85 protein-coding genes, 2 rRNA genes, 1 other RNA gene and 2 pseudogenes (2 of these 90 cut by a window edge) are annotated in these 110,370 nt (G+C 59.7%); 53 read left to right on the top strand and 37 right to left on the bottom strand.

Annotated features, from left to right (window positions below; all coding sequences use genetic code 11):
- The 8 genes from HKK57_RS06270 to HKK57_RS06235 all read left to right on the top strand — a co-directional run.
- Positions 1 to 2,268: ribosomal RNA gene (locus tag HKK57_RS06270) — 23S ribosomal RNA — on the top strand (it extends 626 nt beyond the left edge of the window).
- 164 nt (positions 2,269 to 2,432) lie between these two features.
- Positions 2,433 to 2,548, top strand: a 5S ribosomal RNA gene (rrf, locus tag HKK57_RS06265).
- A 155-nt stretch (positions 2,549 to 2,703) separates the two neighbouring features.
- Complete coding sequence (gene recC / locus HKK57_RS06260) at positions 2,704 to 6,153, top strand: exodeoxyribonuclease V subunit gamma (protein WP_169389934.1); 3,450 nt, start codon at positions 2,704 to 2,706, stop codon at positions 6,151 to 6,153.
- Positions 6,150 to 9,830, top strand: coding sequence for an exodeoxyribonuclease V subunit beta (gene recB / locus HKK57_RS06255; RefSeq protein WP_169389933.1), 3,681 nt, complete (start codon positions 6,150 to 6,152; stop codon positions 9,828 to 9,830). The genes recC and recB overlap by 4 nt, the downstream gene beginning before the upstream one ends.
- Entirely contained in the window at positions 9,827 to 11,875 is a 2,049-nt protein-coding gene (recD, locus tag HKK57_RS06250) for an exodeoxyribonuclease V subunit alpha (RefSeq protein WP_029299930.1), read from the top strand. Before recB ends, recD begins: the two co-directional genes overlap by 4 nt.
- 139 nt (positions 11,876 to 12,014) lie before the next feature.
- Positions 12,015 to 12,587, top strand: coding sequence for a YfiR family protein (locus HKK57_RS06245; RefSeq protein ID WP_029299928.1), 573 nt, complete (start codon positions 12,015 to 12,017; stop codon positions 12,585 to 12,587).
- On the top strand, positions 12,584 to 13,852 hold the full coding sequence (locus HKK57_RS06240) for a diguanylate cyclase domain-containing protein (protein WP_029299926.1): 1,269 nt from the start codon (positions 12,584 to 12,586) through the stop codon (positions 13,850 to 13,852). Before HKK57_RS06245 ends, HKK57_RS06240 begins: the two co-directional genes overlap by 4 nt.
- 4 nt (positions 13,853 to 13,856) lie before the next feature.
- The gene (locus tag HKK57_RS06235; RefSeq protein WP_029299925.1) at positions 13,857 to 14,348 is read left to right on the top strand and encodes an OmpA family protein; all 492 of its coding nucleotides are present in this window, start codon (positions 13,857 to 13,859) and stop codon (positions 14,346 to 14,348) included.
- Positions 14,349 to 14,543: 195 nt separating this feature from the next.
- On the opposite strand, the gene HKK57_RS06230 is transcribed toward HKK57_RS06235, so the two are convergent.
- The gene (locus tag HKK57_RS06230; protein WP_169389932.1) at positions 14,544 to 15,491 is read right to left on the bottom strand and encodes a LysR family transcriptional regulator; all 948 of its coding nucleotides are present in this window, start codon (positions 15,489 to 15,491) and stop codon (positions 14,544 to 14,546) included.
- A 131-nt stretch (positions 15,492 to 15,622) separates the two neighbouring features.
- Between HKK57_RS06230 and HKK57_RS06225 the strand changes: the two genes are divergently transcribed.
- Both HKK57_RS06225 and mmsB read left to right on the top strand, forming a co-directional pair.
- Positions 15,623 to 17,149: a CoA-acylating methylmalonate-semialdehyde dehydrogenase gene (locus HKK57_RS06225; RefSeq protein ID WP_029299921.1), complete on the top strand. Its 1,527-nt coding sequence runs from the start codon at positions 15,623 to 15,625 to the stop codon at positions 17,147 to 17,149.
- A gap of 14 nt (positions 17,150 to 17,163) precedes the next feature.
- A complete protein-coding gene (gene mmsB / locus HKK57_RS06220; protein ID WP_029299919.1) occupies positions 17,164 to 18,051 on the top strand; it encodes a 3-hydroxyisobutyrate dehydrogenase in 888 nt (295 codons plus the stop codon).
- A gap of 170 nt (positions 18,052 to 18,221) precedes the next feature.
- Here the strand turns inward: mmsB and HKK57_RS06215 are convergent, their stop codons facing one another.
- Entirely contained in the window at positions 18,222 to 18,566 is a 345-nt protein-coding gene (locus tag HKK57_RS06215) for a cupin domain-containing protein (protein WP_029299917.1), read from the bottom strand.
- Positions 18,567 to 18,932: 366 nt separating this feature from the next.
- Between HKK57_RS06215 and kynB the strand changes: the two genes are divergently transcribed.
- Together kynB and kynA are read left to right on the top strand one after the other, a co-directional pair.
- Complete coding sequence (gene kynB, locus HKK57_RS06210; protein WP_029299915.1) at positions 18,933 to 19,583, top strand: arylformamidase; 651 nt, start codon at positions 18,933 to 18,935, stop codon at positions 19,581 to 19,583.
- Complete coding sequence (kynA, locus tag HKK57_RS06205; RefSeq protein ID WP_029299913.1) at positions 19,580 to 20,437, top strand: tryptophan 2,3-dioxygenase; 858 nt, start codon at positions 19,580 to 19,582, stop codon at positions 20,435 to 20,437. The genes kynB and kynA overlap by 4 nt, the downstream gene beginning before the upstream one ends.
- 171 nt (positions 20,438 to 20,608) lie before the next feature.
- On the opposite strand, the gene HKK57_RS06200 is transcribed toward kynA, so the two are convergent.
- From HKK57_RS06200 to antA, 4 genes are all read right to left on the bottom strand, one after another.
- Complete coding sequence (locus HKK57_RS06200) at positions 20,609 to 22,012, bottom strand: amino acid permease (RefSeq protein WP_029299911.1); 1,404 nt, start codon at positions 22,010 to 22,012, stop codon at positions 20,609 to 20,611.
- A gap of 71 nt (positions 22,013 to 22,083) precedes the next feature.
- The gene (gene antC, locus HKK57_RS06195; RefSeq protein ID WP_029299909.1) at positions 22,084 to 23,091 is read right to left on the bottom strand and encodes an anthranilate 1,2-dioxygenase electron transfer component AntC; all 1,008 of its coding nucleotides are present in this window, start codon (positions 23,089 to 23,091) and stop codon (positions 22,084 to 22,086) included.
- Between the two features lie 150 nt (positions 23,092 to 23,241).
- Complete coding sequence (gene antB / locus HKK57_RS06190; RefSeq protein WP_029299908.1) at positions 23,242 to 23,733, bottom strand: anthranilate 1,2-dioxygenase small subunit; 492 nt, start codon at positions 23,731 to 23,733, stop codon at positions 23,242 to 23,244.
- The gene (gene antA, locus HKK57_RS06185; RefSeq protein WP_029299907.1) at positions 23,733 to 25,124 is read right to left on the bottom strand and encodes an anthranilate 1,2-dioxygenase large subunit; all 1,392 of its coding nucleotides are present in this window, start codon (positions 25,122 to 25,124) and stop codon (positions 23,733 to 23,735) included. The genes antB and antA overlap by 1 nt, the downstream gene beginning before the upstream one ends.
- A 309-nt stretch (positions 25,125 to 25,433) precedes the next feature.
- On the opposite strand from antA, the gene HKK57_RS06180 reads away from it, so the two are divergent.
- Positions 25,434 to 26,435, top strand: coding sequence for an AraC family transcriptional regulator (locus HKK57_RS06180; protein WP_029299905.1), 1,002 nt, complete (start codon positions 25,434 to 25,436; stop codon positions 26,433 to 26,435).
- A gap of 133 nt (positions 26,436 to 26,568) precedes the next feature.
- Here HKK57_RS06180 and HKK57_RS06175 read toward each other — a convergent pair whose 3' ends face one another.
- Positions 26,569 to 27,444, bottom strand: coding sequence for a LysR family transcriptional regulator (locus HKK57_RS06175; RefSeq protein WP_029299903.1), 876 nt, complete (start codon positions 27,442 to 27,444; stop codon positions 26,569 to 26,571).
- A 114-nt stretch (positions 27,445 to 27,558) separates the two neighbouring features.
- On the opposite strand from HKK57_RS06175, the gene HKK57_RS06170 reads away from it, so the two are divergent.
- The 3 genes from HKK57_RS06170 to catA are packed head-to-tail and all read left to right on the top strand — an operon-like array spanning position 27,559 to position 29,962.
- Complete coding sequence (locus HKK57_RS06170; protein ID WP_169389931.1) at positions 27,559 to 28,686, top strand: muconate cycloisomerase family protein; 1,128 nt, start codon at positions 27,559 to 27,561, stop codon at positions 28,684 to 28,686.
- A 13-nt stretch (positions 28,687 to 28,699) separates the two neighbouring features.
- Positions 28,700 to 28,990, top strand: coding sequence for a muconolactone Delta-isomerase (catC, locus tag HKK57_RS06165; RefSeq protein WP_029299901.1), 291 nt, complete (start codon positions 28,700 to 28,702; stop codon positions 28,988 to 28,990).
- Between the two features lie 42 nt (positions 28,991 to 29,032).
- Positions 29,033 to 29,962: a catechol 1,2-dioxygenase gene (gene catA / locus HKK57_RS06160; RefSeq protein WP_169389930.1), complete on the top strand. Its 930-nt coding sequence runs from the start codon at positions 29,033 to 29,035 to the stop codon at positions 29,960 to 29,962.
- Positions 29,963 to 30,116: 154 nt separating this feature from the next.
- Here the strand turns inward: catA and HKK57_RS06155 are convergent, their stop codons facing one another.
- A complete protein-coding gene (locus HKK57_RS06155; protein ID WP_029299899.1) occupies positions 30,117 to 30,590 on the bottom strand; it encodes an Lrp/AsnC family transcriptional regulator in 474 nt (157 codons plus the stop codon).
- Between the two features lie 143 nt (positions 30,591 to 30,733).
- Between HKK57_RS06155 and kynU the strand changes: the two genes are divergently transcribed.
- Together kynU and HKK57_RS06145 are read left to right on the top strand one after the other, a co-directional pair.
- Positions 30,734 to 31,984, top strand: coding sequence for a kynureninase (gene kynU / locus HKK57_RS06150; protein WP_029299898.1), 1,251 nt, complete (start codon positions 30,734 to 30,736; stop codon positions 31,982 to 31,984).
- 160 nt (positions 31,985 to 32,144) lie between these two features.
- Positions 32,145 to 33,575 (top strand): amino acid permease, encoded by a 1,431-nt coding sequence (locus HKK57_RS06145; protein ID WP_070994415.1) that lies wholly within the window; start codon positions 32,145 to 32,147, stop codon positions 33,573 to 33,575.
- Here the strand turns inward: HKK57_RS06145 and HKK57_RS06140 are convergent.
- On the bottom strand, positions 33,572 to 34,501 hold the full coding sequence (locus HKK57_RS06140; protein ID WP_169389929.1) for a LysR substrate-binding domain-containing protein: 930 nt from the start codon (positions 34,499 to 34,501) through the stop codon (positions 33,572 to 33,574). The genes HKK57_RS06145 and HKK57_RS06140 overlap by 4 nt on opposite strands.
- Before the next feature lie 190 nt (positions 34,502 to 34,691).
- Here HKK57_RS06140 and HKK57_RS06135 point away from each other — a divergent pair, with 190 nt between their 5' ends.
- The 4 genes from HKK57_RS06135 (at position 34,692) to HKK57_RS06120 (ending at position 38,655) form a co-directional block, all read left to right on the top strand.
- A complete protein-coding gene (locus HKK57_RS06135) occupies positions 34,692 to 35,456 on the top strand; it encodes a sulfite exporter TauE/SafE family protein (RefSeq protein WP_169389928.1) in 765 nt (254 codons plus the stop codon).
- A gap of 122 nt (positions 35,457 to 35,578) precedes the next feature.
- Positions 35,579 to 36,169, top strand: coding sequence for an NAD(P)H-dependent oxidoreductase (locus HKK57_RS06130; protein ID WP_029299894.1), 591 nt, complete (start codon positions 35,579 to 35,581; stop codon positions 36,167 to 36,169).
- A 41-nt stretch (positions 36,170 to 36,210) separates the two neighbouring features.
- Entirely contained in the window at positions 36,211 to 37,107 is an 897-nt protein-coding gene (locus HKK57_RS06125) for a LysR family transcriptional regulator (protein ID WP_029299893.1), read from the top strand.
- A gap of 102 nt (positions 37,108 to 37,209) precedes the next feature.
- Positions 37,210 to 38,655, top strand: a complete 1,446-nt coding sequence (locus HKK57_RS06120; protein ID WP_029299892.1) for a SulP family inorganic anion transporter — start codon at positions 37,210 to 37,212, stop codon at positions 38,653 to 38,655.
- A gap of 156 nt (positions 38,656 to 38,811) precedes the next feature.
- Here HKK57_RS06120 and HKK57_RS06115 read toward each other — a convergent pair whose 3' ends face one another.
- Positions 38,812 to 39,195, bottom strand: a complete 384-nt coding sequence (locus tag HKK57_RS06115) for a lysozyme inhibitor LprI family protein (RefSeq protein WP_029299891.1) — start codon at positions 39,193 to 39,195, stop codon at positions 38,812 to 38,814.
- Positions 39,196 to 39,390: 195 nt separating this feature from the next.
- On the opposite strand from HKK57_RS06115, the gene HKK57_RS06110 reads away from it, so the two are divergent.
- From HKK57_RS06110 to HKK57_RS06095, 4 genes are all read left to right on the top strand, one after another.
- Entirely contained in the window at positions 39,391 to 40,794 is a 1,404-nt protein-coding gene (locus HKK57_RS06110) for a GntT/GntP/DsdX family permease (RefSeq protein WP_070994410.1), read from the top strand.
- A gap of 26 nt (positions 40,795 to 40,820) precedes the next feature.
- On the top strand, positions 40,821 to 41,681 hold the full coding sequence (locus HKK57_RS06105) for a MurR/RpiR family transcriptional regulator (RefSeq protein WP_169389927.1): 861 nt from the start codon (positions 40,821 to 40,823) through the stop codon (positions 41,679 to 41,681).
- 1 nt (position 41,682) lies between these two features.
- Positions 41,683 to 43,137: an N-acyl-D-amino-acid deacylase family protein gene (locus tag HKK57_RS06100; protein WP_029299887.1), complete on the top strand. Its 1,455-nt coding sequence runs from the start codon at positions 41,683 to 41,685 to the stop codon at positions 43,135 to 43,137.
- An 82-nt stretch (positions 43,138 to 43,219) separates the two neighbouring features.
- Positions 43,220 to 43,588 (top strand): glyoxalase superfamily protein, encoded by a 369-nt coding sequence (locus HKK57_RS06095; RefSeq protein ID WP_029299885.1) that lies wholly within the window; start codon positions 43,220 to 43,222, stop codon positions 43,586 to 43,588.
- 635 nt (positions 43,589 to 44,223) lie between these two features.
- On the opposite strand, the pseudogene HKK57_RS27270 reads toward HKK57_RS06095, so the two are convergent.
- The 5 genes and pseudogenes from HKK57_RS27270 to HKK57_RS06075 all read right to left on the bottom strand — a co-directional run.
- Positions 44,224 to 44,820: pseudogene (locus HKK57_RS27270) on the bottom strand (methyl-accepting chemotaxis protein); the annotation flags it as partial.
- 306 nt (positions 44,821 to 45,126) lie between these two features.
- Positions 45,127 to 46,143, bottom strand: a pseudogene (locus tag HKK57_RS27265) (methyl-accepting chemotaxis protein); the annotation flags it as partial.
- 176 nt (positions 46,144 to 46,319) lie between these two features.
- The gene (locus HKK57_RS06085) at positions 46,320 to 48,140 is read right to left on the bottom strand and encodes a CocE/NonD family hydrolase (RefSeq protein ID WP_169391179.1); all 1,821 of its coding nucleotides are present in this window, start codon (positions 48,138 to 48,140) and stop codon (positions 46,320 to 46,322) included.
- Positions 48,141 to 48,159: 19 nt separating this feature from the next.
- On the bottom strand, positions 48,160 to 49,599 hold the full coding sequence (locus HKK57_RS06080) for a YfcC family protein (RefSeq protein WP_169389926.1): 1,440 nt from the start codon (positions 49,597 to 49,599) through the stop codon (positions 48,160 to 48,162).
- Between the two features lie 356 nt (positions 49,600 to 49,955).
- A complete protein-coding gene (locus HKK57_RS06075) occupies positions 49,956 to 50,849 on the bottom strand; it encodes a LysR family transcriptional regulator (protein WP_169389925.1) in 894 nt (297 codons plus the stop codon).
- A 172-nt stretch (positions 50,850 to 51,021) separates the two neighbouring features.
- Between HKK57_RS06075 and HKK57_RS06070 the strand changes: the two genes are divergently transcribed.
- On the top strand, positions 51,022 to 52,245 hold the full coding sequence (locus HKK57_RS06070; protein WP_169389924.1) for an OprD family porin: 1,224 nt from the start codon (positions 51,022 to 51,024) through the stop codon (positions 52,243 to 52,245).
- Positions 52,246 to 52,248: 3 nt separating this feature from the next.
- Here the strand turns inward: HKK57_RS06070 and HKK57_RS06065 are convergent, their stop codons facing one another.
- Positions 52,249 to 53,664, bottom strand: a complete 1,416-nt coding sequence (locus HKK57_RS06065) for an ArnT family glycosyltransferase (RefSeq protein ID WP_169389923.1) — start codon at positions 53,662 to 53,664, stop codon at positions 52,249 to 52,251.
- A gap of 561 nt (positions 53,665 to 54,225) precedes the next feature.
- Between HKK57_RS06065 and HKK57_RS06060 the strand changes: the two genes are divergently transcribed.
- From HKK57_RS06060 to HKK57_RS06050, 3 genes are all read left to right on the top strand, one after another.
- Positions 54,226 to 54,684: a GNAT family N-acetyltransferase gene (locus HKK57_RS06060; RefSeq protein ID WP_070994408.1), complete on the top strand. Its 459-nt coding sequence runs from the start codon at positions 54,226 to 54,228 to the stop codon at positions 54,682 to 54,684.
- A gap of 91 nt (positions 54,685 to 54,775) precedes the next feature.
- A complete protein-coding gene (pdxR, locus tag HKK57_RS06055) occupies positions 54,776 to 56,278 on the top strand; it encodes a MocR-like pyridoxine biosynthesis transcription factor PdxR (protein ID WP_169389922.1) in 1,503 nt (500 codons plus the stop codon).
- Between the two features lie 53 nt (positions 56,279 to 56,331).
- Positions 56,332 to 57,522 carry a benzoate/H(+) symporter BenE family transporter gene (locus HKK57_RS06050; RefSeq protein WP_070994406.1) on the top strand — a complete coding sequence of 397 codons (1,191 nt, stop codon included), beginning with the start codon at positions 56,332 to 56,334 and terminating at the stop codon, positions 57,520 to 57,522.
- A gap of 172 nt (positions 57,523 to 57,694) precedes the next feature.
- On the opposite strand, the gene HKK57_RS06045 is transcribed toward HKK57_RS06050, so the two are convergent.
- A complete protein-coding gene (locus HKK57_RS06045; protein WP_159906414.1) occupies positions 57,695 to 58,201 on the bottom strand; it encodes a hypothetical protein in 507 nt (168 codons plus the stop codon).
- A gap of 166 nt (positions 58,202 to 58,367) precedes the next feature.
- Between HKK57_RS06045 and HKK57_RS06040 the strand changes: the two genes are divergently transcribed.
- From HKK57_RS06040 to HKK57_RS06030, 3 genes are all read left to right on the top strand, one after another.
- Positions 58,368 to 58,877, top strand: a complete 510-nt coding sequence (locus tag HKK57_RS06040; RefSeq protein WP_169389921.1) for a sigma-70 family RNA polymerase sigma factor — start codon at positions 58,368 to 58,370, stop codon at positions 58,875 to 58,877.
- Positions 58,874 to 59,842 (top strand): DUF4880 domain-containing protein, encoded by a 969-nt coding sequence (locus tag HKK57_RS06035; RefSeq protein WP_169389920.1) that lies wholly within the window; start codon positions 58,874 to 58,876, stop codon positions 59,840 to 59,842. The genes HKK57_RS06040 and HKK57_RS06035 overlap by 4 nt, the downstream gene beginning before the upstream one ends.
- 107 nt (positions 59,843 to 59,949) lie before the next feature.
- A complete protein-coding gene (locus tag HKK57_RS06030; RefSeq protein ID WP_070994402.1) occupies positions 59,950 to 62,355 on the top strand; it encodes a TonB-dependent siderophore receptor in 2,406 nt (801 codons plus the stop codon).
- A gap of 123 nt (positions 62,356 to 62,478) precedes the next feature.
- On the opposite strand, the gene dsdC is transcribed toward HKK57_RS06030, so the two are convergent.
- Genes dsdC through HKK57_RS06015 form a run of 3 tightly spaced genes read right to left on the bottom strand, consistent with a single transcriptional unit; the run spans position 62,479 to position 66,173 of the window.
- Positions 62,479 to 63,414, bottom strand: coding sequence for a DNA-binding transcriptional regulator DsdC (gene dsdC, locus HKK57_RS06025; RefSeq protein ID WP_169389919.1), 936 nt, complete (start codon positions 63,412 to 63,414; stop codon positions 62,479 to 62,481).
- Between the two features lie 33 nt (positions 63,415 to 63,447).
- Positions 63,448 to 64,803 (bottom strand): D-serine ammonia-lyase, encoded by a 1,356-nt coding sequence (locus HKK57_RS06020; RefSeq protein ID WP_169389918.1) that lies wholly within the window; start codon positions 64,801 to 64,803, stop codon positions 63,448 to 63,450.
- A 26-nt stretch (positions 64,804 to 64,829) separates the two neighbouring features.
- Positions 64,830 to 66,173 carry a GntT/GntP/DsdX family permease gene (locus HKK57_RS06015; protein WP_104911549.1) on the bottom strand — a complete coding sequence of 448 codons (1,344 nt, stop codon included), beginning with the start codon at positions 66,171 to 66,173 and terminating at the stop codon, positions 64,830 to 64,832.
- Between the two features lie 189 nt (positions 66,174 to 66,362).
- Between HKK57_RS06015 and HKK57_RS06010 the strand changes: the two genes are divergently transcribed.
- The gene (locus HKK57_RS06010; RefSeq protein ID WP_070994398.1) at positions 66,363 to 66,650 is read left to right on the top strand and encodes a hypothetical protein; all 288 of its coding nucleotides are present in this window, start codon (positions 66,363 to 66,365) and stop codon (positions 66,648 to 66,650) included.
- A 56-nt stretch (positions 66,651 to 66,706) separates the two neighbouring features.
- Here the strand turns inward: HKK57_RS06010 and HKK57_RS06005 are convergent, their stop codons facing one another.
- Genes HKK57_RS06005 through folE form a run of 4 tightly spaced genes read right to left on the bottom strand, consistent with a single transcriptional unit; the run spans position 66,707 to position 68,880 of the window.
- A complete protein-coding gene (locus HKK57_RS06005; RefSeq protein WP_154907865.1) occupies positions 66,707 to 67,012 on the bottom strand; it encodes a DUF6482 family protein in 306 nt (101 codons plus the stop codon).
- Between the two features lie 14 nt (positions 67,013 to 67,026).
- Positions 67,027 to 67,737, bottom strand: coding sequence for an SDR family NAD(P)-dependent oxidoreductase (locus tag HKK57_RS06000; RefSeq protein WP_169389917.1), 711 nt, complete (start codon positions 67,735 to 67,737; stop codon positions 67,027 to 67,029).
- Positions 67,734 to 68,276: a DUF3833 domain-containing protein gene (locus HKK57_RS05995; protein WP_169389916.1), complete on the bottom strand. Its 543-nt coding sequence runs from the start codon at positions 68,274 to 68,276 to the stop codon at positions 67,734 to 67,736. Before HKK57_RS05995 ends, HKK57_RS06000 begins: the two co-directional genes overlap by 4 nt.
- A 46-nt stretch (positions 68,277 to 68,322) precedes the next feature.
- Positions 68,323 to 68,880, bottom strand: a complete 558-nt coding sequence (gene folE, locus HKK57_RS05990) for a GTP cyclohydrolase I FolE (protein WP_070994395.1) — start codon at positions 68,878 to 68,880, stop codon at positions 68,323 to 68,325.
- Between the two features lie 351 nt (positions 68,881 to 69,231).
- Between folE and HKK57_RS05985 the strand changes: the two genes are divergently transcribed.
- Both HKK57_RS05985 and HKK57_RS26885 read left to right on the top strand, forming a co-directional pair.
- Entirely contained in the window at positions 69,232 to 69,783 is a 552-nt protein-coding gene (locus HKK57_RS05985) for a chalcone isomerase family protein (protein WP_169389915.1), read from the top strand.
- Positions 69,784 to 70,379: 596 nt separating this feature from the next.
- Entirely contained in the window at positions 70,380 to 71,246 is an 867-nt protein-coding gene (locus tag HKK57_RS26885; RefSeq protein ID WP_169389914.1) for an HNH endonuclease, read from the top strand.
- Here HKK57_RS26885 and HKK57_RS05975 read toward each other — a convergent pair.
- From HKK57_RS05975 to HKK57_RS05935, 9 genes are all read right to left on the bottom strand, one after another.
- On the bottom strand, positions 71,214 to 71,765 hold the full coding sequence (locus HKK57_RS05975) for a very short patch repair endonuclease (protein ID WP_169389913.1): 552 nt from the start codon (positions 71,763 to 71,765) through the stop codon (positions 71,214 to 71,216). The two genes, HKK57_RS26885 and HKK57_RS05975, sit on opposite strands and share 33 nt — an antisense overlap.
- Positions 71,766 to 71,789: 24 nt before the next feature.
- Positions 71,790 to 77,273 (bottom strand): ATP-binding protein, encoded by a 5,484-nt coding sequence (locus HKK57_RS05970; RefSeq protein WP_169389912.1) that lies wholly within the window; start codon positions 77,271 to 77,273, stop codon positions 71,790 to 71,792.
- Complete coding sequence (locus tag HKK57_RS05965) at positions 77,266 to 78,807, bottom strand: hypothetical protein (RefSeq protein WP_169389911.1); 1,542 nt, start codon at positions 78,805 to 78,807, stop codon at positions 77,266 to 77,268. Before HKK57_RS05965 ends, HKK57_RS05970 begins: the two co-directional genes overlap by 8 nt.
- A complete protein-coding gene (locus tag HKK57_RS05960; protein ID WP_169389910.1) occupies positions 78,804 to 80,948 on the bottom strand; it encodes a hypothetical protein in 2,145 nt (714 codons plus the stop codon). Before HKK57_RS05960 ends, HKK57_RS05965 begins: the two co-directional genes overlap by 4 nt.
- Positions 80,949 to 80,968: 20 nt before the next feature.
- Positions 80,969 to 82,654: a DNA cytosine methyltransferase gene (locus HKK57_RS05955; RefSeq protein WP_201975851.1), complete on the bottom strand. Its 1,686-nt coding sequence runs from the start codon at positions 82,652 to 82,654 to the stop codon at positions 80,969 to 80,971.
- 543 nt (positions 82,655 to 83,197) lie between these two features.
- Positions 83,198 to 83,591, bottom strand: a transfer-messenger RNA (tmRNA) gene (gene ssrA / locus HKK57_RS05950).
- Positions 83,592 to 83,693: 102 nt separating this feature from the next.
- Positions 83,694 to 83,978 carry a hypothetical protein gene (locus HKK57_RS05945; protein ID WP_169389909.1) on the bottom strand — a complete coding sequence of 95 codons (285 nt, stop codon included), beginning with the start codon at positions 83,976 to 83,978 and terminating at the stop codon, positions 83,694 to 83,696.
- A gap of 100 nt (positions 83,979 to 84,078) precedes the next feature.
- Complete coding sequence (locus HKK57_RS05940; protein WP_169389908.1) at positions 84,079 to 86,913, bottom strand: FAD-binding and (Fe-S)-binding domain-containing protein; 2,835 nt, start codon at positions 86,911 to 86,913, stop codon at positions 84,079 to 84,081.
- Between the two features lie 126 nt (positions 86,914 to 87,039).
- Positions 87,040 to 88,734: a lactate permease LctP family transporter gene (locus HKK57_RS05935; protein ID WP_029299015.1), complete on the bottom strand. Its 1,695-nt coding sequence runs from the start codon at positions 88,732 to 88,734 to the stop codon at positions 87,040 to 87,042.
- Positions 88,735 to 88,993: 259 nt separating this feature from the next.
- Here HKK57_RS05935 and HKK57_RS05930 point away from each other — a divergent pair, with 259 nt between their 5' ends.
- On the top strand, positions 88,994 to 89,761 hold the full coding sequence (locus HKK57_RS05930) for an FCD domain-containing protein (RefSeq protein ID WP_169389907.1): 768 nt from the start codon (positions 88,994 to 88,996) through the stop codon (positions 89,759 to 89,761).
- 65 nt (positions 89,762 to 89,826) lie between these two features.
- Here HKK57_RS05930 and smpB read toward each other — a convergent pair whose 3' ends face one another.
- The gene (smpB, locus tag HKK57_RS05925) at positions 89,827 to 90,309 is read right to left on the bottom strand and encodes an SsrA-binding protein SmpB (RefSeq protein WP_029299012.1); all 483 of its coding nucleotides are present in this window, start codon (positions 90,307 to 90,309) and stop codon (positions 89,827 to 89,829) included.
- A 168-nt stretch (positions 90,310 to 90,477) separates the two neighbouring features.
- Here smpB and HKK57_RS05920 point away from each other — a divergent pair, with 168 nt between their 5' ends.
- On the top strand, positions 90,478 to 90,912 hold the full coding sequence (locus tag HKK57_RS05920) for a type II toxin-antitoxin system RatA family toxin (RefSeq protein WP_029299010.1): 435 nt from the start codon (positions 90,478 to 90,480) through the stop codon (positions 90,910 to 90,912).
- Positions 90,905 to 91,219 carry an RnfH family protein gene (locus HKK57_RS05915; protein ID WP_154907882.1) on the top strand — a complete coding sequence of 105 codons (315 nt, stop codon included), beginning with the start codon at positions 90,905 to 90,907 and terminating at the stop codon, positions 91,217 to 91,219. Before HKK57_RS05920 ends, HKK57_RS05915 begins: the two co-directional genes overlap by 8 nt.
- 61 nt (positions 91,220 to 91,280) lie before the next feature.
- On the opposite strand, the gene HKK57_RS05910 is transcribed toward HKK57_RS05915, so the two are convergent.
- Complete coding sequence (locus HKK57_RS05910; RefSeq protein WP_029299006.1) at positions 91,281 to 91,808, bottom strand: outer membrane protein assembly factor BamE; 528 nt, start codon at positions 91,806 to 91,808, stop codon at positions 91,281 to 91,283.
- A gap of 98 nt (positions 91,809 to 91,906) precedes the next feature.
- On the opposite strand from HKK57_RS05910, the gene fur reads away from it, so the two are divergent.
- Positions 91,907 to 92,311: a ferric iron uptake transcriptional regulator gene (gene fur / locus HKK57_RS05905; RefSeq protein WP_003194220.1), complete on the top strand. Its 405-nt coding sequence runs from the start codon at positions 91,907 to 91,909 to the stop codon at positions 92,309 to 92,311.
- A 96-nt stretch (positions 92,312 to 92,407) separates the two neighbouring features.
- On the opposite strand, the gene recN is transcribed toward fur, so the two are convergent.
- Positions 92,408 to 94,081, bottom strand: a complete 1,674-nt coding sequence (gene recN, locus HKK57_RS05900) for a DNA repair protein RecN (protein ID WP_169389906.1) — start codon at positions 94,079 to 94,081, stop codon at positions 92,408 to 92,410.
- A 232-nt stretch (positions 94,082 to 94,313) separates the two neighbouring features.
- On the opposite strand from recN, the gene grpE reads away from it, so the two are divergent.
- The 8 genes from grpE (at position 94,314) to HKK57_RS05860 (ending at position 104,796) form a co-directional block, all read left to right on the top strand.
- Complete coding sequence (gene grpE, locus HKK57_RS05895; protein WP_029299004.1) at positions 94,314 to 94,883, top strand: nucleotide exchange factor GrpE; 570 nt, start codon at positions 94,314 to 94,316, stop codon at positions 94,881 to 94,883.
- A gap of 103 nt (positions 94,884 to 94,986) precedes the next feature.
- Positions 94,987 to 96,909: a molecular chaperone DnaK gene (dnaK, locus tag HKK57_RS05890; RefSeq protein ID WP_029299003.1), complete on the top strand. Its 1,923-nt coding sequence runs from the start codon at positions 94,987 to 94,989 to the stop codon at positions 96,907 to 96,909.
- Positions 96,910 to 97,225: 316 nt separating this feature from the next.
- Entirely contained in the window at positions 97,226 to 98,350 is a 1,125-nt protein-coding gene (gene dnaJ, locus HKK57_RS05885; protein ID WP_029299001.1) for a molecular chaperone DnaJ, read from the top strand.
- 10 nt (positions 98,351 to 98,360) lie between these two features.
- Positions 98,361 to 99,167: a 4-hydroxy-tetrahydrodipicolinate reductase gene (gene dapB / locus HKK57_RS05880; protein WP_029298999.1), complete on the top strand. Its 807-nt coding sequence runs from the start codon at positions 98,361 to 98,363 to the stop codon at positions 99,165 to 99,167.
- 259 nt (positions 99,168 to 99,426) lie between these two features.
- The gene (gene carA / locus HKK57_RS05875; protein WP_169389905.1) at positions 99,427 to 100,563 is read left to right on the top strand and encodes a glutamine-hydrolyzing carbamoyl-phosphate synthase small subunit; all 1,137 of its coding nucleotides are present in this window, start codon (positions 99,427 to 99,429) and stop codon (positions 100,561 to 100,563) included.
- A 105-nt stretch (positions 100,564 to 100,668) separates the two neighbouring features.
- Positions 100,669 to 103,890, top strand: a complete 3,222-nt coding sequence (gene carB, locus HKK57_RS05870) for a carbamoyl-phosphate synthase large subunit (RefSeq protein ID WP_029298996.1) — start codon at positions 100,669 to 100,671, stop codon at positions 103,888 to 103,890.
- On the top strand, positions 103,887 to 104,363 hold the full coding sequence (greA, locus tag HKK57_RS05865) for a transcription elongation factor GreA (protein ID WP_008029775.1): 477 nt from the start codon (positions 103,887 to 103,889) through the stop codon (positions 104,361 to 104,363). Before carB ends, greA begins: the two co-directional genes overlap by 4 nt.
- Positions 104,364 to 104,391: 28 nt before the next feature.
- Positions 104,392 to 104,796 (top strand): MFS transporter, encoded by a 405-nt coding sequence (locus HKK57_RS05860; protein ID WP_070994378.1) that lies wholly within the window; start codon positions 104,392 to 104,394, stop codon positions 104,794 to 104,796.
- Positions 104,797 to 104,804: 8 nt separating this feature from the next.
- Here HKK57_RS05860 and HKK57_RS05855 read toward each other — a convergent pair whose 3' ends face one another.
- The gene (locus tag HKK57_RS05855) at positions 104,805 to 105,113 is read right to left on the bottom strand and encodes a YhbY family RNA-binding protein (protein WP_029298992.1); all 309 of its coding nucleotides are present in this window, start codon (positions 105,111 to 105,113) and stop codon (positions 104,805 to 104,807) included.
- Positions 105,114 to 105,218: 105 nt separating this feature from the next.
- Between HKK57_RS05855 and rlmE the strand changes: the two genes are divergently transcribed.
- The 5 genes from rlmE to tpiA form a co-directional block, all read left to right on the top strand.
- Positions 105,219 to 105,869 carry a 23S rRNA (uridine(2552)-2'-O)-methyltransferase RlmE gene (gene rlmE / locus HKK57_RS05850; protein WP_029298990.1) on the top strand — a complete coding sequence of 217 codons (651 nt, stop codon included), beginning with the start codon at positions 105,219 to 105,221 and terminating at the stop codon, positions 105,867 to 105,869.
- Positions 105,870 to 106,069: 200 nt separating this feature from the next.
- Positions 106,070 to 107,980: an ATP-dependent zinc metalloprotease FtsH gene (gene ftsH / locus HKK57_RS05845; protein WP_029298988.1), complete on the top strand. Its 1,911-nt coding sequence runs from the start codon at positions 106,070 to 106,072 to the stop codon at positions 107,978 to 107,980.
- A gap of 8 nt (positions 107,981 to 107,988) precedes the next feature.
- On the top strand, positions 107,989 to 108,840 hold the full coding sequence (folP, locus tag HKK57_RS05840; RefSeq protein WP_029298986.1) for a dihydropteroate synthase: 852 nt from the start codon (positions 107,989 to 107,991) through the stop codon (positions 108,838 to 108,840).
- Positions 108,841 to 108,856: 16 nt separating this feature from the next.
- The gene (gene glmM, locus HKK57_RS05835) at positions 108,857 to 110,194 is read left to right on the top strand and encodes a phosphoglucosamine mutase (protein ID WP_029298983.1); all 1,338 of its coding nucleotides are present in this window, start codon (positions 108,857 to 108,859) and stop codon (positions 110,192 to 110,194) included.
- 66 nt (positions 110,195 to 110,260) lie between these two features.
- Positions 110,261 to 110,370, top strand: the 5' end (the start) of a protein-coding gene (tpiA, locus tag HKK57_RS05830) for a triose-phosphate isomerase (protein WP_070994377.1). Its footprint extends 646 nt past the window's final position; 110 of the gene's 756 nt are visible here — the first part of the coding sequence; its start codon is at positions 110,261 to 110,263; its stop codon lies beyond the right edge, outside the window.

Raw genomic sequence — 110,370 nt, 5'->3', positions numbered from 1 at the left:
GAGTCTTAATAGGGCGTCTAGTCGCTGGGAATAGACCCGAAACCGGGCGATCTATCCATGGGCAGGTTGAAGGTTGGGTAACACTAACTGGAGGACCGAACCGACTACCGTTGAAAAGTTAGCGGATGACCTGTGGATCGGAGTGAAAGGCTAATCAAGCTCGGAGATAGCTGGTTCTCCTCGAAAGCTATTTAGGTAGCGCCTCATGTATCACTGTAGGGGGTAGAGCACTGTTTCGGCTAGGGGGTCATCCCGACTTACCAAACCGATGCAAACTCCGAATACCTACAAGTGCCGAGCATGGGAGACACACGGCGGGTGCTAACGTCCGTCGTGAAAAGGGAAACAACCCAGACCGTCAGCTAAGGTCCCAAAGTTATGGTTAAGTGGGAAACGATGTGGGAAGGCTTAGACAGCTAGGAGGTTGGCTTAGAAGCAGCCACCCTTTAAAGAAAGCGTAATAGCTCACTAGTCGAGTCGGCCTGCGCGGAAGATGTAACGGGGCTCAAACCATACACCGAAGCTACGGGTATCACCTTCGGGTGATGCGGTAGAGGAGCGTTCTGTAAGCCTGTGAAGGTGAGTTGAGAAGCTTGCTGGAGGTATCAGAAGTGCGAATGCTGACATGAGTAACGACAATGGGTGTGAAAAACACCCACGCCGAAAGACCAAGGTTTCCTGCGCAACGTTAATCGACGCAGGGTTAGTCGGTCCCTAAGGCGAGGCTGAAAAGCGTAGTCGATGGAAAACAGGTTAATATTCCTGTACTTCTGGTTATTGCGATGGAGGGACGGAGAAGGCTAGGCCAGCTTGGCGTTGGTTGTCCAAGTTTAAGGTGGTAGGCTGGAATCTTAGGTAAATCCGGGATTCTAAGGCCGAGAGCTGATGACGAGTTACTCTTTGAGTGACGAAGTGGTTGATGCCATGCTTCCAAGAAAAGCTTCTAAGCTTCAGGTAACCAGGAACCGTACCCCAAACCGACACAGGTGGTTGGGTAGAGAATACCAAGGCGCTTGAGAGAACTCGGGTGAAGGAACTAGGCAAAATGGCACCGTAACTTCGGGAGAAGGTGCGCCGGTGAGGGTGAAGGACTTGCTCCGTAAGCTCATGCCGGTCGAAGATACCAGGCCGCTGCGACTGTTTATTAAAAACACAGCACTCTGCAAACACGAAAGTGGACGTATAGGGTGTGACGCCTGCCCGGTGCCGGAAGGTTAATTGATGGGGTTAGCTAACGCGAAGCTCTTGATCGAAGCCCCGGTAAACGGCGGCCGTAACTATAACGGTCCTAAGGTAGCGAAATTCCTTGTCGGGTAAGTTCCGACCTGCACGAATGGCGTAACGATGGCGGCGCTGTCTCCACCCGAGACTCAGTGAAATTGAAATCGCTGTGAAGATGCAGTGTATCCGCGGCTAGACGGAAAGACCCCGTGAACCTTTACTATAGCTTTGCACTGGACTTTGAATTTGCTTGTGTAGGATAGGTGGGAGGCTTTGAAGCGTGGACGCCAGTCTGCGTGGAGCCAACCTTGAAATACCACCCTGGCAACTTTGAGGTTCTAACTCAGGTCCGTTATCCGGATCGAGGACAGTGTATGGTGGGTAGTTTGACTGGGGCGGTCTCCTCCTAAAGAGTAACGGAGGAGTACGAAGGTGCGCTCAGACCGGTCGGAAATCGGTCGTAGAGTATAAAGGCAAAAGCGCGCTTGACTGCGAGACAGACACGTCGAGCAGGTACGAAAGTAGGTCTTAGTGATCCGGTGGTTCTGTATGGAAGGGCCATCGCTCAACGGATAAAAGGTACTCCGGGGATAACAGGCTGATACCGCCCAAGAGTTCATATCGACGGCGGTGTTTGGCACCTCGATGTCGGCTCATCACATCCTGGGGCTGAAGCCGGTCCCAAGGGTATGGCTGTTCGCCATTTAAAGTGGTACGCGAGCTGGGTTTAGAACGTCGTGAGACAGTTCGGTCCCTATCTGCCGTGGACGTTTGAGATTTGAGAGGGGCTGCTCCTAGTACGAGAGGACCGGAGTGGACGAACCTCTGGTGTTCCGGTTGTCACGCCAGTGGCATTGCCGGGTAGCTATGTTCGGAATAGATAACCGCTGAAAGCATCTAAGCGGGAAACTAGCCTCAAGATGAGATCTCACTGGAACCTTGAGTTCCCTGAAGGGCCGTCGAAGACTACGACGTTGATAGGTTGGGTGTGTAAGCGCTGTGAGGCGTTGAGCTAACCAATACTAATTGCCCGTGAGGCTTGACCATATAACACCCAAGCAATTTGACTACTCTTGAATAAAGAGCAGAGCCAGATTGCGGTGTGTGAAGACGAAACGAACCGAAAGTTCGATTCTTGCAAACACCGAATTCTATTACATACCCAATTTGCTGAAGCGAGGCCAGCTGGCCACGACTCAGTACCCGAATTTCTTGACGACCATAGAGCATTGGAACCACCTGATCCCATCCCGAACTCAGCAGTGAAACGATGCATCGCCGATGGTAGTGTGGGGTTTCCCCATGTGAGAGTAGGTCATCGTCAAGATTAAATTCCGAAACCCCAATTGCGAAAGCAGTTGGGGTTTTGTTTTGGGCGGTAGAAAAGCGCTGATGGGATTTTGCGCTTAGTCCAACACCGCCCATAACGCCCTTCAATGCTAAAGTCGCTGCCTCGATTTTGCTTTTCCCAAGGAAGCCGTTATGCCGGATGCAACGTCCCTCAGTGCTGGATTCATGGTCGTCCACGGCAATCGCCTGGATGAGCTGCGCAGCCTGGTCGTCAGTTGGATGCGTCGCTATCCACTGGCTCCCCTGGAAAACGAAATCGCCCTGGTGCAAAGCAACGGCATCGCACAATGGCTCAAACTGGCGCTTGCTGAAGATCCAGAAGATGACGACACGGGCGGCTGTGGCATTGCCGCTGCAATCGACGTGCAGTTGCCCGGCAGTTTCATGTGGCAGCTTTATCGCATGGTCCTGGGCCGCGACGAAATCCCGGTCAAGTCCCTTCTGGACAAAGCCCCGCTGACCTGGCGTCTCATGCGCCTCTTGCCCGAGCTGATCGACCAGCCGCACTTCGAGCCCCTGCAACGCTTCCTTACCCATGACACCGACCTGCGTAAACGCTACCAACTGGCGGAGCGCCTGGCCGACTTGTTCGACCAATACCAGGTCTATCGTGCGGACTGGCTGGAAGACTGGGCCGCCGGTCGACATCAACTGCGCAACGGCCGAGGCGAGGCCAAACCCCTGATCCCGGCCAACTGCTGGCAGGCCGAGTTATGGCGAGCATTGCTGCTGGATGTCGGCGAGGAGGGTATGGCGCAGAGCCGTGCCGGGGTCCATCAACGCTTTATCGAGCGCATCAACAAGCTGGACACAGCCCCGCAAGGTCTGCCGTCTCGCGTCATCGTGTTTGGCATTTCATCCTTGCCCGCCCAGGCGCTTGAAGCGCTGGCCGGCCTGGCCCGTTTCAGCCAGGTCCTGCTTTGCGTGCATAACCCTTGCCGCCACCATTGGTCTGACATCGTTGCCGACAAAGACCTACTGCGAAACGAATACAAGCGCCAGGCGCGCAAGACCGGGATGCCCGTCACCATCGACCCGCAAACGCTGCACCAGCACGCCCATCCACTGTTGGCCGCCTGGGGCAAGCAAGGTCGCGACTACATCAACCTGCTGGACAGCTACGACGATCCCAACAGCTACCGATCCGCTTTCCGTGACGGGCGCATCGACCTGTTCAGCGATAGCGAACCGACCACAATCCTCAACCAACTGCAGGATGACATCCTCGAACTGCGCCCTCTCCCCGAAACGCGAGAGCGCTGGCCCGCCGTCGATCTGCAGCACGACACCTCGATCCGCTTCCACATCGCCCACAGCGCCCAGCGGGAAGTGGAAATCCTCCACGACCAACTGCTACAGCGCTTCAGCGAAAACCCCGCGCTGCGGCCTCGCGACGTTATCGTGATGGTCCCGGATGTGGACAGCTACGCGCCGCATATCCGTGCGGTATTCGGTCAACTGGACAAAAAAGACCCGCGCTTCATCCCCTTCACCCTCACTGACCAGGGCCAACGGGGCCGCGATCCACTGTTGATCGCCGTCGAGCACCTGCTGAAACTTCCCGACAGCCGTTTTCCGGTCAGCGAAATCCTCGACTTGCTGGACGTTCCCGCCCTGCGTGAACGCTTCGCCATCCAGGAGCGCGACCTGCCCACTCTGCACCGTTGGATAGAAGGGGCCGGCATCCGCTGGGGCCTGAACGCCGAGCAGCGTGCAGGTCTTGGCCTGCCCAATGAGCTGGAGCAAAACAGCTGGCGGTTCGGCCTGCGCCGTATGCTGCTGGGCTACGCCGTTGGCAGTGGTGCCGCCTGCGCCGGCATTGAGCCCTACGATGAAATCGGCGGCCTTGATGCTGCGCTGATCGGCCCATTGGTAGCCTTGCTAGACGCATTGCACGATGCACACCAAGCCCTGTCACAACCGGCGACACCGCAAGCCTGGGGTGTACGCTTGCAAGACCTGATGCAGCGCTTTTTCCTGGCCAGCAATGAACACGATGACTATCTGCTGGGCCAGTTGGAGCAACTGCGGGAAGACTGGCTGGAAACCTGCGAATCCGTCGGCCTGTACGACGAGTTACCGCTGACGGTGGTCCGTGAGGCTTGGCTGGCCGGTCTCGACCAGGGCCGTCTGTCCCAACGCTTCCTCGCCGGCGCGGTGAACTTCTGCACCCTGATGCCGATGCGTGCGATCCCGTTCAAGCTGGTGTGCCTACTGGGCATGAACGATGGCGACTATCCACGCGCCCAACCGCCACTGGATTTCGACCTGATGGGCAGCGACTACCGCCCCGGCGACCGTTCTCGTCGCGAAGACGACCGCTACCTGTTGCTGGAAGCTTTGCTCTCAGCACGCGACCAACTCTACATAAGCTGGATCGGCCGCAGCATCCGTGACAACAGCGAGCGCCCGGCGTCCGTGCTGATCGGCCAACTGCGCGATCACCTCGCCAGCGGCTGGCAACATGCCCAAGAGCAATCGCTGCTGGAGGCAATGACCCAGGAACACCCTTTGCAACCCTTCAGCGCGCGCTATTTCCACGAGGGTGATCCGCTGTTCAGCTACGCCCGCGAATGGCAGTTGTTGCACGAAGCCCAAGACCTGCCCCTCGAAACAACCTGCCTGTCAGCCTACGTCCAGGAAGACCCCCTGAGCCTGGGCCAGTTGCAGGACTTCCTGCGTAACCCCGTCAGGCATTTCTTCAGCCAGCGCCTCAAGGTGTTTTTCGAAGCCGCCGAGGTACCCCTGGCCGATGAAGAGCCCTTTGTCCTCGACGCCCTGCAGCGCTACACCTTGAGCGACAGCCTGCTTGCCGCTGCACTGAGCGATCCGGATCATCTGGAGCAGGCCCTGGATGCCCAGGCCCAGCGTCTGCAAGGCAGCGGCCTGCTGCCCATGGTTGGCTTTGGCGAATGCCTGCGCAACGAACTGATCGAGCCTTTGCCTGACCTGTTGCAGCGCTACCAGCAGCTCCTGGCACTCTGGCCCACGCCGCACAACACCGCAGAACCCGTCAGCTACGCACACCAGGGGATTGAACTCGAAGGCTGGGTCAGCGGCCTGCACCGACGCAGCGATGGCGGCTTGCTCAGCGTGACCACCATTCCCAACAGCATCGGCTCGATCAAGACCCGCAAGTGGCATCGCCTGATCCGCCCATGGGTCAATCACCTGGTGGCCTGCGCCTGTGGCCTTCCGTTGAGCACGGGCCTGGTGGCCAGCGACGACACACTCTTGCTGGCTCCCCTGGAGCAAAACCTTGCCCAGGATATCCTCGGCAACCTGCTCCTGGCTTGGCAGGCTGGCATGAGTGAACCTCTGCCGGTCGCGGTCAAGACTGCGTTTGCCTGGCTCGGCCAGACCGATCCGGACAAAGCCCAGGCTGCGGCCCTTAAAGCCTACGAAGGCGATGGCATCAACAGTGACGGCGAGCGCCGCGAAAGCCCGGCCCTTACCCGGCAGTTTCCCGATTATGCAGCGCTGGTCGCCAGCGAGGATTTCGAAGGCTGGTGCGAAACCCTCTATCGACCCTTGATAACCGCCCCCTGGCGATCACTGACCAGCGAGGAGGCCCGCCCATGAGCGCCATCAAACCCCTGGCCCTGGCTTTTCCCCTGCGCGGCAGCCAACTGATCGAGGCCAGCGCCGGCACCGGCAAGACCTTCACCATCTCTGCGTTGTACCTGCGCCTGGTACTCGGCCACGGCGGCGAGCTGGAAGGCTTTGGCCGTGAGTTGCTGCCGCCACAGATCCTTGTGGTGACCTTCACCGATGCAGCCACCAAAGAGTTGCGCGAGCGTATCCGTACCCGCCTGGCACAAGCGGCGCGCTACTTTCGTGATGAAATCGAGCAGCCCGACACCTTGATCGCCGAGTTGCGCGACGAATACAGCGCCGAGCAATGGCCAGGTTGCGCCAATCGCCTCGACATTGCCGCGCAATGGATGGACGAAGCCGCCGTCTCGACCATTCACAGTTGGTGCCAGCGCATGCTGCGCGAACACGCCTTCGACAGTGGCAGCCTGTTTACCCAGACCCTGGAAACGGACCACAGCGACCTGCTCGGCGAAGTGTTGCGCGACTACTGGCGGCTGTTCTGCTACCCGATGCACGGCGATGCCCTGAACTGGGTACGCAGCCACTGGGGTGGCCCTGCGGCGCTGATGCCGCGAGTGCGCGCCTTGTTCGGCAGCGAGCGCCCCAGTGACGAACCACGGGAGCCTGCCGAACTGATCGAGGCCTGCCTGCACGAGCGCCGCGAGGCCCTGGTGGCGCTCAAGGCTCCCTGGCAGCAGTGGGCCGCCGAGTTGCGGGAGATCTGCCTGCAAGCTGTCGCCGCCAAGGCTGTTGATGGCCGCAAGATGCAGGCCCGTTATTTCGAGCCCTGGTTCGAGAAAATCAGCGCCTGGGCCGCAGACGAAACCCTGGAGCAACTGGATATCGGCACCGGCTTCAGCCGCCTGACGCCAGAGGGTATGGCCGAAGCCTGGAAGGGCGACGCGCCGCATCATCCGGGCCTGGATGCCATGGTGGGCCTCAAAGCCAGCCTGGACGCCTTGCCCACGCCCGACGCCGCGGTGCTGCAACACGCGGCGGCCTGGGTCGGTAAACGTTTTGAAGATGAGAAGCGCCGGCGTGCCGAGATGGGCTTCGACGACATGCTCATCCGCTTGGACGCGGCCCTGCAAGCCGAGGGCGGCGAGCGCCTGGCCAGTGTGATCCGCGAGCAATTCCCGGTGGCCCTGATCGATGAATTCCAGGACACCGACCCGGTGCAGTACCGGATCTTCGAAAGCATCTACCGCATTGAAGACAACAGCCCGCTCAGTGGCCTGTTCCTGATCGGCGACCCCAAGCAAGCGATCTACGCCTTTCGCGGTGCCGATATCTACACCTACCTGCGTGCTCGCCAGGCCACTGCCGGGCGCTTGCACACCCTGGGCACCAACTTCCGCTCCAGCCATGCGATGGTCGCGGCGGTCAACCACGTGTTCGAACGTGCAGAAACCGGGCGTGGGGCATTTCTGTTTCGCCAGCCGGACGGCGAGAACCCGGTGCCGTTCCAGCCGGTATCGTCCCAAGGCCGCAAGGAGCACTTGCAGGTCGATGGCCACACAGTGCCAGCCCTGAATATCTGGCACCTGCCCACCGACCAGCCGATCTCCAACGTGCTTTATCGCCAACAATTGGCCGGTGCCTGTGCCAGCCAGATAGTCGCGTTGCTCAATGGCGGCCAGCAAGGCAGTGCAGGGTTCGTCAAGGATGGGGACTTCTCCCCCGTGCAACCGTCGAACATCGCCATCCTTGTGCGTGACGGCAAGGAGGCCCAGGCCGTGCGCGGTGAGCTGGCCGCGCGCGGTGTGCGCAGCGTGTACCTGTCCGATAAGGATTCGGTGTTTGCCTCCCAGGAAGCCCACGACGTACTCGCCTGGCTCAAGGCCTGCGCCGAACCGGACGTGGAACGCCCGCTGCGGGCGGCCCTGGCCTGCGTCACCCTCAACCTGTCGCTGGCGCAATTGGAGCAACTGAACCAGGACGAACTGGCCTGGGAACAGCGGGTCATGCAGTTTCGCGATTACCGCGTGATCTGGCGGACCCAGGGCGTGTTGCCGATGCTGCGACGCCTGCTACATGACTTCAAGTTGCCGCAAACCCTGATTGCCCGCAGCGATGGCGAAAGGGTGCTGACCAATCTGCTGCACCTGTGCGAATTGCTGCAACAAGCCGCCGCTGAGCTAGATGGCGAACAGGCACTGATCCGCCATCTGGCGGAGCATCTGGCGCTGTCGGGCCAGGCCGGCGAAGAGCAGATCCTGCGCCTGGAAAGTGATGAGCAACTGGTCAAGGTGGTGACCATCCACAAATCCAAGGGCCTGGAATACGATCTGGTGTTCCTGCCGTTCATCTGCTCGGCCAAGCCCGTCGACGGCAGTCGCCTGCCGCTGCACTACCACGATGCCCACGGCAAGTCCCAGGTCAGCCTCAAACCCACCGCCGAACTGATCGCCCAGGCCGATGACGAACGCCTGGCTGAAGACCTGCGCCTGTTCTACGTGGCGCTGACGCGGGCCAAACATGCCTGTTGGCTCGGTGTGGCCGACCTCAAGCGGGGTAATACCAACAGCTCGGTGTTGCACCTGTCGGCGCTGGGTTATCTGTTGGGTGGTGGCGCGGCCCTGGCGGAATCCGCAGCCTTGGCCCGCTGGCTGATGGACTTGCAGGACGGCTGCGCGGCGATTGCCTACGGGCAAATGCCAGAGGCCCAGAGCAGCACCTACCAGCCACCGCGCAATGACGCGACCTTGCTCGCGCCGCTGCTGCCCAAACGCAAGGCTGCAGAAAACTGGTGGATTGCGTCCTACAGCGCCCTGCGCATTGGGGAAAGCATGAGCGCCGCCAGCCTGGAGGCTCCGGAAAGCCCACAAGCGCAGAAGTTGTTCGACGACGAACGCCTGGACCCGGATGCCCCGCGCGAAGTTGCCGCGTCTGGCGGCGACATTCATCGATTCCCACGGGGGCCCAATCCCGGGACCTTTCTCCACGGCCTGCTGGAGTGGGCCGGCAACGATGGCTTCGACGTAACGCCCGAAGCCATCGAAGATGCTGTCGCACGGCGCTGCAACCGGCGCGGCTGGGAAGGCTGGATCGGCACCCTCAGCGGCTGGCTTGGGCACCTGTTGCAAGCGCCACTGAGCCTGGGCCAGGGGCCGGAATCGGTGACCCTGAGTGACTTGCAGCACTATCAGATCGAAATGGAGTTCTGGTTCGCCAGCCATAAAGTCGATGTGCTCGCCCTCGACCAACTGGTCTGCCAATACACCCACGACGGTGTGTCGCGGGTGGCTGCCGAACCGGTAATGCTCAACGGGATGTTCAAAGGCTTTATCGACCTGACCTTTGAACATGACGGCCGCTATTACGTGGCCGACTATAAATCCAACTGGCTCGGCGCCGACGACGCGGCCTACACCCAACAGGCCATGGAACAGTCGATTCTCGACCATCGCTATGACCTGCAATACGTCCTCTACCTGCTGGCCCTGCACCGCCAGCTCAAGGCGCGCCTGCCCGATTACGATTACGACCGGCACGTGGGTGGCGCGCTCTACCTGTTCCTGCGCGGCAGCCAAGCCGTGAGCCAGGGGGCGTATTTCACCCGGCCGCCACGTGAACTGATCGAGCGCCTGGACCTGTTGTTCCAAGGCAAGCCGCAACCGCCCAAGGTCGAACCCGCCTGGGAACAAGGAGTCCTGTTATGAGCCTCTCGACTGTGCCGCTGGAGGCACTGGCACCGCTGGAGCATGCCGACGACCTGGTGCACCTGCTGGAGCGCTGGGTCGAGCGCGGCTGGCTGCGCTCGCTGGACAAGGCGTTCGTCGGCTTTCTCCACGAACTCGACCCACAGGCCGATCCTCTGGTGCTGCTGGCTGCTGCCCTGACCAGTCACCAACTGGGCCACGGGCATGTGTGCCTGGATCTGTTCGAGACCCTGAATGCCCCGGATTTCGCCCTGTCGCTGCCCCCTGAAGGTGATCTTTCAAGTGGCGTGATGTTGTTGCCCTCGCAATTGCTCGACGGCCTGGACGGCGCCCATTGGTGCCATGCCCTGGCCGCAAGCCCGTTGGTGGCGCTGGCGGTGGATGGCAGTGCTGCGGCGCAGAGCCGGCCCTTGGTGTTGTCGGGCAAGCGCCTGTATCTGCGGCGCTACTGGACCTATGAGCGACGCATCGACAGTGCCTTGCGTCAGCGTCTGGCCGTGCAGGAAACGGTCTCGGCGGACCTGCCCCAGCGCTTGAACGGCCTGTTCGACCAGCCACCTCCCAATGGTGTGGTCGATTGGCAGAAGCTCGCCTGCGCCCTGGCCACGCGGGGGGCGTTCAGCATCGTCACCGGCGGCCCCGGCACCGGCAAGACCACCACCGTGGTGCGCCTGTTGGCATTGCTGCAAGCGCCAGCGGTGGAGCAGGGCACGGCCTTGCGCATCCGCCTGGCGGCGCCCACCGGCAAGGCGGCGGCGCGGTTGACCGAGTCCATCAGCCAGCAAGTGCGCTCGCTGCAAGTGGCCGAAGCCGTGCGCGAAAAAATCCCCACCGAGGTCACCACCGTGCACCGCCTGTTGGGCAGCCGTCCCGGCACCCGGCATTTCCGCCATCACGCGGGCAACTTGTTGCCGCTGGATGTGCTGGTGGTCGATGAAGCCTCGATGATCGACCTGGAAATGATGGCCAACCTGCTGGATGCCTTGCCAGCCCATGCACGCCTGGTGCTGCTAGGGGACAAGGACCAGTTGGCTTCGGTGGAAGCCGGTGCGGTGCTCGGCGATTTGTGCCGCGACGCCGAGGCAGGCTGGTACAGCCCCGGCACCCGCCAATGGCTGGAAAGTGTCAGCGGCGAAACGCTGGCGGGCAGCGGCCTGGAGCAAGACCTCGACGCCAGCCATCCCCTGGCGCAACAAGTGGTGATGCTGCGTTATTCCCGGCGCTTCGGCGAAGGCAGTGGCATCGGCCAACTGGCGCGTTGGGTCAACCAGCAAAACCCCGATCAGGCTCGCCAACTGCTGGACGCCGGCAGCCACGACCTGTTTTGCCTGCGCCTCAAGGGCGAGCATGACCGCGCCCTCGAGCGCCTGGTGCTGGACGGGCAGGGCGCCGACGCCCAGGGCTATCGCTACTACCTGAACCTGCTGCGCACCTCGCGGCCGGCAGCCGAGACACCCCGGGACGATCCGCGCTGGACTGACTGGGCGCGCCAGTTATTGCAAGCCTTTGATGCCTTCCAGTTGCTGTGCGCGGTGCGCAAGGGCCCCTGGGGCGTGGAAGGCCTCAACCAACGCATCACCGCCGCGCTGCTCAAGGCCCGGCTGATCGATAGCGACCAGCAATGGTACGAAGGCCGCCCGGTGCTGATGACCCGCAATGACTACGGCCTGGGCTTGATGAACGGGGACATCGGTATCGCCTTGAAGCTGCCCGAAACTGACGGCGGGCCGCAGGTGCTGCGCGTCGCTTTCCCGCGCAACGATGGCCAGGGCGGGGTGCGCTTTGTCTTGCCCAGCCGGCTCAACGATGTAGAAACCGTCTACGCCATGACCGTGCACAAGTCCCAGGGCTCGGAGTTCGCCCACACTGCCTTGATCCTGCCGGATGCGCTGAACCCGGTACTGACCAAAGAGCTGATCTACACCGGCATCACCCGCGCGAAAGACCGCTTCAGTTTGATCGAAACCCGTGGTGGGGTTTTCGAGGAAGCGGTACGGCGCAAGGTGAAACGTTTAAGCGGGCTGATGTTGGAACTGGGGACATGATGGCGTAGGAAAAACCTGACTGATGTGTCGGTTTTTTCGTGATAAATGGCGGAATCTACCTAGGCCCCGTCTCGATGGGGTTTCCGCCAATATGCTATCGTTGCGGCATCATCCCGAGAAGATCATAGAGAATCGCTGCATGAACGTGGCTGTCTCGCCCGCAGAGCGTAGTTGGAGCTGGAGACGATTGCTGCTATCGGCCGTTCTGTGCCTCGTCACGCCTCTGGCTTTTGCCCAGGCGTCTACCGCCAGTGCGGCCGACCAGCGGGCCCAGGCCGTCACCCAGGTGGTACTGGGGATTCTCAGCTACGCCCGATGGCCGGTTGAGCCCAGCCAACTGCGTTTGTGCATCGTTGGCCCGACCCAATACACCGATGACCTGGTCAAGGGCACCACCCAGGCTACGGGGCGGCCGGTGGTGGTCCAGCGTTTGCTGGCCGACAACCCCAATATCGTCAATGCCTGCGACGCGCTGTATATAGGCAAGCTCTCCCCTGACGAGCGCAGTCATTTGTTCACGGCCTTGATCGGGCGCCCGGTGCTGAGCATCAGCGAAGGCGGCGACCAGTGCACAGTGGGCAGCCTGTTCTGCCTGCGGGTCAGTGATGAGCAGGTGTCATTCGAGGTCAACCTCGACTCCGTGGCCCGCAGCGGAGTGCGTATTCATCCCAGCGTCCTGCAGTTGTCCCGTCGTCGAGCGCCGGAACCATGAGGCTGCGCAACGCCAAAACCCGCCCTACATTACGTTCGGTCCTTGGTCGCGGGCACCTGAGTGTGGCATTGGTGGCGGTCGCCATGGCCAGCGTATCCCTGACCCTGCTGGGCGTGCTGGCCCTGCGGGTCTATGCCGATCACAACCTGCACCTGATCGCCCGCTCGATCAACTACACCGTGGAAGCTGCGGTGGTGTTCAACGACCGCGTAGTGGCCACCGAAGCCCTGGCGCTGATTGCCTCCACGGAAGAAGTGGCCGAAGCCCGGGTGCTGGACCTCAATGGCAACACCCTGGCGCACTGGGTGCGCCCGGAAACGGGGGTGTTGTCCAAGGTGGAGCTGGAACTGGCCCACACACTGCTGGAAAAACCCATCAGCCAACCGATCCTGCATCAAGGCAAGAAAATCGGCACCGTCGAGTTGAGCGGTCACGGCGGTAGCCTGTTGCGCTTTTTGCTCAGCGGCCTGGCGGGGATCATCATCTGTACTGCCATCAGTGGCTGGGTCGCGATTTACCTGGCGCGGCGCATGTTGCGCGGCATCACCGGCCCGCTGCACAGCCTGGCCGACGTCGCCCACGCCGCACGTAGCGAGCGGGCTTTCGACCGCCGTGTGCCGCCGGCGCAGATCGCCGAGCTCGACAGCCTGGGTAACGACTTCAATGCCCTGCTCGACGAACTCGAAGCCTGGCAAACCCACCTGCAAAGCGAAAACGAAACCCTCGCCCACCTGGCCAGCCATGACAGCCTCACCGGGCTGCCCAATCGCGCTTTCTTCGAGGGCCGGCTGATCCGTGCGCTGCGCAGTGCAGCCAAGCTCAACGAGCGGGTGGCGGTGCTGTTCCTCGACAGCGACCGCTTCAAAGATATCAACGATAACTTCGGGCATGCCGCCGGTGACGCCGTGCTGGTCGCCGTCGCCGCGCGCGTGCGGGCGCAACTGCGCGAGAGTGACCTGGTGGCGCGCCTGGGCGGCGATGAGTTCGCCATCCTGCTCTCGCCCCTGCACAAGCTTGAGGATGCCCAGCGCATCGCCGACAAAATCATCGCCAGCATGGACCAACCCATTCCGCTGCCGGGCAACACCGAAGTGTTGACCTCACTCAGTATCGGTATCGCGGTTTATCCCGATCATGGCGCCACTCCCGGCGCCTTGCTCAATGCCGCCGATGCGGCGATGTACCAGGCCAAACGCCTTTCCCAGGGCGGCCAGCACACGGCGGAGTCGGAGCACCCCGCTGCCAACGTTCAACACAGGAGTTGATCCCTTGTTTGCTAACACACGTGTTCTCTTTATCACCTTGTTTATCGCGCTGCTGGCACTGAGCGGCTGCCAGACCGCTCCGCCCAAGGGCCTGACACCGGCACAAGTGGCGGTGCTCAAACAACAAGGCTTCGAACTGACCGACGAAGGCTGGGCGTTTGGCCTGTCGGGCAAAGTGCTGTTTGGCAGCGACGTCGAAAAGCTCAACAAGCCCAGCACTGAAATCGTCGAGCGCATCGGCAAGGCCCTCACCGGTGTAGGCATCGAACGCGTGCGCGTAGACGGCCATACCGACGCCTCGGGCAAGGAAGCGTACAACCAGCAACTGTCCTTGCGCCGGGCGAAAAGCGTGGGCAAGGTCCTGGTGGACGTGGGTATGAAGGAAGAAAATGTGCAACTGCGTGGCCTGGGCAGCAGCGAACCGGTGGCCTCCAACAGCACCTCTGCGGGCCGTACCGAAAACCGCCGGGTATCGATTGTGGTGATCGCCGACTGAGCCGACAGGTCGGCCTAACTGTGCAACCAAACTGTGGGAGCGGGCTTGCCCGCGAAGGCGGTGGTTCAGCCGGGTATGTATTGACTGACCCACCGCTATCGCTGGCAAGCCAGCTCCTACAGTTGTTCGTGTCGCCCCAAAATTCTGCGCCTACCGCCACTCACCTGTGGGAGCGGGCTTGCCCGCGATAGCGGTTCAGTCGGCAAACACCATCTCTCGCGTCTCGCCCATCAAAAGCCTCTGGTTCTGCTCCGTCACCTCACGGATGTAATCCCACAACAATGTAATCCGCTTCAACTTGCGCAAATCCTCCCGGCAATACATCCAGAACTGCCGCGTAATAGTGATCTCCTCACCTAATACCGGCAGCAACCGCGAGTCTTGTGCGGCCAGGAAGCACGGCAGGATCGCCAGTGAACGCCCCTGCTGCGCCGCCACGTACTGCGCAATCACGCTGGTGCTGCGCAGGCTGGCGCTGGCGCCCGGTACGACATTGGCCAGGTACAGCAGCTCCGAGCTGAACGCCAGGTCATCCACATAGCTGATAAACGGATGCTCGGCCAGGTCGGCCGGGCGGCGGATGGGTGGGTGTTGGTCGAGGTAGTCCTGGGTCGCGTACAGCTGCAGTTTGTAGTCGCACAGTTTGCAGCACACGTAGGGCCCGTGTTCCGGGCGTTCCAGGGCGATGACGATATCGGCCTCACGCTTGGACAGGCTGATGAAGTGGGGCAGGGGCAGGATATCCACTGAGATCGCCGGGTAGGTGTCGACGAAGTGGCTCAGTTGCGGGGTGACGAAAAAGCTACCGAAACCCTCGGTGCAGCCCATGCGCACATGCCCCGACAGCGCCACGCCGGAGCCGGACACTTGTTCGCAGGCCATGTGCAGGGTGCTTTCGATGGACTCGGCATAACCCAGCAAGCGCTGGCCTTCGTTGGTCAGGACGAAGCCGCTGGTCCGGGATTTTTCGAACAGCAGGGTGCCCAACGAACCTTCCAACGAACTGATACGCCGCGACACCGTGGTGTAGTCCACCGCCAGGCGCTTGGCGGCGACGCTGGCCTTGCGGGTGCGCGCCACTTCGAGGAAAAACTTCAGGTCATCCCAGTTCAGCGACCCTAAAGACGTGATGTTTTTTTGCATGTTGGACCGGCTTTTATGTGGGTTCTTATTGGAAGTTTGCACATCTATACTCCAAAAATCGTCCGAACGCCTCATCCTCAAGGCGCTTCACGCCTTGGCTCTCTGCATAACTACAAGATCTGGAGACCACAATGAACGCATCGCTTACGTCTGCCGATACCACCGTGAAACAGGCCAAACTGTTGATCAACGGTGAATGGGTCGAGTCCAAGACCACCGAGTGGCAAGACATCGTCAACCCGGCGACCCAACAAGTCCTGGCCCGTGTGCCCTTTGCCACAGCCGATGAAGTCAACGCGGCCATCGACGCTGCCCAGCGCGCCTTCCAGACCTGGAAGCTGACGCCGATCGGCGCGCGCATGCGCATCATGCTCAAGTTGCAAGCGCTGATCCGCGAGCACTCCAAGCGCATTGCCGCAGTACTCAGTGCCGAGCAGGGCAAGACCATTGCCGACGCTGAAGGCGATATTTTCCGTGGCCTGGAAGTGGTCGAGCACGCCTGTTCCATCGGCACCCTGCAAATGGGCGAGTTTGCCGAGAACGTGGCCGGCGGTGTCGACACCTACACCCTGCGCCAACCGATCGGCGTGTGCGCCGGGATCACCCCGTTCAACTTCCCGGCAATGATCCCGCTGTGGATGTTCCCGATGGCCATCGCCTGCGGTAACACCTTCGTGCTCAAGCCTTCGGAACAGGATCCATTGTCGACCCTGATGCTGGTGGAACTGGCGCTGGAGGCTGGCGTGCCAGCGGGCGTGCTGAACGTGGTCCACGGTGGCAAGGATGTGGTGGATGCACTTTGCACTCACAAAGATATCAAGGCCGTGTCCTTCGTTGGCTCGACCGCCGTCGGCACCCACGTCTACGACCTGGCGGGCAAGCACGGCAAGCGCGTGCAGTCGATGATGGGCGCGAAAAACCATGCGGTAGTGCTGCCAGATGCCAACCGCGAACAAACCCTCAATGCCCTGGTCGGCGCCGGTTTCGGTGCCGCCGGCCAGCGCTGCATGGCCACCTCGGTGGTGGTCTTGGTTGGCGCGGCCAAGCAATGGCTGCCGGACCTCAAGGCCCTGGCGCAGAAGCTTAAAGTCAACGCCGGCAGCGAAGCGGGTACCGACGTGGGCCCAGTGATCTCCAAGCGTGCCAAGGCACGTATCCTCGACCTGATCGAGAGCGGCGTGAAAGAAGGCGCCAAGCTGGAACTGGACGGCCGTGGCATCCAGGTGCCGGGCTTCGAGCAAGGCAACTTCGTCGGCCCGACCCTGTTCTCGGGCGTGACCACCGACATGCAGATCTACACCCAGGAAATCTTCGGCCCGGTGCTGGTGGTGCTGGAAGTCGATACCCTCGATGAGGCGATCGCCCTGGTCAACGCCAACCCGTTCGGCAACGGCACCGGCCTGTTCACCCAAAGCGGTGCGGCGGCGCGCAAGTTCCAGAGCGAAATCGACGTCGGTCAGGTGGGCATCAACATCCCGATCCCCGTGCCAGTCCCGATCTTCAGCTTCACCGGTTCCCGTGGTTCGAAACTCGGCGACCTGGGGCCGTACGGCAAGCAGGTGGTGCAGTTCTACACCCAGACCAAAACCGTCACCAGCCGCTGGTTCGACGACGACAGCGTCAATGATGGCGTCAACACCACCATCAACCTGCGTTGATCAAGGAGACGACCATGAAGATTGCATTTATCGGCCTGGGCAACATGGGCGCGCCCATGGCCCGCAACCTGATCAAGGCTGGCCATGCGCTGAACCTGTTCGACCTGAACCAGACGGTGCTCAACGAACTGGCCGCATTGGGCGGCACCATCAGCGCTTCGCCGCGTGATGCGGCTCAGGGCGCGGAGCTGGTATTGACCATGCTGCCCGCCGCCGCCCATGTGCGTAGCGTGTGGCTCAACGAAGACGGCGTGCTGGCCGGCATCGGCAAAGGCGTGCCGGCGGTGGATTGCAGCACCATCGACCCACAGACCGCGCGCGACGTAGCGGCGGCTGCAGCCAAACACGGCGTGGCGATGGCCGATGCCCCGGTTTCCGGTGGCACCGGTGGCGCCCAGGCCGGGACGTTGACCTTTATGGTCGGCGCCAACCCGGAACTGTTCGCCACCCTGCAGCCGGTGCTGGCGCAGATGGGCCGCAACATCGTGCATTGCGGCGATGTGGGCACCGGGCAAATCGCCAAGATCTGCAACAACCTGCTGCTGGGGATCAGTATGGTGGGCGTCAGCGAGGCCATGGCCCTGGGCGATGCCCTGGGTATCGACACGCAAGTGCTGGCCGGCATCATCAACAGCTCCACCGGGCGTTGCTGGAGTTCCGACACCTACAACCCTTGGCCGGGTGTGATTGAAACTGCGCCGTCATCCCGAGGCTATACCGGTGGGTTTGGCGCCGACCTGATGCTCAAGGACCTGGGCCTGGCGACCGAAGCCGCGCGCCAGGCGCACCAGCCGGTGATCCTGGGGGCGGTGGCGCAGCAGTTGTATCAATCGATGAGCCAGCGTGGGGAAGGGGGCAAGGACTTCTCGGCGATCATCAACAGCTATCGCAAGCCTCAATAGGTCAGAGGGCTCGCGATCAAGAGGCGGCTTGTTGTGATGAGGCTTGTTGTGGCGAGGGGGCTTGTCCCCCGTTGGGTGGCGAAGCCACCCCAGTAGGCCTGCGAGGCGGTAGGTTTTGGGGCGGCTTCGCCACCCAGCGGGGGACAAGCCCCCTCGCCACAGAGTCTGTATCAGGCAAATACGAAATATTTACGCACCGTCTCGACCACTTCCCACGTGCCCTTCATCCCGGGCTCCACCACAAAGATATCCCCAGCGCGCAAATGGATCGGCTCCAGGCCGTCCGGGGTGATCACGCAGTAGCCTTCCTGGAAATGGCAGTATTCCCACTTCACATATTCCACCCGCCATTTGCCAGGGGTGCAGATCCAGGTGCCCATGATCTTGCTGCCGTCTTCGCTGGTGTAGGCGTTGAGGTTGACGGTGTGCGGGTCGCCCTCGAGCTTCTCCCATTTGCAGGCATCCAGGACCGGCAGGGGGTGGGTGTCGCGCAATACGGTGATGGGCTGGGACATGATGGCTCCAAGGCAGGAAAGACAAAGGTGAACCCTATAGCGCCGGGGCGAATGCCTGTGGTCTGAACTCGACATCGGGATGCCCAGAAGCGTATTGGCATACGATCTGCAAACCTGCACAGCCCCCCTGTGGGAGCGGGCTTGCCCGCGATGGCGCCGGATCAGTGAAAAATGCCTCAACTGACACACCGCAATCGTGAGCAAGCCCGCTCTCACATTTTTATCTGTGGGGCTGAAGGATCCATTCACTAATCAGACGTTTCTTCGCAGTAAGTGCGAAAGAAATCCTGCCTGGCGCTGGAAATCGCAAGAATATTTACCGCTGGCCCTCGTATCATTCACTTTAGAAACAACCGAGAGCCTCGTATGAATCCAATAAAAACGTGGTGGGATATCAGCCCACCCTTGAGCACCGCCACCCCGACGTGGCCGGGCGATACGCCGTTCCAGGAAGAACGCGTCTGGCAGTTCGGCCCCGAATGCCCGGTCAACGTCGGGCGTATCACCCTGTCGCCCCACACCGGTGCCCATGTCGATGCGCCGTTGCACTACAGCGCCGACGGTGCGCCTATCGGCGAAGTCTCGCTGGACGTGTATATGGGCCCGTGTCGGGTGCTGTACTGCCTGGACAGCGGCGCGCTGGTACAGCCGGAGCAGTTGCAGGGCCACCTGGATAACCTGCCGGAACGGGTCCTGCTGCGTACTTATCACAAGGCGCCCCTGAGCAATTGGGATTCGAACTTCACCGCCGTCGCCAAGGAAACCGTCGAGCTGCTGGCCGGCCTGGGTGTGCGCCTGATCGGCATCGACACCCCGTCCCTGGACCCGCAACAGTCCAAGACCATGGATGCCCACAACGCCGTCGCCCGCCATGGCATGGCGATTCTCGAAGGCATCGTGCTCGACGATGTACCGCAAGGCGATTATGAGTTGATCGCCCTGCCGCTACGTTTTGCCAACCTCGATGCCAGCCCGGTACGAGCAATCCTGCGCCCGCTCAAGGAGCCCACGCGATGAGCCAGTGTCCTTTCTCCCCTGATTACCAGCCGCCGGAAGAATGGCATAACGCTGAGCTGAATTTTTCCGAGTCCATGAGTTACGGCGACTACCTGGACCTGGGCAAAGTGCTTACGGCCCAACACCCGTTGTCGCCGGACCATAACGAAATGCTGTTTATCATCCAGCACCAGACTTCCGAGCTGTGGATGAAGCTGATGCTCCACGAACTCAAGGCCGCCCGTGAGCACGTGCGCCTGGGTGAGCTGGCGCCGGCGTTCAAGATGCTGGCGCGGGTGTCGCGCATCTTCGACCAACTGGTGCACGCCTGGGCGGTACTGGCGACCATGACGCCGTCGGAATACAAGTCGATCCGGCCGTACCTAGGGCAGTCGTCGGGCTTCCAGTCGTTCCAGTATCGGGAAATCGAGTTCATCCTCGGCAATAAAAGCGCGGCGCTGTTGCGGCCCCATGCCCACCGTCCGGAGTTGCTCAAGGAGCTGCAAGTGGCGATTGCCACGCCGTCGCTGTATGACGAGGCGATCAACCTGATGATCAAGGCGGGCCTGGCGATTGACCCGCAGCGTGCGCAACGCGATCCGACGGCGCCTACGGTGCATGACGAATCCGTGGAAGCGGCGTGGCGCGAGGTGTACCGCGATCCGAACCGGTACTGGGACCTGTACCAGTTGGCCGAGAAGTTTATCGACCTGGAAGACTCGTTCCGCCAATGGCGCTTCCGCCATGTGACCACGGTGGAGCGGATCATCGGCTTCCAGCCGGGCACCGGCGGCACCGAGGGCGTGGGTTACCTGCGCAAGATGCTCGACACCGTGCTGTTCCCCGAGCTGTGGCGAGTGCGTTCAACGCTCTAATAAAAAAGCCCCGGTTCTCCGGGGCTTTTTCATTGGCAATACATTCCTATTGTGGCCCTGTTCATGTGGGAGCTGGCTTGCCCGCGATGCAGGCGCCTCGGTCGTTCAGTTAGACCGAGGCGCCTGCATCGCAGGCAAGCCAGCTCCCACACAAGCGGGCGCCTACACAGGTTACTGCGCGACAGCCACGGCCTTGGTCTTCTTGGAGCGCAACCAGTACGCCAGGAAGAGAACCCCTACCCACACCGGCATCGCATACACCGACGGGCGCATGTCCGGAATCGCCAGCATCACGCCCACGATCACCAGCATGAACGCCAGGCACAGGTAGTTGCTGAACGGGAACCAGAAAGTCTTGAACGTCGGCACCACGCCTTGTTCGCCCATGGCCTTGCGGAACTTGATGTGGGTCAGGCTGATCAGCGCCCAGTTGATCATCAGCGAGGCAACCACCAGCGCAAACAACAGCACCAGGGCATCCTTGGGCGCCACGTAGTTGATCACCACGCACAGCAGCGTTACCAGGGCCGAAATGCCCAGGGCACGCAGTGGCACGCCTTGCTTGTTGAGCTTCATCAGCGCCTTGGGCGCGTCGCCTTGCTCGGCCAGGCCGAACAGCATGCGGCTGTTGCAGTACACGCCGCTGTTGTACACCGACAGCGCCGCGGTCAGCACCACGAAGTTGAGGATGTGCGCAGCGGTGTCGTTACCGATCAGCGAGAAGATCTGCACGAACGGGCTGGCGCTGTAGGCATCGCCCGAGGCGCCGAGGGTTTGCAGCAGTTGATCCCATGGATACAGCGACAGCAGCACGGTGAGTGCGCCGACGTAGAAAATCAGGATCCGGTACACCACCTGGTTGATCGCCTTGGGGATCACTTTGCGTGGCTCGCTGGCTTCGGCTGCGGTAATACCCACCAGCTCCAGGCCACCGAACGAGAACATGATGAAGGCCATGGCCATCAGCAGGCCCATGCCGCCATTGGGGAAGAAACCGCCGTGGTCCCACAGGTTGCTGATCGACGCCTGCGGGCCGCCGGTGCCGCTGAACAACAGGTAGCAGCCGAGCACGATCATGCCGATGATCGCCACCACCTTGATGATCGCGAACCAGAACTCGGTCTCACCGAAGAACTTCACGTTCAGGGTGTTGATCAGGTTCACCGCAATGAAGAACACCACGGCACTGACCCAGGTCGGTATTTCCGGCCACCAGAACTGGATGTACTTGCCCACCGCCGTCAATTCGGCCATGCCCACCAGCACATACAGCACCCAGTAGTTCCAGCCGGCGAGGAAGCCTGCGTAGCCGCCCCAGTATTTGTGGGCGAAGTGGCTGAAGGAGCCGGCTACCGGTTCCTCGACGATCATCTCGCCCAGCTGGCGCATGATCAGGAACGCGATGAACCCGGCTATCGCATAGCCCAGGATCATCGACGGCCCCGCCGACTTCAGCACCCCGGCCGAACCGAGGAACAAGCCCGTACCAATCGCCCCACCCAGGGCAATCAGCTGAATATGCCGGTTTTTCAGGCCACGCTTGAGGCCCACCGGGTTAACCATGTCATCCGCCATTAACATTCCCTTCTACTTGTTTTTTTCAGGGTTGATCCTGCACGCCAGACCCGCCCCTCACTGCTGAGGGGTCAGATATTACTCTCGGTAAACTTTTCGTAATACAGCTGAACGCCATCAAGTGCCTGTTCTTGCAGCCAGTTCTTGATGGATTCGACCATCGGAGGGGGGCCGCATACGTACATATCGGCCGATCTATCCCGCAATTCGGCCAGGTCGAAATGCTCGGTCAAATACCCGCGCTTGCCCAACCACTGCGGCGATGGGTCGCTGAGCACTTCGGTGTAGCGAAATCCCGGGATTGATTCGGCATAGGCCTGGATGCGCTGCGCTTCGCACAAGTCTTCAGCGCCACGCACGCCGTAATACAAATGCACCGGTTGCTCGCAGCCGCGCTCGGCCAGTTCGTCCAGCATCCCCAGCAGCGCCGACAATCCGGTGCCGCCGGCAACCAGCACCAGTGGCTGGGTGACGTGGCGCAGATAAAACGCGCCCAGAGGGGCCTCCAGTTGCAGTTCATCGCCGACCTGGCAGCGTTCGCGGATGTAATTGCTCATCACCCCGTCCGGCAGCAGGCGGATCAGAAACTGCAAACGGTCGCCCGGACGGTTGGCGAAGGAGTACGAGCGCTGGCTATCGGTACCGGGAATCGACAGCCGGGCGTACTGGCCCGGCAGGAAATCCAGGCCCTGCTCAAGCTGCACCGACAAGATCGCCGTGCTGGCCGACACCTGTTGTACCTCGCACACCGTGGCGCGGACCTGCACCGGCCCCGGCGCATTGCACAGGCTTGAATCGAAATCGAAGTAAAACGCCGCGTCGGATTGCACCCGGGTCTGGCAACTGAGCATTTTGCGCTGTTGCAGGTCGAGGCTGGAAAGCGCCTCGTCGTCCACGTAATCCTGGCTGTAGTCGCCGGACTCGCAACGCCCCTGGCAAGTGCCGCAGACACCTTCGCGGCAATCAAGGGGGATCTTGATCCCGTTGCGCAGCGCCGCGTCCAGCAAGATCTCGTTGGCGCCCACCGGGAAGAACAAGGTCTTGCCGTCGGCAAAACTGAAGGCCACTTTGTGATTCATCCACCGTTCTCCATGGATTGGGTAATACCTGTAGGAGCGAGCTTGCTCGCGAAAAACGTTAACGATGGCGCGGGCATCCTGAATGCACGCGCAGCCCTTGGTTTTTTCGCGAGCAAGCTCGCTCCTACAGTTGAAGGGGGGACGTCAACGTCAGAGGTGGTAGAAATCCAGCACCGAGTTGATGGTGTCGTTGAGCAGCAGCGCATGCTTGCGCGTGATCAGCCAGCTGTCGCCATGGGGCTTGAGGCTATAGGTGGCGTGGCCATAGAACTGCTCCGACATCGCCAACCGATAAAACAGCGTGTGCCAGTTCAAGCGCACTTCCAGGCAGCCGTCTGCCAGCTCGGTAACCCGCACGTTGTTGATCAGGTGCAAGGTGCGCGGCATCGGTGTGGCGGACGCAGCCTTGCCGGTGCGCAGGCGGAACACCCGGTCTTCCAGGCCCGAACGGTTGGCGTAGTAGATCAGCGACATCTCGCGTTTGGGGTCGCGGGTATAGACGTGTTCCGAATCCCACTGCGGCAAATGGAACTCACTCTGCGGGTCAAACAACTGCACATAGGCATCCCAGTCCTGGGCGTCGCACAGCTCGGATTTGCGGTAGAAAAACTGCTCGATCTGGTACTGCAATTGCGCGTTCATCATTTCACCTCGTGCAGTTTCAGGGCTTGTGCGTCGAGACCGTCCAGCAGGAATGTCTGCCAGTTGCGGTGCTGGTTGACGTACAGCCCTTCGTGGGTGAATTCGGTGCCGGTCATCGCCGGTGTAATGCCGATGGCCTCGCTGTTGGGCGTCGACCCGGTTTCCCAGCGGTGGCTGCCCCGGGAGATATCGCTCCAGCGTTCCAGGCGGCCCTGGAAACCGCGCTGGGCTTCGCGAAACTCCACCAGGTCATCCGGGGTGCCCATGCCGGACACGTTGAAGAAGTCTTCAAACTGGCGGATCCGGTTTTCGCGGTCGGCGTCGGACTCGTGCTTCACCCCCAGGCACTGGCTGATGATCTCGGTCTTGTTCCACGCCACCGGGCGGATAATGCGCAGTTGCGAGCTGATCTGGTCGAGGAAGAACAGGCTCGGGTAGACGTTCAGGTTGCGCAAGCGGTGCATCATCCACTCGGCCTTCTGCTGGCCGTGTTCTGCCACCAGGCGCGGCATGATGGTGGCGTAGCCGGAGCGCACACTGGGGTTGGGCATGTCGCTGAACAACACGCTGTGGCCGTTGTTGAAGGCAAACCAGCCGTCATCGGTGTTGGCATCGCCAGCGCCGAGCTTGCTGTAGTCCAGTGTGGTGCCCGAACCGGTGCCATTCTCGGTATTCACCTGCTGGCGATGCTGCACCGTGGCCACGTAGTTATAGTGCACGGTGCTGACGTGGTAGCCGTCCAGGCCGTTTTCGTTTTGCAGCTTCCAGTTGCCGTCGTAGGTATAGGCCGACTTGCCCGGCAGCACTTCCAGCTCACCGGTGGCGGACTGCGCGACCATCATGTCGAAGAACACTTTGGCGTCGCCGAGGAAGTCTTGCAGGCTGTCGGTGCCCTGCACGTCGAGGCTGATAAACACAAAGCCCTTGTAGCTTTCGATGCGCGCCTTCTTCAGGCCGCGGGTGGCCTTGTCGAAACCTTCCGGGTATTCCCCCGGCGCCTTGACCTTCACCAGGCGGCCATCGCTCTTGTAGCACCAGGCGTGGAACGGGCAGGTGAAGGTGGACTGGTTGCCCTTGCCGACGCGGGTCAGGGTGGTGCCGCGATGCTGGCAGGCGTTGATCAGCGCATTGAGCTGGCCTTCACCGTCGCGGGTGATAATCATCGGCTGGCGCCCGGCGCGCATGGTCACGAAGTCATGGTTGTTGGCCAGTTCGCTTTCGTGGCAGGCGTAGATCCAGTTCTTTTCGAAGATCAGTTCCATCTCCAGGTCGAACAGCTCGGGCTCGGTAAACATGTCCCGGGCGATGCGGAACACGCCCTCGGCCGGACGAAAGTCCAGGCAGCTTTCGATAAATGTTTTCCACTGCTCGACGCTTCTTGCACCACTCATGGGAGGCACCTTTTATTGGGTAGCTAATCGGTGGTTCATTAGAGGCGGGCAAGGGGGCGGCCAGCTATCCGCTTAGTGGGGGAAGATGGGCCGCATAGTTGGGGCGCAAATACCCACTTCAGTGCAAGGGCATGCGGCAATGGGCTACTGTCTTGCCAGGCAATGGTCGCAAAAGCGGGCTTCTTATCCACTTAGTCGGCGGTCGTTATCCATTGAGTGGGTAAACCGCCTTCGTGGCGCAGAACTTGCCTTGATCCACCGGACGCGCCGTCAGAGCGCGCTGGCCACAACCGCCGTGAGTGCAACCTGATGAGTAGCCATACACGCGATATCCGTATTGAACGTTTCGACCTTGAAGGCGCCCGCAGTTGGATGTCGGGCATCTGCGGGCCCCATCGGCTGGAAACCACCACCCCGGAACGCCTGCGATTCCACCACAGTGCCAATGTGTTCAAGTCCCGCGCCACCACGCTGGGGGTGATTGAATACGGCACCGACGTGACCATCGATATCGAAGACGCCGAACACTTCAGCAGCTACAGCCTGAGCCTGCCGCTGGTGGGCGAGCAGGAGCTGAGCAAGGGTGGCCAGCGCCTGATCTCCAACCGCGACCAGGGTGTGATCATTTCGCCCAATGAACACCAGGTGCTGGCGATCTCCGGCGATTGCCGCAAGCTGCAAGTAGTGATTACCCGCGCGGCAATGAGCGAAACCCTGGAGGGCCTGTTGCAGCGCCCGGTCGATGCGCCGCTGCGCTTTGAGTCGGTGATGGACGCGGTGCAGGGCGCCCCCGCAGCGTGGTGGCGCATGGCGCGGCACTTCATCGCGGAGCTGGAACACAGCAGCGAACTGTATGACCAGGCCGCCTTCACCCGTGACCTGGAAAGCTCGCTGATCAAGGGCCTGATCCTGGCCCAGCCGAACAACTACTCCGAAGAGCTGCGCGACGTGCTGGGGGTCAAGTTGCCCCATTATCTGCTCCGTGCCCGCCAGTACATTCACGCCAACGCCCGCGAAGCGCTGCACTTGGAAGACCTGGAGGCGGCCACCGGCGTGTCGCGGTTCAAGCTGTTTGATGCCTTTCGCAAATACTTTGCCCTGTCGCCCATGGCGTATTTGAAAAAGTACCGCCTGAGCGCGGTGCGCCAGGAAATTCTCGAACACGGGGCCACCCGCACCATTTCCGAGATTGCCCTGGGCTGGGGCTTTACCCACCTGGGAAGGTTTTCGGCGGAGTACCGCAAACTGTTCGATGAGTCCCCCAGCCAGACCTTGCAGCGCAACGATGCCCGACGCATGCGCGGTGCCTGAACACGCTGCAGATCAAAATGTGGGAGCTGGCTTGCCTGCGATAGCGGTGGGTCAGCTAGTACATGCAGTGGCTGACCCACCGCTATCGCAGGCAAGCCAGCTCCTACATTGGATCAGTGGTGTTTGGGCGATTTCAGATCAGCTCTTCAACCAATTGCAGGCAATGACCCAACCCCGGCGATTGATCATTAATCCGCCGGCTGAGAATGATCGGCGACGTCGCGGTGGCCTCGACAATCGGCGTATAGCCGATATCCGCCCGATGCAGCATCTGCACCGAGGCCGGCACCAGCGTCACGCCCATGCCCGCGCCGACCAGGCCGATGGCGGTCTGCAATTCATTGGTCCATTGCGCCACCTTGATCGCCAAACCGTGGGTGTCGAACAGTGCGATCACATGGTCGGCATAGCTGGGGCGCGGGTTGCCGGGGTAGAGCACCAGTGGCTCGGCGGCCAGTTGCGCGAGCGTTACCGGCGCGCCCAGCAGCGGGTGCCCGGCGGGCAACACTGCCACCAGCCGATCCTCCACCAGCACGCGCTGGACGATGGCTGGGTCATCAATGCGAATCCGCCCGAAGCCCACATCGATGCGTCCGGCCTTGAGCGCTTCGACCTGTTGCAGGGTCGTCATCTCCGCCAGCCCCAACTCCAGCTCCAGCGCGTCATGGCTGCGCAGGCGGCGAATCAGCTCTGGCAGCACGCCATACAGGGTCGAGGGGGCAAAACCGATGCCCAGCCAGGTCTTCTGCCCCAGGCCAATGCGCCGCGTGTTATCGCAGGTCTTGGCCAGTTGTTCCAACAGCACATTGGCGTGTTCATAGAAGTAGCGCCCGGCTTCGGTCAGCCGCAGTGGCCGGCCACGCTCCAGCAGGACCACGCCCAACTCATCCTCCAATTGCTGGATCTGCCGGCTCAACGGCGGCTGGGCGATGTGCAGGCGTTCGGCGGCGCGGGTGAAATTCAGGGTTTCCCCCAGCACCTGGAAGTAACGCAAGTGGCGCAGTTCCATACGGGTTCCTCTCATACCTTGAGGGTATTGTTCGAGACCAATTCTATATTGGAAGCCAACAACAATGGGCGACAGAATCAGGCCAGACCTATAAAGAACCCAACGGGTATTGCCATGCCGATTTGCGCCATCGAGTCGATCGAAACCATCATCGTCGATCTCCCCACCATTCGCCCGCACAAGCTGGCGATGCACACCATGCAAAACCAGACCCTGGTGATCATTCGTGTGCGTTGCGCCGACGGCATCGAAGGCATTGGCGAGTCCACCACCATCGGTGGCCTGAGCTACGGCTACGAAAGCCCCGACAGCATCAAGACCAATATCGACCACCACTTCGCGCCGCTCTTGATCGGCCAGGACGCCAGCAATATCAACGCGGCGATGTTGCGCCTGGAGCGCAGCATCCGTGGCAACACCTTTGCCAAGTCCGGTATTGAAAGCGCCTTGCTCGATGCCCTCGGCAAGCGCCTGGGTTTGCCCGTCAGCGAACTGCTCGGCGGCCGCGTGCGCGATGCCTTGCCGGTGGCGTGGACCCTGGCCAGCGGCAACACCGCCAAAGACATCGAAGAGGCCGAGAAGATGCTCGACCTGCGCCGCCACCGCATCTTCAAGTTGAAGATCGGCGCCGGTGAAGTCAGCCAGGACCTGGCCCACGTGATCGCGATCAAAAAGGCCCTGGGCGAGCGCGCCAGCGTGCGGGTCGACGTCAACCAGGCCTGGGACGAAGCCGTGGCCCTGCGTGCCTGCAAGGTGCTGGGCGACAACGGTATCGACCTGATCGAGCAGCCGATCTCGCGCAACAACCGTGGCGGCATGGCCCGGCTCAACCTGTCGAGCCCGGCGCCGATCATGGCGGACGAATCCATCGAATGTGTCGAAGATGCCTTCAACCTGGCCCGCGAAGGTGCGGCCTCGGTGTTCGCGCTGAAGATCGCGAAAAACGGCGGCCCGCGCGCAGTGTTGCGCACGGCGGCGATTGCCGAGGCGGCGGGGATCGGCCTGTATGGCGGCACCATGCTCGAAGGCGGGATCGGCACCCTGGCCTCGGCCCATGCGTTTCTCACCCTGAACAAACTGGCCTGGGACACTGAGCTGTTCGGGCCGCTGCTGCTCACCGAGGACATCCTCAGCGAGCCGCTGGTGTATCGCGATTTCCACCTGCATGTCTCGACTGCCCCGGGCCTGGGCCTGGCCATCGATGAGGAACGCCTGGCGTTCTTCCGTCGCGACAAACATTAAGAGGACGCCTGGGATGTTGTTTCACGTAAAAATGACCGTAAACCTGCCCGTCGACATGAACCCCGAGCGCGCGGCGGCCCTCAAGGCCGACGAAAAGGCCCTGGCCCAACGCCTGCAAGCGCAGGGCAAGTGGCGCCACCTGTGGCGTATCGCCGGGTTGTACGCCAACTACAGCGTGTTCGATGTCGACAGCGTGCAGGAACTGCATGACCTGCTGATGCAACTGCCGCTCTATCCGTACATGGCCATCGAAGTGAATGCCCTGTGCCGGCATCCGTCGTCGATCCATGAGGATGACCGCTGAGTCTGTCTAGCCACCTAATAATTACAAGATGAGGATTGCACCATGTCCATTCGACTGTCCCAGACTGCCCACGCCCAGCGCTTCCTCGAAGAAGCCAGCGGCAACCTCAATGACGCCGGCAACCCACGGGCCAAGGCGCTGATCTACCGGATCCTGCGCGATACGGTGAATATCATCGAAGACCTGGAAGTGACCCCGGAAGAGTTCTGGAAGGCGGTCAACTACCTCAATGAGCTGGGCAAGAACCAGGAAGCCGGGTTGCTTGCCGCAGGCCTGGGCCTGGAGCATTACCTGGATATGTTGATGGACGCGGCCGACGAGGAAGCCGGCAAGTCCGGCGGTACCCCGCGCACCATTGAAGGGCCGCTGTACGTGGCCGGCGCGCCGCTGTCCAAGTTCGAAGCGCGGCTGGACGACGGCCTGGATGCGGCGGTGCCGCTGTTCATGCGCGGGCAGGTGCGCGATGTCGACGGCAAGCCATTGGCCGGGGCGATTGTGGACGTGTGGCAGGCCAATACCGGCGGCACTTACTCCTGGTTCGACCCGACGCAATCGGCGTTCAACCTGCGTCGCCGGATCGAGACCGATGCCCAGGGCAACTACCGCTTTCGCAGCATCGTCCCGTCCGGCTACGGCTGCCCGCCGACCGGCCCGACCCAGCAGTTGCTCGATCAACTGGGCCGCCACGGCCAGCGGCCGGCGCATATCCACTTCTTCATCTCGGGACCGGGGCATCGGCATCTGACCACGCAGATCAACCTGTCGGATGATCCGTATCTGCACGATGACTTTGCCTATGCCACCCGGGATGAACTGATTGCCGAGATTCGTTTCAGCGAGGATCAGCAGCTGGCGCGTGAATTTGGCGTGGAGGGCAAGTTTGCGCAGATAGACTTTGACTTCGAATTGCAGCCAGCGGTGGCAGCGGTCGAGCAAAAACGCCTGCAGCGCGTGCGCGCTCTCGAAGACTGAACGCAGTTAAAACTGTGGTAGCTGGCTTTTGTGGGAGCTGGCTTGCCTGCGATGAAGTCGCCTCGGTTTTACAGATAAACCGAGGTGTCCGTATCGCGGGCAAGCCCGGCTCCCACAAAGGCCCGCTCCCACATTGGTTTTGCGGTGGGCCTGGTTATTTGCGTACGACCAGGTCCAGCACCTCATCCCGATCCTTGATCTTCTGCAGCACGATCTCCGAGCGGATATCCATCACCCCCGCCGTGCGGTTCAGGTGGTTCACGATAAAGTCGGAGAAGTGCTTGAGGTTGCGCGCCTGCACCCGCAGCACATAGTTGCTGGCGCCGGTGATCACATAGGCGCTGGCCACTTCCGGCCAGCCCTGGACCTTCTTGATAAAGGTCTCGTGCCAATCCTCCATATCCTGGCGCAATGACAGGTGGACGATGGCTTCCAGCTCGATCCCCAACTGCTCGGCATTGAGCACCGCGCGGTAACCACTGATCACGCCCTCACTTTCCAGCAGGCGCAAACGGCGCAGGCAGGCGGATGGCGACAGGGCGACTTTCTCCGCCAGTTCCTGGTTGCTGATACGGCCATCCTGTTGCAGGAAATGCAGGAGGCGCAGGTCGGTGGCGTCGAGAATCATGCTTAGAATTAATCCGCGTATTTGGAGGTTAAATTCGAATTTCCTACGGCTTATTAAGCCAGTTGTAGCGCACTTTGCACGAAAATTCTGCAAATCTTCGTTCATTATTTGGTCCATCGTCACCTATAAAAACAGGACTTTCCATGACCAGCCGAAACCATTGCCAGACCCTCGACGCCCAGGACCCGCTGGCGCCACTGCGCGATCAATTCGCCCTGCCGGAAGGCGTGATCTACCTCGATGGCAACTCCCTCGGCGCGCGTCCGGTGGCCGCGCTGGAACGGGCGCAAGCGGTCATCGCCGAGGAGTGGGGCAACGGTCTGATCCGCAGCTGGAACAGCGCCGGCTGGGCCGACCTGTCCCAGCGCCTGGGCAATCGCCTGGCACCGCTGATCGGCGCGGGCGAGGCTGAAGTGGTGATTACCGATACCACCTCGATCAACCTGTTCAAGGTGCTCAGCGCAGCCTTGACCGTGCAGCGCCAACGCCAGCCGCAACGCAAAGTGATTGTCAGTGAAGCGAGCAACTTCCCCACCGACCTGTACATCGCCGAAGGCCTGGCCGCGCTGTTGCAACAGGGCTACTCCCTGCGCCTGGTGAACAGCCCCGAGGAACTGCCGCAAGCCATCGACCAGGACACGGCGGTGGTGATGATCACCCACGTCAACTACAAGACCGGCTACATGCACGACATGCAAGCGCTGACCGCGCTGAGCCATGAGTGCGGTGCGCTGGCGATCTGGGACCTGGCGCATTCGGCGGGCGCGGTGCCGATCGACCTGCACCAGGCCGGCGCCGACTACGCCATTGGCTGCACCTACAAATACCTCAACGGCGGCCCGGGTTCCCAGGCGTTTGTGTGGGTCAACCCAGCGCTGGTGGAGTTGGTGACACAGCCGCTGTCGGGCTGGTTCGGCCATAGCCGCCAGTTCGCCATGGAGTCCAACTACGTCGCAGGCAAGGGCATCACCCGCTACCTGTGCGGCACCCAGCCGATCACCTCGCTGGCGATGGTCGAGTGCGGCCTGGATATCTTCGCCCAGACCGACATGGCTAGCCTGCGCCGCAAATCCCTGGCGCTGACCGACCTGTTTATCGAGCTGGTGCAAAGCCGCTGCGCCGCCCACGACCTGACCCTGATTACCCCGCTCGAGCATGCCAAGCGCGGCAGTCATGTCAGCTTTGAACACCCGCAAGGCTACGCCATCGTCCAGGCGCTGATCGCCCGTGGCGTGATCGGTGATTACCGTGAGCCGAAAATCATGCGTTTTGGCTTTACCCCGCTGTACACCAGCTTTACCGAGGTGTGGGATGCGGTGGAAATCCTCGGCGAAATCCTCGACGGCAAAACCTGGGACCAGCCACAATTCAAAGTGCGCCACAGCGTCACCTGAGAACACCACAAAACCCATGTAGGAGCTTGGTCAGCGATGAAATCGCCTCGGTCTGACTGACTACCGAGGTGCCTGCATCGCAGGCAAGCCAGCTCCCACAGCCAGCTCCTACAGGTGCTTGGTCAGCAGTAACCATCACAATAATAAAGGGGCACGCCACGTGACCACGCCAGACAACGGCTTTGCAGCAATCACCAATCGCGAACTGGGCCTGCGGCGCCAGCTCACTTCCGGGCAGATGAGCATGATCGCCATCGGTGGCGCCATCGGTACCGGGTTGTTCATGGGCAGTGCCTACGCCATCGGTTATGCCGGGCCCAGCGTGCTGGTCAGCTACGCCATCGGCGCGTTGATCACCCTGTTGTTGATGGGCTGCCTGGCGGAGATGACGGTGGCCCATTCCACCTCCGGCTCCTTTGGCGCCTACGCCGAGTTCTATATCAGCCCATTGGCCGGCTTCCTGGTGCGCTATGCCTACTGGGCGGCGATTGTGCTGGCGGTGGGCGCCGAGGTCACGGCGGTGGCGATGTACATGAAGTACTGGTTCGCCAATGTGCCGGAATGGGTGTGGATCGTCTCGTTCTCCAGCGTGTTGATCGTGCTCAACGCTATCAGTGTGAAGACGTTCGGTAACTTCGAGTACTGGTTCTCGACGATCAAGATCAGCGCCATCGTCGGCTTCATCATCCTCGCGGTGTACGTGGTGTTCGGCTCTGGCAACCCGGATTACGGGGTGCAGAACTACACGGCCCACGGCGGGTTTTTCCCCAATGGCCTGAGCGGTATGTGGATTGCGGTGATTGTGTCGATCTTCAGCTACCTGAGCGTGGAGATGATCGCAGTGGCAGCGGGTGAAGCGGCTGATCCGGAGCAGGCGGTGAAAAAAGCCTTCCGCGCCACGATTGTGCGGCTGGTGGTGTTCTACCTGCTGACCCTGGCGTTGATGCTCGCCATCGTGCCGTGGAACCAGTCCGGGCAGAGCCAGAGCCCGTTTGTCACGGTGATGCAGACCATCGGCATTCCCGGCGCCACCGGGGTGATGAACTTTGTGATTTTGATTGCCGCGTTGTCGGCGATGAACAGCCAGCTCTACATCACCACGCGCATGATGTTCAGCCTGTCCCGTGGCGGCTTTGCGCCAAAATCCATGGGTGCCCTGAGCAAAAGCGGGATCCCGCTCAACGCCCTGTTGCTGTCCAGTTCGGGCATTGCCCTGGCGACCTTGTTGAACGTGGTGTACCCAGAAAGCTCCTTCACCCTGATGATGGCCATCTCGATGTTTGGTGCGATCTTCACCTGGTTCATGATCTTCCTCACGCACCTGTTCTTCCGCCGCTACCGCAAGCGTCACGGCGGGCCGAAGTTGTCCTTCCAACTGCGGTTGTTCCCCTACAGCACGCTGCTGGGGCTGGTGCTGATGGGCGCGGTGATGATCACCACGTTCTTCACCGAGGCGTTCAAGATGACCCTGGTGTTTGGCGTGCCGTTCCTGTTGATCCTGTCGGCGGTGTATTACGTGTTCTTCCGCAAGCGCCACGCAACCCCTGTAGGAGCGAGCGTGCTCGCGAAAAACCCGAGCACGCCACGTTAAACCTGCAAGCCCGCGTTATCGTTGACGACCTTCGCGGGCAAGCCCGCTCCTACCGTGAGTGCGTCCAGCAGGGCAGTGGCATAACCCGGCAACTGCTCGAACGAACGTGCGCACAACAGCAGTTTGCGACAGGCCCAGTCCTCCGTCAGGGGCTGGGCCTGCAATTGCTCGGCGTGGGGCCAGCGCAGCAACGCCGCCCGCGGCACAATCCCCAGCCCTGCGCCACGGGCGACCATGCGCATCACCCCATCAAAGCCGTCGGCGCGCACCCGGGTCTGCAAGCGAAAGCCTGCGTGCAGTGCCTGTTCTTCCAGGTACACCGCCAACGCGCTGTTGGCCGCCAATCCCACATAGTCGTGGAACAGACTGTCGATAAAACTCACCGGCCCTGCCGTCAGCGGATGACCTATGGGCATGATCAGCACCAGCGGGTCATCGCGAAATGCCCGGGTCTGTAAGCCGTGGGTGTCCACCGCATCGGAAATTACCCCCAGGTCTGCCGCGCCCTGGCGCAAGGCGTGGGTGATGCGCAGGCTGGGCAGTTCCTGCAGGTCGATATCAAGGTTGGGGTGGGCGCAGAGAAAGTCCGCCAACAACTCCGGCAGGTACTCACTGAGGGCGGTGGTGTTGCACAGCAGGCGCACCTGGCCTTTGACGCCGTTGGCGTACTCCGTTAGCTCCTGTTGCAGGCGCTCGGCCTGTTGCAACAACAAGCGGGCATGACGGGCCAGGGCGTTGCCAGCGGCGGTCGGGGTCACGCCGCGTCGGCCGCGCAGTAGGAAGGCGACGCCTGATGAGGCTTCCATCGCCCGGATGCGCGCACTGGCGGCGGCCAGGGACAAATGGCTGCGGGCGGCACCGGCTGTGATGTTGCCGGTGTCGAGGATGTGCAGGTAGAGGCGCAGGTCGGTCAGGTCAAAGTGCATGGCTGGAAATCCCGGGTGCCTGGAAGGGCCTCATCGCAGGCAAGCCAACTCCCACATTTGAATGTGTTCACAAATCCAAATGTGGGAGCTGGCTTGCCCGCGATAGCGTTCTGAGCCTCACGCAAAACAGGAGGCTGCCTCAGTATATGGCGAATTTCCAACCCCTCGCCAAACCCGCACAATTCCCGCCATGACCACCTTCCTCGCGTTCTACCAAAACCTCGGCCCAGCCTTGACGCTGCTGGTGATCGGTACCTTCCTGCTGGCCGGCACCGTCAAGGGTGTGATCGGCCTTGGCCTGCCCACCGTCGCCATGGGCCTGCTCGGCCTGGCTATGCTGCCGGCGCAGGCTGCAGCCCTGCTGATCATCCCGTCTACCATCACCAACCTCTGGCAACTGGCCTTCGGTGGGCACTTGGGCGCCTTGAGCAAGCGCCTGTGGCCCATGCTCCTGCTGATTTTTCTCGGCACCGGGCTCGGTTCACTGTGGCTGGGTATGGACGGTGGTGCATGGGTGGTGCGGGCATTGGGCGGGGCATTGCTGGTGTATGCGCTGTGCGGGTTGTTCCTGCCGGCGTTCAGCGTGCCGATCAACACCGAACGCTGGCTGGGCCCGGTGTGTGGCCTGTTGACGGGGATCATCACCTCGGCCACCGGCGTGTTCGTGATCCCGGCCGTGCCGTACCTGCAGGCGCTGGGCTTGAACCGTGACCAACTGGTGCAGGCGCTGGGTCTGTCTTTCACCGTGTCTACCCTGGCCCTGGCGGCCGGGCTGTTCTGGCGCGACAACCTCGGTGCCGGCGAGTTGAATGCCTCGCTGCTGGCGCTGGTACCGGCGCTGCTGGGCATGTGGTTGGGGCAAAAGCTGCGCCAGCGCATCAGCGGCGTGCTGTTCAAGCGTGTGTTTTTTATCGGCATGGCGGCACTGGGCGGGCACTTGCTGATTGGCGGCTAGCGCAACAATCAAATGATTACTCGTGCTTGAAGGTCAAAAGTGTTTTGCCGATCCGTGGCTTACTCACCCGAGGGGTTGCCCGTAGCCTGCGCTCATACATTTTCAACCTTCAGGTAACCCCCATGAAAAAAGTTCTGTTGCTCAACGGTGGTAAAAAATTCGCCCACTCGGACGGTCGCTACAACGACACCTTGCACGACGCCGCCCTGGCCGTGCTGGACCGTGGTGGTATCGACGTGAAAGTCACCCACATCGACGCCGGCTACGACGTTGCGCAAGAAGTTGCCAAGTTTCTCTGGGCCGACGTGATCATCTACCAGATGCCCGGCTGGTGGATGGGCGCGCCGTGGATCGTCAAGAAGTACATCGACGAAGTCTTCACCGAAGGCCACGGCAGCCTGTACGCCAGCGATGGCCGCACCCGTTCCGACGCGTCGCAGAAATACGGCAGTGGCGGCCTGATCCAGGGCAAGCAGTACATGTTGTCGCTGACCTGGAACGCGCCGCAGGCGGCCTTCGACGATCCGAGCGACTTCTTCGAAGCCAAGGGCGTGGATGCGGTGTATTTCCCGTTCCACAAGGCCAACCAGTTCCTTGGCATGAGTGGCCTGCCGACGTTCCTCTGTGTGGACGTGATGAAGCGCCCCTCCATCGAGGCTGATGTGCTGCGTTACGAGCAGCATCTGGCTCAGGTGTTTAACCTGCCCCGGTAATACGGCTAGTATCCACGCAGCCGTATTCACGAGGATTCACGTTGAAAGCCCGATCCGATGAGCTACAGATCTTCGTCTGCGTGATTGAATGCGGGTCGATTTCCGCCGCTGCCGAACAGGTCGGGCAGACGCCCTCGGCGGTCAGCCGTACCTTGTCACGGCTTGAAGCCAAGCTCGACACCACCCTGATCAACCGCACCACGCGGCGCATGGACCTGACCGAAGAGGGCAAGTATTTCTTCGAGCAGGCCAAGCTGATCCTGGCGCAGATGGAGGAGTTGGAAGAGCGCCTGTCGTCGCGGCAGAAAACCCCGTCCGGGCGCCTGCGGATCAACGCGGCGTCGCCGTTCATGCTGCATGCCATCGTGCCGTACGTCGCGGAGTTTCGCCGCCTGTACCCGGATATCCAGTTGGAGCTCAACAGCAACGACTTGATCATCGACCTGCTGGAGCAGAGCACCGATATTGCGATCCGCATCGGCACCCTGGCGGACTCGACCCTGCATGCCCGCTCCCTGGGCTGCAGCCCGCTGCATATCCTCGCCAGCCCCGCGTACCTTGCGCAACACGGTACGCCGAGCACGGTGGCCGAGTTGGCGGATCACACGTTGCTGGGCTTCACCCAGACCGAAACCCTCAACCACTGGCCGCTGCGCCATGTGCAGGGTGATCGTTGGCAGATCGAGCCGGGCATTGCCGCGTCCAGCGGTGAAACCCTGCGCCAGTTGGCGCTGGAAGGGCAGGGGATCGCCTGCCTGTCGCACTTCATGACCATCGAAGACATCAACGCCGGCCGCTTGCAGACGGTACTTGCCCCGTTCAACAGTGGTTATCGCCAGCCGATCAATGCGGTGTACTACCGCAACTCGCAACTGGCCCTGCGTATCCAGTGCTTCCTCGACTTTATCCAGGAAAAACTGGCGCGCTACGCCTGTTGACCCGACTGTTCACCGGTGGCAAGCCCGCTCGCCACGGTGGTCCCCACTCATGTATTTGCGTACCATCGCCACCTCATTCCCCGCAATTCCCCCGGTAAACCCATGAAGCTCTCTCGTCTGCGTGCCGACGCCCTGGCCGGACTCACCACGTCTTTTGCCTTGCTGCCTGAATGCATCGCCTTTGCCCTGGTGGCCCACCTCAACCCGCTGATGGGGCTGTATGGCGCCTTTATCATCTGCACCTTGACCGCCTTGTTCGGCGGCCGGCCGGGGATGGTCTCGGGGGCGGCCGGTTCGATGGCGGTGGTGATCGTCGCGCTGGTGGTGCAGCACGGGGTGCAGTACTTGCTGGCGACAGTGCTGCTGGGCGGTTTGATCATGATTGCCTTCGGCCTGCTACGCCTGGGCAAACTGGTGCGCATGGTGCCGCACCCGGTGATGCTCGGCTTCGTCAACGGCCTGGCGATCATCATTGCCCTGGCACAACTGGAGCATTTCAAGAGCGGTGAGACCTGGCTCAGCGGCACGCCGTTGTACGTGATGAGCGGGCTGGTGGCCGCGACCATGGCCATCGTCTACCTGCTGCCACGCCTGACCCGCGCGGTGCCGCCGGCGCTGGTGGCGATTCTCGGCGTGGGGCTGGCGGTGTACCTGCTGGGCTTGCCCACGCGCACCCTGGGCGACATGGCTCATATCGCCGGCGGCCTGCCGACCTTCGCCCTGCCGCAGATTCCCTGGACCCTGGAAACCCTCGGCATCATCGCGCCCTACGCGTTTTTGATGGCGATGGTGGGGCTGCTGGAAACCCTGCTGACCTTGAACCTCACCGATGAAATCACCGAGACCCGCGGCTACCCCGACCGTGAAAGCGTGGCCCTGGGCGCGGCGAATATGGTCAGTGGGGTGTTTGGCGGCATGGGCGGCTGCGCAATGATCGGTCAGACCGTGATCAACCTCAGCTCGGGCGGGCGCGGGCGCTTCTCCGGGGTGTTTGCCGGGGTGATGATCCTGCTGTTTATTTTGTTCCTGTCGCCGCTGATCGAGCGCATTCCCCTGGCGGCGCTGGTGGGGGTGATGTTCGTGGTGTCCCAGCAGACGTTTGCCTGGGCGTCGCTGCGGGTGATCAACAAAGTGCCGCTCAATGATGTGTTGGTGATCATGGCGGTGACGGTGATTACCGTCTTTACCGACCTGGCCACCGCGGTGCTGTGCGGGATTGTGATTGCCGCGCTCAACTTTGCCTGGCAGCAGGCCCGCGAGCTGTACGCCGATGAACATCTGGAGGCGGATGGCAGCAAGCTCTACCGGCTGCACGGTACGTTGTTCTTTGCCTCGACCACGCCGTTCCTGAACCAGTTCGACCCGGCCAACGACCCGGCCCAGGTCACGCTGGACTGCCGGCACCTGAGCTTTGTCGACTACTCCGCCATCGCGGCGTTGATGACCTTGCGCGAGCGCTATAGCAAGGCTGGCAAGCACCTGCGGGTGCTGCACTTGTCCGAGCGCTGCAAGAAACTGCTCAAGCGCGCGCGAGTGCAACACGACTGACCCCCCACCCTGTAGGAGCGAGCTTGCTCGCGAAAAACGTCAACGATAACGCGGGCCTTCTGGATACACGCGGCGCTCTCAGGTTTCTCGCGAGCAAGCTCGCTCCTACAGGTGCTCACGGCTTGCCGGCGATGGGGCCAGGAGATCGACGCAGGCTTATGGCCCGACGAGGTTTTCCAGTTCTTCGGCGCGGGTCTGGGTCATGTCCAGTACACAGCCAGAGCCATTGACCTGGTCAATACTGCCGCCGGTCGCGGAGCCGGCGAAGGCGCAATTGGCATCGCGGTACTTGATCCACAGGCGCTGCACATCCTGCAATTGTTGCTTGCGCGGGCCTTGCTGGGCCTGCAGCGCGGTTTTGTAGGCGCTGTTCAGGCGCTTGTCCTGGACCTTGGTTTCCTGGGCGTTGCAGCCGACCATCGCGGCTGTGGTGTTGGCGCTGTCCATGCATTTTTGCAGGGCAGGGCTGCTGTCGGCGGCCATCGTGGTGCCGGACGAGGCCAGCAGTATTGCGCTGATGGCGAGGGTTCTACGGTTCATGACGGTATTCCTGAAGATGATTCGGTGTGCAACTTGAGACCGGGCACGGGCAGTCGAGTTTCCCTTACCCCCTGCAGCGCGCATGTAAGAACTATCCCCTGATTTTCATCCCGGGTCTGCGGGCATGTCCCAAAGCGACAGCGCTTATCTGTGGGCGAAAATTACTTTCATAAAATTTGAAAACGCTCCTCGGTAATGATTTATGAGTTTCACAACCAATTCGACGTGACCCTTTCCGAGGAGTACCGCATGGCCACATCACCTGGCGTCTGGCTGTTGGCATACGCTGCCATCGCCATCATTGCATTGATCGTGCTGATTGCACGTTACCGGCTCAACCCGTTTATCGTCATCACCCTGGTGTCCATCGGCCTGGCGCTGCTGGCCGGGATGCCGGCGGATACGATCATGGGCTCTTACGAAGCGGGTGTCGGCAAGACCCTGGGGCATATCGCGCTGGTGGTGGCCCTGGGCACCATGCTCGGCAAGATGATGGCCGAATCCGGCGGCGCCGAGCAGGTGGCGCGAACCCTGATCAACCGCTTTGGCGAACGCAATGCCCATTGGGCCATGGTGTGCATTGCCTTCCTGGTGGGGCTGCCGCTGTTTTTCGAAGTCGGTTTTGTATTGCTGGTGCCGATTGCATTTACCGTGGCCCGGCGCGTGGGGGTGTCGATCCTGATGGTCGGCCTGCCGATGGTCGCCGGTCTGTCGGTGGTGCATGCGCTGGTGCCGCCGCACCCGGCGGCGATGATGGCGGTACTGGCGTATAACGCCTCCGTCGGGCAAACCGTGTTGTACGCGATTTTGATCGGCATCCCTACCGCGATCATCGCCGGGCCGGTGTACGCCAAGTTCATCGTGCCGCGCATTCACTTGCCTGCCGAGAACCCACTGGAGCGCCAGTTCATCGAGCGCGAACCACGCACCCGCCTGCCAAGTTTCGGCCTGACCATGGGTACCATCCTGTTGCCGGTGGTGCTGATGATGATCGGTGGGTGGGCCAACCTGATCTCCACGCCCGGCAGCGGCTTCAACCAGTTCCTGTTGTTTATCGGCAACTCGGTGATCGCCTTGTTGGTGGCGACCCTGGTCAGCTTCTGGACCCTGGGCCTGGCCCAGGGCTTCAACCGCGAGTCGATCCTCAAGTTCACCAACGAATGCCTGGCGCCGACCGCCAGCATCACCTTGCTGGTGGGCGCGGGCGGCGGTTTGAACCGGATCCTGGTGGACGCCGGCGTGACCCACGAGATCCTCGGCATGGCCAATGCCTTCAACCTGTCGCCGCTGGTGATGGGCTGGTTGTTCGCCGCGCTGATGCGCATTGCCACCGGCTCGGCCACTGTGGCCATGACCACCGCGTCCGGCGTTGTTGCGCCTGTGGCCCTGGGCCTGGGTTATCCACACCCGGAATTGCTGGTGCTGGCGACCGGTGCCGGCTCGGTGATTTTTTCCCACGTCAATGACGGCGGCTTCTGGCTGATCAAGGAATACTTCAATATGACGGTAATCCAGACCTTCAAGACCTGGACCGTGCTGGAGACTTTGATTTCGGTGGTCGCCTTCGGCCTGACCTACGGCCTGTCTCTTGTTTTATGAGCCTGATCCTGTAACCCGGAGACCCCATGGACATCCTCTACCAGATCCGCGCCCGCCAGGATTCCTTCAGCGCTGGCGAAGGGCGAATCGCCCGGCTGATGCTTGATGATGTGGGCTTCGCCGCATCCGCCAGCCTGGAAGAGTTGTCCCTGCGGGCCGAGGTCAGCACCGCCACCTTGTCGCGCTTTGCCCGCAGTGTCGGTTGCCGGGACCTGCGCGACCTGCGCCTGCAACTGGCCCAGGCCAGCGGCGTGGGCAGTCGTTTCCTCGACCCGGCGGGGTTGCCCGAGCAGTCGGCGTTTCATCGGCAGATTCTCGGTGATATCGAAGCGACCCTGCGCCAGCATCTGTCGGGCTTCAACCAGGCCGCTTTTGCCGATGCGGTGCACCTGCTGGGCAAGACGCGGATGATCCACGCGTTTGGCATGGGCGGCCCGTCGAGCCTGTGCAGCGAAGAATTACAGGTGCGCCTGGTACGCCTGGGCTACCCGATTGCCGCGTGCCGCGACCCGGTGATGATGCGGGTCACGGCCGCTACATTGAGTGCCGAACACGCATTGATTGTCTGCTCCCTGACCGGCCTCACGCCCGAACTGCTGGGCGTGGTGGAGCTGGCGCGCAACTATGGGGCACGGGTCGTCGCCATCACCCTGGCCGACTCACCGCTGGCGCAGTTGGCCGACGTACTGCTGCCGCTGCAACCGGCCGAAACCAGTTTTATCTACAAACCCACTGCGGCGCGCTACGGAATGCTGCTGGCCATTGACGTGCTTGCCACTGAGCTGGCGCTGGCCAGGCCGGACGACAACCAGGAGCGCCTGCGCCGGATCAAGCTGGCCCTGGACGACTATCGCGGCGGCCCTGACAGCCTGCCGCTCGGAGATTGAGATGAAGTACCACACGTTGATCCGCCAGGCGCTGATCATTGATGGCAGCAACACGCCGGGGTATATCGCTGACGTGGGCCTGCGCGACGGGCGTATCGAGACGATCGGCGACTTGGCGGGCGCCCAGGGCGAGCATGAGATCGAGGCGAGTGGCCGCGTATTGGCGCCGGGATTTATCGACGTGCACACCCACGACGACACCGTGGTGATTCGCCAGCCGCAGATGTTGCCCAAGCTCAGCCAGGGCGTGACTACGGTGATTGTCGGCAACTGTGGCATCAGCGCCTCGCCGGTCAGCCTGCGCGGTGATCCGCCGGATCCGATGAACCTGCTGGGCAAGGCCGAGGCGTTTGTCTATCCGCGGTTTACCGATTACCGCGCCGCCGTGGAAAACGCCGAGCCGGCGCTCAACGTCGCCGCATTGGTCGGCCATACGGCATTGCGCAGCAACCATATGGACGACCTGCAGCGCAGCGCCACACCCACCGAAATCGCGTTGATGCGCGTGCAATTGCACGAGAGTCTTGAAGCCGGCGCCCTGGGCTTATCCACAGGCCTGGCCTACGCCAGCGCGTTCAACGCCGACACCGACGAAGTGCTGCAACTGAGTGAAGAACTGACCGCGTTTGGCGCGGTATACACCACCCATTTGCGCAGTGAATTCGAACCGGTGCTGGAGGCCATGGACGAGGCGTTCCTGATCGGCCGCCACGCCAAGGCGCCGGTGATCATCTCCCACCTCAAGTGCGCCGGCGCGGGCAACTGGGGGCGCAGTCCGCAATTGCTGGCGTCCTTGGAGCAGGCCGCCAAGACCCATCCGGTGGGCTGCGATTGTTACCCCTATGCCGCCAGTTCCTCGACCCTGGACCTCAAGCAAGTGACCGATGCCTTTCGTATCACTATCACCTGGTCGACACCGCACCCGGAAATGGGCGGACAGGATCTGCAGGCTATCGCAGGCACGTGGGGGGTATCGCTGATGGATGCCGCGCGGCGCCTGCAACCGGCCGGCGCGGTGTATTACGGAATGGACGAGAGCGATGTGCAACGGATCCTCGCCCATCCCCTGTCGATGGTGGGTTCAGATGGCCTGCCGGAAGACCCGTTCCCTCATCCGCGTTTGTGGGGCGCCTTCCCACGGGTGCTCGGGCATTTCAGCCGCGACCTGGGCCTGTTTCCGCTGCATACCGCAGTACACAAAATGACCGGACTGTCGGCCGCACGGTTTGGCCTGGCCGGGCGCGGTGCAATCCGCGAAGGGTACTGGGCCGACCTGGTGCTGTTCGACCCGGTGCGGGTGCGCGATGTGGCCGACTTCAAGGACCCGCAACGGGCTGCCGAAGGGATAGATGGGGTGTGGATCAATGGCGTGCTGAGCTACCGCGACGGGCAGGCGAATGGTCAGCGGGCGGGGCGGTTTCTGGCGCGCAGCGGTGATTTGCGTGGGGGGTTCTGATTTCAAGGCTTGGTTTGAAGCCCGCTCGCCAGGGGTGGGGTGTTTGCTTATAGTGGCTGCTTCAAAACAGGGAGCCGTCGCCATGCAGTTAGGAACAGTCACCCCCATCTTGCGGACCTTCGACGAGGCCAAGACTGAGGAGTTTTATATCGGTTTCCTTGGCTTCAAGGTCGATTGGCAGCACCGCTTCGAAGATAATTTCCCGTTGTATCTGCAAGTGTCGTTCGGTGCCTGTGTACTGCACCTGTCCGAGCACCATGGTGATGCCTCACCGGGCGCCGCAGTGCGGATCCAGGCCGCGGGCCTGGACGCTTACCAGCAGCAATTGCAGGCCAAGGACTATCGCTTTGCCAAGCCACAAATCGAAGAAACACCCTGGGGCACGCGGGAGATGAGCATCAAGGATCCATTCGGCAATCGGCTGGTATTTGTCGAGGAAGGCCAGGCCTGATCGACAAATGGCAGGCAATAAAAAACCGCCTTTGCAGGGCGGTTTTTTATTGCAATCCCAGTTAGTGGCTGGGGTTGCTATCTCAAAAGGCGCAATCGACTCGCCGGGATATTAGCGCTGTTCATATCGGCCTGCAAGATTGAGCGATGATCGGTGCTGACGATTTCTGGAGCTTTTTTCGCGTCAATTCCAGCTGCAAAAGGCTGCAATAAATCTCCCGTCCAACACTGGATATTTGACCACTGTTGGTCACACCTTCGACCCAAATGTTGGTTAGGATCTCCTCCGTTCTGCGTTTGTCGCTTTTGAGTGAGTCGGGTGCGCGCGCGAATTCTGGACCGGCCGCCACGGGCTAGTAATCCGTGCCGGATTCATGCGGAAGGACCATTAGCCCGGCCACCTCAAGAGGCGCGATCGACTAGCGTCCAAAGGCTCACGTGTTCCGGTAAGTGCGCTGGAGGTAAGGCCCAACTTCAGGAGGGCCGAGTATGTCCAAGTTTGCACGACGTACGTGGGACCTCGTAGTGAATTGCCTGCGTGTTTATCACGTCTGGAAATTCCTGCGAGACAGCTTCGATGACCGTTAAGGCCTGAGAAGCGCAGCCGCCCCGGTTTTGGCCGGGGCGGCTTTTTGTTTACACCCGGAAATGGCTGACCATCTGCTGCAGCTGGCTGCCCAAGCGTGCCAACTCGACACTGGACTTGGCGGTCTCGTCGCTGGCGGTAGCGGTTTGCTCCGACACATCGCGCACATTGACGATGCTGCGGCTGATTTCTTCGGCCACGGCGCTTTGCTGTTCGGCGGCGGCGGCGATCTGCTGGTTCATCGACTGGATGTTCGACACCGTGCGGGTGATGTTCTCCAGGGAGACGCCAGCCTTGCGGGTCAATTCGACGCTGCTGTCGGTCAGGCTGCGGCTGTTGTTCATCACATTGGCCACTTGCTGGGTACCGTTCTGCAAGCCGGCGACCAGGCCTTCGATCTCCTCGGTGGATTTCTGCGTGCGCTGGGCCAGGCCACGGACCTCGTCGGCCACCACGGCAAACCCACGCCCGGCTTCACCGGCACGGGCAGCTTCGATGGCGGCGTTGAGCGCCAGCAAGTTGGTCTGTTCGGCCACGGCCTTGATCACGTCCATCACGCTGCCGATCTTGTTGCTCTCTTGTTGCAGGTGCGCCATGGCGTCGGTGGAGCGCGCCACTTCATCGGCCAGGCGTTCGATCTGGGCGATGGCTTCGGCCACCACCTTGTCGCCTTCACGGGCCTGGCCATCGGCGGCGGAGGCGGCCTGGGACGCTTGTTCGGCGTTGCGCGCGACTTCCTGCACGGTGGCCGTCATCTCATGCATGGCCGTAGCCACTTGATCGGTCTCGATCTTCTGGCTGTTGACCCCGGCGCTGGTCTGTTCGGTCACGGCCGACAACTCTTCGGCGGCGCTGGCGATCTGGGTGACGCCGTCGCGAATACCGGAAATCAGCTCGCGCAAGGTAGTGCCCATGCGCTGGATACCTTGTTGCAGCACGCCCAGTTCGTCACGGCGGGTTACCTGGATGTTGTGGCTCAGGTCGCCGGACGCGATGCGCTCGACCACGGCCAGGGTTTCCTGCAGTGGGCGGGTGATCTGCCGGGTGATGAGCAGCGCGGCGATAATCCCCACCAACAGGGCCAGCACGGTGCTGATCAGTTGCAGGCTGCGGGCCTGGGCGCTTTCTGCATCGCGGCGTTGCAGTTGGATGTCATACAGGGCTTCGCTGCGCGACACGATATCGGCGCCTTGCACGGTCATTTCCTGGCGGGCGAGGACGATATTGGCATTGGCTGCCTTGTAGGCCTGCACCGCGCTGCGGTAGGCGCCAAAGGCGTTTTCCAGGGCGGTCAGTTCGGTTTGCTGGGATTGACCGAATACGTCCTTCAAGCCCTTGAGGCCATTGATCGCTGACTCGATTTGCGCGGCTGCGCGGGCTTCGGTTTGCGGGTTGACGTTGCCGGTATAGCCGCGCACTTCATAGCGGGCGATCTGGAACTCTTCCTTGGCGTGGTTGATCGCTTCGTACTGGGCGAAGCGCTCGCTGCTTTCGGGCATCTGGCGCACGCTGCGGTCCAGGGCGGCAATCACCAGGCCTGCGGCGTCGGCACGCTCACCCATGGTTTGGCGCGCTGCATTACCGTTGCGGTAGGCCTCGCGCATTTTGTTCAGCGACTGCCGGTAGGCGGTGATGGTGTCTTTCTGCTCGTTGAGCAGCTTGAGGTTTTCCGGGCTTTTGAAGCTGTTGATCAGCTGTTGTTGCTGCGCGGCAAAACTGTCGAGGCTGGCCTGGACATTCTGTGCCACTTCCTCGTCGCCGTTGGCCAGCATGTATTGCAGGCGCACGATGCGCAGCTTGGTCAGCGAAGCGTTGAGCTGGGTGATGTCGCTCATCCAGTTACTGCGGTCGATCAGGTTGCCCAGGCTGGTCCAGCCCGTGAGCGCGAGGATCGAGGTGAGCACCAGCACCAGGCCGAAGCCCAGGCCCAGTTTCAAGTTGACGCTGATGTTGCCAAACCATGTATTCATCGAATTCCTCCAGGAACAGATTGCGTGTACATCAGTTGCTGGAAGGTCGCCCAGCCGATGGATAGACAGGGGATATCGGCAGCCAGGGCGAGAGCTGAAACGGTTTTTTAATGAATGTGGGGTTGGCGGATGAGTGGTATGCAAGAGCCGGCTTGCCGGCTCCTGCGGGGGGGGCTTTATCCGTTGGGGAGGGTGGTCAGGATCAGGCACGACGCCGCATCCCGGCTCAGGTGCAGACGGTTGTGAGCAATGCGCGGATGCCGGGCCTGGCCCTCGGCCTCGCCGCTGTTGGGGTTGACGTCGAAGCGCGGGAAGTTGCTACTGGATATGTCCAGGCGCAGGCGATGACCTTGTTTGAACAGGTTGCAGGTGGCGAATGGCTCGATAGTCAGCTTCACCCGCTCACCGGGTGCCAGCGGTTTGGGCTGCTCCCAATCGTCGCGATAACGGCAGCGGCGGATGCCGTCTGTGATGTTCATCGCAAAGCCTTCCGGATACGCCGCGCTCGGCGGGTAGACATCCACCAGCTTGGCGGTGAAGTCAGTGTCTGGCGCGTCGCTGTCGATCCTCAGTTCGATCTGCACGGGACCTGCGACGACCAAGTCTTCGGCCAGGGGCGCGGTCTGGAAACTCAGCACGTCGTCGCGCTCGGACAAGGGGCGATTGTCGCCCCGGCTGCCAAAAAAGTCGGCGCGCTCGCGCTGGTCGAAGGCGCCGCCGACAAAAATCGGTGCGCCGGACGTCAATGCCCCTCCCACGGTCGGCACCGGGTTGGCCGGGTCGGCGTAGTAACCCAAGACGGACTCTTCGGTACTGGGCGCAACCTCGGTCAGTTGCCGTTGCGCATCCAGGTACAAGGTCAGTGACTGGGTGCCGGGCAGCGGCCATTGCTCGCCCTGCAGCCAACGGCCGCCATGCTGCAGGCGGCCGTTTTCATCCGGCGTGCCGCTGCCGCCGCCCATCAAGAACACCTTCACGCCTGCCTGCGGCGGTGGCGTCCCGGGCTTGAGGGACTGCTCGAACCATTGCAGGCGGCAACTCAGCCAATCCTGCGCCACCTGGCCGTCAAAGGCAGCCTGGGCACCGAACTCGACATCACCGCTGTGGCTGATATTGCGGTCGCCGTGTAGCCACGGGCCCATGATCAATTGCTGCGGTGCGCTGCGGGCTAGGTTGAAGGCGGTGTAGTTGGCCAAGGTCGAGCTGACATAAGCGTCGTACCAACTGGACATGAACAGCACCGGGATATCCGGTAAGTCACCGTAATGACCTTCGGCATAAATCCCCGACTTCTGCCAGTAGGGGCCGAAACTGCCCTGGGCCCACTGCTCCAGCAGATAGGCTTCGTACTCGGGCACATGGCGCAATGGCGATCGGCCCGCCTGCCAGGGCATACGGCGGAACCACTCGTGGATATCTTCGTCTTCCAGCGCCTGGCGCACCTGCGGGTCGGCCAGCGCGGCCGGGCTTTCCTTGGCCTGGCGAACCGCCCAGGTGGCCTGCTTGAGTTCAAACGCGCCACCCTGGCGAATCCCGCATTGGTAGGCATTGGCGAAGCCGCCGCTGTCGAGCACCATGCTGCCCAGGCCCGGCGGATGCAGGCAGGCCATCGCCAGCTGGGTGTGCGCCGCGTAGGACAGGCCCATGCTGCCGATCTTGCCGTTGCACCATGGCTGGCGGACGATCCAGGCCAGGGTGTCGAAACCGTCTTCGCCCTCGGCAGTGTATTTGGTGAACACCCCTTCGGAGGCGTAGCGGCCGCGACAATCCTGGAAGATCGCGACAAAGCCCCGGGCGGTAAAACGAGCGGCCATTTGCTCGCGGGAAATGTGCTGGCCGTCGAGCTGTTTTTCCGAGCGCGACGGTTTGCACTTGTCATAGGGCGTACGTTCGATCACCACCGGATACGGGCCGTCGCCGCCTGCCGGCAGGTAGATGTCGGTGGCCAGGTGGATGCCGTCGCGCATGGCGATCATCTGGTTGTGCAGGGTTTGCATAGGTAAAACACTCATCGACTCAATATCCGGTTTGCACTGCAATGGCCAACAGCACCATCGCCAGCACCGCATAGATCAGGAACAGCGGCAGGATATAGCGCGCCCATTGGCCCCAGCCGACGTTGGCGGTGGCCAGCAGTACCAGCAGGCCGCTGGAGGTGGGGGTGATCATGTTGGTCAGGCCGTTGCCCATCAAAAAGGCAAAGACGGTGGTTTGTGGGCTGACCCCGGACAACTGGCCCAGCGGGCCGAAGATCGGCATGGTCACGGCCGCCTGGCCGGAGGTGGAGGGGATCAGCACGTCCAGCCCCAATTGCGCGAAGAACATGCCGTAGGCCGACACCACTGGCCCATGGTCGCCCACCAGGTTGGCCAGGTTGTTGACGATGGTGTCCAGTACCTGGAAGGTGCTGAGGATGATTTCCACGGCGGTCGCCAGGCCGATCAGGACGCCAGCGATCAGGACCTTTTTCATGCCGTCGACAAAAGCACTGGCGGCGGTGCTGGCGGCCAGGCCAGCGATCAGTGCGAAGGCCACGGTCAGCAGCAGGTAGAACGCCGACAGCTCATGGTATTTCCAGCCCCAGCGGTTCGAGGCATAGACCAGAAAACCAATCCCGCCACCCAGCACCAGCAGGTTCAGCAGATGACGCACGGGCAGGGGTTTACTCTCGAAGGTGATCTGCGCGCTGGCATCAAACCCGTGCTTGCGAATGCTCCACAACACAAACGCGATGCCCACCAGCAGGAAGGTGCAATAGGCCGCGACGCGCATGCTCAAGCCGCTGAAAATCGGCAGGCCGACCATTGGCTGGGCCACCGACAAGGCCACGGGGTTGGAGATGGACGCCAGGTAACCGATCTTCACGGAGATGGTGACGATGGCCAGGCCAATCAGGTTCGACAGCCCGAGGCGATTGGCCATGGCTACCATTAACGGCACGATCAGGATGAATTCCTTGGCCAGCCCCATAAAGGTACTGCCGGCGGAAAAAACCAGCATCAGGCTCGGTACCAACACGTAGATATTGCCCCGGGTCAGCCCCAGCAGGCGCTCCAGCCCGGCATCGATCACCCCGGCCTTGTTCAGCACGCCGAACATGCCGCCGATGAACAGCACCATGAAAATCAGCGCCGCACGCTTTTCGATGCCTTGGGGAATGGCCATGAAACCTTCCACCAGCGACACCGGGCGGGCCGTTGTATCGCCCGCCTTGCGGGGTACCAGGGAGAACAACTGGCTGAAGGAATCCTGCTTTTCCAACACCTGGTACGAGCCGGGTACCACCAGGCCATTCTGGCGCTGGAACTTGCCGGCGTTGACCGCATAGGTGAAAGCCACGGCGAGCAGGACGATGCTCAGCAGAATGATTGCCGGGTTGATTTGCTTGCGTTGCACGGGTTTGTCTGCGACCGCCTCGGTGGGCGGTGGGGTACGGAGGATCTGCGGTTCGGTCATGCTGGCGGCCCCGGCGCGGCCCCCGTCTGAGCGGGGTACGTGCGCTGTTATTGTTGTGGGTAGTGACGCTTGGTTGGGCGGACACTAGGGCAAAGTTTTGCCGGCCACAACGTTATGCGTGGGGCGGGTTGGGGTATGCGTTTTTGTTGTGGTGGGCAGGGTTGCTTGTTGTGACAATGTGGTTTTTTGTGGCGAGGGGGCTTGTCCCCCGCTGGGCTGCGTAGCAGCCCCAATAAGATCGCCGCTTTTTTTCAGGAAGACCTTAGCGCCTGGGTTTGGGGCTGCTGCGCAGCCCAGCGGGGGACAAGCCCCCTCGCCACAACAAGCCGGCTCATCACAACAAGCACTCTGGGGATCTATGTGCTCAGATTCAGTCGCTGTTTAAGGTGATCGGCAAAGGCCGTTACCAGCTGTGAGCGTGGCTCGTCGGCACGGAAGGCCAGGCCAAATTCGTAGGGCAGCGCCGGGCGGAATGGGCGGCTGACAATCGGCAGATGCATGAAGTGGCTGGCCAGCAAACCGTTGACGATCGACACCCCCAGCCCTTCGGCGACAAAGCTGCACGCGGCACCCACCGAGTGCACTTCGACCCGCACTTGCGGTGTCAGGTTGGCAGCGCGGAACATCTGGTTCAGTTCGGTACGCACTGCCCGCTGTCGGCCCAGCATCACCAGCGGCACATTGCGCAGATGCTGTACCTCGACGAAGTCGTGGCGACTCAATGGGTGGTCGACCGGCATCACGCACACGCCTTCGGTGTGCAGCACCGGCTCGACATCGAAGTCGGGCATCTCGGTGGGCAGGCGCACAAAGCCCAGGTCGGCGGAGCGGTCCAGTACGGCACGTTCGATCATGTCGTAGGAGCCGGTCAGCAGTTCGACCACGATGTCTTCATGGTCCTTGAGAAAGTCCGCGACAATACGCGGCAACAATTCCTGGGTCATGCTGGTGGGTACGCCGACCTTGAGCAGGCTTTTGCGTGAGCGACCTACGCGCATTTCATCGGCCAGGCGCTGGATTCGTTGCATGCCGTCCACCAATCCTGCGACTTCGGTGAGCAATTCCTCAGCCTCTGGCGTGGCCATCAAGCGGCCCTTTTTGCGCAGGAACAGCGCAAACCCCAGGGCGTCCTCCAACTGGCTCAACAGGCGGCTGACCGCAGATTGCGACAAGCCCATGCGCGTGGCTGCGCCGATGGTCGAGCCGGTGGACATGATCGCCTTGAAGGCTTCGAGTTGCTTGAGGTTCACCGTGGGTTTCCTGTCGAAGGGCGGCTTTGCGCATAGCGTCATGCGCTTCTCGCATAACGTTGTGGGGCGTTCGGCAAGCCGTTAGTGTCCGCCCCAATGTGACCTGGCGTCCAGCCTGGCACACGGAGCAACTGCCCATAAAAACCGACAATACGGCATTGAGGAAACACTGATGCGTGAGCTTTTCACGAAGAGCGGCGTCGTCACCGCAGGCTTACTGGCGAGTGTGTCGCCGGCGCTGATGGCCCAGGGTTTCTGGGAGGACTCCCATGGCAAATTGACCCTGCGCAATTACTATTTCAACGACGGTTATCGCGACGGTGGCGAGGACCGCAAGGAGTGGGCGCAAGGCTTTTTGCTCAACCTGCAATCGGGCTACACCGAAGGCTCCGTAGGATTTGGCCTGGACGCCCTGGGGCTGTCGGGGATCAAGCTCGACTCCAGCCGCACCCACGCCGGTACCGGCTTGTTGCCGGTCCACGATGACGGGCGCGCCGCCAATGAATTCGCAAGCCTGGGCGTGACCGCAAAAATGCGCATCGGCGCTACCGTGCTGAAAACGGGCACGTTGCTGCCGAAGACCCCGGTGCTGGTACACAACGACGGTCGCTTGCTGCCGCAGACGTTTCGCGGCACGCAGATCGAATACACCGGCATCCGCAACCTGTACCTGCACAGTGGGCACCTGGACCAATTCAAGCTGCGTAACTCCACCGACAGCGTGGATATTTATCCACAGGGCTACAGCGGCAAAAAGGGCACTGACTTCGATTTCGCCGGTGCCACCTATGCTTTCACGCCTACTCTCAGTGGCACTTGGTACTACGGCGAAATGCGCGAATTCTATCGCCAACAATTCCTTGGGCTGGTGCATAAGCAGCCGTTGGGGCCGGGCAGCCTGACCAGCGACCTGCGCTACTTCATCAGCAACGAAGCGGGCGAGGCGCGTAACGGCAAGGTCGACAGCGACATGTTCAGCGGCCTGTTCACTTACCGCCTGGGTCGGCAGGCATTGGGCGTGGGCTACCAGAAAGTCAGCGGCGACACCGCGCTGCCCTATGCCAGCGTGTCGACGGTGTACTCGTTCAGCAACGCCGGGGTCGGCAAGTTCATCCAGGCTGGTGAGCAAACCTGGATGCTGCGCTATGACTACGACTTGGCTGCGGTGCTGCCGGGCTTGAGTTTCATGAGCCGTTACTACAAGGGCCAGAACGGCGACTTCAAGGGCCGTGAAGCTCGCGAGTGGGAGTCCGATACCAACCTGCGCTACGTGATCCAGGACAGCACCTTCAAAGGCCTGGGCGTGGAGTTGCGCAAGGCCACTTACCGTTCTACCTATGCCAGTGACCGTGATAACTACCGGGTTTATCTCACGTACGACCTGGCGCTCTGGTAGGCCTTACTGTTCGACAAAAGAGTAGGGGCGACTGCCCACGGTGATCTGCTTGAGGGCGGTGACCGGGATGGTCAGTTGCTCGATACGGTCCAGCAACGCCAGGTTGCCCGGCCTGGCATCCAGATAGGTACGCAGTTGTGCCTCTGTGTGCAGGATCGGCAAGTTGCTCTGGGTGTAAAACACGGTGGCGCCGGCCACGCGCTCGTTGGGCTGGTACAGCACCACCGTGTGGCCTTGGGCTTGTAATGCCTGGATTTGGCGGGTCAGGGGGACGAAGGATTCACGCCGGTCGGCCTTTGGCGCATACCAGATAGCGGCGCCCAGGTAGCAGGCAATCACCACGCTAAACACGCCACAGATCAATCCACGACGATAGGCCGGCAGGCGGCTGAGCAGGACCGCGCCATACTCGGCCGCGAGGACCGCTGCCGCCGGTGTCAGGGCCATCAGATACACAATGCGTTTGCTCGACGCGAAGGTCAGCAGGGTAAATTGCGCCACCAGCCACAGGCTGAAAAACAGCAGGTAACGATTGCTCGCCAGGCTTTTGCGAAAGTGCCACAGGCCCAGGTACACCAGGATGTTCCATGGCAAAAAGGCTTCGGGCAATTTGGCGAGGTAGTAGTAGATGGGCTCGTAATGCCCGGCTTCGACGAAGGAACCGCTGAAACGCCCGACGCTGTTGGTCCATAACACCTCACCGACTGCCTGCAGGCCGCCGCGTTGATACAGGAACCCCAGCCAGATCAACAGCGGCACCAGTGCGAGCACAGTGAAGGCGCCCGGTTTTAGCCATTGGCCGAGTTGCAAGCGTTTGTCCATCAGGCTGGTGCAGGCCAGGTAGGCGAATATCACAATGCCCGGCATCGCCAGGCCCAACACGCCTTTGCTCAGCGTGGCGATCATCATCCCCAGGGTAAACAGCAGCCAACTGCCGACGTTGGCGCTGTGCCGGGACTCGGGGCGCATGGCCTGGTAGAGCGCCAGCAGGGCCAGGGTTACGCCGAGGCTGAGCAGCGCATCTTCACCCACGCCGCGCACGTTGCTCCAGTAACTGGCCATGGTCGCCAGTATCAGCGCTGCGCAAAACGCCAGCGACGTGGGCCGCCCGAACCGGCGCAGCATGCCGTACAGCAGCATCACGCTGAACAACCCGGCAAACGCCGAGGCCAGCCGTACCGCGCCGGTGCTGGCGCCAAACAGGCGAATCGCCCCGGCATCCAGCCACAGGCTCAGGGGTGGTTTTTCCAGGAATGGCTCACCGAACAGCCGCGGCACCACCCAGTCATTGTCCAGGTGCATGGCCATGGCAATTCCCGCCACCCGGGCTTCGGTGGAGCCTTGCAACTGGTGATTGCCCAGGGCAACGAAGAACAGCAAACCGGCAAGCAGCAGCAACAGCGTGGCAGGGCGTGTCATGGAGTGGGTTACCGGATGGGAGGGGGGCAGCGTTGGAGTATACGAAGGCAATCCTTAACCAATTGTGAACGCCCGAGCGATAGACAACCCTTGCAGGCGCTGGCTTGCCAGCGATGAGCATAGGTATCTACACAACTTTGCCGTAACGCCTAAACCCAAGCAGATAGGGCTCTTGTGGCGAGCGGGCTTGTCGGAACGCCGCATCGCCCGCGCTGGGCTGCGAAGCAGCCCCAGAACCAGCCACTACGGAGTATCTGATACACCGCATTCGGCTTACTGGGGCTGCTTCGCAGCCCAGCGCGGGGCAAGCCCGCTCGCCACAGGGAAGTTCGTCAGTTTCTGAAAGTTGTGTAGATACCTATGCAGCGATGAGGTCGATAAGCCTTGCGCCAATCATGCGGCCGCCATCGCCGGCAAGCCGGCTCCTACAGGGAAGGGTGGCGGTTGTTAGGGGTTGGCCTGCCCGGTGGCCTGGAAGTGGTCGGTTTGCTGCCGCCTCGGGAACCTACCATTGCCAGGTCCCGATCCACTCCGGAACGGGTTCCCCTACAGGAGAAAGCGATGAGTAACGATCCACAGGCCATCGTGGTCAGAGCCGTGCAAGCCGAGGACTATGAGCAATGGCTGCAACTGTGGCTGGCCTACCAGGACTTTTATCAAGTGACCCTGGATGAGACCACGACCCGCACCGCCTTCAGCCGCTTGCTCGATGCCGATGAAGCCATGGCCTGCGCGGTAGCGGTACAGGGCGATGAGGTGGTGGGGCTGGTGCATGCGCTGTTGCATCGTTCGACCTGGGCGGTGGCTGACTTTTGCTACCTCGAAGACCTGTACGTGGCCCCCACGGTACGCGGTGGCGGTACCGGCAAGTTGCTGATCGAATGGGTCCAGCGCTATGCGCAGTATCACGGCTGTGCACGTTTGTACTGGCATACCCAGCAGACCAATAAACGCGCGCAAAAACTCTACAACTGGATCGCCGAAGACTCGGGTTGCATCGAGTACCGGATGGCCCTGTAAAGCCCCGCCCATATGGCTCGCCGATATTGGTCGTGGACATATCGGCGGCTTCGCACAAAGATGCATGGTTTTTTAGCCCTTGGCCAAGTCAATGACCCACAACCTGGAACTGGACACGCTGAAGATCCGCCTGACGGACCCCAAGCTGGCCTCGCTGGATTTGCGGGTGCGGGTGCAACGTGTGCTGCGCCAATTGATCCTCGAGGGCGTCCTCGCGCCAGGCAGCCGTTTGCCCGCGACCCGCACACTGTGCAAGTCACTGGGCATTTCCCGGGATACCGTAGAAATGGCCTACGTCCAACTGCAACTGGACGGTTACCTGAGCCGGCGCGAAGGCTCGGGCAGTTTCGTCTCCGAGAAGATTGGGCCGAGCCTGCGGGGGGCGCGCAAGCGCCAGCCGCTGATGCCAAACCAGGCCCCGGCGCTGAGTGCCAGGGGCGCGCAGATCCTCGCCAGCGGCGGCGTCAGCGACCAGCAAGTGGTCAAGGCGTTTGCCACGGGGCTGCCGGAAACGCGCACCTTCCCCGTGGGCATCTGGGAGCGCCTGCACCGCCAGGCATTGAAGGACTACCGCCCGAACCTGCTGTTGCATGGCGACCCGCAGGGTGCTGAACCCCTGCGCCAGGCCATCGCCGACTACCTGAACCTGGAGCGCGGTGCGCGGGTCACGCCGGATCAGGTGCTGGTGCTGTCCAGTACGCGTCAGGCCCTGTACTTGTGCGCGCAGGTGCTGGTCGACAGCGGCCAGCCGATCCTGATGGAAGACCCCGGTTACTTCGGCGCCCGCAAGGCGTTTGAAATGGCCCAGCTCAAGGTGGTACCGGTGGCGGTGGACGCCAAAGGCCTGTGCATCGACGCCTTGCGCGCCGACCGCAGCGGCGCCAACGCGGTCTATGTCACGCCGTCCCATCAATACCCCACAGGCGCGACCCTGGCGTTGGAACGGCGCCTGGACCTGATCGCCTGGGCCGAGCAACGCCAAGGCTGGATCATCGAGGACGACTACGACAGCCAGTTTCATTACGAAGGCTTGCCGACCGCCTGTGTGCAGGGCCTGGACAACTACCAGCGCACGCTCTACCTCGGCACCTTCAGTAAGTCGCTGTACCCCGGCTTGCGCATGGGCTTTATGGTGCTGCCCCGGGAGTTGGTCAAACCCATGACTTACGCCCGCAGCATCCTCGACGGCCACACCCCGCAAATCGCCCAGTTGACCCTGGCACGCTTCATGAACGATGGGCATTTCGGCAGCCATATACGCGCGATGCGCAAAATCTACGGCGAGCGCCGGGATGCGATGGCCGAAGCGGTTGAGCGTCACTTGAGCCATGTGGTCACCGCCAGCTTGCCGCCCGGTGGCTTGCAGTTACCGTGTGTGTTGCATGAGGGGTGGTCGGAGCTGGAGACCATACGCCAGGCGGCGCGGGTAGGTATCCAATTGCCAGGCCTGACTCGGCTCTACGCCCAGCCGCCGGCGAGGGGCGGTTGGCTGCTGGGGTTCTCGGCGCTGACGCCCGGTGAAATCGACAGCGCCAGCCGGCAGTTGGCCAAGGCGCTCAAGGGTGGTCTGGTGCAAGGTGGCGAAGTGGACTGAAAGGACGGTCCGGTGCTTGTTAGCCTTTGCGGCCTTAACAAAAGGAATGCGCCATGAACCGACCCGCCCCACGCTTGCGCCTCGCCGATTACCTGTCACCGAGCATCAGTGCGTTGATTTCCGTCATCGTCAATTACGCCGGCACTTTTGTCCTGGTGTTCCAGGCCGCGCACCTGGCGCAGTTGAGTGCGGCGCAAACGGCTTCATGGGTGTGGTCGGTGAGTATCGGCGTGGGCGTGACCGGTGCGTGGTTGAGCTACCGCTACCGCGAGCCGATCATCACGGCGTGGTCGACGCCGGGTGTGGCTTTTCTGGCGACGGTCATGCCGTTTACTCCCTATGCCGAGGTGATTGGCGCCTATGTGATGTGCGCCATCGGTTTTATCGTCCTGGGCCTGAGTGGCGCGTTTGAGCGCTTGGTGCGGCTGATCCCCGGCGGCATTGCCGCGGGTTTGCTGGCGGGGATTCTCCTGCAGTTTGGTGTGGCGGCCTTTGGTGGGGCCAGTGCAGACCCGCTGTTGGTGATCGTGCTGGTGGTGGCCTACGCGGTGCTGCGCCGCTTTACCTCACGTTATGCGATGGTCGGGATTCTGTTGATTGGCCTGGGGCTGCTGCTCGCCCAGCAGCGGCTCGACTTGCACAGCCTTGAGCTGCAACTGGCGGCACCGGTGTTTGAAATGCCGCATTTTTCCATCGCGGCGTTTTTTGGCGTGGCCTTGCCGTTGTTCGTGATCACCCTGACCGGGCAATACATCCCCGGCATGCTGGTGCTGCGCAACGACGGGTTCAAGACCAGCGCCAATCCGATCATCACCGTCACGGGCCTCGGCTCTTTGCTGATGGCGCCGTTCGGGGCTCATGCGTTCAACGTCGCGGCAATCACGGCGGCGATCTGCACCGGGCGCGATACCCATCAGGACCCGTCCAAACGCTACATCGCGGGGTTGGTGTGTGGGGCGCTGTATATCCTCGTCGGGGTGTTTGGCGTGACGTTGGCGACCTTGTTCATGGTCCTGCCGCGCGCATTCATCACCACCTTGGCGGGCCTGGCGCTGCTCGGCGCCATTGGTTCAAGCCTGGCCAATGCAATGGCCGATACCCGCACCCGGGAAACGGCGCTGATCACCTTTTTGGCGACGGCGGCCAATGTCACGTTACTGGGGATTGGCGGCGCGTTCTGGGGGCTGGTGGCGGGGTTGCTGGTGCATGGGGTGATTCATGGTGGGCGCCGGGCGCTGGCCTAGCCCCATAAATCCCAACTGATAGGGCTTTTGTGGCGAGCGGGCTTGCCCCGCGTTGGGCTGCGAAGCAGCCCCAATAAACCGAATGCGCCGTAACAGACACACCGCGGAGGCTGGTTTTGGGGCCGCTTCGCAGCCCAGCGCGGGGCAAGCCCGCTCGCCACAGGGGACTTTGTCAGAGGAGATGCCCTTGTTGCACGACGATCCCCATTGGGCCGCTGAGTTTTTCGACCCGTATTTCACCGCCATCCCTGAGCGCGCCGGGGTGGCAAACCCTGATTTTCTTCGCCACCTCTTGATCGTAGACCGTTGCACCTGTGCAACTGCGTTTGCCGTGGGCGGCATATTCGTAGGTGGCGACGTAGCTGACCGGAATGGTGCTCGACCAGTAAGTCAGATAGGACAACACCACCACGCCCAGCAGCAACGACAGGACACACGTGCCGCCCGCGACCTTCAGCCAGTGGAGCGGGGTGTATTTGAGGCGAGGGTTCCTGCGCCACACCATCAACGCAAACCCCGCCACGGCAAACGCGGTCGAGCTCACTTGGTAGATCTTTACGGTCAGCGCATTGAAGTACACCACCAGGTCGATATGGAACAGCCAGTTCACAATCGTGACCGCAAAAAGTAGCAGAGCAGTGCCGACGAGCAGCTGCGAGAGGATAGGTTTTTTACTCAATTCAAATGGCTTCCCTGCATAAAAACGGTGTGCAAGCGTGGTCCATCGTCCCCTGGCTTGCCTTTTGGTCAGATAAAACAGCGGGGAGTATAAACTTCTACTTGTCTCTAATGAGAAGTATTACCATGTGCGACTCCCGTCAGTTGTCAATTTGGATATCTCGCCGATGGCCGCATCCTCTTCCACCCACCGTGCTGTGGGTGAACTCTACGCCCAGCACCACGGCTGGGTGGTGCAGTTGCTGCGGCGCAAGCTAGGCGGGCAGGAGCAGGCGCTGGACCTGGCACAGGATACCTTCGTGCGCATTCTCAGCAGTGGGCCATTGCCGCTGTTGCGTGAGCCGCGGGCCTATCTGAACACGGTGGCCAGCCGTTTGTGCGGCCAGTATTTTCGCCGGCAGGCCCTGGAGCGTGCGTACGAACAATCCCTGGCGATCCTTGAGCCGGAACACGCGCCATCCCCGGAAACCCGCTTGCTGGTGCTTGAAGCGCTGGATGCGGTAGGGCAGGTGTTGGACGGGCTTGGGAGCCGGGTGCGGGAGGTTTTCCTGCTGTCGCAGTTGGACGGCCTGACTTATCCACAGATCGCCGAGCAACTGGGCCTGACCGTGAATGTTGTGCAAAAGGCCATGCTCAAGGCCTATCGGCATTGCTACCTGGCGGTGTACCAGGCATGACGATGTTCCAGCCCGCCGACGATCAGTTGTTGGATGAATACGTGCTGGATCAGGCACTGATGTGGATGGTCACCCTGCAATCGGGTGTCAGTGGCGCGGCCGAGCAGCGGGCATGTGCCGCCTGGCGCAATGCCAACCCCCAGCATGAACTGGCCTGGCAGCGCTTGACCGGCTTGAGTCGCGACCTGCGCAGCAGCACCAGCGCGTTGCCCGCCCCCAGTGCCCGGCAGTTGTTGCGGGCCCGCAGCCTGACGTCGCGGCGCACGTTGCTCAAGGGCTTCGCCGGCCTGGGGATTGCCGCGGCCATGGGGTTGAGCGTGCGTGAACGGGTACTGCTGCCCCAGTTGTTCAGTGACTATCGCACCACCACGGGCGAGCGGCGGCCAGTGCGGTTGGCCGGTGCCGGTGAAGTGCAACTCGATACCCAGACCGCCGTGGATGTACGCGGCCCGCAATTGACCCTGAACCAGGGGCGCCTGCTGTTGGCGACGGCGGCGGATACCTTCGTCGGCATCAAGACCGCCCATGGCTGGGTACGGCCGGCGGCGCTGTCGCGGCTGATCATCAGCCAGGACCTGGCGGGCCAGCACGGGACCCAGGTGCAAATGCTGGCCGGCAGTGTAGTGGTCGAACCGTTGCAGGGCGCCCGAGTCGCGATCGGTATCGGCCAGCAGTTGACGTTTGACCGTCACCAAAGCCGCCCGGCGCAACCGCTCTTGCCCGCCGCCGATGCCTGGACCCGTGGCCTGCTGATTGCCGAGCGCATGCCCCTGGCCCAGGTGATCGAGCAACTCAACCGCTACCGGCGCGGTGTGCTGCGCTGTGACCCGGCCGTCGCGGGCCTGCAAGTCTCGGGTTCGTTCTCCCTCGACCGGCCGGACGCCAGTCTGGATTTGCTGGCCAAGGTATTGCCGGTCCGCGTGCAGCGGGTCTTCGGCTACCTGGCGACAGTGGTCCCCGCCTAGGTTAAAAAAAATCCCATAGGGCCGGCAGTATTTGCCATCTCGTGCATCAAGACAGGGAAGACGCTGAATAAAAGCGCCCTCCAACCTTTCACCACAGGACAGTCTTTATGCACAGCCGCGTCACTCCGCTTGCCAGCGCCCTGCGCGCCATAATCGTCGGTTTAACCGTGGCAACGGCCAGCCACGCCGCCATGGCCGCCACTTCGCAGCCTGCCACCGAACAAGCCCCGCGCCAGTCCTATGACATTGCTGCCGGTAGCCTGGACCGTGTGCTGGGGGCTTTCGGCAATCAGGCAGGGGTGATGATCGCCATCGACTCGGCGCTGGCCAAGGGTGTGCAAAGCCAGGGCTTGCACGGCAGTTTTGCCGTAGCCGAGGGGCTTGAGCGCCTGCTGGCACCGCTGGGCATGCAGGCCGAGTACGAGCAGGGCAGTTATCGCGTGGTGGCGCGGGCCGCCGACGGGCAAGTGCAATTGCAGGCCACGCAGATCAGCGCCAACCAGTTGGGCTCGATCACCGAAGGCACTGGCTCCTACACCCCCGGGACGATTGCCACGGCCACGCGCATGGTGCTCACCCCACGGGAAACGCCGCAATCGATCTCGGTGGTCACGCGCCAGGTGATGGACGACTTCGGCCTCAATGCCATCGACGACGTGATGCGCCACACCCCCGGCATCACCGTGTCGACCTATGACACCGAACGTACCAACTACTATTCCCGTGGTTTTTCCATCGTCAACTTCCAGTACGACGGCATTCCCACCCTGCGCGACGCCCAGTACTCGGCGGGGCAGACCCTGACCGATATGGCCCTGTATGACCGCGTTGAAGTGCTCAAGGGCGCCACCGGCCTGCTGACCGGCGCGGGTGGCCCGGGCGGCACCATCAACCTGATTCGCAAGAAGCCCACTTCCGAGTTCAAGAGCAGCATCGAACTGGGCGCTGGCTCCTGGGATAACTACCGCTCGCAGATCGACGTCAGCGGCCCGTTGACCGAAACCGGCAACGTGCGCGGCCGGGCTGTGGCGGCCTACCAGGACAAAAAATCATTCCTCGACCACTATTCGCGCAAGACTGGCGTCTACTACGGCATCCTCGAAGTCGACCTCGACCCCGACACCTTGCTGACCCTGGGCGCCGACTATCAGGACAGCGATCCCAAAGGCTCCAGCTGGACCGGTACGCGCACCATCTTCGATCCGGCCGGTAATAAACTGGACCTGCCGCGCTCGTTCAACAACGGGCCGAAGTGGAGCAGTTGGGAGCAGTACAGCCGCACCCTGTTCGCCACCCTGGAGCACAACTTCGACAATGGTTGGGTCACCAAGGGCCAGTACAACCATCAGATCAATGGCTACGACGCGCCGTTGGGCTACATCTCCCAGGACACCCTGAGCGCCAGCTCGATCTTCGCGCGTAAATACACCGGCGAGACCACCAGTGACAGCCTCGATGTGTACGCATCCGGGCCCTTTGAACTGTTCGGTCGTGAGCACCAACTGGTGGTGGGCCAGTCGTTGTCCATCTCCAAATGGAAAGGCAAGGACTACGGCAGCGCGACTTATTTCGACAATTCCTACGACTTCTACAAGTGGCACGGCGAAGCCATCAAGCCGCTGTGGAACCAGCCGACCAAGATCAATGACGAAACCACGCGCCAGACCGGCAGCTACATCACCGGCCGTTTCAGCCTGATGGATGACCTGCATTTGCTGTTGGGGACGCGCATCGCCAACTACCAAGTCACCGGCACCAGCGACACCCAGGAAAGCGGCAAAGTCGTGCCCTACGCCGGCCTGACCTACGACCTCAACGACAACTTCACGGCCTACGCCAGCTACACCGAAATCTTCCAGCCGCAAACCCAATATCGCGACCGTACGCGCACCATGCTTGATCCCAACGAAGGCAAGAACTACGAACTGGGCCTCAAGGGCGAATTCTTCGACGGGCGCCTGAATGCCAGCCTGGCCTACTTCGAGGTCCATGAGGAGAATCGCCCGATTGCCGATACCGCCTACAACTCCCAGCCGGGCGTGGACTACTCCTACATCGGCACGAAAACCCAAACCAAGGGCTACGAAGCGGAAATCTCCGGTGAACTCAGCCCCGGCTGGCAGCTGCAGGCCGGCTACACCCACAAGATTGCCCGTGATGACGACAAGAAAAAGGTCGCCACCTGGGAGCCGGAAGATCAACTGAGCTTCTACACCAGCTACAAACTCCAAGGCCGCCTGGACAAACTCACCCTGGGTGGTGGCGCGCGTTGGCAGGCTGCTGGCTGGCAAAACGTCAACAACCCTGGCACGCGTCAGAGCGAGAAATTCACCCAGGACCCTTACTGGTTGGTGGACGTGATGGCTCGCTACCAATTGACGGAAAACCTGTCGGCCACGTTGAACGTCAACAACCTGTTCGACAAGGCGTACTACACCAACATCGGCTTCTACGACTCGGCGTATTACGGCGACCCACGCAATGTGATGGTGACCACGCGCTGGGATTTCTGACGGCCTGATCGTGGTGATAGGGCAGTGGAGGGGGCTTTAGTGGTGAGGGGTTTTGTGGGGAAGGGACAAGCCCCCTCTCCACAAAAGCCCGCGCACACCCCTTGAGCCATTTAGAGGCTGCGATCAGCTCTGGGCTTGCTCCACCAACCAGTCGATCAGCGCCTTGAGGCGTTTTGGCAAGTTTTCGTGGGCGGGATGCACCAGGTAGTAACCGTAGTTGAACGCCTGCCTGAAACCACCGAAGGGCAGCACCAACTCGCCATCCTGCACGCGCTTGCGCACCAGTTGTTCACGACCGATGGCCACGCCCGCATGGTTGATCGCCGCAAGGGTGCTCAAGTCGGAGCGGTCAAAGGTCATGAAGCGGTCTGGCAATGGGCTGCTGTCGCCCACCGCATCCAGCCATAAACGCCATTCTGCATCGAATGAGATGTTGTCCCACGCCGCCACATCGTGCAGCACCGTGCACTGTGCCAAGCGTTCCGGGCGGCCCATCAGGCCATGGGCCTGGGCATATTGCGCGCTGCACACCGGGGCAATCCGCTCGGGCATCAGGCGGATACTTTCCAGGCCCGGATGCTCGCCGTTGGAGTAGCACAGCACCAGGTCGATGCGGCGGGTGCGATAGTCGATGGGTTCGTTGCCGACCCGCACATCCAGTTGAATCCCGGGATAGCGTGCGGTGAAGTCGGCCAGCCTGGGCACCAGCCAGCATTGCGCGACGGAAGGCCTTGCGTAGAAGCACAGCTGGCCTTCGATCTGGCTGTCGGAACGTTCTTGCACGGCCTCGGACAGGGTGTCCATGGTGTGCTGCATGACCTTGAAAATCCGCTCGCCGTCATCGGTCAGGTCGACCTTGCGGGGCAGGCGATGGAACAGCTTGAGCGACAGATCCTCCTCAAGCCGGGCGATGCGGTGGCTGACCGCGCTGGCGGTCAGGCACAGCTCGTCAGCGGCGCGGGCAAAGCTTAGGTGGCGGGCGGCGACCAGGAATGTATGCAGGTTGGACAGGTGGGCGCCGTTAAGTTTGGGCGCTTTGCTCAGGCCAGGTACTGCCATGTGTTTATCCCTCTTCGCGTCGACCGCCGGCGATCAACGATGGGTTGTGGTTTGCAGCGCACGCCCCTTGTCCAGGTAAGTGGCGTACTCCTCGGTAGGGACCATGCTGCCGCCGGTTCCCCAGATCAAGTGGGTGGCATTGGCCAACCGCGTTGGCGTGACGCCAATGCGCTGCAAATACTGCGCGTCCTTGAGTACCCGCACAATGCCAGGTGCGCCGGCCAGGGCCGAAGGTTCGAGTTTTACCCCTTCAAGCTCGTGGGCGAGGAACATCAGGCGGTAGAGTTCCTCATCGGTGACGGTGTAGTAACCATCGATCAGGCGCTGCATCGCCCGCCCGACGAAACCCGAGGGTCGGCCCACGGCCAGGCCGTCAGCGGCGGTGACATTATCGATGCCGAAGTCCTGCACACTCACTTGGTCGTGCAGCCCGGTATACACACCAAGCAGCATGCACGGCGAGTGGGTGGGTTCGGCAAACACACAATGCACGGCATCGCCAAACGCCAGCTTCAAACCAAACGCCACGCCGCCAGGGCCGCCGCCAACACCGCAGGGCAGGTACACGAACAGCGGATGCTCGGCGTCCACCGGCACGCCTGCCACTTCAAATTGCCGGGCCAGGCGCTCGGCGGCCACGGCATAGCCGAGGAACAGGTGGGGCGAGTTTTCATCGTCGATGAAATAGCAGGCGGGATCGTTTTGCGCCTGCAGGCGACCGTTTTCGACGGCAACGCTGTAGTCGGATGGGTACTCGACCACGGTCACGCCGCTGGCGCGCAGTCTGTCCTTCTTCCATTGGCGGGCATCCGATGACATATGCACCGTGGCCTGGAAGCCCAGCATGGCGCTCATGATGCCGATGGACAGGCCCAGGTTGCCGGTGGAGCCCACGGCGATTTTGTACTGGCTGAAAAACCCCAGTGCGCGTTCGCTGGCCAAGGTCTCGTAGTTGTCGTCGAGCGTGATCAAACCAGCCTGCAGGGCCAGGTCTTCGGCATGTTTGAGCACCTCATGGATACCTCCACGGGCCTTGATCGAGCCCGAGATCGGCAAGTCGTTGTCTTTTTTCAGCCACAGCGCGCCGCTGTCGGGCAGGGCGGCCTCGCTCAAAAGCGCTTGCTGCAAGGTCTTCAGCGGCTGGATCGCCGACTCGATAATGCCGCCCGCCGCTGCAGTTTGCGGGAACACCTTGGCCAGATAGGGCGCGAAGCGCAGCAGGCGTGCGCTGGCGTCTTTTACATCGGCCAGGGTCAGGCCCACATCCCCAAGCGCCACAGCGGCTGGGGCGATCGCGGGGTTGAACCAGCTGACCTGCTCCAGCGCGACCAATGGCTGGATAACGGGATGGCTTGCGTACCAGGCGTCTAGGGTTTTGCCTTGAATCATGGGAACTGCCTTTGAGGTGGGGTTCATCATACAAACCGCGAAAGAATCAGGGTAAAGACCAGGGCCGCCACCGAGGCGAGCACAGTGGCGCCAGTGAACTTCTTGAGTGCTTCGGAGAGGGAGATCCCCAGGTACTCTTTTACGACCCAGAACGCCGAGTCCGTCACGTGGGTCCAGCCGATGGCGCCGGCACCGATGGCGATCACCAGGATCTCGGGGCTGTATTGAGGGTTCTGTCCGAGGATCGGCAGCACCATGCCGGCGGTGCTGATCATGGCGACGGTGGCCGAGCCGACGGCGAAGTGCATCAAGCCGGCGATCAACCACGCCAAGATGATCGGGTTGATGTTGGACTGGCCCAGCACGTCCGCCAGCACCTTGCCGATGCCGCTGCCGACCAGCATGTCGTTGAACGCGCCACCGGCACCGATCACCAGCAGAATGCCGGCCAACGGCGGGAAGCAGCGGTGGGTCAGGTTAAGCAGGTCGCCCATGCCCAGCCCACGGCGCAGGCCCAGGGACCAGTAGGCAAAGCAAATCGACAGTACGAGCGCAATCAGCGGGTTGCCTATAAAGGACACCCACTCAAACGCCATCGAGCCTTTGCTCAGCAACGGGGTGGTCAGGGTTTTGCCCACCATCAGGGCCAAGGGCAACAGCACGGTGATCATCGCAATCGCGAAGCTGGGCGTTTGGCTGTCGTCGATATTCCCTTCGCCACGCTCGGCCAGAAACTGAGCCTGACTGGCAGGCGCCTGCCGCGCGCAGGTCAGCTTGACCCAGATCGGCCCGGCAATCACCGCCGTGGGCAGGCCGACGATCAAACCGTAGAGAATCACCTTGCCGATATCGGCATTGAGCATACCGGTAATGGCCGTGGCGGCGGGGTGCGGCGGCAGGATGCAGTGCACCACCATCAGTGAGGTCGCCAGCGGCACGCCCAGGTACAACAGGTTGATCCGGGTCTGACGGGCGACGACATAAATCAGCGGGATCAGCAGGACAAATCCCACCTCGAAGAACACCGGAATCCCGGCAATAAAGCCCACCAGCATCATCGCCCACGCGGCGTTCTTTTCGCCCAGGGCTCTCAAGAGCGTGGTTGCGATGCGCTTGGCACCGCCGGACTCCTCCAGCAGCTTGCCGAGGATGCTGCCCAACCCAATGATGCCGGCGAGGAACCCGAGCGTGCTGCCCATGCCCTTCTCAAAGGCCGAAACAATGGCAGTTGGCGTCATTCCCGTACCGACGCCCACCAGCAGGCTGGCGGCGATCAGGGCCAGGAACGGATGGACACGGCATTTACCGATCAGCACGACAATCAACAGGATTGACGCGCCAAGGACCAATAGAGAAAAGGTAGGGGACATGGGTGGGTCTGCTCCATCGCAGTTATTGTTAGTTGTTTGCGATGGATTAGATTTCAGGCCTATGGCGCGGACAAACGATGATTCGTCAGGGGGTGGCTGAAGCCTGTTCACTTATGGTCAGGGGCTGCCGATTGCTCGACAATGCACGGCGCCTGCGCAATCGCCAGGTCCTTACAGGAGTTCGAACCCTTGAAAGCCGCACTGTTAACCGCATGCATTGCCCTGGTCTTGACGGGATGCACCTTCACCGGCGTCAACGAAATCGCCCCCGGCCAGTACATGATCACCAGCCACGGCAGCATCTTTAACTCCCGCGAAGGGTTGTTGGAGAACATCAACCAGAAGGCTGCCAAGGCCTGTGATGGCAAGCCTTACCATCTGGAGGGTGACGCTGGGGCCAATATGGTGGTTGCCACGCAGTCGCATCTTGGTAGTACGCCGACCACTGTTTTGGGGTTGAAGGCTGTGTGTGACTAGGCTGGCTGAACCACTGGAACCTGACGTTCATCCAGTGGAGCTCTGCGCTGTGCAACTCATAATGGCGTGGTGATTGAAAACGGAATACGCAGCGCTTCGACAGGCCCTGTATCCCGGCCGCACATTTCGTCGTGCACGCATTGCTGCACCAGCACGCAAGGAAATGCCGGCACGGTCTGCAGCAAGTCACGCAGGTGGGTGATCGAACGCAGGTGCATCGGCTTGGCCGCATCATCCAGCAAGGTGAACTGGCCGTGATCAAGGCGGATCCTTGCCAGGTAAAAACCACCTTCGAGTGACAGCAGTTCCAGCTCGCGTATTGCGCTGTTGGCCGCATGCTCGGTGAGGGTTTGCAGGTTCATGCGTCACTCCTTGCCTACCAGGGCAGGCGTTCTCCATCGTAGGAATAGAAATAGCCGCTGTCGGCCGGCGTCAACTGGTCAATCACGGTCAGCAATTGGGCCGCGGCGATGTCTGCCGGCCGGGCATTGGCGGCTCCGCTGAACGGCTGCGACAACCCCGACACAACCGTGCCCGGGTGCAGACTGAGCAAGCGGACCTGCGGGCGAGTGCGCGCCAGTTCGATGGCGGCGGTCTTGACCAGCATGTTCAGCGCAGCCTTGGAGGCGCGATAGGCGTACCAGCCGCCTAAACGGTTGTCGCCAATGCTCCCGACCTTTGCCGAAAGAATCGCCATCGCTCCCCGAGGTTCGAGCAGCGGCAGAAAGTGGCGCAACACCAATGCCGGCCCCAGCGCGTTCACTTGAAATACGGCCTGCAGCGCTTGCGGCTCGATCGTGCTGAGGCTTTTTTCTGGCTTGATCCGGTCGCGATGGAGCAGGCCGGCTGCGTGTACGATCAGTTGATACGGCGCTTCGGCTGCCAATTCGGCGGCGGCGCTGGCAATCGTTTCGGGCTGTTCAAGGTCCAGCGCGGGAACGGTATGGCGCCCCAGTGCGCGAACCCCGGCGCAGCGCGGGTCTTGTTTGAGCAGTTCGCAAAAAGCCGTGCCCAGGGCTCCACTGGCGCCGATCACCAGCGCGCGATAACCGTCGCCGAGGGAGGTCATGGTCCATGCGCGGCTCATTGGCCCGCTCCGGCGCCTTGGCGACGGAAGAACAACGTCACCTGGCCGACCTCGACCCCGAACTTGGACATACGGGTGCGGTTGATCAGCGTGTCCTCGTCCATCAAGTACATCCAATCGTCCATGCTCATTTCGTAGGTCGAGTCGCCGACCGGCAGGTTCAGGCGATAACGCCAGTGCAAGGTGTTGCCAGCGACTTGGCCGTCAGCCACGCCTACCACATCATCCGCACGTCCGATCCAGCCCCCTTGGCCCGTGGGCGTGAGCACCCAGACGCGGCGTTGGCGGGTGCCGTCGCTGTACAGGAAGCGCTCGTCGAGAATCAGGTTGTTGCCCTCGCGCCGGCTGACGATGTTGACCTCGAAACGTTTGGCAACCTCACCGCTACGCTTCTGAAACATCCCCCAGGCTTTAACGGGCTGGCTGAAAAAGCGCTCCAGATCCAATGTCGGTTGCTGATCGGCATAACGGGCGACATCCACACTGCCGCAGCTCGCGATGCTGAGCGCCAGTACCAGTAACAACAGAAATCGGGTCATTGACTTACTCCCTGAAGGACACAGGTGATGAGGGGGAGGTTTCTAGCTATCGTCGTCCGATGAGCTGCAGGAACTCTTGCCGCGTCGTCGAACTATCACGGAACACGCCCAGCATCACGGACGAAGTCATGACCGAGTTCTGCTTCTCCACGCCGCGCATCATCATGCACATGTGCTTGGCTTCAATGACCACCGCCACACCCGCGGCATCGGTGATCTGCTCGATGGCTTCAGCAATCTGCCGGGTGAGGTTTTCCTGGATCTGCAGGCGACGCGCAAACATATCAACCACTCGCGCGACCTTCGACAGCCCCAGCACCCTGCCGGTGGGTATGTACGCCACATGCACTTTGCCGATAAAGGGCAGCATGTGGTGCTCACACAAGGAATAAAGCTCGATGTCGCTGACGATCACCATTTCATCGCTCGGGGACTCGAACAAGGCACCGTTGGTGACGTCTTCCAGGCTCAACGTGTAGCCATTGCACAGATACTGCATCGCTTTGGCGGCACGCTCAGGCGTATCCAACAGCCCCTCCCGCTCGGGGTTTTCACCGACGCCAACGAGAATTTCACGGTAATGGCTGGCTAATAGTGGGTTCATTCAAATTGCTCGCGGCGATGCTGTGCGTGAGGGCCGATCCATAGCCAAGACTTGTATCTGGGTGCGTGTCTTGTATAGGTTTTAATCAAGATAGGCTGAAAAAAATCACCTGACAATGAGCCGGCAAACTTTTTGTGCCGATGCGAAAACCTCACACACGCCTCGCTTGAGGTTGCGCGGATCGCTTTCGACACGCGGCTATTTTTCGAGGGTATGGCCCCCGTGGGGCCTCAACTGCAGCTACCTGAGGTTGACCGGCGCGGTGATGCCCGTTTGGAGGCATTAACTGTACAAAATAACTATTTGGTATAACTTTTAAGGACGCTTATTGAGTCACATAGAGGGCTTTGCATGTCCAGGCAGACGAGCCGTTTAATCCGCCAGGCTATCTGTTTTGTTCTGATGCTCCAGAGCGCAGAACTATTTGCTGATTGGCGCGAGGCTGTTCCCAACGCTCGTCGGCTGGGCTACGGGGAGATGCGCGTATTCGGGTTTGCCGTTTACAACGCACAATTCTGGAGCTCACGCCTCACCGCCGATGGAACGCTGGATGCCGATGCGCCTTTTGCACTCGAGCTGACCTACAGTCGCGCTATCAGTCGCGATGACCTGGTTAAAGCCAGCATCAACGAAATCCGTCGCCTGTCGCCCACCACCCAGAATTCAGAACTGATGGCCCGCTGGGAGTCGGAGATGTTCCAGGCGTTTGTCGATGTGCGAGCGGGTGACCAGATCACCGGAGTTTATATGCCGGGAGAGGGCGCACGGTTTTATGTTGGGAAGAGACTTCAGCATGTGGTGAGGGATGTTGCGTTTGCTAAAGCGTTTTTTGCTATATGGCTGGACCCTCGGACACGTAATCCGGAGTTGCGGGCGCGGTTGTTGGGGGTGGGGGAGCGGTGAGAAATGCGTATGTTGACGGTAGGGGGGATGTTTTGCGGGTTGCGGCGGAGTGTGGGGGCACGCGTACTAGGCGGTAGAGGGTTGTACTGTCATTTTCAAAAAAACAAAAAGCACCTACTACCTCAACCTGCACCACGCGGAATTGAGCCACGACCAAAACTTGCCGATCTTTCTGGTCTCTTCCACTCGAGTGGTCACTTCGAGCAACGACGGTGACGTAGTAGATGAAATGCTACATGACGAGGGCGAAGCAGCGGATCAGCTTGAGGCAAAGAGGTGTCTACGAAACCCAGGGCGATTCAGTCTTCGCCGACGTTGATGGGCTATCGACACCCACTGACGCCATGCGATCGAGTGGAACAGGGTGGAGTATAGCTTTGGTGCACCCCGAACTTCCTAGGAGCGGAATGACTACTTTTTGCGTGAGGATTCAACCGGTCGATCCAACAGACCGGCCAATCGTTCTGTGGGTGTTCAAATGAAGTGCATTTTTTCAAGATTTTAGTTGCTGTGTAGTGGCGTATTGATATTTTTATTTGGATCGGGTTTATTTTCACGTATGTTGATACAAAATTATCCCTGATTTCGGAGTAAAAATGTCCCCGTTCGTCATTGGTCAGGAGTATGAAAGGTCCCGTCTCCTTGAATTCATAGGCAGCAGGCAGATGCAGTCAGGTGTTCTTTGGGGGAGCGAAGAGCCAGGGTGTCTTATTTGTACATCGGGAGGCCGAGGCGGTAAGAAAGCTGGGTATTCGGATGAACGCCTCTCTGACGGTACTTGGTGGTATTTTGGCCAGGGCCGCACGGGTAATCAATCTTTGAGTAATTCCGCGAACTCCAAGCTATCTTCTGGAAAGTATTCTGTTCTTCTCTTCACTACAAGAGAACCAACTGCGAAAGAAGTGGAAGCTCGAGGAAACTATGGAAAATTGTTTTCCTATTGTGGGCAGTTTAATGTTTCAGGTTTTGACCAGTTCTTGCCGACTAATGGTAGTCGTCAGGGAGATAAGCTATGGCGTTTTCGCCTGCTGCCTATCGATGAGGAGAAGTACTATTATTATAATGAGAAAAATGATCTGGATTTAGAATTTTCCGGTGGCTTACGGGAGATGCAGTATCGATTAACGTCTATAGTTGCCACTAAGTCCGAGCCTCGGATAAGCATGACGGAGTATAGATCTAGGAGTGCTGCAGTTCACCTCTACGCATCGCTTAGATCAAATGGGCAATGCGAAGCGTGCGGGTCCGTCGCTCCTTTCACTCGGCCCGACGGGCGAGGTTTTCTTGAAGTGCACCATCTCACTCGGCTTGCCGATGATGGACCAGATTTACCTTCAAATGTCGCTGCACTTTGTCCTAACTGTCATCGCCGTGTCCACTATTCTATTGATCGGAAAGAATTCAGCAAAAAACTTCAAGATGCTATTGCTTTAAAAGAAACTATTGTTGCTGGGTGCGAGTGAGTGCTTAAAGTTGGTGTTCAATATTGTTTTGCAAAAGATGATGCTGTGCGGGGGCGAAGGGTTAACGATGTTTTTTTGATTTGGAGTAATGCCTGTTTGTTCTTTTCGTTTCAAATCCGCAATTCGATTTCCGGTGGCATTTGCTTTTTTGGTAGAGCACACCTCACATTCCCAAACGATAAGTACTTTCCATCCTAATGCCTTTAGAAGCGATGTCACCCGATTATCCCAGGCGACATTCTTCTCGAATTTTTCCACCCAAAATGCTGTGTTGCTTTTCGGTGTCGTGGAAATATTGCAGTTGGAATGCCTGTGCCAGAAGCAGCCGTGGACGAAAACCACGGCCTTGTATCGGGGAAATACAAGGTCAGGCTTGCCGGGCAGACCTGACCCATTCAAACGGTAGCGCAGACCGAGACTATGCAACACTATACGCAGTGCTATCTCTGGGCGAGTGTTACTCCCCTTAATTCGGGCCATCCTTTCTGACCGCTCCTTAGGAGAGAGGAAGTCGGTCATACCCAACCTCCAGATCGAGAGCTCCTATGCTGGGCTTTCATCTCCCTCCTTAATCAGTTCGTAGAAAGGTAGACCGCGAATTACCTCACCTGATATATCGAAAGATTTATAGAGGCAGTGATGATTAGGTAAGGTCTTCACACGCTCTGATAGTTCTGCAAGATCCGATGTAAAGCCGAGGACTCCCAGTTCGGCAGGCGTGATGTTTGGTACCTTATGGATGAACCAGGATAGTAGCGGTTCCCTGTAGTCGGTCGCACCTACCTTAAAGTGCCTAAGGAATTGCGACGCTAGTAACACGCCAGTTCCAAACTCCCGGCCCTGCAGCAACAGCTTGCGTAGAACGTCGAATTCGTATCGCATGATATTGTCGGCTTCGTCCACCAATAGGTAGGAATCGATCGCCCTGAGCTGCGGGTCGGTGCCAGTAAATGCTCGCTTGGGTACCTTGAGCATGTTCTCGTAAAACATGTTTAGTAAGATGGCGACGAGCATGTTCTTACTGCGGTCGTCTTGTCCCATGGAGCTCAGGGATATCACCACAACGCCATCGAAGAATTCGTCAAAAGGTTTTGTTTCCCCCTTGGTCTTCGCAAACACCTCCATGTCCACCAGATCGTCAATGATCGCCATTGGCGCGTCCGACTTCCCGCCAAGTATTTCTCTGTACTCTGCATGGATGTCGTAGATCGTAGGCTGGCGGTTTTGAGCATTACCTGCCTCGTAGGCGTTGCGGACAGCTGCTTTGAGTTTGTCCCGCTGCACGGGACCTATGCCCGAGTAAACCTTGTCGAGGACATCTGCGAAAAACCGGAAGCGATCCAGCCACGGTGCTGAAGATTCTCCCATTCCAGTGGTGTCGAAGAGGTTCAGGGGGAGGTGATAGGGCTTCACCACCTTCGCTCCGGTAGCCTCTACGAAATCCGGGCTACTAAAGTCGCTTTTATAATCGAAGATCAAAAAGCGTGGTTTGATCCCACGGTTTGCATCACTGGCTCTGGATATCTGTAGGATAAGCGACTTGAGGAATTGGGTCTTGCCTGTGCCGAGATCACCTGCCACACCGATGTTCAGTTGATTGAGTCGAGTATCGGATATGTTCAAACTTAGCTGTCTTGGCTCGAAACCATCAACTGTTTTACCTACGGAAAGAATTACTCCGCTGCTTAACTCGTCAGGATTCAAAGAGGATGCGATCTCTCCAGTTGAATTATTGGAGGATGTTTCTTCATTGATTAACTGCTCAACGGGTACGTTGTGTGGAATTGTCGAAGGGTCTACCGACCGTTTGCTTTCCGCTGCAGAACTGTCGAAAGGAGGCAAGCTGGTAGTCTGGGCTAGCAGGGGAGGTAATAATCCCCAATCGCCCACCTTGGCTCGCACCGCGTCGTAGAATGACTGTGGATCACTGTCGAGTACGATACGACCTGCATCCTTGCTCGAAATGACAATCGTCTCGTCGAAATTGTCGCCATCGCGATTATGTGGGCCGCTGAGGCTTGATTCGTCGACGACGATAAGTCGTCCCCGTGAGTCTAGAGTAGGTCTAGAGTCAGGATCGAGGATCGCTGCGGCGATTAGCTCGTGGTACCCGGCCCAGCGGGTAGAATGTCCTTCTACTGCCTGATGCTGACTGTAGACTCGTAAGCCGAAGCCAATCATTGAGAGTAGTAGATGTTGGTAGGCCAGGCTCCATGCCAAAGATTTGTTGGCGCGTTCCTCGATGGCGTGCAAGAGTTTTGAGAGTGCTCTGGCTTGAGAAAGGGCTTCGACGGAGTCGGTGACTCCGAACACGCTTCCTTGGCGGCACTTGACCTCTATCGGCGTCAGATGCAGGTGAACTTTGTCGCTGCTGATTCGCACGCCGACGACAAGCAAGTCAGGGCGTGAAAGGGAGGTGTCCTTGCGTTCTTTGCCGAGGGAGCGTGCAAGGTCGGCTAGATAACCTCTGAACGGGTCGACGGGAACGATTATTGCGATTGTGATTTCCTCTGGCGAACCCGCGAGCACCGGTAACAAGCTGTTCAGGTTTCCTTCGGTCCGGAACTGGTCTTGAAGGAGTCGGACCGCTAGAAATAGGCCTAGGTCTCCTGTAGCGCCTGTATCGTCTCCAGAGAGACCGCGAACGGTGGGGATTCCTCTCCTAGCAACCTCTAAAAGAATATGCTCGATCTTTGAGTCGTCTAAGTTGTCGCACCCTGGAAGGGGCTTCAGAACACGACGTAAGGCATCACGATCGGCTTGCTTGACCTGTGACAAGAGGTAGTAGCCGCTGGTATCTCCTGCGCGATGGGAGTACGAAGGGAGGTCGTAGTCCCATAAGTAAGTGCCTTTGATCCAACCACCCAAAAAGCAAGCTGGGTCAATTGCAGAAGACGAGACTGCAACATAGCCGGCGCTATTTTCCTTAAGCATATCGGACACTGCATGGACGCTAGGCGAGAACTGCAGGCCAACCTTACGGTCCCTCATCCTTTCAACCATAAGCATGCATGCCGAAACCTTGTCGGCGAATTGTTCGCCAGAGGGAGGCATCTGCCGGCCTTGACGGGATTCACTTAGGAATGAGCCTTGAAGCTGACGCCTGACCCTGTGTCTTATTAGGCCGCCAACGCCCATCGGTGAGAGCATGCCTACATCCTTGGAGCCAGGTTCTGCCGAATCCAGTTGTGCAATGATGCCTAGATCCGGCGTGGCGCCTAACGGTTGTTTGTCATACCAGCGAACGTGGTTATCGGTGTCCTCGGAGAGGTTGGCGATAGTGGCCTGGTCAGGCCTTCCTGAAAGCCTAGTGTCGAAAACTTCCAAAATCTTCGCGCCGACGCTTTGCATAGGTGCGTTCGCGCCTCCGTTACCAAACCGCTTTGTACACCAGTTGGTCAAACCTTCGTTGCAGGCATCAGTGGTACCACCTGCGCTAGACACTACTAGGCTGATAATGGGCTTTGCTGCAAGAAGGCTGGTTACATCGTCGAGTGCACGCGAAACCTGAGCGGGGCTGAATCCACTTGATATACCGCCGACAGTTAGGCCGAAGGTGTTGTCGAATGGGGGGCGGCGGGTACGCGCTGGTAGCTGGCTCAGGCGAGAGCCATTCCAAAGGACAGACCAGTAGTCGGAACTGCATTCGACGGATAAGAAGTCTATCCGCTCAACGCCACTCGGAGACTGAAGCGAGATGGTCAGCAGGTCTGGAACACAATCGGGGTCAAAAATACTTGCCGCCGGACAAGGCAAGGGTGAATCGCCTTCCACCTCGTCCCTTAGGACTTTCTGAGCAAGACAATGCCATGCAAGTCGTAATGGATGAAGGGGGGAAAGGATGATTGCTTCTGGAATTCTACTCAGGGTTCGTCCGTCTAGTTCTAGCGAGCAGACTGCAACGGTATCAATCCAACAAGCAATGTCCGGGTCAGTGTCGAGCCAAGACATGTACGCATCGAGATAGCTTTCGGCGAGCACGCGAAACTCGGTGTCTTCCGAGAGCCAGGCTCCTAGCGTCGCAGACTCGATGAGCCCCGCTTGGTCTTCGCCTCGTATATATTTTGCAATCTCTTGGCGAGTTTCCACGAATCCCTTTGGTGGCTGGAAGCTCAGGATATTGGGGCGCGGGTCATGCAGGAAGCGGCCTTGCGAGAGAATGGGGCCATTAGTGGCATTCCAGTTGGGTGGAACCCAACTAGATACGTAGTCATCTGCTATCACTAGAGGTCTGAACGATTCGGCTACGTTCTGCTCCTCAAGTATCCAAGACTGCAAGCTTGAGGCGCGCGCATTCCGGTCCAGATGCACGACGGCCTTGGTATCGAATTTGTCGAGATGTCGACGGTTCAACTTGATTAGGCGCTCGAACTCGCTCCGGCAGCCTTCCTCCTTTGCCTCATCGCAAGCAAGGTAAACTCTGCAAGTTTGAGGGGAGGTCTCGCTCGAGAGGTTGAAGGCTATATCTAGTTGATACTTACCGTCGGCCTCCACTTCTACTAGATATTCATCCTCTCCTACGAGGCGCGCGTTGAGGGATTGTTGCTTTCCTTCTAGTTCAGTAGCATCGTCCGGCATTCCCTCCACGTTGCCAACGGTTGCTCCTGGTGACAGGTGTACACGCAGCTCATATCGACCCGAACCAGGTAGCGAAAGGGATGTCTCCCAGTCCATCGCTGCAGTCTTTTTACTAGGTTTCTTAGGCGGTGACAGTTTTTTCGCTAGCCGGCAGGTTACTAGTATTCCTGGCTTCCAGTTTATTAAGGAAATAACCCGGATACTTGCAGGCTTACACCCCGCGGAGGTGACCTTATAGGTTATCGGTGTTTTATGTGCGGGAGGGAGACGATCTGTGTATTCATTAATTCCGCTAGAGGATGTTTGTAACGGGGTTGGCGCCTTACCATAGGAACCGCCAGTCAGTAGAAACTCTTCTGGTTGACCGCTTTCGCTCGTAGAGATGGTTAGTTCCACCTTGTCGCGCACGATCGCTGGTAAGCCCTTGGCTGCGGGAATAATACTATTTGTGCATCGAATGCTGATCTCTCCGATGACTTCATCGGGCTCGTCGGCAAGCAGATCAGTCCATTGCTCTATGGTTAGCAGCGTCCACCAACGGGGCGGAGAAACTAGTGATAGAGTTTTCCCTGGCAAATAAAAAGCCTGGGTTGCTCGTTCAAAGGCTGTAGGTACGTCGCAGCTTGTTTGAAGGTGGTGGAGCAACTCTCGAAGAGCTAGAACAATATCGTCAGGGGCACCGTGTGCTAGACGTTCAATACCAGTCTTGAAACCATCAGCAAGCTCATCTGCAATTTTAGCTATGACGGAGAGCTGTGCCTTCGACGAGACCCCATTGTCTGCCATTGGAGGGAGACCGCATGCCAGAGCAAGCGCATTTCCAGGTGAGAGATGTAGTTGGGCGGTCTCTATCGAAAATATGCGAGATAGCATGCGCCATGAAGCTGCGTGGTTGGCGTGTTCTGAATCCACTTCGTCGATGGAGTTTGCAGCTGCACGGATTAATTGCTTCGCATCCTCTCTCTGCGAATCTACGATACCTGCGACGAGCAGTGCCACATTTACCGATTGCTGCACAAAACCGTCGTCCCACCATTTTTCGAGATCGGCACTCATGCCGAAGACATCACTTGAAGATTCGATCGAAAGGTTGTTGTGCTGGCCTGCAGGAACTAGCGCAACGAAACTGGAATTATTTGGATCATTTCGTACATCCAGCAAGTGGTCGTTATCGCATTTGCCGGACTCCCCGATACGAAGCTTATGGCTATTCATCTGGTCGGTTGGATATTGGAGCAGTACCGGTAGAGTTACCATACTACCGTCTATCCCAGACATAACTTGAATTCCCCCATCACAAGCGAGCTCCTCGTAGACTTGCTCGAGAATCTCGAGGGGGGGGCCACGGAAAATCAGCCGGTACTCAAATTTCTTGCCGCTAAGGCCCTGCGTTGCACCCAACGCTTTCTCACGGACAATTGTTGCGAGCCAGTTTGCGAGTTTATTCATGTTCGTATTCCTGAAGGACTTGGCTCGTATGGAACGGTGGCAATAGCAGCATGCCGCTCTCGGCATCTGGGCTATCGAGCACAAGACCGAGCATCCTTAGCTGGTGCCCCAAATCATTCCTGGCTATATCGTGCTTATCTACGGTAACGCCATAGGCTTCGAGATGTAGCCCTAGTCTATGGATTGAGCGAGGTCCACCCATCCCGGCGAGGGCGCAGTGGACTAGAGCCAACACGGCTACAGGTCCGAGGGATACGATCCATGGACTGGATGGACTGCTCCCTTTCTTCTTGAGGATGTATCCCTGGTCATACCCTCTGAGCAACGGGACTGCAGTCTGGCGTTGCCCTAGCGCGTGCCTCGCGAACTCGAGCAGATTCGAGCCGATGCCTTTCCTGCATAGCAATGCGCGAGCTTCTTGCTCGCGTATATCGATAATGGTTTCGAGAGTCCCTGCGCGAAGAAGTGTATTTCTATGGTTTTTGATATGCTGGCAAAGGGCGGCAATTCCTTTACTTGAGGAGAAGTCGCCCTCGTAGGGGGCTCCTATTTGCTTGAGTGACCAAAGGAGCGTATTGATCCCCAGCCTGGCGTTTAGGTAGCTGGAAACCTTGTCTTTGATACCTTGAAGAGCCTTTCCGCCATAAGCCATGTATTGCGGAGCCTCAGGGAAAATTGCGATCCTTATCTCTTGCTCGTTAGGCGCCGCGCCTTCGGTAAGTGCTGTAGAGAGACAGCTCCAAATTCTGGCGTGGACGTCACATAACCACGTCACATGGGACACTGCTCCTAGACGCAACACAGCCTCTAATAAACTAGTCCATTGCCGGCGAGTCATGGAGTCTTTCGCCTGAATGATGGCTTGCAGGTCTTTGGCAAATCTTCTGGCTGGCAGGAATTGGATTTCCTGAAAGTCGGATGCCGTCAGTGTTGCCGCTTCCTCTTCCGGAATCCGCACTAGAGACCATGTACCTCCGCCTTGATTCCACGACGATGTCTCCTGCTCAAGCCAGCGGGCGAAGAAGTCGTCTTTATCATTGACACTTAGAGAGCCAAAGAGATGTTTCCAAAGGCGCTGTGCTGATTCCTGATCCTTTGAACCCAGGCAGACCATCCGGCGTATCAAGCTGCCGGCAGGCCAGGAGTTGCTACTTAGACGAGCGGAACCGGAGAAGATCGCTGCTCCTGGTACGAGAGGAGTAACCTGCACAAAGCGTTTAGATGATTGGTTAGGAAGTTTTGGGCTCTCCAATATCCCGTGAAGCACGGTATGCCAGGCATCCACGCCAATCACCGCTCCACTTGGTGGCAATTGGCTCTTTTCTCGAAGCTTTTGTATGCGCTTATCTAGATCACGTCCCGCCTGTGGCACGCTGCCTTCGCTCGCTGATTCAAAGCCTATCGTCCGGTAGAGCGAGGCTAACAGGACCTCTGAACTTGCGTATTCCGGTGCAGGGCTCATAGCTAGGGCCGACTTTTGATAAATGCTATTGGAGAAGCGCCAAGGTGCTTGCTTGAATTCCATAAGGCTCATACGACCTCCTCCTTGCTCGCAACTAAGCCATCCCATGAACGAGCTACTACAGTGCCGTCTGACCCGATACGAATTTTGGCATGCTCGAGAAGTTCCTCATCCCGGACAATGGAACCAGAAAGACGAGCTTTTGTTGTATCCAATAGGGCCAAGACTGTACGAGGCAGGGAGGCAGGGGATAACCCCCTTTCTAGCTCCTTCACTGCCTTGAACAAATCATAGGTAAGAGGGATTGGTTGTGCCGATTGCACATGGCCGACCCCGAGGTAACAGATTGGGGAGCGAGGTCGCCCCGAAGTGTTCTGGGGCAGCATCCTGACCTGACGTAGAGGCACAACCAATGTTGCCTGACGTTGCTTGGGTGGAAGTGGTTGTCCAAATGTAGTGGTTAGCGAGACCTCGAATTCCTGACCGGTATTCAGCAGCCCCTTCACTTGCTGCACAACCTCGTAAAGCTGGTGCTTGTCATTCTCTTCGACGACTAGTTGAAAAGCCTGCAGGATCTTGAAATCAGCAACTATTGCCGTTCGGGTGCAAATGCTTCTGCGGACTAGGCGGCAAGCAAAGTCGCGAAGTAAATGTTGAACACGACTGGCTGCGACGGGTCTCCTTCGTCGGACAATTGGCATAGAAAGCATTTCGTCTGCATTGGAGAGTCGCTTGAGTAGCTCAATCTCGTTTCTCGATAACACTTTATATTTGCGGATGAACTCTATTCCGCCAGCGAGGGAGCGACTAAAGCGAATGTCGAGGTCGCCGAGGCTAATCATGCTCTGGCTACTTACGGCGACCTGACTGTCGGGACTTGCGAATGCAGGGTCTAAGGTCTCGACAAGGCCTTCCAGCAATGGCGCAATTGTAGCCGGTAAGTAATGTGTCTTTCTCTCTGCGAGAAAATGCACAAGCCCCATCAGGGTTCGCCCAGCTTCGGCATCTAGCTCCTTTTCGAGCCCTAAGTCTTTGAGGTCACGGCGGAGCGAGGTCGCTGCATCCTTGTCCCAACGATGGAAAAGTGCATGTTGGTAGCTTGACGTTGCTAGGTGAAAAATCGCAGTGAGCGTTTGTCGGTTGTGCTTTTTTGTGCCTGCTGCTTTGTGGTCAAGTTCGACTAGGTTCTCGGCCCATTGGCAAGGTGTTGATTGGTGTGTGTGTCTTGCTGAGTCATGAACTACAGGATGGTGCCCAGCCAACAAGTACGAGGTAAGCGAGAAAAGGTCGCGGAAGCTCCAACGCTTGCCGCTGGCTAGCTCATACCAGCGTAGTATCTTTAGTAACGCTGTTCGGTGCTCGTCTCTGGCTAAGATAGCCTGGCTGGTACAGAAGGGGCATTTTTCTCCCGCTGGACATGATCCCTTTGCGGGCCACATTTCGGATGCAGTGGCCTGGCCGATGAGAATTTCAGCTGGCGCCGAAGTCTCGTCGTCAGGCTTGACTAGAAGGGACTCTGCATCCATTGGCCAGACCGCAATCGATGGGAAACCGTCGAGTGGCCAGCATGAAGGGGCATCGTACGCCAGGCTCACAGCCCTCGTTATAGCCTCGAGGATAACACGCGGTTTTTCCAGATTATTGTCGATAGCATGGATCAACGCATCATCGAGGACGCCACGGTTAACGCAGCATAGGTAAGCTTGGGATGGTGGCCCATCCAGAAGCCTGCCGAGCTCCTCGATAAGGAGTGCTGGTGCAGTACTTCCCTCGTGACCAGCTGTAGAAGTGGCGTCCTGAACTATATCCAAGCTCAGGCTACTATCGAATCTTGAAAGGCTTCCAGCATCGACGCTTACTATTCGTGGGACTTTGAAGCCGGCGGATGGATGGAACGCCTTTGACAGCTCTTCGATGAGCCGTCCCCCACAGCCTAGGCTCGCGTCTAGGCAGTGGATAGTGGACTCGATCGCTTCGGTTTTTCCATTACCTGGGCCGCCAACCAGAAGGATAATCCTCGGGACGCTCGTGCTGTCGGCCGGAAGCTTTTCGGCCCAGGCTTGGAGTCGAGCCAGAAGGCTTGTCCTTAATAATAGTTTGTTAGGCTGGCCGCTTTCGTTGTCTAAAAGCCGCTTCACTCCCCCCGAGTGATGGCCGGCCCAGTCGACAAGGGCTGCGGGGTAGCGCGCCCCTTCCATTTGGGTGCTATCCATTCCCCTCGACTCCTATGTTTTCAAGCTATGGCTAAGATTTCTTGTTCTACTTTATTGACTATTTGTTGGCTAGCCCCCGCCATGGCCTCTTCTAGTATCGACTTGATGGCGAGCCCAATCGCTCTAGCAAGGTAAGGAGGGACAGCGTTGCCCACCTGCGTATAGCGCGGGCATTCTTTAGTCCGTTGGCTACCACCCGTAGTGAATTTGCCGCGGAACTGGAACCAGTCGGGAAACGACTGAAGGCGCGCAGACTCCCGTACGGTCAATATTCTGGGCTCGCTGTAATGGAGAACGTCGTCGGGTAGCGTTGTTATTGTGGGTGCTGGGATGCCGGCTCGCATCAGGCAGATACGGTGCTTCTTGAGACCATACTTTTCCCTTTGGGCCAAGTTCATTACAACACCTTTAGCGCACTCGGGATCCTGAATGATCTTCATGAACCGCTCCCTGATCTCGGGCTTGTGTTTTGCTAGGCGTACGCTGTCCATGGAGCCGTCGCCCCCCTGATGCATAAGGGTTTGGTAATGTGTCCGAGGACCTGCATAGTCGAGCTCTAGGAAGCCAGTGCGAGAGGAGGTGTCAGTGCACGGCCGGGTCCCTGTGTGCTCTATCTCCAGATCAGAAATGGCGTCCCAAGCGCTGACCATTTCTGGAAGGCCGAGCTCCTCCAGGTGCTTGATCCTGGCGTCCTCTAATAGCTCAAATGCCCGGGAGGCGCCGCCATGAAGATGACGCGCAAGATCCTTGCGGACCCCTATTACAATTAGGCGTGGGCGCTTCTGCGGTACTCCGAAGAGTGACGAGTCCAATATTCGACCAAGAACCTGATAGCCAACGCTGTCCAAGCTTTCGACTAGCTTGTCGTAATAGGACTGAGGCTTCGATGGGAAGCCATAGTCTTTCCAGGATTTGGCTTGATGCGCGACCTTCATGCCCGGTACGTTTTCCAGAACAAGGGCCGCGGGTTGAATGGCCTTGACCATTTCGACGTACTTCTCGAACAGTTTGTTTCGTGGGTCGGATTCCAGTCGCTTTCCAGCGAAACTGAAACCTTGGCAGGGAGGACCTCCTGCAAGAACATGTACCTTGCCCTTGAGCTTGGAAAGCTCAAGTGGATGCTGCTCGAGAATTTCGTCGATACCCCACGCCTTTTCCTCCAGCCAATCAGGCCAGGCGAACTGGGGGACAGGTACATCGCGCCCTTCTATCAGATTCGCTGATAGCGTGGAGAAGGCCATTTTGTCGCGCTCGACGGCAAATACACCATTCAGTCCTGCGAGCGAAAGACCAAGAGAGAGGCCTCCGCAGCCCGCAAAAAGATCTGCGAACATCAAAGGTTGCCCGTGGGCGGGTAGCGGGGGGAGGGTCTCGATATTTTTCATGGGCTCCTGCCCGGATATGGCTGTGTTCAGGGGAGGGAGCGTCTCGCGAAGCCCTTGGCAATCACCAATCTGGGCGGCCTGATGATGGCGTTTCTTTGCCATCGATGCTTCAGGCTTACTCGGCAAGCTTTCCAGAGGAAGGTCGATAGGCGTTGAACGGTAAATAGTGATGGATAATGGATTGCCCCGCAAGGAAACGCAATGGCTTGGGCCGCCTGATGGCTGGCTTGGTTTGAGATAACAGTCTTCACTTATGTCTTTGAATTCATCTGGAAATATTGCATCGGCTAAGCCAGGGGCTTCGCTTGGTGGTACCCACATAGTTGAGCTCCTTCAGCCGGTTTGAACCCCGAGTAATCTTTCCTCAGCGCAGCCCTGTGCTGGTCTGGTCGGGCGCTAGCTGAGTGAGTGTATTGAAGAGTAAGCAGATAGATCCAGGTCTTTTGGAAGGCGTCAGTTCGGGCCGCTGTAATTATATACAGTATTAGCCTTGGGGCGATTCGTACAGTCACGTTCGTCGACTGATGCGGCGTTCTTTGATTTAAAGAGGCTCTGCAAGCAACCCTCGCACTCTTGCGTCCGCCAAAGTGCCGCGCGGGAGGAGCTCCGAACAGGAAGAGCAGCAGACCACGCAGAAATAGAGCTCAGGTTTCGATCGACCAGATAAAAAATGAATTTATGCCGGCAGGAGGCGTCTCTGCTTCCCGTCCTGTATCTGCCGTTTATTCGAAGCTGAAGTGGGGCTGGAGAAACCATTGAAAGAGCAATAAAGCTATGCCAACAGCGATCAGGATCGGCGGGAATCGCAACATCAGGATTTCAGGCACAAAAAAAGACGCCCTTTGACGTCTTTAGATGTTTGTTTGGTGGAGCCGGGGGGATTTGAACCCCCGTCCGCCAGTACTCTGCTGTCGGTACTACATGCGTAGCCGTGTCTATTAAGTTAACCCTCAGCGACCCGACGGGCAGGGTGCTTTGGGCGAGTTGTGTAAGTTTTAGCCGCTTCGTCCACAACGTACTGCACGGCGATTCTGTTCTATATGACAATCACTTTGGGTTTACAGACATCCCCTGATGATTGCTGGACCCGAAGGTACCAGGAGGGAAGGGCTAAGGCTGCTTACGCAGCGAGAGCGTATTCCCCGTAGGTTTCGTCATTGGCAACTATAGAAAGTTGCAACAGTGGATTTACGAGTTCTGTTACCAACTCGGCATGCACCTAAAGGTTCGCAACCGGCGTCGAATCCTAAACGGCCCCGTGCTTGTTGATCGATGTGATCGTGAGCAACAAGCCTGCGCAGTGTACGTCAAACGGTCACAGAAGGCCAACCCGAAAGGTTGGCCTTGAGCGGTTGGTGGGTTATGGGTTGCCGCCCTTTTCCAGGTTTTCCAGGTCTTGCAGCGCCTTGGATGTGATCTCGATACATTTCTTTTCATCGCCGGCCGCATGGGCGGCTTTGGCTTGGGAGACTGCAGTGTCGATCTCGCCGCTTTTGCCGCTGGTGTCAGTGGCTAGCAGCGCTTTGCTGTTGTTGATTTTATCCAGGTTGATCTGGCACAGATCTGCTTCATTGCCTGCGGCAAACACGGGGGAGGCCAGCATCGCAGCGGTGACGAATACACCAGCCAGTACGGAACGCTTCATGGGTATCTCCTTGTGCAAAGAGGTCTCGATGCTGCGCGGTACGTGCGGCAGCTGGCGAGGTTATTGGTCAGCCCCGGTTGCCCGGGGCTTAAGCAAGTGACTACGCCAGTGTGCAGGGGTTCGTTTTTATTGCGCGGGCCTGGGTCACCCGGTCGACCAGGTAGACCAGGCCGTGGTAATCGATCCCACCATGCTGGGTCAGACCGATCTCGCAGGTGCGGCTGGTGGAGATACCTTCGCTGCAGTACTGCACGGCGTCCTTGAGCGAACGCAGGGAGTGGGCGTTGAGCTCCGGGGTGGTGAAGCCTTTGTCGCCGGCGAAGCCGCAGCAGTGGATGCCTTCGGGGATTACTACGTTGTTGCTGCAGCGCCGGGCGAGGTCGATCAGGGCCTGGCTTTCGCCCAGGTGCTGGGTGCTGCAGGTGACATGCACGGCAATGGGGGCATCCTGGGGTGTGAAGTCCAGGCGGTCCATCAGGTGGGTGCGGATAAATCGAACTGGGTCATAGAGGTCCAGACGCGTTTGCCCCAGGTCCTGGACCAGGCGCAATGTGCAGGGGCTGGTATCGCAATAGATCGGGTCGAGGCCGCCACGGCTGGCGTGGAGCAGGGCGCCGATCAGTTCCTGGCGTTTGTGCTCGGCCTGTTCGGCGTAGCCTTTGGAAGCAAAGGGCTGGCCGCAGCACAGGCTGTCTGGGTTGTCCGGGATGACTACCTGGTAACCGGCTTTTTCCAGCAGGCCACGGGTTTTGTCGTACAGCGACATTTGCTCTTTGTCCCCGGCCGCCGGGCCCATTGCTCGCGATACACAGGCCGCGAGGTAGACCACACGTGGTCGCTCGTCGTTGACAGCGGGGCTGAAGCGGATGGCTTTTTCCGGCTGTGGCATGGCGCTGGTCCACTGCGGGATCTGGCCCTTGGACAGCTTGGTTACGGAAGCCGAGAGTTTCGCCAGGCGTGGCGCGCCGAGCAGCATGCGCGCGCCGTTGGCCACATGCAGGGTAAAGCGCGCACCTTGCAATGCGGTGGAGAAATGGCTGGCCAGCCACTCGGCGGTTTTCGTACTGTCAGCTTCGCGGCTACGCAGTTTTTTCACCAGGTCACCGGTATTGATGCCTACCGGGCAACGCTGGGCGCACAACCCGGTGGCGGCGCAGGTGTCGATGCCTTGGTAGTGATACGCCGCTTCCAGCTCGGTGGTGTCGATGCCGGCGCGTTTACGTGCCTGGATATCGCGCCAGATCACGATGCGCTGGCGTGGGCTGAGGGTCAGGCCTTTGGATGGGCATACTGGCTCGCAGAAACCACACTCGATGCACTTATCCACAATCTCGTCGGCGGCGGGCAGCGGCTTGAGGTTTTTCAGGTGGATTTGCGGATCTTCGCTCAGCACCACGTCCGGGTTGAGAATGCCGTTGGGGTCGAGCAGGCGCTTGAGTTGCCACATCAGTTGATAGGCATCGCTGCCCCACTCCAACTCGACGAAGGGCGCCATGTTCCGACCGGTGCCGTGCTCGGCTTTCAGCGAGCCGCCGAACTCCACGGCCACCAGTTGCGCTACGTCATCCATGAACGCTTGGTAGCGTGTGACTTCTTCCGCGCTGTTGAAGCCTTGGGTGAAGACAAAGTGCAGATTGCCTTCCAGCGCGTGTCCGAAAAGGATGGCCTCGTCGTAGTGATGTTTGTCGAACAGCTCGATCAAGCGGTTCACGCCAATAGCTAGTTGCTCCACCGGGAAGGTCACGTCTTCGATGATCACCGTGGTGCCGGTTTTGCGTACGGCGCCGACTGCAGGGAAGGTGTCTTTGCGGATGGCCCACAGGCGAGCGTTTTCCACCGGGTCTTCGGTGAAGTCGACTTGTTTCTCGACCGGGAAGTCGGCCAGCGACGCCATGATCAGCGCCAGTTGCTCCTGCAGCAGCGACGATGAAGCGGCACGGGATTCGATCAATAGCGCGCAGGCACCTTCCGATAGCTGCTGTACGAAAGCAGGCATGCCGGGTTTGTCTTGCACCGAGCGCATGCTGCGCCGGTCCAGCAACTCGACCGCCGACACCGGCTGGGTTTTCAGCACCGTTACGGCGTTGCAGCAGGTTTCTACATCGGGAAATACGATCAGGGCCGAAGCCTTGTTCGGGTGATCGATCACCGTGTCGTAGGTCACGGCGCTGATAAAGCCCAGGGTGCCTTCGGAACCCACCAGCAGATGGCTGAGGATATCCAGTGGTTCGTCGAAATCCACCAAGGCGTTTAGCGACAGGCCAGTGGTGTTTTTCAGACGGTATTTATGGCGAATTCTTGCGGCCAGTTCAGCATTGGCCCGCGTCTCGCGGCCCAGGGTAGCCAGGCGTTCCAGTAACGGGCTGTGTTGCTCGCGGAAAGCGGCGACGCTGGCGGCATCCTCGGTGTCGAGGCGGCTGCCGTCGGCCAGCACCAGGCGAATCCCTGCCAGGGTGTGGTAGGTGTTCTGGGCGGTGCCGCAGCACATGCCGCTGGCATTGTTGGCGACAATACCGCCGATCTTGCAGGCATTGATCGACGCCGGATCCGGGCCGATCTTGCGCCCGAACGGCGCAAGCCACGCGTTGGCCTGGGCTCCGATCACCCCGGGTTGCAGGCGGATTTGCGTACCTTGGCCACGAATCTCGCGCCCGTTCCAGTTATCGCCGAGCACGATCAGCACCGAATCGCTGATCGCCTGGCCGGAGAGGCTGGTACCAGCCGCACGAAAGGTCACTGGCACGCGATCGCGTTGTGCCAGTTGCAGCAACTCAACGACTTCATCTTCCGATTCGACTCGGATCACCAGTTGTGGGATCAGTCGGTAAAAACTGGCGTCGGTGCCGAAAGCCAGGGTGGAAAGAGGATCGTCGAAGCGCCGATCTTTCGGGATCAGTCGTGCGACAGCATCAAGGAACGCGATGGGCAGACTCATGGGTCCTCCAGGATCAGCAGCACCCAGTCTGGGGAGCCTAGGCGCCACGGTCCAGCAGACTGGGTTGTGAATAGCTGACGCCGCAAGGCGGCTGCGGCGTCGGTTCTAACGGTATTGCCTGTGGTCTTAATGCACCAGCATGCCGGTGAACCAGTACGCCTGGGCGTAGGTGATCAGGCCGACAATTGTGGCAAAAAACAGGCTGTGCTTGAGGGTAAAGCGGAACAGGTCGGATTCTTTACCCACCAGGCCGGTCGCGGCGCAGGCCACGGCGATCGATTGCGGGGAGATCATCTTGCCAGTCACGCCGCCACTGGTGTTCGCCGCCACCAGCAGGGTGTCGCTGACACCGATCTGGTGTGCGGTAGTGGCTTGCAGGGAGCTGAACAGGGCATTGGACGAGGTATCGGAGCCGGTGAGGAACACGCCCAGCCAACCGAGGAACGGCGAGAAGAACGGGAATGCTGCGCCGGTGCCGGCCAGTACCAGCGCCATGGTCGAAGACATGCCGGAATAGTTGGTGACGAACGCGAACGCCAGCACCATGCCGATGGACAGGATTGGCCAGCGCAGCTCGTAGAAGGTCTCTTTCAAAGTGGTCAGACCAGTTTTGAAGTTGATCTTCAGCACCAGCATGGAGATCAGCGCAGAGAAGAAAATCGCTGTACCGGTCGCGGAAATCGGGTCCAGTTTGAACACCGCTGGAATGGCAGTGGGGTTGGTGACAATCGGCGCAACCTTGATCACCATCTGGTCCAGGTGCGGAATCGCAAAGTTGAACACCCAGCTGTACATCGAACCGCCAGCGGCGAACATCGCCTTGAACGGCTTGAGGGTCCAGATGGTGACCAGTACGGTCAGGATCAGGAACGGCGACCAGGCCTTGAAAATTTCCATCAGGCTGTAAGGCGAAGCCACGGAAGTACGTGGCTGGCCGAAACCGCCGACGCTGCCGGTGACCGAAACGCTGGACGTGGCGCCGGCAATCTGGGCACCCGCAGTGCGCTTGGGCTGCCAGACTTTCAGGAACAGGGTCAGGGAAATCAGGCTGGCCAGGGCCGAGGTGATGTCAGGCAGTTCCGGGCCGATAAAGTTGGAGGTGAAGTACTGGGTGATGGCAAAGCTCAAGCCGGCCACCAGTGCGGCAGGCCAGGTTTCCTTGACGCCGCGCAAGCCGTCCATCATGAATACCAGCCAGAACGGCACGAACAGCGACAGCAGCGGCAGTTGGCGGCCGGTCATGGCGCCGATCTTGAAGGCGTCGATACCGGTGACTTGCCCGGCGACGATGATCGGGATCCCCAGGGCGCCAAACGCCACCGGTGCAGTGTTGGCAATCAGGCACAGGCCGGCGGCATACAATGGGTTGAAGCCCAGTCCTACGAGCAGCGCGGCAGTAATCGCTACCGGGGCACCGAAACCGGCGGCGCCTTCGAGGAATGCGCCGAAGCAGAAGCCGATCAGCAGCACTTGCAGGCGTTGGTCATCGGTAATCGACAGTACTGAGCTGCGGATCACTTCGAACTGGCCGCTCTTGACCGTCAGTTTGTAGAGGAATACCGCGGCGACGATGATCCAGGCGATTGGCCACAGGCCGTAGGCAAAGCCGTAGCCGGCGGCAGCGATTGCCATATCGACTGGCATCTGGAAGGCGAAGATCGCTACCAGAATCGACAGCGCCAGGGTGATGCTCCCGGCAACATGGCCTTTAAGGCGAAACACCGCCAGGGCCAGGAAGAAAAACACGATAGGAATAACGGCGGCCAGTGCGGACAGGCCAAGGCTGCCGAGTGGGCTGTAGAGCTGTTGCCAGGTTTGCATATGGGGTGGCCCCTAATTGTTGTTGGTCATGCATGTTTAGCTGATTTGGATAATTGGTAAGACCAATTTACAATCGCTGATGGCTAGGTTAAGAGCCTTCGGGGTGATGTGTCAATTTGCCGCCTGAGAAACTTTGGTCGCATGTCGGCGGCGTGGGGTCTGATCGGTGTAATCAAAGGGGTTCTGATAGGTGCCGACAGCGCGGCAATAGGCCAGAATAGAGGGCCCGGCGAGTGGCCGGGATCGTGGAGAGTCAGTTATGGCGTTTGATCAGGTGCGTCAGCGCCGTTTGTCCGACGATATCGTCGAGCAGCTTGAGGGGATGATCCTTGAGGGCACGTTGAAGTCGGGCGAGCGATTGCCGGCCGAGCGCGCACTGGCTGAACAGTTCGGTGTGTCGCGCCCGTCGTTGCGCGAGGCGATCCAGAAGCTGGCGGCCAAGGGGTTGCTGGTCAGTCGCCATGGCGGCGGTAATTATGTGGTGGAGACGCTGGGTTCTACCTTCAGCGACCCCTTGTTGCATCTGCTGGAAAACAACCCCGAAGCCCAGCGTGATCTGTTGGAGTTTCGCCAGACGCTAGAAGCATCGTGTGCTTATTACGCGGCGCTGCGCGCCACGGAAGTGGACCGCGAGCGTCTGACTGCGGCTTTTGATGCCTTGCAGGATTGTTATACGCGTGATGATGAGGTGAGCCGTATTGAAGAGGGCGCGGCCGATGCCAGGTTTCACTTGGCTATCGCCGAAGCCAGCCACAATGCGGTATTGCTGCACACCATCCGCGGCTTGTTTGATCTGCTCAAGCGTAACGTGGTGACCAATATCGGTGGCATGTACCAGCAGCGCAGCGAAACCCGCGACATGCTGATCAATCAGCATCGGGACTTGTACCTGGCAATTATCGAAGGGCGGGCCGAGCAGGCGCGGGAAGTTTCGACACGGCACCTGCTATATGTGCAGGAGGTGTTGGAGGAGGTGCGTCAGGAAGTGCAGCGCATGGCGCGGGCGGAGCGGCGTAAGGGGATGTAGCCAATAGTGCGGCGCAGGGAGCGGGCTCCCTGGCCACATGGGCGCGCATCAAGGGGCGGGGAAGATCAGTCTTCCTTGCCCTTGTTGCGTACGGCGCGCTGCAATTCCCGATTGGAGTCGCGCTCGCGCTCGGTATCACGCTTGTCGTATTCCTTCTTGCCCTTGCCCAGCGCGATTTCGCACTTGACCAAATGCTTGCTCCAGTACCACGACAGGCAGACGCAAGCGTAGCCTTTCTGTTGTACCGCGGCGGCGAGCTTTTCCAGTTCGCGTGCATTGAGCAGCAGTTTGCGCGTGCGTACCGGATCGGCAATCACGTGGGTGCTGGCGGTCATCAACGGCGTGATATGACTGCCGAGCAGCCAGGCTTCGCCATCTTTGAGCAGCACGTAACTGTCGACCAGTTGCAGCTTGCTGGCGCGCAGACTTTTTACTTCCCAGCCGGCCAGGACCAGACCAGCCTCGAACCGATGTTCGATGAAGTAATCGTGTCGCGCCTTTTTGTTTTGCGCGATGGTCCCTGTTGGGTGTTTCTTTTGTTTAGCCATAGGGGCGGCATTATAGGCAGTTGCGAGCGTGTCGGCTACGGTCAACCTGCGTGCTTGAGCGTGTTGGACGAATCCCGGACAATACCGCCAGTTTTCTGGTTTTTTTCTCTCGCGAATCGTGCAGTCTTTTCGCGATGTTTGCCGCTCAGCTTCGGAAATAACGCTCCCATGACGACGCATATTCAACGCTCGGCCCTGCTGCCTTACCCGGCGCAAGCGCTTTATGACCTGGTCAACGACGTGGCGAGCTACCCGGATTTCCTGCCCTGGTGCTCCTCATCCACGGTATTGGAGAGCAGCGACGAGCATATGCGCGCGAGCCTCGAGGTGTCCAAGGGCGGGCTTGGCCAGAAGTTTGTCACCCGTAATGTGCTGGTTCCTGGGCGGTCCATCGAGATGAATCTGGAAGAAGGGCCATTCACCCAGTTGCACGGGGTCTGGGTATTCAAGCCGTTGGGGGAGAAGGCGTGCAAGATCAGCCTGGACCTGACGTTTGATTACGCAGGCTCCATTGTGCGGGCGACCCTGGGGCCGCTGTTCAACCAGGCGGCGAATACCTTGGTGGATGCGTTTTGCCAGCGGGCCAAGCAACTGCATGGCTGAGCGATTAATTGAGATTGAGGTGGTCTACGCCGCAGTGGATCGCCAATTGTTGTTGAGCCTGGCGGTTGCGCCGGGGACGAGCCTGCGGGCGGCGGTGCTGGCGTCAGGCATTGCGGCACAGTTTCCCGAGCTGGATATCGACAGTTGCCCATTGGGGGTTTTTGGCAAAGTTGTGGCGGACGCTGAAACCCGTAGCGTGCAGGCTGGTGATCGCATCGAAATCTATCGGCCCTTGCTGGCCGATCCGAAGGAAGTGAGGCGCTTGCGAGCGGCAAAAGCAGCCGAAGCTCGGCGGTTGAATCCATAGTCTGTGAAACAGCAGGCAACAAAAAGCCCGGCATGCCGGGCTTTTTGTTGAGCGATGCAAATTATTGCGGGCTGGCGTCCAGAGGTTCTGGAGTTGGCACCGGAACGGTTTGCACACCGTCGATATCTTTCTGAATCTGGTCAAGCAAGGAGCCTGGCTTGGCCGGTACTTCGGACTTGGGCTGTTCAGCATTCTGCGCTGGCGCAGTGACGCTGGTCCCGCTGTCCTTGCCCAACAGGGCTTCATCACGGCTTACGCCGGGCATGAAGTCACCGGAAAGGCTGACGAGCTGATCGTTGCCATTAAAGATGACACTGACGCGCTCCTGTTGGCGCTCCCCGCCTCCAGGTTGCAGGCTATAGAGATAATCCCAGCGATCGGCATGGAATGTGTCGGTCAGCAGGGGATTGCCCATGATAAACCGTACTTGCCGTCGGGTCATTCCCGGGCGTAACTGGTCTATCATGTCCTGCGTGACGACATTGCCCTGCTGGATGTCGATTTTGTAAACCCCGGGGAATGAACAACCGGCGAGTGCGAGCAGTCCCACAAGGGTGAAACTGGTTAGCAAGAGCTTGGTGTTTTGCATCGGTGGGCGACTTCCACTATCTTGGCTGGGACAACGTAAACGCCGATCATACCCGTATTAAGAGAAGCTGCGAAGCAGCATCCGCGAGAAAGCTAACCATGGTTGAAAATAGCGAACTACGCAAAGCCGGTCTTAAAGTGACTCTGCCACGAGTCAAGATTCTACAAATGCTCGATTCCGCCGAGCAACGCCACATGAGTGCCGAGGATGTCTACAAGGCGCTGATGGAGTCTAACGAGGACGTTGGCCTGGCCACGGTTTACCGTGTACTGACCCAGTTCGAAGCCGCAGGGCTGGTGGTTCGTCATAATTTCGACGGCGGTCATGCAGTATTTGAACTGGCTGACGGTGGTCATCACGACCACATGGTTGACCTGGATACCAATGAGGTTATCGAGTTCACCAGCCCCGAGATCGAGGCGCTGCAGCACAAGATTGCTGAGGAGCACGGATTCGATTTGGTTGACCACAATCTGGTTCTGTACATACGTAAGAAAAAGTAAGAAAGCTACGCAGATTCACTCTGCGAAACGATCGAAGGCGACCCTAGGGTCGCCTTCGTGTTTTCTATCGGTGGGAAACCCAGGGTGAAATAGGGCTCAGGCCTTCGCTGTCACCACCATTTTCTTCGCATGGGCCAGGGACTCCTTGGTCAGATCGATGCCGCCGAGCATGCGCGCGACTTCTTCGACCCGTTCGGTCTTGTTTAGCTTGGACACAGCAGTATGTGTCGCATCGCTGCCCCTGACCTTATGTACAAACAGATGCTGATGCCCCTGGGCTGCCACTTGGGGCAAGTGGGTAACGGTCAATACCTGCCCGCGTTCGCCGAGGCGACGCAACAATTGGCCGACGATTTCTGCCGTCGGTCCACCGATCCCCACGTCCACTTCGTCGAATACCAGTGTAGGTACGCGGGAGGTCTGGGCGGTAATGACCTGGATCGCCAGGCTGATCCGTGACAGTTCACCACCAGACGCTACCTTCGCCAGGGCCTTGAGGGGTTGGCCTGGGTTGGCGCTCACCAGCAGCTCGACCTGCTCCAGGCCGTTGGGCTGTAGCTCGTTGCCACTATTGGCATGCAATTCGATGGTGAAGCGCCCGCCGGGCATGCCCAGTCGCTGGATTTCCTGTTCCACGGCGCAGGCCAGTCCGGTAGCCGCTTGCTGGCGCAGGTCGCTCAGTTCCCGGGCTTTTTCCTGATAGTGGCGGGCGAAAGAGGCCAGTTCATCGCCCAGGCGCTCGATGGATTCATCGTTGGCATTCAGGGTTTCGATCTCGTCCAGCAGTTTTTGCTGCATGGCTGCCACTTCGGTTGGCTGGATCCGATGTTTGCGCGCCAGGGTGTAAATAGTGTCGAGGCGCTCTTCGATCTCTTGCAGGCGTGCCGGATCTGCATCGAAGTGGTCAAGGAAGCGGTTCAGCTCGCCAACCGCCTCTTCTACCTGGATCTGCGCACTGGTCAGCAGGGTGGTGGCTTCATTCAGCGAGCCAGAGCCACTGTTCACACTCGACAGGCGGTTAAGGCTTGCCGTCAGGGCGTTCAGCACATTGCCGGAATCGCTTTCGCTGCATTGCTCGACAACTTGGCGACAAATGCCCAGCAAGGTTTCGGCATTGGTCAGGTTCTTGTGCTCCTGCTCCAGTTGTTCCAGTTCTGTTTCGCCCAGGCCCAGGCTTTCCAGTTCTTCCAACTGATAGCTGAGGAGCTGGTGGCGGGCCCGCTGCTCGTCGCCGGAGTTGGATAGGCGCTCCAGCTCCTGGCGGGTCTGGCGCCAGCGTTGTGCGGCCAACTGCACCTGGCGCGCCAGGTCGGTGGCACCGGCGTACTCATCCAGGAGCCGGCGATGGGTATCGGTTTTGAGCAGGGATTGATGTTCGTGCTGGCTGTGGATATCGATCAGCAATTCGCCCAGGGCTTTCAGGTCGCCAAGGGGGCAGGGCGTGCCATTGATATAGCCCCGTGAGCGGCCTTCGGCGGTGATTACGCGGCGCAGGATGCACGGGCCGTCGTTATCAAGGTCGCGCTGGGCAAGCCAGGCGCTGGCTTCCGGAATATCCGCCAGGTCAAAAGTCGCCAGGATATCGGCCTTGTCTGCGCCGGGGCGAACCACGCCGCTGTCGGCGCGATCGCCAAGGGTCAGGCCCAGGGCATCGAGCATGATCGATTTGCCGGCGCCGGTTTCGCCTGTGATTACGCTCATCCCGCGATCCAGTTCAAGATCCAGGTGCTCGACGATGGCGTAGTTATGTACGGACAGGTGAACCAGCATAGTGGCTGCTCCCAGGCTTTAGGTCTGGTTATTTATACAGTGTTTTGTTTGGCGCTGACAATCCTGAGGTTTAGCTCGATTTGCTTGGATGGCGGGATTTTTTAGTGCGATGTGGAATGTGCGGGAAAGTGTGAGTCGGGGCGTGTCGGCCCTTGAACCTGGAAATTGTGGCCCCATATACCGGAACAGAAGCGCGAGTTGAGTTCGCGCAGGATTCTGAAAGGAGAAAATTATGGCTGACGAACAGACGCTGGATACGCAAAACCCAGACGCCAACCAGGCCTCGCAGGCAGCGGGTGAAGACCTGGCGGCTCGCGTGCAAGTGCTCGAAGAGCAACTGGCAGGCGCTCAGGATCAGGCTTTGCGTGTTGCTGCCGATCTGCAGAACGTCCGCCGCCGCGCCGAGCAGGATGTAGAAAAAGCCCACAAGTTCGCGCTGGAGAAGTTCGCCGGTGATCTGTTGCCGATCATCGACAGCCTGGAGCGCGGCCTGGAGCTGTCTAGCCCGGACGACGAAAACATCCGTGGCATGCGCGAAGGGATCGAGCTGACCCTGAAGATGTTCCAGGACACCCTGAAGCGTTATCAGATGGAAGCCATCGATCCACAAGGCGGCGAGCCGTTCAACGCGGAGCATCACCAGGCCATGGCCATGCAGGAAAATGCTGACCTTGAGCCCAATAGCGTATTGAAGGTGTTCCAGAAGGGCTACCAGCTCAATGGTCGCCTGTTGCGCCCGGCGATGGTGGTGGTGAGCAAGGCTCCCGCACCGGTTTCGCCATCGATTGACGAGCAGGCTTGAAATCGTTCGTAACGACCCCATTTATAAGTCAAGCGTTTAAGTGCTACCGCAGTTAGCCACCACTGCTGCGGCAACCAAATCCAAAGTTTCGGGAGAGTGAATCATGGGCAAAATTATCGGTATCGACCTGGGGACCACCAACTCCTGCGTCTCCGTGCTGGAAAACGGCGTATCCAAGGTTATTGAGAACGCCGAAGGCGCACGTACTACCCCTTCCATCGTGGCTTACGCCAACGACGGCGAAATCCTGGTAGGCCAGTCCGCCAAGCGTCAGGCTGTGACCAATCCGCATAACACCCTGTACGCGGTGAAGCGTTTGATCGGTCGTAAGTTCGACGAAGAAGTCGTACAGAAAGACATCAAGATGGTGCCGTACAAAATCGCCAAGGCCGACAACGGTGACGCCTGGGTTGAAGTGAACGGCCAGAAAATGTCGCCGCCACAAATCTCGGCTGAAATCTTGAAAAAGATGAAGAAGACTGCCGAAGACTACCTCGGTGAAGCAGTGACCGAAGCGGTGATCACCGTTCCAGCCTACTTCAACGACAGCCAGCGCCAGGCGACCAAAGATGCCGGCCGTATTGCGGGCCTGGACGTAAAACGTATCATCAACGAGCCAACCGCGGCTGCTCTGGCCTATGGCATGGACAAGGCCAAGGGCGACCACACCGTGATCGTTTATGACCTGGGTGGCGGTACTTTCGACGTTTCCGTGATCGAAATCGCTGAAGTCGATGGCGAGCACCAGTTCGAAGTGTTGGCGACCAACGGTGACACGTTCCTGGGCGGTGAAGACTTTGACATTCGTCTGATCGACTACCTCGTCGACGAATTCAAGAAAGAAAGCGGCATGAACCTCAAGGGTGACCCGCTGGCGATGCAGCGCCTGAAAGAAGCCGCTGAAAAAGCCAAGATCGAACTGTCTTCGAGCAATTCGACCGACGTGAACCTGCCGTACATCACTGCAGACGCCACCGGTCCTAAGCACTTGAACGTGAAGATCTCGCGCGCCAAGCTCGAATCGCTGGTTGAAGACTTGGTTCAGCGCACCATCGAACCTTGCCGCATCGCCCTGAAAGACTCGGGTATCGATGTTGGCTCGATCAACGACGTGATTCTGGTCGGTGGTCAGACCCGTATGCCGCTGGTGCAGCAGAAGGTTACCGAGTTCTTCGGTAAAGAAGCGCGTAAAGACGTCAACCCGGACGAAGCAGTTGCCATGGGTGCTGCCATCCAGGGTGCGGTATTGGCCGGCGACGTGAAAGACGTGCTGCTGCTGGACGTCAGCCCGCTGACCCTGGGTATCGAAACCATGGGCGGCGTGATGACTGCGCTGATCGAGAAGAACACCACGATTCCTACCAAGAAATCGCAAGTGTTCTCGACTGCCGATGACAACCAGGGCGCGGTGACTATTCACGTGCTGCAAGGTGAGCGTAAGCAGGCTGCGCAGAACAAGTCCCTGGGCAAGTTCGACCTGGCCGAGATTCCACCAGCTCCACGTGGCGTGCCACAGATTGAAGTAACCTTCGACATCGACGCCAACGGCATTCTGCACGTAGGCGCCAAGGACAAGGCCACTGGCAAGACTCAGTCGATCGTGATCAAGGCCAACTCCGGCCTGTCCGAGGAAGAAATTCAGCAGATGATCAACGACGCTGAAAAGAACGCCGAGGAAGATCGCAAGTTCGAAGAGCTGGCCGCTGCCCGCAACCAGGGTGATGCACTGGTTCACTCGACGCGCAAAATGATCGCTGATGCTGGCGACAAAGTGACTGCTGAAGAGAAGACTGCAATCGAAGCCGCAGTGGTTGCCCTGGAAGCCGCCGTTAAAGGTGATGACAAGGCCACTATCGAAGCCAAGGTTGAGGAGCTGTCGAAAGTCTCCGCGCCAGTGGCTCAGAAGATGTACGCCGAGCAAGGCCAGCCAGCTGACGGTGCCGCGCAACAGGCAGAGCCTGAAGCCAAGCACGATGATGTTGTCGATGCCGAGTTCGAAGAAGTAAAAGAAGACCAGAAGAAGTAACTTGGTCGCCCGGTTGACCGCTATCAAGCGGTGACTGGTAGGATGTCGCCGCGCGGGAGCTTGCTCCCGCGTTGGCGTGTCTGGGGTACGCGAATTTTTACAGCATGCGACAAGGTTCGGATGTTGGCGGTGTGATCGGGAATGCTCCTGCTTTGCGATCAACAATCACCGCGTTTTTAGCTGGGTCTCGGCTGAGAGCAGTAAAGACCAGGATCGTTGAATTTGACGTGAGTTGGGTCCGGGCCTGTATTGGGGCTCAACGAGTTTGGCAGGCTCAGGAGGGTTTTGCCGGACGTCCTTAAGAGTGCAAAGACTTATGGCAAAGCGTGACTATTACGAAGTGTTGGGTGTGGAGCGGGGCTCCAGCGAGGCGGACCTGAAGAAGGCTTACCGTCGCCTGGCGATGAAGCATCACCCGGACCGTAATCCGGATAACAAAGAATCCGAAGAATTGTTCAAGGAGGCCAACGAGGCCTACGAATGCCTGTGTGATCCGAACAAGCGCGCAGCCTACGACCAGTACGGCCACGCGGGTGTCGATCCGAGCATGGGTGGCGGTGGTGCCGGTTTTGGCGGGCAGAACTTCTCCGATATCTTCGGCGACGTGTTCAGCGACTTCTTCGGTGGCGGTCGTGGCGGTCAGCGTGGCGGTGCCCAGCGCGGCAGCGACTTGCGCTACACCCTGGAGCTGAATCTGGAAGAAGCCGTGCGCGGCACCAGCGTCAACATCCGCGTGCCGACGCTGGTCAACTGCAAGCCGTGCGACGGTTCAGGTGCCAAGAAGGGCTCTTCGCCGATTACCTGCCCGACTTGTGGCGGTATTGGCCAGGTGCGCATGCAGCAGGGCTTCTTCTCTGTGCAGCAAACCTGCCCGCGTTGCCATGGCCAGGGCAAGATCATTTCCGATCCGTGCGACTCTTGCCACGGCGAAGGGCGTGTCGAAGAGTACAAGACGCTGTCGGTGAAAGTGCCGGCGGGTGTCGATACTGGCGACCGTATCCGCTTGTCGGGTGAAGGCGAGGCGGGTGCGCAGGGTGGCCCGACGGGCGATCTGTACGTGGTGATCAATGTGCGCGAGCACTCGATCTTCCAGCGCGACGGCAAGCACCTTTTCTGTGAAGTGCCGATCAGCTTTGTCGATGCCGCCCTGGGTGGCGAGCTGGAGATTCCGACCCTCGATGGTCGGGTCAAGCTGAAGATCCCTGAGGGGACGCAGACCGGCAAGCAGTTCCGGATCCGTGGCAAGGGCGTTGCACCAGTGCGTGGCGGTGGGGCGGGCGACTTGATGTGCCGTGTGGCCGTTGAGACCCCGGTCAACCTGGATCGTCGTCAGCGTGAGTTGCTCGAAGAATTGCGCAGCTCGCTGGACGGTGATGGCTCCCATTCGCCGAAGACCGCTGGCTGGTTCGAAGGCGTGAAGCGCTTCTTCGGCGACCTGTAAGGACGTGGATATGCGACGTATAGCAGTGATGGGCGCCGCCGGGCGCATGGGCAAGAACCTGGTGGAGGCGGTGCAGCAGCGCTCGCCTCTGTCGGGGCTGACTGCGGCGATCGTGCGCCCGGGCAGTACGCTGATTGGCGCCGATGCTGGTGAGCTGGCTTCGCTGGGGCGGATCGGAGTGTCGTTGTCCGGTAGTCTGGAGCAGGTGGTTGACGAGTTCGATGTGCTGATCGACTTCACCCTGCCCGAAGTAATGCTGAAAAACCTGGCCTTCTGCCGTAAGGCTGGCAAGGCCATGGTTATCGGTACTACTGGCCTGAATGCCGAGCAGAAGCAGTTGCTGGTTGCGGCGGGCAAGGACATCCCTATCGTGTTTGCCGCCAACTTCAGTGTGGGCGTCAACTTGTCGCTGAAGTTGCTCGACATGGCAGCACGGGTGCTGGGGGATGATGCGGATATCGAGATCATCGAGGCCCATCACCGGCACAAGGTGGATGCGCCATCGGGCACCGCCATGCGCATGGGTGAGGTGATTGCCGATGCCTTGGGGCGCGATTTGTCGAAAGTCGCGGTGTATGGTCGCGAAGGTCATACCGGCGCGCGTGAGCGCGAGACCATTGGCTTTGCTACGGTGCGCGGCGGTGACGTGGTGGGTGATCACACGGTGCTGTTTGCTGCCGAAGGCGAGCGCCTGGAGATTACCCATAAGGCCTCCAGTCGTATGACCTTCGCCAAGGGCGCAGTGCGTGCGGCATTGTGGCTGGAGGGGCGCGAAGCAGGCCTCTACGACATGCAAGACGTGCTGGATCTGCGTTAATCAGTAGCAAAAACGGGCCCCGGGTATTACTCTAGGGCCCCGTTTTTACCCGCTAAGCGACGTCCTGTCGCATTCTCCTGCCTTTTAGGCTCTTTAGCGGTGGACCAAAAAAGCCTTTTTCTGTAAGCTACAGCTTTAGTGTGTCCACTAAAAGCGCGCAGAATAATTCAGTGAAGAAGCGGGGTGACGTGTCCATACGTCACTCCGCTTTTTTACAACCTGCGATCGCCCTTTCAGGCTTTATTTACGGGAGGTCTTCTTGACTAAGCCAGCCATACTCGCCCTTGCTGATGGCAGCATTTTTCGCGGCGAAGCCATTGGAGCCGACGGTCAGACCGTTGGAGAGGTGGTGTTCAACACCGCCATGACCGGCTATCAGGAAATCCTTACCGATCCTTCCTACGCCCAACAGATCGTTACCCTGACCTATCCGCACATCGGCAACACCGGTACTACACCGGAAGATGTCGAGTCTGATCGTGTCTGGTCGGCTGGTCTGGTGATTCGTGACCTGCCACTGGTTGCGAGCAACTGGCGTAACACGATGTCGCTGTCCGATTACCTGAAAGCCAACAACGTTGTGGCAATCGCCGGTATCGATACGCGCCGCCTGACACGCATCCTGCGTGAAAAAGGCTCGCAGAATGGCTGCATCATGGTCGGTGACGATGTTTCCGAAGCCGCAGCGATTGCTGCAGCGCAGGGCTTCCCTGGCCTGAAAGGCATGGATCTGGCGAAAGTCGTCAGCACCAAAGAACAGTACGAGTGGCGCTCCACTGTCTGGGACTTGAAGACTGACAGCCACGCAACCATCGAGGCTAGCGAGTTGCCCTACCACGTGGTCGCTTACGACTACGGCGTGAAGTACAACATCCTGCGCATGCTGGTCGAGCGCGGTTGCCGCGTGACCGTGGTGCCGGCGCAAACCCCGGCCGCCGACGTACTGGCCCTGCAACCGGATGGTGTGTTCCTGTCCAACGGCCCGGGTGACCCGGAGCCATGCGACTACGCCATCAAGGCTATCAAGGAAGTGCTGGACACCGAGATCCCGGTATTCGGTATCTGCCTGGGTCACCAACTGCTGGCCCTGGCCTCCGGCGCCAAGACCCTGAAAATGGGCCATGGCCATCATGGTGCCAACCACCCGGTACAAGACCTGGACACTGGCGTAGTGATGATTACCAGCCAGAACCACGGTTTTGCGGTGGATGAAGCCACCTTGCCGGCCAATGTGCGCGCCATTCACAAGTCGCTGTTCGACGGTTCCCTGCAGGGTATCGAGCGCACCGACAAGAGCGCGTTCAGCTTCCAGGGCCACCCTGAAGCGAGCCCGGGCCCGAACGACGTAGCGCCGCTGTTCGACCGTTTCATCAATGAGATGGCCAAGCGACGCTAAATGAGCGGCCTGAGGGCGGCCCGGGAAACCGGCGGCCCCCTCAGGCTCTTCAAGGATTGTTCAAGACGGCTTGCCGACTGACCTGCGGATTTGAGTGACAAACCCATGCCAAAACGTACAGACATAAAAAGCATCCTGATTCTCGGCGCTGGCCCGATCGTTATCGGCCAGGCCTGCGAATTCGACTACTCCGGCGCCCAGGCCTGCAAGGCCCTGCGCGAAGAGGGTTACCGCGTCATCCTGGTGAACTCCAACCCGGCCACCATCATGACCGACCCGGACATGGCCGACGCCACTTACATCGAACCGATCAAGTGGCAGACCGTTGCCAAGATCATCGAGAAAGAGCGTCCAGATGCACTGCTGCCGACCATGGGCGGCCAGACTGCACTGAACTGCGCCCTGGACCTGGAGCGCGAAGGCGTCCTGGAAAAGTTCGGCGTAGAGATGATTGGCGCTAATGCCGACACCATCGACAAGGCTGAAGACCGCTCGCGTTTCGACAAGGCCATGAAGTCCATCGGTCTTGATTGCCCGCGCTCGGGCATCGCCCACAGCATGGAAGAGGCCAACGCGGTTCTCGAAAAGCTGGGTTTCCCGTGCATTATCCGTCCGTCCTTCACGATGGGCGGCACTGGCGGCGGTATCGCTTACAACCGTGAAGAATTCGAAGAAATCTGCGCACGCGGTCTGGACCTGTCGCCGACCAAGGAGCTGCTGATCGACGAATCCCTGATCGGCTGGAAAGAGTACGAGATGGAAGTTGTCCGCGACAAAAAGGACAACTGCATCATCGTCTGCTCGATCGAAAACTTCGACCCAATGGGTGTGCACACCGGTGACTCGATCACCGTGGCTCCGGCACAGACCCTGACGGACAAGGAATACCAGATCATGCGTAACGCCTCGTTGGCGGTACTGCGTGAGATCGGCGTTGAAACCGGCGGTTCCAACGTTCAGTTCGGTATCTGCCCGAACACCGGCCGTATGGTCGTGATCGAGATGAACCCGCGTGTATCGCGTTCTTCGGCGCTGGCATCAAAAGCTACCGGCTTCCCGATTGCGCGCATCGCTGCCAAGCTGGCGATCGGTTATACCTTGGACGAGCTGCAAAACGAGATCACTGGTGGTGCTACGCCGGCGTCCTTCGAGCCGTCGATCGACTACGTCGTCACTAAGCTGCCACGCTTCGCTTTCGAGAAATTCCCGAAAGCCGACGCCCGCCTGACCACTCAGATGAAGTCGGTCGGTGAAGTCATGGCCATCGGCCGGACCTTCCAGGAGTCGCTGCAGAAAGCCCTGCGTGGCCTGGAAGTGGGCGTTTGCGGTCTGGACGAGAAGCTCGACCTGAGCAACCCAGAAAGCATGAGCGTGCTCAAGCGCGAGCTGACCGTGCCAGGCGCCGAGCGTATCTGGTACGTGGCTGATGCTTTCCGCGCTGGCATGACCGTCGAAGACATCTTCGGCATGAACATGATTGACCCGTGGTTCCTGGTGCAGATCGAAGATCTGATCAAGGAAGAAGAGAAGGTCAAGACCCTGGGTCTGTCCTCTATCGACCGCGACCTGATGTTCCGCCTCAAGCGCAAAGGCTTCTCTGACCAGCGTCTGGCCAAGCTGCTGGGCGTGACCGAGAAGAACCTGCGCACCCATCGCCACAAGCTGGATATCTTCCCGGTCTACAAGCGCGTTGACACGTGCGCCGCAGAGTTCGCCACCGACACCGCGTACCTGTACTCCACCTACGAGGAAGAGTGCGAAGCCGCGCCGTCGGGCCGCGACAAGATCATCATCCTGGGCGGCGGTCCAAACCGTATCGGCCAGGGCATCGAGTTCGACTACTGCTGCGTCCACGCCGCCCTCGCTCTGCGCGAAGACGGGTACGAGACCATCATGGTCAACTGCAACCCGGAAACCGTTTCCACTGACTACGACACCTCCGATCGCCTGTACTTCGAGCCAGTAACCCTGGAAGACGTGCTGGAAATCTGTCGCGTCGAGAAGCCAAAAGGCGTGATCGTCCAGTACGGCGGGCAAACTCCGCTGAAACTGGCGCGTGCCCTGGAAGCGGCCGGCGTGCCGATCATCGGTACCAGCCCTGACGCCATCGACCGTGCCGAAGACCGTGAGCGCTTCCAGCAGATGGTCGAGCGCCTGAACCTGCGCCAGCCGCCAAACGCGACCGTGCGCAGCGAAGACGAGGCCATCCGTGCGGCCAGCAAGATCGGCTACCCGTTGGTGGTACGTCCGTCCTACGTGTTGGGCGGCCGGGCGATGGAAATCGTCTACGAAGAAGAAGAACTCAAACGCTACCTGCGTGACGCGGTGAAAGTGTCCAATGACAGCCCGGTCCTGCTGGACCACTTCCTCAACTGCGCCATCGAGATGGACGTGGATGCGGTCTGCGACGGTACCGACGTGGTGATTGGCGCGATCATGCAGCACATCGAGCAGGCAGGCGTTCACTCCGGTGACTCCGCGTGCTCCCTGCCGCCGTACTCGTTGCCGCTGCACATCCAGGACGAGATGCGCGAGCAGGTCAAGAAAATGGCCCTGGAACTGGGTGTGGTCGGCCTGATGAACGTACAGTTGGCGCTGCAAGGCGAAGACATCTACGTCATCGAGGTCAACCCGCGTGCTTCGCGTACCGTGCCGTTTGTTTCCAAGTGCATCGGTGTGTCCCTGGCGATGATTGCCGCCCGTGTAATGGCCGGTAAAACCTTGAAGGAAATCGGCTTCACCAAGGAAATCATTCCGAACTTCTACAGTGTGAAAGAAGCGGTGTTCCCTTTCGCCAAATTCCCTGGTGTGGACCCGATCCTGGGCCCAGAGATGAAGTCCACCGGTGAAGTGATGGGCGTGGGCGATACCTTCGGCGAAGCATTCGCCAAGGCCCAGATGGGCGCCAGCGAAGTGCTGCCGACCGGCGGTACTGCGTTTATCAGCGTGCGTGACGATGACAAGCCACTGGTTGCAGGCGTGGCCCGTGATCTGATCAACTTGGGCTTCGAGGTCGTGGCGACTGCCGGGACTGCCAAGCTGATTGAGGCGGCTGGCCTGAAAGTGCGTCGCGTGAACAAGGTAACGGAAGGTCGTCCGCACGTGGTCGACATGATCAAGAATGACGAAGTCACCCTGATCATCAACACCACCGAAGGTCGCCAGTCGATCGCGGACTCCTACTCCATTCGTCGAAACGCCTTGCAGCATAAGATCTACTGCACCACCACCATTGCTGCTGGCGAAGCTATCTGTGAAGCGCTCAAGTTCGGTCCGGAAAAGACCGTGCGTCGCTTGCAGGATCTACACGCAGGATTGAAGGCATGATCAAATACCCTATGACTGTCCAGGGCGCCAAGGCCCTGGAAGAGGAGCACGCCCATCTGACCAAGGTCGTACGTCCGAAGCTGAGCCAGGACATCGGTACGGCCCGCGAGCTGGGTGACTTGAAGGAAAACGCCGAATACCACGCTGCCCGCGAGCAGCAGGGTATGGTCGAGGCGCGGATCCGTGATATTGAAGGGCGGATTCAGAATCAGGTCATCATTGATGTCACAAGCATTCCGCACACCGGCAAAGTGATTTTCGGTACCACTGTGGAAATCGCCAACGTCGAGACGGATGAGCGCGTGACTTACCACATCGTGGGTGAGGATGAAGCTGACTTCAAACTCGGCAAGATCTCCGTCGGCTCGCCCCTGGCCCGTGCCTTGATCGCCAAGGAAGAGGGTGATGTGGTGGCCGTCAAGACGCCTGGTGGCGTGATCGAGTACGAGATTGTCGAAGTTCGTCACATCTGAAAGGCGGCGCCCGCTTCGAGCGGGCGCCATGCTTTGGCAGTTGACCCAGATGCTCTGGGTTGGCGGCCTGTGGCTGTTGCACCTGGGTGTATTGCCGGTGCTGGGCATGATTGGCCTGGCGCCGTTGCTGATCTATGAGATCGGCGGATTATTGAGTGCGTTGCTGGTAGGTTTTGCAGCCGCGTGCGTGACGCTCCAGGCGCTTGTGCTGATCAAGGCCGAGGGCTTGGGGAGTTTGTGGCGGGATATGCGTGGGCAACTGCTGTTGATGGCGCTGTATGCGTGCGCAATGTATTGCGTGGTGCGCATATTGCTGCCGGAAGCGTTGCGCTGGCAGCTGTTCAGCTATCTTGTGCTAGGGTTTTCTGGCTTGGTGCTGGTGGTACAGCCTGCGCCGGGGTGGAGCGGCAGGGCGCGCGAAGCACGCCCGTGACCCTTGAATCATTTGAAGCGATGAACGTTCGACAGTTGCTTGTTGGCGCTGAAATTCTTGCGATACAGCAGCGCCATCTTGCCGATGACCTGAACCAGGTCCGCTTTGCCCACCTTGCACAGTTCTGCAATGGCGGCCAGGCGTGCTTCGCGATCAAGGATATTGACCTTGATCTTGATCAGCTCGTGATCGCCTAATGCGCGTTCAAGTTCGGCTAACACACCTTCAGTCAAACCGTTGTCTGCCACAATCAGAACTGGTTTCAGATGGTGGCCAATGGATTTGTACTGTTTCTTCTGCTCTTGAGTGAGCGGCATAATCTGACCCCTGCGTCTGATCTTGTAAAAAGCGGCGGCCAGTTTACCCGAGCGAGTCCGGGACCGCCCAGTTAATCACGACCCGTTTTATTTTCGAGGTGGCCCGTGGCCCGTTCCAAAACTAGCCTTAAGTGGCTGCAAGAGCATTTCAACGATCCTTACGTCAAAAAGGCGCAGAAGGACGGCTACCGTTCACGGGCCAGTTACAAACTGCTGGAGATCCAGGACAAGGACAAGTTGATCCGTCCGGGCATGAGCGTTATTGACCTGGGGGCCGCCCCAGGTGGTTGGTCCCAGGTGACCAGTCGTCTGATTGGTGGGCAGGGGCGTCTGATCGCGTCCGATATCCTGGAAATGGACAGCATCCCGGATGTGACCTTTGTTCACGGTGACTTCACCGAGGACGCCGTACTTGCGCAGATCCTTGAGGCGGTAGGAAATTCACAGGTAGACCTTGTGATTTCCGACATGGCCCCCAATATGAGTGGATTACCGGCCGTTGATATGCCGCGCGCGATGTTCCTCTGTGAATTGGCGCTGGATTTGGCGGGTCGGGTTTTGCGTCCAGGTGGAGATTTCCTTGTGAAGGTCTTCCAGGGCGAAGGTTTTGACGAGTACCACAAGAACATTCGCAAGTTGTTCGACAAGGTGCAGACGCGCAAGCCTGACTCTTCCCGGGACAGGTCCAGGGAGCAGTATTTGTTGTGCCGCGGCTTCCGCGGTGTCGAGGGCGCTGCGAGCGAAGAGCGTTTTTGAGGAATTCGAGGTAGGCGATAGGTTTTTTTATATCGCTTTCGTCATGAAGCTTTACGAATATTGTGTAGTCAAAGTTTCACAAAGGGTTACAGACGGCGCCTGCCAGAGTTGTAGGTAATGTAGTAAGTTAGGCCGGTGAATATCATGCGAAGCGCGCGCCAGTAGCGGAGCTTGCTTCAGAGGGTAGTTAATTGAACGATATGGCAAAGAATCTGATCCTGTGGTTGATCATCGCGGCTGTCCTGGTGACGGTGATGAACAACTTCTCCAGCCCTAACGAGCCGCAGACCCTCAACTATTCCGACTTCATCCAGCAAGTTAAGGATGGCAAGGTCGAGCGCGTGGCGGTTGATGGCTACGTGATCACTGGCAAACGCAACGATGGCGATAGCTTCAAGACCATTCGTCCGGCGATCCAGGACAATGGCCTGATCGGCGACCTGGTGGATAACAAGGTCGTCGTCGAAGGTAAGCAGCCTGAGCAGCAGAGCATCTGGACCCAGCTGCTGGTAGCCAGCTTCCCGATCCTGGTGATTATCGCCGTGTTCATGTTCTTCATGCGCCAGATGCAAGGCGGCGCGGGGGGCAAGGGCGGGCCGATGAGCTTCGGCAAGAGCAAGGCGCGCCTGCTTTCTGAAGATCAGGTGAAAACTACCCTGGCTGACGTTGCAGGTTGCGACGAAGCCAAGGAAGAAGTCGGTGAGTTGGTCGAGTTCCTGCGCGATCCGGGCAAGTTCCAGCGCCTGGGCGGCCGTATTCCTCGCGGTGTACTGATGGTCGGTCCTCCGGGTACCGGTAAGACCCTGCTTGCCAAGGCGATTGCCGGCGAAGCCAAGGTGCCGTTCTTCACCATTTCCGGTTCCGACTTCGTCGAGATGTTTGTCGGCGTAGGTGCAAGCCGTGTGCGTGACATGTTCGAGCAGGCCAAGAAGCACGCGCCTTGCATCATCTTCATCGATGAAATCGACGCTGTCGGTCGCCATCGTGGTGCTGGTATGGGCGGTGGTCACGACGAGCGTGAGCAGACCCTCAACCAGTTGCTGGTGGAGATGGACGGCTTTGAAATGAACGATGGCATCATCGTGATTGCCGCCACCAACCGTCCTGACGTACTTGACCCTGCGCTGCTGCGTCCGGGCCGTTTCGACCGTCAGGTCGTGGTGGGCTTGCCAGATATCCGTGGCCGCGAGCAGATTCTCAAGGTCCACATGCGCAAAGTGCCGATGGGCGATGACGTGGCTCCGGGTGTGATTGCCCGTGGTACTCCTGGTTTCTCCGGTGCCGACCTGGCCAACCTGGTGAACGAGGCCTCGCTGTTCGCTGCCCGTACCGGCAAGCGCATCGTCGAGATGAAAGAATTCGAGCTGGCCAAAGACAAGATCATGATGGGTGCCGAGCGCAAATCCATGGTCATGTCCGAAAAAGAGAAGCAGAACACCGCTTATCACGAAGCTGGTCACGCCATTGTCGGTCGTGTTGTGCCTGAGCATGACCCGGTCTACAAGGTCTCGATCATTCCGCGTGGTCGCGCACTGGGTGTCACCATGTTCCTGCCGGAAGAGGATCGCTACAGCCTCTCCAAGCGCGCCCTGATCAGCCAGATCTGTTCGCTGTACGGCGGCCGTATCGCTGAAGAGATGACCTTGGGTTTTGACGGTGTTACCACCGGCGCGTCCAACGACATCATGCGTGCCAGCCAGATTGCGCGGAATATGGTCACCAAGTGGGGTCTGTCGGAAAAACTTGGCCCACTGATGTATGCCGAGGAAGAAGGTGAAGTGTTCCTGGGGCGTGGCGGCGGTGGTCAAAGTGCCAGCTTCTCTGGTGAGACTGCCAAGCTGATTGACTCCGAAGTGCGCAGCATCATTGACCAGTGCTACGGCACGGCCAAGCAGATCCTTACCGATAACCGCGACAAGCTCGACGCCATGGCTGATGCCCTGATGAAGTACGAGACCATTGATGCCGAACAGATTGACGACATCATGGCCGGCCGTACGCCTCGTGAGCCTCGCGATTGGGAAGGTGGTTCGGGTACTTCAGGCACACCGCCAGTAGTACAGAACGAGCGCCCGGAAAACCCAATCGGCGGCCCGGCTGCCGACCTTTAAGGCTTGAAATGACTTCTGCGTCGCCCTCTACCCGGTTGCCTTGCGGCAGCCGGGTTCTTGATTTGGCCCGTACTCACGTTATGGGCATTCTCAATGTAACCCCTGATTCCTTTTCCGACGGTGGCCGCTTCAGTCAGCTGGATGCGGCATTGCGCCATGCAGAAGCGATGGTCGCTGCAGGTGCGACCCTGATCGATGTTGGTGGCGAATCGACCCGGCCAGGAGCGCGCGCTGTCTCCCCATTGGAGGAGATGGAGCGTGTAGCGCCGATTGTCGAGCGAATCCATCGCGAATTGGATGTAATCATTTCAGTAGACACCTCGACCCCAGCCGTCATGCGTGAAACCGCGCGGCTTGGAGCGGGGTTGATCAACGACGTGCGCTCATTGCAGCGCGACGGCGCGCTGGACGCTGCTGCGGCCACTGGGTTGCCGGTCTGTCTGATGCATATGCTCGGTGAGCCCGGGACGATGCAGGACGCTCCGCACTACGACAACCTTGTTGAAGAAGTGACGGAATTCCTGGTGGATCGCATTGCCCAATGCGCCGCTGTGGGAATTGCACCTGAGCGGATCATTCTCGACCCCGGGTTTGGTTTTGCCAAAACCCTGCAGCACAACTTGAGCCTGTTCAAACATATGCAGTCGCTGCATGCCCTTGGTCGTCCCCTGTTGGTTGGGGTGTCGCGCAAGAGCATGATAGGCATGGCCTTGAATCGTCCCGTGGGCGAGCGCCTGCACGGCGGACTGGCCCTGGCGGCCTTGGCTGTCGCCAAGGGTGCGCGCATTCTACGGGTGCACGATGTGGCCGAGACCGTTGACGTAGTGCGGATGATCGAAGCGGTAGAATCAGCCGAATAAGAATGATGGAGCACTTATGACAAAGAAATATTTTGGCACCGACGGTATTCGTGGTCGGGTCGGCGAATTCCCGATCACTCCGGATTTCATGCTCAAGCTGGGCTGGGCGGCCGGGATGGCTTTCCGCAGCATGGGGGCATGTCGCATCCTGGTCGGCAAGGACACGCGGATCTCTGGTTACATGTTCGAATCTGCATTGGAGGCGGGCCTGTCTGCTGCCGGGGCTGACGTGATGTTGCTGGGGCCGATGCCTACGCCGGCGATCGCTTACCTCACGCGTACCTTTCACGCTGAAGCCGGGATTGTGATCAGCGCTTCGCACAATCCCCATGATGATAATGGCATCAAGTTCTTTTCGGGTCAGGGCACCAAGCTGCCGGACGAGATCGAGCATATGATTGAAGAGCTGCTGGATGCGCCGATGACCGTCGTCGAATCGAGCAAGCTGGGCAAGGTTTCGCGGATCAACGACGCTTCGGGTCGTTATATCGAGTTTTGCAAAAGCAGCGTGCCCACCAGTACCAATTTTGCCGGGCTCAAGGTGGTGATCGACTGCGCCCACGGTGCGACCTACAAGGTGGCGCCCAGCGTATTCAAGGAGTTGGGGGCCGAGGTGACTGTGCTGTCGGCTCAGCCCAACGGCCTGAACATCAACGACAACTGCGGCTCGACCCATATGGGGCAGTTGCAGGCGGCGGTATTGGCTGAGCACGCGGACCTGGGTATTGCCTTTGATGGCGACGGCGACCGCGTTTTGATGGTCGATCACACGGGCGCCATCGTTGACGGTGACGACCTGCTGTTCATCATTGCCCGTGACCTGCATGAGCGTAACAAGCTGCAAGGCGGCGTCGTCGGTACCTTGATGAGTAACCTGGGGCTGGAGTTGGCCCTGGCAGATCTGGGGATCCCGTTTGTGCGCGCCAATGTTGGCGACCGCTACGTGATTGCCGAGCTGCTGGAGCGCAACTGGGTTGTGGGTGGCGAGAATTCCGGGCACGTAGTGTGCTTCCAGCACACCACTACCGGTGATGCGATCATCGCTGCGTTGCAGGTGCTATTGGCCTTGCGTCGCCGTGAAGAGAGCCTGGCCCAGGCACGTCAAGCATTGCGCAAATGTCCTCAGGTACTGCTCAATGTGCGTTTCTCTGGGGGTGAAAACCCTATCGAGCACCCGGCCATCAAGGAAGCCTGTGAGCGTGTTACCGTCGCTATGGCGGGCCGTGGCCGGGTCTTGTTGCGCAAGTCGGGGACCGAGCCTTTGGTGCGTGTCATGGTCGAAGGCGATGACGAAACACAGGTTCGCGGCTATGCCGAGGAGCTGGCAAAACTGGTAACTGAAGTTTGCGCCTGAATTCGGCTTGCCAGTGTTGATGCGGTTGGGTAACATCTGCGCCCACTTTGACCGACGAGGTACAGCATGCGTCGCACTATGGTAGCTGGTAACTGGAAGATGCACGGTACCCGCGCCAGTGTCGCTGAGCTGGTCAATGGCCTTCGTCACTTGGCACTGCCGAGTGGTGTCGATAT

Source organism: Pseudomonas sp. ADAK21 (assembly GCF_012935735.1).
Taxonomy (GTDB): Bacteria; Pseudomonadota; Gammaproteobacteria; order Pseudomonadales; family Pseudomonadaceae; genus Aquipseudomonas; species Aquipseudomonas proteolytica.
Note: the sequence above shows the minus strand (reverse complement) of the source record. Positions and strands in the feature narration are given on the sequence as shown.

Coding starts and splice junctions, on each gene's coding strand:
- HKK57_RS06230 (WP_169389932.1), bottom strand. CDS start 15,491: ATGCAAAAAAACATCACGTCTTTAGGGTCGCTGAACTGGGATGACCTG.
- HKK57_RS06020 (WP_169389918.1), bottom strand. CDS start 64,803: ATGATTCAAGGCAAAACCCTAGACGCCTGGTACGCAAGCCATCCCGTT.
- catA (WP_169389930.1), top strand. CDS start 29,033: ATGTCCATTCGACTGTCCCAGACTGCCCACGCCCAGCGCTTCCTCGAA.
- HKK57_RS06225 (WP_029299921.1), top strand. CDS start 15,623: ATGAACGCATCGCTTACGTCTGCCGATACCACCGTGAAACAGGCCAAA.
- HKK57_RS05995 (WP_169389916.1), bottom strand. CDS start 68,276: ATGACCCGATTTCTGTTGTTACTGGTACTGGCGCTCAGCATCGCGAGC.
- HKK57_RS06155 (WP_029299899.1), bottom strand. CDS start 30,590: ATGATTCTCGACGCCACCGACCTGCGCCTCCTGCATTTCCTGCAACAG.
- HKK57_RS05860 (WP_070994378.1), top strand. CDS start 104,392: ATGCTTTGGCAGTTGACCCAGATGCTCTGGGTTGGCGGCCTGTGGCTG.
- dnaJ (WP_029299001.1), top strand. CDS start 97,226: ATGGCAAAGCGTGACTATTACGAAGTGTTGGGTGTGGAGCGGGGCTCC.
- dapB (WP_029298999.1), top strand. CDS start 98,361: ATGCGACGTATAGCAGTGATGGGCGCCGCCGGGCGCATGGGCAAGAAC.
- smpB (WP_029299012.1), bottom strand. CDS start 90,309: ATGGCTAAACAAAAGAAACACCCAACAGGGACCATCGCGCAAAACAAA.
- carB (WP_029298996.1), top strand. CDS start 100,669: ATGCCAAAACGTACAGACATAAAAAGCATCCTGATTCTCGGCGCTGGC.
- kynB (WP_029299915.1), top strand. CDS start 18,933: ATGAATCCAATAAAAACGTGGTGGGATATCAGCCCACCCTTGAGCACC.
- fur (WP_003194220.1), top strand. CDS start 91,907: ATGGTTGAAAATAGCGAACTACGCAAAGCCGGTCTTAAAGTGACTCTG.
- greA (WP_008029775.1), top strand. CDS start 103,887: ATGATCAAATACCCTATGACTGTCCAGGGCGCCAAGGCCCTGGAAGAG.
- HKK57_RS06135 (WP_169389928.1), top strand. CDS start 34,692: ATGACCACCTTCCTCGCGTTCTACCAAAACCTCGGCCCAGCCTTGACG.
- recB (WP_169389933.1), top strand. CDS start 6,150: ATGAGCGCCATCAAACCCCTGGCCCTGGCTTTTCCCCTGCGCGGCAGC.
- HKK57_RS05975 (WP_169389913.1), bottom strand. CDS start 71,765: ATGACCGACTTCCTCTCTCCTAAGGAGCGGTCAGAAAGGATGGCCCGA.
- antB (WP_029299908.1), bottom strand. CDS start 23,733: ATGAACGCGCAATTGCAGTACCAGATCGAGCAGTTTTTCTACCGCAAA.
- dnaK (WP_029299003.1), top strand. CDS start 94,987: ATGGGCAAAATTATCGGTATCGACCTGGGGACCACCAACTCCTGCGTC.
- HKK57_RS06140 (WP_169389929.1), bottom strand. CDS start 34,501: ATGCACTTTGACCTGACCGACCTGCGCCTCTACCTGCACATCCTCGAC.
- HKK57_RS05855 (WP_029298992.1), bottom strand. CDS start 105,113: ATGCCGCTCACTCAAGAGCAGAAGAAACAGTACAAATCCATTGGCCAC.
- folE (WP_070994395.1), bottom strand. CDS start 68,880: ATGAACCCACTATTAGCCAGCCATTACCGTGAAATTCTCGTTGGCGTC.
- HKK57_RS06000 (WP_169389917.1), bottom strand. CDS start 67,737: ATGAGCCGCGCATGGACCATGACCTCCCTCGGCGACGGTTATCGCGCG.
- HKK57_RS06035 (WP_169389920.1), top strand. CDS start 58,874: ATGACGATGTTCCAGCCCGCCGACGATCAGTTGTTGGATGAATACGTG.
- HKK57_RS06180 (WP_029299905.1), top strand. CDS start 25,434: ATGAGTAGCCATACACGCGATATCCGTATTGAACGTTTCGACCTTGAA.
- HKK57_RS05915 (WP_154907882.1), top strand. CDS start 90,905: ATGGCTGAGCGATTAATTGAGATTGAGGTGGTCTACGCCGCAGTGGAT.
- kynA (WP_029299913.1), top strand. CDS start 19,580: ATGAGCCAGTGTCCTTTCTCCCCTGATTACCAGCCGCCGGAAGAATGG.
- grpE (WP_029299004.1), top strand. CDS start 94,314: ATGGCTGACGAACAGACGCTGGATACGCAAAACCCAGACGCCAACCAG.
- HKK57_RS06130 (WP_029299894.1), top strand. CDS start 35,579: ATGAAAAAAGTTCTGTTGCTCAACGGTGGTAAAAAATTCGCCCACTCG.
- glmM (WP_029298983.1), top strand. CDS start 108,857: ATGACAAAGAAATATTTTGGCACCGACGGTATTCGTGGTCGGGTCGGC.
- HKK57_RS06015 (WP_104911549.1), bottom strand. CDS start 66,173: ATGTCCCCTACCTTTTCTCTATTGGTCCTTGGCGCGTCAATCCTGTTG.
- HKK57_RS05910 (WP_029299006.1), bottom strand. CDS start 91,808: ATGCAAAACACCAAGCTCTTGCTAACCAGTTTCACCCTTGTGGGACTG.
- mmsB (WP_029299919.1), top strand. CDS start 17,164: ATGAAGATTGCATTTATCGGCCTGGGCAACATGGGCGCGCCCATGGCC.
- HKK57_RS06170 (WP_169389931.1), top strand. CDS start 27,559: ATGCCGATTTGCGCCATCGAGTCGATCGAAACCATCATCGTCGATCTC.
- HKK57_RS05945 (WP_169389909.1), bottom strand. CDS start 83,978: ATGAAGCGTTCCGTACTGGCTGGTGTATTCGTCACCGCTGCGATGCTG.
- HKK57_RS06115 (WP_029299891.1), bottom strand. CDS start 39,195: ATGAACCGTAGAACCCTCGCCATCAGCGCAATACTGCTGGCCTCGTCC.
- HKK57_RS06215 (WP_029299917.1), bottom strand. CDS start 18,566: ATGTCCCAGCCCATCACCGTATTGCGCGACACCCACCCCCTGCCGGTC.
- HKK57_RS05970 (WP_169389912.1), bottom strand. CDS start 77,273: ATGAATAAACTCGCAAACTGGCTCGCAACAATTGTCCGTGAGAAAGCG.
- HKK57_RS06070 (WP_169389924.1), top strand. CDS start 51,022: ATGCGTGAGCTTTTCACGAAGAGCGGCGTCGTCACCGCAGGCTTACTG.
- HKK57_RS06050 (WP_070994406.1), top strand. CDS start 56,332: ATGAACCGACCCGCCCCACGCTTGCGCCTCGCCGATTACCTGTCACCG.
- HKK57_RS05985 (WP_169389915.1), top strand. CDS start 69,232: ATGTCCAGGCAGACGAGCCGTTTAATCCGCCAGGCTATCTGTTTTGTT.
- HKK57_RS06110 (WP_070994410.1), top strand. CDS start 39,391: ATGATTTATGAGTTTCACAACCAATTCGACGTGACCCTTTCCGAGGAG.
- HKK57_RS06040 (WP_169389921.1), top strand. CDS start 58,368: ATGGCCGCATCCTCTTCCACCCACCGTGCTGTGGGTGAACTCTACGCC.
- HKK57_RS06095 (WP_029299885.1), top strand. CDS start 43,220: ATGCAGTTAGGAACAGTCACCCCCATCTTGCGGACCTTCGACGAGGCC.
- HKK57_RS06240 (WP_029299926.1), top strand. CDS start 12,584: ATGAGGCTGCGCAACGCCAAAACCCGCCCTACATTACGTTCGGTCCTT.
- dsdC (WP_169389919.1), bottom strand. CDS start 63,414: ATGGCAGTACCTGGCCTGAGCAAAGCGCCCAAACTTAACGGCGCCCAC.
- antA (WP_029299907.1), bottom strand. CDS start 25,124: ATGAGTGGTGCAAGAAGCGTCGAGCAGTGGAAAACATTTATCGAAAGC.
- HKK57_RS06030 (WP_070994402.1), top strand. CDS start 59,950: ATGCACAGCCGCGTCACTCCGCTTGCCAGCGCCCTGCGCGCCATAATC.
- HKK57_RS05960 (WP_169389910.1), bottom strand. CDS start 80,948: ATGGATAGCACCCAAATGGAAGGGGCGCGCTACCCCGCAGCCCTTGTC.
- HKK57_RS06200 (WP_029299911.1), bottom strand. CDS start 22,012: ATGGCGGATGACATGGTTAACCCGGTGGGCCTCAAGCGTGGCCTGAAA.
- HKK57_RS05940 (WP_169389908.1), bottom strand. CDS start 86,913: ATGAGTCTGCCCATCGCGTTCCTTGATGCTGTCGCACGACTGATCCCG.
- folP (WP_029298986.1), top strand. CDS start 107,989: ATGACTTCTGCGTCGCCCTCTACCCGGTTGCCTTGCGGCAGCCGGGTT.
- HKK57_RS26885 (WP_169389914.1), top strand. CDS start 70,380: ATGTCCCCGTTCGTCATTGGTCAGGAGTATGAAAGGTCCCGTCTCCTT.
- HKK57_RS06175 (WP_029299903.1), bottom strand. CDS start 27,444: ATGGAACTGCGCCACTTGCGTTACTTCCAGGTGCTGGGGGAAACCCTG.
- kynU (WP_029299898.1), top strand. CDS start 30,734: ATGACCAGCCGAAACCATTGCCAGACCCTCGACGCCCAGGACCCGCTG.
- HKK57_RS06085 (WP_169391179.1), bottom strand. CDS start 48,140: ATGCAAACCCTGCACAACCAGATGATCGCCATGCGCGACGGCATCCAC.
- HKK57_RS05920 (WP_029299010.1), top strand. CDS start 90,478: ATGACGACGCATATTCAACGCTCGGCCCTGCTGCCTTACCCGGCGCAA.
- HKK57_RS05955 (WP_201975851.1), bottom strand. CDS start 82,654: ATGTGGGTACCACCAAGCGAAGCCCCTGGCTTAGCCGATGCAATATTT.
- HKK57_RS05935 (WP_029299015.1), bottom strand. CDS start 88,734: ATGCAAACCTGGCAACAGCTCTACAGCCCACTCGGCAGCCTTGGCCTG.
- HKK57_RS06120 (WP_029299892.1), top strand. CDS start 37,210: ATGAAGCTCTCTCGTCTGCGTGCCGACGCCCTGGCCGGACTCACCACG.
- ftsH (WP_029298988.1), top strand. CDS start 106,070: ATGGCAAAGAATCTGATCCTGTGGTTGATCATCGCGGCTGTCCTGGTG.
- HKK57_RS06245 (WP_029299928.1), top strand. CDS start 12,015: ATGAACGTGGCTGTCTCGCCCGCAGAGCGTAGTTGGAGCTGGAGACGA.
- recN (WP_169389906.1), bottom strand. CDS start 94,081: ATGCTGGTTCACCTGTCCGTACATAACTACGCCATCGTCGAGCACCTG.
- HKK57_RS06065 (WP_169389923.1), bottom strand. CDS start 53,664: ATGACACGCCCTGCCACGCTGTTGCTGCTGCTTGCCGGTTTGCTGTTC.
- HKK57_RS06080 (WP_169389926.1), bottom strand. CDS start 49,599: ATGACCGAACCGCAGATCCTCCGTACCCCACCGCCCACCGAGGCGGTC.
- catC (WP_029299901.1), top strand. CDS start 28,700: ATGTTGTTTCACGTAAAAATGACCGTAAACCTGCCCGTCGACATGAAC.
- HKK57_RS06005 (WP_154907865.1), bottom strand. CDS start 67,012: ATGAACCTGCAAACCCTCACCGAGCATGCGGCCAACAGCGCAATACGC.
- pdxR (WP_169389922.1), top strand. CDS start 54,776: ATGACCCACAACCTGGAACTGGACACGCTGAAGATCCGCCTGACGGAC.
- recD (WP_029299930.1), top strand. CDS start 9,827: ATGAGCCTCTCGACTGTGCCGCTGGAGGCACTGGCACCGCTGGAGCAT.
- HKK57_RS06060 (WP_070994408.1), top strand. CDS start 54,226: ATGAGTAACGATCCACAGGCCATCGTGGTCAGAGCCGTGCAAGCCGAG.
- HKK57_RS05930 (WP_169389907.1), top strand. CDS start 88,994: ATGGCGTTTGATCAGGTGCGTCAGCGCCGTTTGTCCGACGATATCGTC.
- HKK57_RS06100 (WP_029299887.1), top strand. CDS start 41,683: ATGAAGTACCACACGTTGATCCGCCAGGCGCTGATCATTGATGGCAGC.
- HKK57_RS05965 (WP_169389911.1), bottom strand. CDS start 78,807: ATGAGCCTTATGGAATTCAAGCAAGCACCTTGGCGCTTCTCCAATAGC.
- antC (WP_029299909.1), bottom strand. CDS start 23,091: ATGAATCACAAAGTGGCCTTCAGTTTTGCCGACGGCAAGACCTTGTTC.
- HKK57_RS06105 (WP_169389927.1), top strand. CDS start 40,821: ATGGACATCCTCTACCAGATCCGCGCCCGCCAGGATTCCTTCAGCGCT.
- recC (WP_169389934.1), top strand. CDS start 2,704: ATGCCGGATGCAACGTCCCTCAGTGCTGGATTCATGGTCGTCCACGGC.